This is a genomic window from Streptomyces sp. NEAU-174, assembly GCF_052665095.1.
Genome location: NZ_JBQTCE010000009.1, coordinates 300270 through 415612, shown reverse-complemented (window position 1 = coordinate 415612; position 115343 = coordinate 300270). Strand labels below are relative to the sequence as shown.

The window sequence follows — 115343 nt, the reverse complement described above, 5'->3', positions numbered from 1 at the left end:
CTCCCAGGAGCCCGGCACCGGCACCGAACTGCCCGAGTTCGCCCGGATCGTGGCGGCCAAGACGACCGGTGCGGTCCACCTCGACGCGCTCTTCGGCGGCGACACCGAGTTGGACGCCTTCGTGCTCTTCTCCTCGATCGCCGGGGTGTGGGGCAGCGGCGGCCAGGGCGCGTACGCGGCCGGAAACGCGTTCCTCGACGCGCTGGCCGAACAGCGCCGGGCCCGTGGCCTGCCCGCCACCTCGGTGGCCTGGGGCCCGTGGGCGGAGGGCGGCATGGCCGCCGAGGGCGACGCCGAGGAGCAGCTGCGCCGCCGTGGGCTGCCGCCGATGGCACCGGAGGTGAACATGGTCGCCTTCCAGCGGGTGCTCTCCCGCGGGGAGACCGCCGTGACGGTGGCCGATGTCGACTGGGAGCGGTTCGCCCCGGCCTTCACCGCCGCCCGCCCCCGCCCGCTGATCGACGATCTGCCGCAGGTGGCCAAGGCCCTGCGCGGCGGCGGCGACGGCGACGGCGAGCTAGCGGACAAGGCGGCGGCCGACGGCGCGTCGGGTCTGCGCGAGCGGCTCGCCGGGCTGTCCGCGGCCGAGCGCGAGGACGCGGTGCTGGACCTGGTCCGCACCCATGTGGCCAGTGCCCTCGGCCACGCCTCCGCCGACGAGGTCGAGGCCGGGCGCGCCTTCAACGAGCTGGGCTTCGACTCGCTCACCGCGGTCGAACTGCGCACCCGGCTCGGCGCGGCCACCGGCCTCAAGCTGCCCGCCAGCCTGGTATACGACTACCCGACCCCGGCCGCGCTCGCCGAGCATCTGCTGACCGAGCTGGTCCCGGACGGACCGGGCCACGGCACCGGCCACGGCCTCGGCCACGCCCTGCCCGATGTGGACCTCGATCCGCAGGACGCCGAGCTGCGCCGCACCCTGGCCGCCATCCCGATGAGCCGGATCCGGGAGGCCGGGCTGCTGGACACGCTGCTCCGGCTGGCCGATCCACAAGCCGCCACTTCCGACCCCAGCGGCGCCGAGGACGAGGCGGAGTCCATCGACGAGATGGACGTCCAGCACCTCATCGACATGGCGCTCGACCTCGACAGCCTCGACGGCAACGATTCCTGACGCGGGCCCAAGCACGGAGTACACGATGACAACCCCCAACGAAAAGCTCGTTGACGCGCTGCGGGCCTCGCTGAAGGAAACCGAGCGGCTGCGGAAACAGAACCAGCAGCTCACCGACGCCTCCCGGGAACCGATCGCGATCGTCGGCATGAGCTGCCGGTTCCCCGGCGGCGTCGGCAGCCCCGAGGAGCTGTGGCGGCTCGTGGCGGACGGCCAGGACGCCATCTCCGGCTTCCCCGACGACCGCGGCTGGGACATCGAGTCGCTGTACGACCCGGACCCGGAGCGCGAGGGCACGTTCTACGCCCGCGGGGGCGGGTTCCTGTACGACGCCAGCCGGTTCGACCCGGGCTTCTTCGGCATCTCGCCGCGTGAGGCGCTGGCGATGGACCCGCAGCAGCGGCTGCTGCTGGAGACGTCGTGGGAGGCGTTCGAGCGCGCGGGCATCGACCCGGCGACGGTGCGGGGTTCGCGCACCGGTGTGTTCGTCGGCGCGTCCACGCAGGCGTACGGGGCGGGGGAGTACGACCTGCCGGAGGGTGTCGAGGGCCATCTGCTCACCGGCACCGCCTCCAGCGTCGCGTCCGGGCGGCTCTCCTACGCCTTCGGTCTCGAGGGCCCGGCCGCCACCATCGACACCGCCTGCTCCTCGTCCTCGGTCGCGCTGCACCTGGCGGTCCAGGCGCTGCGGCAGAGCGAGTGTTCGCTCGCGGTGGCGGCGGGCGCGACCGTGCTGTCCTCCCCGGATGTGTTCGTGGAGTTCAGCCGCCAGCGCGGACTCTCCGCCGACGGCCGCTGCAAGCCCTTCGCGGCCTCGGCGGATGGCACCGGCTGGTCCGAGGGCGTCGCCGTGCTGCTGGTCGAGCGGCTGTCGGACGCGCGGCGCAATGGCCACCCGGTGCTCGCGGTGGTGCGTGGCAGCGCCGTGAACCAGGACGGTGCGTCCAACGGTCTGACGGCGCCGAACGGCCCGTCCCAGCGGCGTGTCATCCGGCAGGCCCTGGAGAACGCCCGGCTCGCCCCCGCCGACGTGGACGCGGTGGAGGCGCACGGCACGGGTACGACGCTCGGCGACCCGATCGAGGCCCAGGCGCTGCTGGCCACGTACGGCCAGGAGCGGCCGGAGGGACGGCCGCTGTGGCTCGGCTCGCTGAAGTCGAACATCGGCCACACCCAGAACGTCGCCGGTATCGGTGGCGTCATCAAGATGGTCATGGCGATGCGGCACGGTGTGCTGCCGCGGACGCTGCACGTGGACGAGCCCACCCCGCACGTCGACTGGTCGGCGGGCGAGGTGTCCCTGCTGACCGAGGCGCGGCCGTGGCCCGAGACCGGCCGGCCGCGCCGGGCGGGTGTGTCGTCGTTCGGTGTGAGCGGCACGAATGTGCACACGATCATCGAGCAGGCGCCGGAGGCCGCGGAGGTCGCTGAGGCTCCTGCGAGTGCTGTGGCTCCGGGTGTGTTGCCGTGGGTGCTCTCGGGGCGGGGTGCGGGTGCGCTGCGCGCTCAGGCGGAGCGGCTGGTGGCGCATGTGGAGGCGCGGGGCGAGCTGCGTCCGGTGGATGTGGGGTTCTCGCTGGCGACCGGGCGGTCGGCCTTTGAGCGCCGTGCGGTGGTCGTTGCCGAGGACCGGGACGGGCTGCTGGCTGGGCTGGGTGCGCTGGTGCGGGAGGAATCCGCGCCCGGGCTGGTCGAGGGCTCGGTGGCCGGTGGCAAGGTGGCGTTCCTGTTCACCGGGCAGGGGAGTCAGCGGCTGGGGATGGGGCGTGAGCTCTACCAGGCGTTTCCCGTCTTCGCGGAGGCGCTGGACGCGGTGTGTGCGGAGCTGGATCCGCATCTTGAGCGGCCGCTGAAGGATGTTCTGTTCGGGGATGACGCGGAGGTGTTGGATCGGACGGGGTTCACTCAGCCTGCGTTGTTCGCGGTTGAGGTGGCGTTGTTCCGGTTGGTGTCGGAGGCGTGGGGGCTGCGGGCGGACTTCCTGTCGGGTCATTCGATTGGTGAGTTGGCTGCCGCGCATGTGGCGGGTGTGTTGTCGCTGGCGGATGCGGCGAAGTTGGTGGCGGCGCGTGGGCGGTTGATGCAGGAGCTGCCCGCCGGCGGCGCGATGATCGCCGTCCAGGCGTCCGAGGACGAGGTGGCGCCGCTGCTGACTGAGCGCGTGTCGATTGCCGCGCTCAACGGCCCGTCGTCGGTGGTCATCGCGGGTGATGAGGACGCGGCTGTCGCGATCGCTTCTGGTTTTGAGGCGCAGGGTCGTAAGACCAAGCGGCTCACCGTCAGCCATGCGTTCCACTCGCCGCGTATGGACGGGATGCTGGAGGCGTTCCGCGAGGTGGCGCAGGGGCTTACGTACGAGGCCCCGCGCATCCCGGTCGTCTCCAACCTCACCGGTGGCGTGGTGTCCGCCGAGGAGATCACCAGCCCGGACTTCTGGGTGCGCCACGTCCGCGAGGCCGTCCGCTTCCTCGACGGGGTGCGGACCCTGGAGGCGCAGAACGTCTCCACGTTCATCGAACTGGGCCCGGACGGCGTCCTGACCGCCATGGCCCAGGACTGCGTGACCGACTCCGCGTCCGACACCGCGTTCATCTCGGCGCTGCGCAAGGACCGTCCCGAGGCCGAGGCGTTGACCACGGCCGTCGCCGGGGCCCATGTCCGTGGTGTGGCGCTGGACTGGGCCGCGTACTTCGCCGGTACCGGCGCCCAGCGTGTTGACCTGCCGACGTACGCATTCCAGCGCGAGCGGTTCTGGCTGGAGCCGGGCGCCGCCTCGGTGGGCGATGTGGCCTCCGTGGGGCTGGAGTTGGCGGGGCACCCGTTGCTGGGCGCGGCGGTGCCGCTGGCGGAGTCCGATGGGCTGGTGTTCACGGGACGGCTGGGCCTCGACACCCATCCGTGGCTGGCCGAGCACACGGTCCGGGACGCGGTGGTGGTGCCGGGCCCGGCGTTTGTGGAACTTGCCATCCGGGCCGGTGACCAGCTCGGCTGTGACCTCCTCGACGAGCTGACCCCGCATACCCCGCTGGTGCTGCCCGCACGCGGTGGCGTCCGGCTCCAGGTCACGGTCGGCGCGCCGGACGACGCCGGGCACCGCTCGTTCACCGTCTCCTCCCGCGCGGAGGACGCCGCCGCCGACACGGCGTGGGTGCGCAACGCGAGCGGTGTGCTCGCCTCCGGCGCCCCCAGCCCGTCGTTCGACCTGGCCGAGTGGCCGCCGAGCGCCGCCGAGGCCATCGAGCCCGAGGCGCTCTACGCCCGGCTGGCCGAGGGCGGGCTGCGGTACGGCCCGGCGTTCCAGGGGCTCACGGCCGCCTGGCGGCGCGGGGACGAACTCTTCGCCGAGGTCCGGCTGGACGATGACACCAAGCCCGGCGCCGAGGAGTTCGCCGTCCACCCGGCGCTGCTGGACGCCGCCCTGCACGTCCTGCACGGCCGCGAAGGTGCCCAGCTGACGGATGGCTGGCAGGGCGTCTCCTTGTACGCGGAGGGCGCGTCCGCATTGCGCGTACGGATCGCACCCGCCGGAGCCGACACGGTGTCCCTGGCGCTGGCCGATGCCACGGGCGAGCCGGTGGCCGCCGTGGACGGCCTGCGCTGCCGTCCGTTGCCCGACGACCTCACCGGTGACGCGGACGTGGCGCGGCAGAGCCTGTTCCAGCTGGACTGGGTGGCCCCGCAGCCCGCCTCCGCCGGTCCGGACGCCGCCACCCGCCGTATTGTCCTGGGCGAGGACCCGTTCGGGCTGGTCGCGGCCGGAGTGGCCGCCGACTCCGCCCCCGATCTGGCCGCGCTGGGCGCGTCCGTCGAGGCGGGCGCCACCGCCGCCCCGGAGCTGGTCCTCGCGTCCTTCGCGCCCATATCCGGCGACGACGGCGACGCGAACGAGAACGTGGCCGAGGCCGCGCACCGGGAGGCGCGGCGTGCGCTGGCCCTGGTGCAGGGCTGGCTGGCCGATGAGCGGTTCGCCGACGCGCGCCTGGCGCTCATCACTCGGGGCGCGATGGCCACCGACGCCGAGGAGGGCGTCACCGACCTGGCACACGCGCCCCTGTGGGGTCTGGTGCGCTCGGCCGAGACGGAGAACCCCGGCCGTTTCGTCCTCGTGGACGTAGACGAGACCTCCACCGACGCGCTCTCCGACGCCCTGGCCACCGGCGAGCCCGAGGTCGCCCTGCGCGCGGGCCGCGCCTTGGCCCCCCGCCTGGCCCGCGCCACGGCCCCGGCTCCGGCCTCGGAGTGGAGCTCGGCCCCGGCCCCGGGCTCGGGCTCGGGCTCGGCCCCGGCCCTGGGCTCGACCTCGACCTCAACCCCGTCCCCGGGCTCGACCCCGACGCCGGACTCGGGCTCCGCCTCGGGCTCGGACAACAACTCCCCGGCCGCCGCCCCGGCATTCGACGCCGATGGCACCGTGCTCATCACCGGTGGCACCGGCGCCCTCGGCCGGTTGCTCGCCCGGCACCTCGTGGCCGAGTACGGCGTGCGCCATCTGCTGCTGACCAGCCGTCGTGGCGCGGATGCCGAGGGCGCCGCTGAGCTGGTCGCCGAACTCCGTGCGCGGGGCGCCGAGGTCACCCTCGCCGCCTGTGACGCCGCGGACCGTGACGCGCTCGCCGCGACCCTGGCCGCCGTCCCGGCCGAGCATCCGCTGACGGCCGTCGTGCACACCGCCGGTGTGCTGGACGACGGCACGGCCGCCGCCCTGACTCCCGAGCAACTGGAGCGGGTGCTGCGTCCGAAGGTGGACGCGGCGTGGAATTTGCACGAGCTGACCCGCGGCCTCGACCTGTCCGCGTTCGTGCTGTTCTCCGCCATCGCGGGCACGCTGGGCGGCGCGGGCCAGGCCAACTACGCCGCGGCCAACGTCTTCCTGGACGCCCTCGCCGCACACCGCCACGCGGCGGGCCTGCCCGCCACCTCGCTGGTGTGGGGCCTGTGGGCCCAGTCCGGCGGGATCACCGGCGGGCTGACCGAGACCGATCTGCTGCGGCTGGCCCGCAGCGGCATGGGCGCCCTCAGCGACGACGAGGGCATGGCGCTCTTCGACGCCGCCCACCGCACCGGCCGCACCCTGCTGATCCCGGCCCGCCTCGACCTCGCCGCGCTGCGCTCCGCCGCCGGCTCCGGCCCGGTCCCGGCGCTGCTGCGCGGGCTGATCCGGAGCACCGGCCGGCGCACCGCCGCGGGCGCGCTCGCCGCCGGTTCGTCCCTCGCGGACCGGCTGCGCGCGCTCTCCCCGAACGAGCGCCGCCGGACGCTGCTCGACCTCGTACGCGGCCATGTGGCCACGGCCCTCGGCCACGCCTCCGCCGACGCCATCGAGGCGCGCCGGGCCTTCAAGGAGCTGGGCTTCGACTCGCTCACCGCCGTCGAACTGCGCAACCGGCTCTCCGCCGCCACCGGGCTCAAGCTGCCCACCACGATCGTCTTCGACCACCCCAACCCCACCGTCCTCGCCGACCATCTGCGCGCCGAACTCCTCGGCCCGGACGAGAGCGAGAACGAGAGCGGGGCCGACGCCGAACTGGCGGATCCGGCACTCGCCGCCACCGCCGCCTCCCTCGCCGACGACCCGATCGCCATCGTGGCGATGGGCTGCCGCTACCCCGGCGACGTCCGCTCGCCCGAGGACCTGTGGCAGCTCGTGGCCACGGGCTCGGACGCCATCACCGGATTCCCCGTGAACCGCAACTGGGAGAGCCAGTGGGCGGCGGACGGGGACGGGGACGAGGCCGACGCGGGCCCGTCCGACTACGCCCGCGCCGGTGGCTTCCTGCACGACGCGGACCTCTTCGACGCCGCGTTCTTCGGCATCTCGCCGCGCGAGGCGCTGGCCATGGACCCGCAGCAGCGGCTGCTGCTGGAGACGTCCTGGGAGGTCTTCGAGCGCGCCAATATCGACCCGGACTCGCTGCGCGGCCGCTCGGTCGGCGTGTTCGTGGGCGCGGCCTACAGCGGCTACGACGCGGGCCTGGAGCAGGCCGGTTCGGAGGTCGCGGGCCATGTGATGACGGGCAACGCGGGCAGCGTCATGTCCGGCCGTATCGCCTACGCCCTCGGTCTGGAGGGCCCGGCGGTCACGGTCGACACGGCCTGTTCGTCGTCGCTCGTGGCGCTGCACTGGGCCATCCAGGCGCTGCGCCAGGGCGAGTGCACGATGGCGCTCGCGGGCGGTGTCACGGTGATGACGACGCCCGGCCACTTCACCGAGTTCAGCCGCCAGGGCGGCCTCGCCGCCGACGGCCGCTGCAAGGCGTTCGCGTCGGGTGCGGACGGCACCGGCTGGGGCGAGGGCGTCGGCATGCTGCTCGTGGAGCGGCTGTCGGACGCGCGGCGCAACGGCCACCAGGTGCTGGCCGTGGTGCGCGGCTCGGCCGTCAACCAGGACGGTGCGAGCAATGGCCTCACCGCGCCGAACGGCCCGTCCCAGCAGCGCGTCATCCGCAAGGCGCTGACCAGCGCCGGGCTGACCAGCGGCGATGTGGACGTGGTCGAGGCGCATGGCACGGGTACGACGCTGGGCGACCCGATCGAGGCGCAGGCGCTGCTGGCCACGTACGGCCAGGAGAGGGCTGAGGGGCAGCCGCTGTGGCTGGGCTCCATCAAGTCCAACATCGGCCACGCCCAGGCGGCGGCCGGTGTCGCGGGCATCATCAAGATGGTGATGGCGATGCGGCACGGTGTGCTGCCGCAGACGCTGCACGTGGACGAGCCGTCGCCGCATGTCGACTGGACGGCCGGTGACATCGCGCTGCTGACGGAGCGGATGGAGTGGCCGGAGACCGGCCGCGCGCGCCGGGCCGCGGTGTCGTCGTTCGGCATCAGCGGCACCAACGCGCACACCATCATCGAGCAGGCCCCGGCCATCGCCGCCGAGCCGGTGGCGGACGACGCCGAGCAAGACGGCTCCGGTGTGGTGCTGCCGTACCCGCTCTCCGCCAAGGGCACCGACGCCCTGCGCGCCCAGGCCGAGCGGCTCTACGCCCATCTGACCGCCCAGCCCGACCTCGAACCGGCCGATGTGGCCCACACCCTGGCCACCGGCCGTGCCGCGCTCGACGCACGCGCGGTGCTGGTCGCGGACGGCAGGGACGACCTGCTGGCCGGGCTTGACGCGCTGGCGCGGGGGGAGACGGCGCCGGGGCTGGTCGAGGGCACGGCCGTCGAGGGCGAGACGGCGTTCCTGTTCACGGGGCAGGGCAGCCAGCGACTCGGGATGGGCCGCGAGCTGTACGACGCCTATCCGCGGTTCGCGGAGGCGCTGGACGCGGTGTGTGCGGAGCTGGATCCGCATCTCGCGCGGCCTTTGAAGGACGTTCTGTTCGGGGATGATGCCGAGGCGCTCGACCAGACCGGGTTCACTCAGCCCGCGCTGTTCGCGGTCGAGGTGGCGCTGTTCCGTCTCGTCGAGGCGTGGGGTCTGACGCCGGACTATCTGTCGGGTCACTCGATCGGTGAGCTGGCCGCCGCGCATGTGGCGGGTGTGCTCTCGCTGGCGGACGCGGCGAAGCTCGTGGCCGCTCGTGGGCGACTGATGCAGGAGCTTCCCGCCGGTGGCGCGATGATCGCCGTCCAGGCGTCGGAGGACGAGGTGCTGCCGCTGCTGACCGAGCGGGTCAGCATTGCCGCGCTCAACGGGCCGACGTCGGTGGTCATCGCGGGCGATGAGGACGCGGCTGTCGCGATCGCTTCTGGTTTCGAGGCGCAGGGCCGTAAGACCAAGCGGCTCACCGTGAGCCACGCGTTCCACTCGCCGCGTATGGACGGCATGTTGGACGCGTTCCGCGAGGTCGCCGAGGGGCTGACCTACGAGGCCCCCCGCATCCCGATCGTCTCCAACCTCACCGGGAACGTCGTCTCCGCCGAGGAGATCGCGACCCCCGACTTCTGGGTGCGCCACGTCCGCGAGGCCGTCCGCTTCCTCGACGGGATTCGCACCCTTGAGGCCCAGGGCGTCACCACCTACCTCGAACTCGGCCCGGACGGTGTCCTCACCGCCATGGCCCAGGAGTGCGTGACTGACGCCGACGCCGCCGGATTCGTCTCCGCGCTGCGCAAGGACCGCCCCGAGGCCGAGGCGCTGACCACGGCCGTCGCCCGCGCGTATGTGCGCGGCGTGGCGCCGGACTGGGCGGCGTACTTCGCCGGGACCGGCGCGCACCGCGTGGACCTGCCGACGTACGCCTTCCAGCACCGCCGCTACTGGCCCGAGGAGCCGGTGGCGAGCCTGGCCGCTGCGGGTGTCGACGGCTGGCGGTACCAGGTGGCGTGGAAGCCGCTGTCGCTGGGCTCCGCGGCCCGGCTGTCCGGGCTGTGGCTCGTCGTCGCCCCCGCCGAGGACGCCACCGCCGACGCGTGGGCGGACGGTGTGGTCCGTACGCTGACCGAGCGGGGCGCCGAAGTACGGCGGCTCGACCTGGCCGAGGAAGACCGCGCGGGGATCGCCGAGCGGCTGAGCACGGCGGGCGACGGCGGCGCCGTCGCCGGTGTGCTCTCGCTGCTGGCCACCGGGGACGCCGACGCCCTGCTGCCCACGGCCGCCCTCGTGCAGGCCATGGGCGACGCCGCGATCGACGCGCCGCTGTGGTGCGCCACCCGGGGCGCGGTCTCGACCGGGCGTCAGGGCGAGCCGGTGGACCCGGCCCGCGCCCAGGTCTGGGGCCTGGGCCGGGTGGCGGCACTGGAGTTGCCCGACCGCTGGGGCGGTCTGATCGACCTGCCCGGGACGATGACCGACCGGGTGCTGTCGCGGCTCGCGGTGGTGCTTGCCGGGGCCGGGGACGAGGACCAGATCGCCGTCCGCGCCTCCGGGGTGTTCGGCCGCCGGCTGGCGCGGGCGACCGCGCGGCAGGTGGCGGAGGCCGAGGGCTGGAGCGCCCACGGCACGGTGCTGGTGACGGGCGGTACGGGCGCGCTGGGCGGCCAGGTGGCCCGGTGGCTGATCGACAAGGGCGCCGAGCACGTGGTGCTCACCAGCCGCCGTGGCCTCGACGCCCCGGGCGCGGCCGAGCTGCGCGATGAACTCGCCGCGTCCGGCGCCCGGATCACCGTCGCCGCGTGCGATGTGGCCGACCGGGAGGCCCTGGCCGGACTGCTGGCCGACCTCCCCGCCGAGCTCCCGCTGACGGCCGTGGTGCACGCGGCCGGGGTGCTGGACGACGGCGTTCTGGAGTCGCTGACCCCCGAGCGCTTCGCCACCGTCCTGCGCGCGAAGGCCGATGCCGCGCTCGCGCTGGACGAGCTGACGCGCGATCTCGACCTCTCCGCCTTCGTGCTGTTCTCCTCGACCAGTGGCACCGTGGGCGCCGCGGGCCAGGCCAACTACGCCGCCGCGAACGCCTTCCTGGACGCGCTCGCCGAGCGGCGGCGCGCCGAGGGCCTGCCCGCCACCTCGATCGCCTGGGGCCCGTGGGCCGCGGGCGGCATGGCCGCCGACGAGGCACTGGAGCAGCGCATGCGCCGCGCCGGGATGCCGCCGATGGACGCCGATCTCGCGCTCGATGCCCTCCAGCGCGCCCTCGACCTCGGCGACGCGGCCGTGACGGTGGCGGACGTCGACTGGGACCGGTTCGCGCCGGGCTTCACCGCGGGCCGCCCGAGCCCCCTGCTGGCCGACCTGCCCGAGGTGCGCCAGGCCGCCGCCGCGACCGCCGCCGCCACCGCGACCGGCGACGCCGCGCCCGCCGAGACGGCCTCCGCGCTCGCGCGGCGACTCCTCGGCCTGCCCGAGGCGGAGCGCCACCGGGCGCTGCTGGATCTCGTACGGGCCCATGTCGCGGAGGTCCTCGGCCACGCCGATGTGTCCGACATCAGCGCCGAACGGGCCTTCCGCGAGATCGGTTTCGACTCCCTCACCGCCGTCGAACTGCGCAACGGCCTCAATGCCGCCACCGACCTGCGGCTCCCCGCCACCCTCATCTACGACTACCCGACGCCGCTCGCCCTCGCCGACCACCTCTTCGCCGAACTGCTCGGCGGGCAGGTGGCGGCCACGGGCGGCGCGTCGCCGGTGGCGGGCGTGGTGGCCGACGACGATCCGATCGCGATCGTCGCGATGAGCTGCCGCTTCCCGGGTGGTGTGCGCACCCCCGAGGAGCTGTGGCGGCTGCTGGTGTCCGGTACGGACGTCATCTCGGACATGCCCGCCGACCGCGGCTGGGACCTCCACACGCTCTACAACCCGGACCCGGACGTCGAGGGCACCTCGTACGTCCGCGAGGGCGGCTTCCTGCGGGACGCGGCCGACTTCGACCCGGCGTTCTTCGGCATCTCGCCGCGCGAGGCCCTCGCCATGGATCCGCAGCAGCGGCTGCTGCTGGAGACCTCGTGGGAGGCGTTCGAGCGGGCCGGGATCGACCCGGCGACGCTGCGCGGCTCCACCGCCGGTGTCTTCGTCGGCACCAACGGCCAGGACTACCTGTCCCTGCTGCTCGGCGACTCGCAGGGCCTCGAAGGCCACATGGGCACGGGCAACGCGGCCAGCGTGATCTCGGGCCGGCTCGCCTACACCTTCGGTCTCGAAGGTCCCGCGGTCACCATCGACACCGCCTGCTCCTCCTCGCTGGTCGCCCTGCACTCGGCGATCCAGGCGCTGCGCGGCGGCGAGTGCTCGCTCGCGCTCGCGGGCGGTGTGACCGTGATGTCCACGCCCGGTGTGTTCGTGGACTTCAGCCGTCAGCGCGGACTCGCGGAGGACGGCCGGATCAAGGCGTTCGCGGCCGACGCGGACGGCACCGGCTGGGGCGAGGGCGTCGGCATGCTGCTCGTGGAGCGGCTGTCGGACGCGCGGCGCAACGGCCACCCGGTGCTCGCGCTCGTACGCGGCACGGCGGTCAACCAGGATGGTGCGTCGAATGGTCTGACGGCGCCGAATGGTCCGTCGCAGCAGCGGGTGATCCGTCAGGCGCTGGCCGGTGCGGGGTTGTCGGCGTCCGAGGTGGACGCGGTCGAGGCCCATGGCACGGGTACCAAGCTGGGCGACCCGATCGAGGCGCAGGCGCTGCTCGCCACGTACGGCCAGGACCGGGCGGAGGGGCAGCCGCTGCTGCTCGGCTCCATCAAGTCCAACATCGGGCATACGCAGGCCGCGGCCGGTGTCGCCGGTGTGATGAAGATGGTCCTCGCCATGCGGCACGGGGTGCTGCCACGCACCCTGCACGTGGACGAGCCCACCCCGCATGTGGACTGGTCGGCGGGCGACATCAGCCTGCTGACGGAGGCCCGGGAGTGGCCGGAGACGGGCCATCCGCGTCGTGCGGGCGTCTCGTCGTTCGGCTTCAGCGGCACCAACGCCCACGCCGTGCTGGAAGAGGCCCCGGCGGCCGATGTTGTTGAGGCTGTCGCGGACGCTGAGGACGGCCAGGACGGCCAGGCGGCCCTGCCGGTGCTGCTCTCGGCCCGTACGGAAGACGGACTGCGCGCCCAGGCCGAGCAACTGCACGGCCACCTGACCGCGCGGACCGACCTCCGCACGGCCGACCTGGGCTACACGCTCGCCGTGGGCCGCTCGGCCTTCGAGGAGCGCGCGGCGCTGGTCGCCGAGGACCGGGACGGGCTGCTGTCCGCTCTGGCGGCGCTCGCCGAGGGCCGTACGGCGGCCGGGCTCGTGCGGGGCTCGGTGGCTGGTGGCCGGGTGGCGTTCCTGTTCACGGGACAGGGCAGCCAGCGGCTCGGCATGGGGCGTGAGCTGTACTACGCGTACCCGGCCTTCGCGGAGGCGCTGGACGCGGTCTGCGACGAGCTGGACCAGCATCTCGAACGGCCGTTGAAGACGGTTCTGTTCGGGGATGACGCGGAGGCGCTGGATCGGACGGGGTTCACTCAGCCCGCGTTGTTCGCGGTTGAGGTGGCGTTGTTCCGGTTGGTTTCGGAGGCGTGGGGGCTGCGGGCGGACTTCCTGTCGGGTCATTCGATTGGTGAGTTGGCTGCCGCGCATGTGGCGGGTGTGTTGTCGCTTGCGGATGCGGCGAGGTTGGTTGCGGCGCGTGGTCGGTTGATGCAGGAGCTTCCGGCGGGTGGCGCGATGATCGCGGTGCAGGCGTCGGAGGACGAGGTGGCGCCGCTGCTGACCGAGGGCGTGTCCATCGCCGCCCTGAACGGCCCGTCGTCGGTGGTCATCGCGGGTGATGAGGACGCGACTGTCGCGATCGCCGCGTCGTTCGAGGCGCAGGGCCGTAAGACCAAGCGCCTCACTGTGAGCCACGCGTTCCACTCGCCCCGCATGGACGGGATGCTGGACGCCTTCCGCGAGATCGCGGAGGGCCTGTCGTACGAGGCCCCACGGATCCCGATCGTCTCCAACCTCACCGGGGACGTGGTTTCCGCTGAGGAGATCACGACGGCCGACTTCTGGGTGCGCCACGTCCGCGAGGCCGTCCGCTTCCTGGATGGCATCCGTACCCTCGAAGCGCGCAACGTCACCACGTTCATCGAGCTGGGCCCGGACGGGGTCCTGACCGCGATGGCGCAGGAGTGCGTGACCGACGCCGAGGCCGCTGGATTCACCGCCACGCTGCGCAAGGACCGTCCCGAGGCCGAGGCGTTGACCACGGCCGTGGCACAGGCGCACGTCCGTGGCGTGGCGGTGGACTGGGCGGCCCTCTACGCCGGGACCGGCGCCACGCGGCTGGCGCCGGACGAGCTGGCCGAGCTGCCCACGTACGCCTTCCAGCGGCAGCGCTACTGGCCGAAGGTCTCGTCGCTGCTCCTCGGCGACGTGGCCGCGGTCGGACTCGGCCGGGCCGAGCACCCGCTGCTCGGTGCCAGCGCCGAACTGCCCGGCGCGGACGGGATGTTGTTCACCGGGCGGCTGGCGCTGTCCACCCATCCGTGGCTGGCCGATCACACGATCATGGACACCGTGCTGCTGCCCGGCACCGCGTTCGTGGAGCTCGCGGTCCGGGCCGGTGACCAGGTCGGCTGCGAGGTGCTGGAGGAGCTGACCCTCGAGGCGCCGCTGGTCCTGCCCGAGGAGGGCGGGGTTCAGCTGCGGCTGTGGGTCGGCGCGGCCGATGACACCGGCCGCCGCCCGCTGGAGCTGCACTCCCGGGCCGAGCACCTGTCCGCCGAGGAGCCGTGGACCCGGCACGCGTCCGGTGTGCTGGCGTCCGGCGGTGCGCCGGAGGCGTCGTTCGAGCTGAGCCTGTGGCCTCCGGCGGACGCCGCCGAGGTCGAGGTCGGCGACCGCTACGCCGAGCTGCGGGACGTCGGTTTCGCGTACGGGCCCGCGTTCCAGGGGCTTCGTAAGGCGTGGCGGCGCGATGGCGAGGTGTTCGCCGAGGTGGCGCTGGACGAGAGCACGGCCGAGGAGGCCGCCGCGTTCGGGCTGCACCCGGCGCTGCTGGACGCCGCGCTGCACGTGCTCGGCCTGGCCGGACTCGGCGGCACCGAGACCGAGGGCCGGCTGCCGTTCGCCTGGACCGGCGTGTCGCTGTACGCGAGCGGCGCGGCCACGCTGCGAGTCCGGATGGCCGCCGTGGGCGCCGACGGCGTCCGACTGGAGATCGCGGACGCCACCGGCGCGCCGGTCGCGGCCGTGGACTCCCTGGCGCTGCGTCCGGTCTCGGCCGAGCAGCTGGAGAGCGCGCGCACGGCCTACCACGAGTCGCTGTACCGCGTGGAATGGCCGACGACACCCGCACCTGCGGACTCGACCGACGTCCGCTGGGCGGTGCTGGGCACGGACACGTTCGGTCTGGGCGCCACGGCGTACCCGGACTTGGCGGCGCTGGCTGAGGCCGTGGATTCCGGAACGGCCCTGCCGGCCCAGATCGTGGTGAACCTGACGCACCAAGCCCGCCCGGGCGCACACTCGGACGGCGCGGCATCTGAAAGCCCGGGCGCGGCATCTGAAAGCGCGGGCGCGGTATCTGAAGGCCCGGGTGCGGCAATTCAAGCCCGTCCGGCGTTTGAGGACCGGGGCCTTGGGGCGGAGCCCCAAGTTTCGGGAAGGGGCGGGATAGGGGAAGACCCCACCCGAGCCGCACACGACGCCACCACCCAAGCCCTCCACCTCCTCCAGTCCTGGCTGGCAGACGACCGCTTCACCGACTCCCGCCTGGTCCTGCTGACCTCCGGCGCCGTAGCCACCGAGCCCACCGAGCCGGTGACAGACCTCGCAAGGGCAGCCATACGCGGTCTGGTGCGCTCCGCGCAGTCCGAGAACCCGGACAGGCTCGTCCTCATCGACATCGACGGCCACGACAACTCACGTGCCGCACTGCCCACCGCGCTCGCGACCAGCGAGGCCGAGGTCGCGGTGCGGGAGGGCGCCCTCAAGACACCACGCCTGGCCCGCACCGCGACCACCGCCGACAACGCGGCCCCGGAGTGGAACCCGGACGGCACGGTGCTGGTGACCGGCGCGTCCGGCTCCCTGGGCGCCCTGTTCGCCCGCCACCTGGCAGCCGAGCACGGCGTACGACACCTGCTGCTGATCAGCCGCCGCGGCGACCAAGCCCCCGGGGCAGCCGAACTCACCACCGAGCTAGCCGAGTTGGGCGCCGAGGCGCGCTGGTCGGCCTGTGACGTGGCGGACCGCGACGCCCTCGCCGCGACCCTCGCCACCATCCCCGCCGAGCACCCGCTGACAGCGGTCGTGCACACCGCAGGCGTACTGGACGACGGCGTCATCGCCTCGCTCACCCCCGAGCGCATAGCGCACGTCATGCGCCCAAAGGTGGACGCGGCCTGGAACCTCCACGAGCTCACCCGCGACCTCGACCTGACCGCCTTCGTCCTGTTCTCCTCCGCCGCAGGCGTCTTCGGCGGCCCGGGCCAGGCCAACTACGCCGCCGCCAACGCCTACCTGGACGCCCTGGCCCAGCACCGCCGGGCCCAGAACCTGCCGGCCACCTCCCTGGCCTGGGGCCTGTGGTCCGGTGGCGGCATGGGCGACACCCTGGACGAGGCCGACATCACCCGGATGCGGCGGGCCGGAGTGCCCCCGCTGCCGGTGGCCGAGGGGCTGCGGCTCTTCGATGCCGCGCTGACCGTCGACGAGGCGTCCCTGGTGCCGATGCGCCTGGACCTCGCGGCGCTGCGCAACCAGCCCGCCATCTCGCCGCTGCTGCGCGGCCTGGTGCGGGGCCCGGCGCGGCGCGCGGTGGACGCGGTCGCGACGGGCGGCGAGACCGGCCTCGCCGGGCGGCTCGCCGGGCTGTCCGAGCCCGAGCAGGAGCGGCTGCTGCTGGACCTGGTCCGGGCCCAGGTGGCCACCGTGCTCGGCTACGCGGGCGCGGAGACCATCGGCTCCGGGCGAGCGTTCAAGGACCTGGGCTTCGACTCCCTGACCGCCGTCGAGCTGCGCAACCAGCTCAACTCGGTCACCGGGCTGCGGCTGCCCGCGACGCTCATCTTCGACTACCCGGACCCGCAGGTCCTGGCCCGCCATCTGCGGACCGAGCTGGTGGGCGAAGAATCGGCAGAGGTGCAAACCCCGGTCCCAGTGGCGGCCGCCACCGACGACGATCCGATCGCCATCGTCGGTATGAGCTGCCGCTACCCGGGCGGGGTCACGAGCCCCGAGGAGCTGTGGCAGCTCGTCATCGGCGCCACCGACGCCATCTCCGACTTCCCCGCCGACCGTGGCTGGGACCTCGACGCGCTCTACAGCGACGACCCCGACCAGGTGGGCACCAGCTACACCCGCGAGGGCGGCTTCCTGCACGACGCCGCCGAGTTCGACCCGGACTTCTTCGGGATCAACCCGCGCGAGGCGCTGGCGATGGACCCGCAGCAGCGGCTGCTGCTGGAGACCTCGTGGGAGGCGTTCGAGCGGGCCGGGATCGACCCGGCGGCCGTACGCGGCAGCAAGACCGGCGTCTTCGCGGGCGTCATGTACCACGACTATCTGACCCGGCTCACCGCCGTCCCCGAGGGGCTCGAGGGCTACCTCGGCACCGGCGGCGCGGGCAGCATCGCCTCGGGCCGGGTGGCGTACACCTTCGGTCTGGAGGGCCCGGCGGTCACCATCGACACGGCGTGTTCGTCGTCGCTGGTGGCGCTGCACCTGGCCGCGCAGGCGCTGCGCAACGGCGAGTGCTCGCTGGCGCTGGCCGGTGGTGTGACCGTCATGGCCACCCCGGACACGTTCATCGACTTCAGCCGCCAGCAGGGGCTGTCCACCGACGGCCGCTGCAAGTCCTTCGCCGCCTCGGCGGACGGCACCGGCTGGGCCGAGGGCGCGGGCATGCTGCTCGTGGAGCGGCTGTCGGACGCGCGGCGCAACGGCCACCGCGTGCTGGCGCTCGTACGAGGCTCCGCCATCAACCAGGACGGCGCCTCCAACGGTCTGACGGCGCCCAACGGCCCGTCCCAGCAGCGCGTCATCCGTGACGCGCTCACCAGCGCCCGGCTCACCACCGCCGATGTCGATGTGGTGGAGGCGCACGGCACGGGTACGACGCTGGGCGACCCGATCGAGGCCCAGGCCCTGCTCGCCACCTACGGCCGCAACCGGCCGGAGGGGCAGCCCCTGTGGCTGGGCTCGCTGAAGTCCAACATCGGCCACACGCAGGCCGCCGCGGGTGTCGCGGGCATCATCAAGATGATCATGGCGATGCGCCACGGGGTGCTTCCGCAGACCCTGCACGTGGACGAGCCCACCCCGCATGTGGACTGGTCGGCGGGCGACCTCGAGCTGCTGACCGAGGCCCGGCCGTGGCCGGAGCTCGAACGGCCGCGCCGGGCGGCCATCTCGTCGTTCGGTGTGAGCGGTACGAACGCCCACACGATCATCGAGCAGCTCCCGGCCGTCGAGGAGACCCCCGCGACCGGTCGTCCGGTGGCGGAGCTGCCGACGGTGCCGTGGGCGCTCTCGGGCAAGTCCGAGGCCGCCCTGCGCGGCCAGGCCGAACGGCTCCTCGCCCACCTCGCCACCCACCCCGAGCTGGACACCACGGACGTCGGCCACTCGCTGGCGACGGGCCGGGCGGCGCTGGAGCGGCGCGCGGTGGTCATCGGCGAGGACCGCGCCGGGCTGCTGTCCGGCCTGGAGGCGCTCGCGCGTGGCGAGTCGGCGGCCGGACTGATCCAGGGAACGGTGGCCGAGGGCGGCAAGGTGGCCTTCCTGTTCACCGGGCAGGGCAGCCAGCGGCTGGGGATGGGGCGTGAGCTGTACGACGCCTATCCGGTGTTCGCGGAGGCGCTGGACGCGGTCTGCGATGAGCTGAACGCGCATCTCGAACGGCCGCTTCGTGAGGTGTTGTTCGGGGATGACGCGGAGGCGCTCGACCAGACGGGGTTCACTCAGCCCGCGTTGTTCGCGGTTGAGGTGGCGCTGTTCCGGCTGGTCTCGGAGGCGTGGGGGCTGCGGCCCGACTTCCTCTCCGGTCACTCGATCGGTGAGCTGGCCGCCGCGCATGTGGCGGGTGTGCTCTCGCTCGCCGATGCCGCCAAGCTGGTGGCGGCGCGTGGTCGGTTGATGCAGGAGCTTCCGGCGGGTGGCGCGATGATTGCCGTCCAGGCGTCCGAGGACGAGGTCACGCCGCTGCTCACCGAGCGTGTCTCGATCGCCGCCCTCAACGGCCCGACCTCCGTGGTCATCGCGGGTGATGAGGACGCGGCGCTGGAGATCGCTAACGGTTTCGAGGCGCAGGGTCGTAAGACCAAGCGGCTCGCGGTCAGCCACGCGTTCCACTCCCCGCGCATGGACGGCATGTTGGACGCGTTCCGCGAGGTCGCGGAGGGGCTTACGTACGAGGCCCCGCGCATCCCGATCGTCTCCAACCTCACCGGGGACGTCGTCTCCGCCGAGGAGATCACGACGCCCGACTTCTGGGTGCGCCACGTCCGCGAGGCCGTCCGCTTCCTCGACGGCGTCCGGACGATGGAGGCCCAGGGCGTCACCACGTACGTCGAGTTGGGCCCCGACGGTGTGCTCACCGCCATGGCCCAGGAGTGCGTCTCCGGCGATGCCGCCGCCTTCGTCTCGGCGCTCCGCAAGGGGCGTACCGAGCCGGTGGCGCTGACGGCGGCGCTCGCCGCGCTGCACACGCGGGGGCTGACCCTGGACTGGGCGGCGTTCTTCGCCGGTACGGGAGCCCGTACGGTCGAACTGCCGACCTACGCCTTCCAGCGGCAGCGCTTCTGGGTCGAGAACCCGGAGGAGGTCCGCGAGACCGTCGCGGCCATGGATTCCGTGGACGCGCGGTTCTGGGAGGCCGTCGAGCGCGAGGACTTGGAGGCCCTGGCCGGGACGCTCCAGTCCGAGGACGCGGATGCCGACGCCGACGCGCTCTCCTCGCTGGGCGCCGTCCTGCCGATGCTGTCCTCGTGGCGGCGCCGCCAGGGCGAGCGGTCCACCGTGGACGCCTGGCGCTACCAGGTGACCTGGAAGCCGGTGGCCGCCCGCGCCGAGGGAACGCTGACCGGCCGCTGGCTGGTCGTCGCCCCGGCCGACGCCGCAGCGGAGGCGTCCGACGGCGCTCTGGCCGAGGGTGTCGTACGGACGCTGTCCGCACGCGGCGCCGAGGTGCGGACGGTCGAGCTGACCGCCGAGGACCGTACGGGCATGGCCGCGCTGCTGCGTGCGGCGATCGCCGACGCGCCGGTGGCCGGTGTGTTCGCGCTGCCGTCCCACGCGGACGGCGCCGACGGGCTGCTCCGCACCGCCGCCCTGGCCCAGGCGCTGGGCGATCTGGCCGTGGACGCGCCGCTGTGGGTCGCCACGCGCGGCGCGGTCTCGACCGGCCGGGCGGACGGTCCGGTGGACCCGTGGCAGGCGCGGGTCTGGGGCCTGGGCCGGGTCGCGGCCCTGGAACTGGCCGAGCGGTGGGGCGGTCTGGTCGATCTGCCGGAGACGGTGGACGACCGTGCGCTGTCGCGGCTCGCGGGCGTGCTGGCCGGTGGCGAGGGCGAGGACCAGGTGGCCGTGCGCGCCTCGGGTGTCTTCGGCCGCCGGCTGACCCGGGCCGCCGAGACCGCGGCCAGGACCGCCAATGCCGCCAGTGCCGCCAATACCGGCAGGACCGGCAAGACCGGCACGACCGAGCGTGGCCACGGGACCTGGCGGCCGGGCGCGGGCTCGGTCCTGGTGACCGGCGGTACGGGCGCGCTGGGCGCGCATGTGGCCCGCTGGCTGATCGCCAAGGGCGCCGAACACGTGGTGCTCACCAGCCGCCGTGGCCTCGACGCCCCCGGCGCCGCCGAGCTGCGGGACGAACTCGCCGCCTCGGGCGCCCGGGTCACCGTCGCGGCCTGCGACGCCGCCGACCGCGAGGCGCTGGCCGCGCTGGTGGCCGGGCTCCCGGCCGAACTGCCGCTGACGGCCGTGGTGCACGCGGCCGGGGTGCTGGACGACGGCGTTCTGGAGTCGCTGACCCCCGAGCGCTTCGCCACCGTCCTGCGGGCCAAGGCCGACGCCGCGGCCAACCTCCACGAGCTGACGCGCGACCTGGACCTGACGGCCTTCGTCCTGTTCTCCTCGTTCGCGGGCTCGATCGGCGCCGCCGGTCAGGCCAACTACGCCGCCGCCAACGCCTTCCTGGACGCGCTCGCCGAGCGCCGCCGGGCCGAGGGCCTGCCCGCCACCTCGGTGGCCTGGGGCCCGTGGGCCGAGGGCGGCATGGCCGCGGACGACGCGCTGGAGCAGCGCATGCGCCGCGCCGGTGTGCCGCCGATGGCGGCGGACCTGGCCATCGCCGCGCTACAGCGGGCCCTGGACCTGGACGAGACCGCGGTGACGGTCGCGGACATCGACTGGGAGCGGCTGGCCCCCGGCTTCACCGCCTCCCGGCCGAGCCCGCTGCTGCGGGAACTGCCCGAGGTACGTACGGCGCTGGAGGCCGAGGGCGCGCGTACGGCCCGTACGGCCGGTGTCGGCGCGGACGAGTCCTCGCCGGCCGCGCGGCTCGCGGGGGTCCCGGCGGCGGAGCGCGAGCGGATGCTGCTGGACCTGGTGCGCTCGGCCGTGGCCGATGTGCTGGGCCACTCCGACGCGGAGGCCGTCGAGGCGGACCGGGCCTTCCGGGACCTGGGCTTCGACTCGCTGACGGCGGTGGAGCTGCGCAACCGGCTGAACACCGTCACCGGGCTGCGGCTGCCGCCCACCCTGGTGTACGACTACCCGTCGTCCTCGGCGCTCGCCGCCCACCTCCGTACGGAGATCCTGGGCGACGAGAGCGCGGCCGACACGGTGGCCGGTGTGCCGTCCACGGCGGTGGCCGTCGCCGACGATCCGATCGCGATCGTCGGCATGAGCTGCCGCTTCCCGGGCGGTGTGCGGTCGCCGGAGGAGCTGTGGCGGCTCCTGGTCTCCGGGCAGGACGCGGTGACGGGCTTCCCGGCCGACCGCGGCTGGGATCTGGAGGCGCTGTACGACCCGGACTCGGCCACCGAGCACACCAGCTATGTCCGCGAGGGCGGATTCCTGGCGGACGCCGGGGACTTCGACGCGGCGTTCTTCGGGATCTCCCCGCGTGAGGCCCTTGCCATGGATCCGCAGCAGCGGCTGCTGCTGGAGACGTCGTGGGAGGCGTTCGAGCGGGCCGGGATCGATCCGACCACGCTGCGCGGCCAGCAGGTCGGCGTCTTCGCGGGCACCAACGGCCAGGACTACATGTCGCTCGTCCTCCACTCGCCGGACGGCGGCGATGGCTTCATGGGGACGGGCAACGCGGCGAGTGTGCTGTCGGGTCGGGTGTCGTATGCGTTGGGTCTTGAGGGTCCGGCGGTGACGGTGGATACGGCGTGTTCGTCGTCGTTGGTGGCGTTGCACTGGGCGATTCAGGCGTTGCGTGCGGGTGAGTGTTCGTTGGCGTTGGCCGGTGGTGTGACGGTGATGTCGACGCCGGGTTCGTTTGTGGACTTCAGTCGTCAGCGTGGGCTGGCCGCTGATGGTCGTATCAAGGCGTTCGCGGCGGGTGCGGATGGCACGGGTTGGGGTGAGGGTGTGGGCATGCTGCTCGTGGAGCGGCTGTCGGATGCCCGGCGCAACGGCCATGAGGTGCTGGCGGTCGTACGTGGCTCCGCCATCAACCAGGACGGGGCCAGCAATGGCCTCACCGCGCCGAACGGTCCGTCGCAGCAGCGGGTGATCCGTCAGGCGCTGGCGGGTGCGGGGTTGTCGGCGTCCGAGGTGGACGCGGTCGAGGCCCACGGCACCGGTACGACGCTGGGTGACCCGATCGAGGCCCAGGCGCTGCTGGCCACCTACGGTCAGGATCGCGAGGAGGGCCGGCCGCTGTGGCTCGGCTCCATCAAGTCCAACATCGGCCATACGCAGGCCGCGGCCGGTGTCGCCGGTGTGATGAAGATGGTGCTGGCGCTGCGCCACGGTGTGCTGCCGCCGACGCTGCACGTGGACGAGCCGACCCCGCATGTCGACTGGTCCGCCGGTGAGCTGGAGCTGCTGACCGAGGCGCGGGAGTGGCCGGAGACCGGCCGTCCGCGCCGGGCGGCGGTGTCGGCGTTCGGCATCAGCGGCACCAACGCCCACACCCTGCTGGAGCAGGCCCCGGAGCCGGAGGAGCGCCCCGCCGTCACCCCGGCCGTGGAGCTGCCGACGGTGCCGTGGGTGCTGTCGGGCAAGTCCCCGGCCGCCGTACGCGGTCAGGCCGAACGGCTCCTGGCCCACCTCGGCGGCGAGACCGCAACGGCCGCACCGGTCGCCACCGATGTGGCCTACTCGCTGGCCACGACCCGCGCCGCCCTGGACCACCGGGCCGTCCTCACCGCGGACAGCGGGGACGGGCTGCTGACGGGTCTCGCGGCGCTGGCGCGCGGCGAGTCCGAGGTGCCGGGCCTGGTCGAGGGCTCGGTGGCCGGTGGCAAGGTGGCGTTCCTGTTCACGGGGCAGGGGAGCCAGCGGCTCGGTATGGGCCGCGAGCTGTACGACGCCTTCCCGGTGTTCGCGGACGCGCTGGACGAGGTGTGCGCCCACCTGGACGCGCATCTCGAACGGCCGCTGCGGGATGTGCTGTTCGGGGAGGACGCCGCCGCGCTGGATCAGACGGGGTTCACCCAGCCCGCGCTGTTCGCGATCGAGGTGGCGCTGTTCCGGCTGGTCTCGGAGGCGTGGGGCCTGAAGGCGGACTTCCTGTCGGGCCACTCCATCGGCGAGCTGGCGGCGGCCCATGTGGCGGGTGTGCTCTCGCTCGCGGACGCGGCGAAGCTGGTGGCCGCGCGTGGCCGACTGATGCAGGAGCTCCCGGCCGGTGGCGCGATGATCGCGGTGCAGGCGTCGGAGGATGAGGTCGCACCGCTGCTGACCGAGCGGGTGTCGATCGCCGCGCTCAACGGTCCGACGTCCGTCGTCATCGCGGGTGATGAGGACGCGGCCAAGGAGATCGCAGCCGCGTTCGAGGCGCAGGGTCGTAAGACGAAGCGGCTCACCGTGAGCCATGCGTTCCACTCGCCGCGCATGGACGGAATGTTGGACGCGTTCCGCGAGGTGGCGGAGGGGCTTACGTACGAGGCCCCGCGCATCCCCATCGTCTCCAACCTCACCGGGGACGTGGTGTCCGCCGAGGAGATCGTGACGGCCGACTTCTGGGTGCGCCACGTCCGCGAGGCGGTCCGCTTCCTCGACGGTGTCCGCACCCTCGAAGCCCGAGGCGTCACCACGTACGTCGAGCTCGGCCCCGACGGTGTCCTCGCCGCGATGGCGCAGGACTGCCTGGCCGAGTCCGACGCGGCCGAGCTGCTGCCCGCGCTGCGCAAGGGCAGGCCGGAGGCCGAGGCGGTGACGGGCGCGCTGGCCCGGCTGTACGTCCGTGGCCTGGCCCCGGACTGGGAGGCGTTCTTCGCCGGTACGGGTGCGCGAAAGGTCGCCCTGCCCACGTACGCCTTCCAGCGCGGCCGGTACTGGGTCGACGCCCAGCTGAGCCTGGACGAGGTGGCCTCGGCGGGGCTCGGCTCGGCCGATCACCCGCTGCTGGGCGCGGCGGTGGAACTGCCCGACGCGGACGCGTATGTGTTCTCCGGTCGGCTGTCGCTCGCCTCGCACGCGTGGCTGGCGGACCACACGGTCGCGGACACGGCCGTGCTGCCGGGCTCCGCGTTCGTGGAGCTCGCGGTGCGTGCCGGGGACCATGTGGGCTGTGCGCTGCTGGAGGAGCTGACCCTGGACGAGCCGCTGGTCCTGCCGGAGCGCGGCGGGGTGCGGCTGCGGGTGTCGGTCGGCGAGCCGGACGACGCCGGTCGCCGTCCGCTGGCCGTGTACGGGCGTGACGAGCGCTCGGACCGGGACCGGCCGTGGACCCGGCACGCCGCCGGTTTCCTCGCGTCCGAGGCCGCGGTGGACGGCGGTGCCGAACCGCTGTCCGTCTGGCCGCCCGCCGACGCGGAGCCGGTCGACACCGATGAGCTGTACGCGAGCATGGCGCGCGCCGGGCTGCTGCACGGCCCCGCGTTCCAGAGCCTGCGGCGCGTCTGGCGGCGTGGCGAGGAGGTGTTCGCGGAGGTGCGTATCGCGGAGGAGCGGCAGCCCGAGGCGGCCCGGTTCGCCCTGCACCCGGCCCTGCTGGACGGCGCGTTGCAGCCGCTGGCGCTGGGCGCGGGCGGTGCCGCGGTGGCGCGCTCCTGGCGCGGGGTGAGCCTGTACGCGGTGGGCGCCGAGGCGTTGCGCGTACGGCTCGCGCTGACCGAGGACGGCACCGTGTCGATGGTGGCGGCCGATGAGTCGGGTGCGCCGGTGGCGTCGGTGGACGCGCTGGTGACCGGCGCGCTGGAGGTGGACCGGATCGCCGGTGCCGCCGCCTCCGACCGCCATGAGTCGCTGTTCCGTATCGACTGGGCTCCGGTGGCGGCGCCCACCGAGGCCGCGTCGGCGGGGATCGCCGTCATCGGCGGCGATGAGCTCAAGCTGAGCGTGGCCCTGGAGACGGCCGGGTTCCGTGCCACGGTCCACGACGACCTCGTCTCGCTGAACGCGGCGGTCGAGGCGGGCGAACCCGCGCCGGACACCGTGCTGGTGCCGTTCCCGCCCGAGCCGGGCGCCGCGCGGGGCGGCCTCGCCGCCGGTGCGCACACGGCCACCCACCGCGTCCTGGGCCTGGTCCAGGAGTGGCTGAACGGCGGCCGGCCCGGTGCGGCCCGGCTGGTGGTGGTCACCCGTGGCGCGGTCGCGGCGGCCGGTGACCCGGCGGTGGCGGACCTGGCGCACGCCCCGGTGTGGGGTCTGCTGCGGTCCGCGCAGACGGAGAACCCGGGCCAGTTCGTCCTGCTGGACGTGGACGGCGAGGTGTCGTACCCGGCGATCGCGGCGGCCCTGGACTCGGACGAGCCCGAACTGGCGCTGCGCGCGGGGACGGCGTACGCGCCCCGCCTGGCCAGGATCGAGACGACCCCGACCCCCGGGACCGCGAAGGCCGCCGGAACGGCCAAGGCCACGGACGCCCCCGGGGCCGCGATGGTCACCGAGGGCGCCGGGGCCGCGAAGTTCACCGGGGCCGCCGGGGCCGCCGGAACCGCCAAGGCCACGGACGCCGCCGGGCCCGTCCAGGCCACCGATGCCGCTGGGACGGCCGAGGCCACCGAGGGCGCCGGGGCCGCGATGGCCACGGACGCCGCCGGAACTGTCCAGGCCACCGATGCCCCTGCGGTCATCGGCGCCACCGGGCCCGTCCAGGCCACCGGGGCCGCCGGAACCGCCAAGGCCATCGACGCGACCGGGACCGCCAAGGCCACCGATGCCCCCGCGGCCATCGGCACCCCGGGAACCCCCAAGCCCATCGACCCCGACGGCACCGTGCTGATCACCGGTGCCACCGGCGGGCTGGGCAGGCTCTTCGCCCGCCATCTGGCCTCCGCGCACGGCGCCCGCCATCTGCTGTTGACCAGCCGCAGCGGTCCCGCCGCCGACGGCATGGCCGAACTGGTGGCGGAGCTCGCCGAGTTGGGCGCGCGGGCCACCGTGGTCGCGTGTGACGCGGCCGACCGGGAGGCGCTGGCCGGGCTGCTGGCCACGATTCCGGCCGACCGTCCGCTGACGGCCGTTGTGCACACCGCGGGCGTTCTCGACGACGGCGTCATCGACATGCTGACGCCCGAGCGGGTGGACACCGTGCTGCGGCCCAAGGTCGACGCGGCCGTCAACCTCCATGAGCTGACCCGCGATCTGGACCTGTCCGCCTTCGTGCTCTTCTCGGCCGCGGCCGGCACGATGGGCGGCGCGGGCCAGGGCGGCTACGCGGCGGCGAACGTCTTCCTCGACGCCCTCGCCGGCCACCGCCGCGCCACCGGCCGTACCGCGCTGTCCCTGGTGTGGGGCATGTGGGCCGAGGAGCGGGGCATGGGCGGCAGGCTCGGCGAGGCCGACCAGAAGCGCGCGGCGCGCGGCGGGGTGCTGCCGCTGTCCGCGGCGGAGGGGCTCGCCCTGTTCGACGCGGCCCACGCCGTGCCCGACGAGGCGGTTCTGGTGCCCGTACGGCTGGAGATGGCGACGCTGCGCGCCGCCGCCACCACCGGGGAGCTGCCGCCGCTCTACCGCGGCCTGGTGCGCACGCCGGTGCGCCGCGCCGCGGCCGGTGGCCCCGCCGCCCCGGAGGCCGTGGCGGACACCGGCGAGGGCACCCTGGCCCAGCGGCTGGCCGGGCAGTCGGAGCCCCAGCGGCAGCGGACCGTGCTGGACCTGGTCCGCCGTCAGGTGGCCGCCGTGCTGGGCTACGCCTCGAAGGAGCAGGTGGGCGCCGAGCAGGCGTTCAAGGAGCTGGGCTTCGACTCGCTGACCGCCGTGGAGCTGCGCAACCGGCTCAACGCGGCCACCGGGCTGAAGCTCACGGCCACGCTGGTCTACGACTACCCGACGCCGGTGGCGCTCGCGCGCCATCTGCGCCAGGAAGTGGCGCCGGAGGCGGAGGGCCCCGGAGTGCCCGTACTGGAGGAGCTGGAGCGGCTGGAGAACAGCCTGTCCTCGCTGACGCCGGAGGAGCTGTCCTCGGTGACGGAGGACGAGGCCGCGCATGCGAACATCGCGGTGCGCCTCCAGACGCTGCTGGCGAAGTGGAACGACGTGCGTCGCACCGCGGACGACGCCGGGGCGGACGCCGAGGCGGAAGCGTTCGAAGAGGTCAGTGACGACGAGCTCTTCGACTTCATCGACAAGAGGTTCGGTAACGGCTGAAGCGCGGCAGCACCCTCATCCGGACCCCCCGACGATCAAGAGCATTGCGAATAGGTGAACGTCCATGGCGACTGCGAACGAAGCCAAGCTCCGCGAATATCTGAAGAAGGTCACCACCGACCTCACCGCCGCCCACCGGCGGCTCCAGGAGGCCGACGACCAGGCCCATGAGCCGATCGCCATCGTGGGCATGAGCTGCCGCTTCCCCGGGGGTGTCAGCACCCCCGAGGAGCTGTGGCGGCTCATGGCCTCCGGCGGCGAGGCGCAGACGGAGTTCCCGGCCGACCGCGGCTGGGACCTGGCGAACCTGTTCGACTCCGACCCGGACACCCCGGACACCACCTACACCCGCGAGGGCGGGTTCCTGGGCGACGCCACCCGGTTCGACGCGGCGTTCTTCGGGATCTCGCCGCGCGAGGCCATGGCGATGGATCCGCAGCAGCGGCTGCTGCTGGAGACCTCGTGGGAGGCGTTCGAGCGGGCCGGGATCGACCCCGCGTCCCTGCGCGGCAGCCGGACCGGTGTCTTCGCGGGCATGAACGCCTCCGACTATCTGACGGTGGCGCTCGACGCCGAGGACGACTTCGGCGGCCACCTCGGCACCGGCAACGCCAGCAGCGTCGTCTCCGGCCGGCTCTCCTACGTGTTCGGCCTGGAGGGCCCGGCCGTCACGGTGGACACGGCCTGCTCGGCGTCGCTGGTGGCGCTGCACCTGGCCGTCCAGTCGCTGCGGCTCGGCGAGTGCTCGCTCGCGCTCGCGGGCGGCGTCCATGTGATGTCCACGCCGGGGCTGTTCATCGAGTTCAGCCGTCAGCGCGGGCTGTCCGAGGACGGCCGCTGCAAGGCGTTCTCGGCGGACGCCGACGGCTTCGGCCCGGCCGAGGGCGTGGGCGTCCTGCTGCTGGAGCGGCTCTCGGACGCCCGCCGCCTGGGCCACAAGGTGCTGGCCGTGGTGCGCGGGTCGGCCGTCAACCAGGACGGCGCCAGCAATGGCCTGACGGCGCCCAACGGCCCGTCCCAGCAGCGCGTCATCCAGCAGGCGCTGGCCAACGCGCGGCTGTCCGCGGGCGATGTGGACGTCGTGGAGGCCCATGGCACGGGCACCTCGCTCGGCGACCCGATCGAGGCGCAGGCGCTGCTGGCCACCTACGGCCAGGACCGGCCCGAGGAACTGCCCCTGCTGCTCGGCTCGGTGAAGTCCAACATCGGCCACACCCAGGGCGCCGCGGGCATCGCCGGGGTGATGAAGATGGTGCTGGCGATGCAGCACGGGGTGGTCCCCGAGTCGCTGCACATCGCCGAGCCGTCCCCGCACATCGACTGGTCGTCGGGGAAGATCGCGCTGGTCAGGTCGGCCACGCCCTGGCCCGAGACCGGCCGTCCGCGCCGTGCGGGCATCTCCTCCTTCGGCTTCAGCGGCACCAACGCGCACACCATCGTCGAGCAGGCCCCCGCCGAGGAGCCGGGCCCGGTCGAGCTGGTGTCCAAGCAGCCGGGTGTGCTGCCGTGGGTGCTCTCCGGCAAGAGCGAGGCGGCGCTGCGCGCCCAGGCGTGGCGGCTGCTGGACCGGCTGCACGACGAACCGGCGCTGCGCACGGTGGACATCGGCCTGTCGCTGGCCACCACCCGCGCCGCGCTGGACCACCGCGGTGTGGTCCAGGGCCGGGACCGCGAGGAGCTGATGGCCGGGCTGACCGCGCTCGCCGAGGGCGGCATGGCGGCCGGTGTGGAGCGGGGCGCCGTGGTCGCCGGGCAGACGGCGTTCGTCTTCCCCGGGCAGGGGTCGCAGTGGGTGCGGATGGGCGTGGGGCTGATGGACGCCTCGCCCGTCTTCGGCGCGCGGATCGAGGAGTGCGCGGCGGCGCTCGCGGAGTTCACCGACTGGTCGTTGGTGGATGTGTTGCGGGGTGCCGAGGGTGCGCCGTCGCTGGACCGGGTGGATGTGGTCCAGCCGGTGCTGTTCGCGGTGATGGTGTCGCTCGCGGAGCTGTGGCGTTCGCTGGGTGTCGTCCCGGGCGCGGTGATCGGCCATTCGCAGGGCGAGATCGCCGCCGCGTGCGTGGCGGGAGCCCTGTCGCTGAAGGACGCGGCGCGTGTGGTGGCGTTGCGCAGCCAGGCGATCGGCCGGGTGCTGGCGGGCAAGGGCGGCATGGTGTCGGTGGCGCTGCCGGTGGCGGATGTGCGCGAGCGGATCGCGCCGTGGGGCGAACGGATCTCCGTCGCGGCCGTCAACGGGCCCTCGTCGGTGGTGGTCTCCGGCGAGCCCGAGGCGCTGGAGGAGCTGCTGGCGTCCTGCGAGGCCGATGAGGTGCGGGCGCGCCGGGTGCCGGTGGACTACGCCTCGCACTCCGCGCAGGTCGAGCTGCTCCGCGAGGAACTGCTGGAGCTGCTGGCCCCCGTACAGCCGAAGAACGCCCAGGTGCCGTTCCTGTCGACGGTGACGGGGGAGTGGGTCGAGGGTCCGGAGCTGGATGCGGAGTACTGGGTCACCAACCTGCGGCGCACGGTTGAGCTGGAAGGCGCGGTCCGGCGGCTGCTGGACGAGGGCTTCGGCGTGTTCATCGAGTCCAGCGCCCATCCGGTGCTGACGATGGGTGTGCAGGAGACCGCCGAGGACGCCGGAGTGGACGCGGCCGCGATCGGGTCGCTGCGCCGTGACGAGGGCGGCCTGGACCGCTTCTGGGCCTCCGTCGGCGAGGCGTGGTCGCGCGGTGTGGCCGTGGACTGGGAGGCGTTCTTCGACGGCACCGGCGCGCGCCGGATCGAGCTGCCCACGTACGCCTTCCAGCGGCAGCGCTACTGGCCGGAGGCCGCGCAGGTACGGGGCGCGGGGGAGAGCAGGCACGACGCCGTGGAGGCGAAGTTCTGGGCCGCCGTGGAGGCCGAGGACTGGCAGAGCCTGGCCGCCGAGCTGACGGTCGAGGGCGACCAGCCCATGAGCGCCGTGCTGCCCGCCCTGGCGTCGTGGCGCAAGCAGGCCCGTGAGCAGTCCACGGTGGACGGCTGGCGCTACCGCGTGACGTGGAAGCCGCTCGCCGAGGAGCGGTCCGCGCGGCTGACCGGCAGGTGGCTCGTCGTCACCCCGGCCACCGAGGACACCTGGACCGACGCCGTGGCCGGTGTGCTCGCCGAACGCGGCGCCGACGTGACGCGGATCGCCGTGGACACCGCAGTCGACGGCCGGGAGGAGCTGGCCGCGCGGCTGCGCACCGCGCTGGCCGAAGCCGCAGCCGAGGCCGGGACCGAAGCCGAAGCCGGAGCCGGAACCGAAACCGGAGTCGGAAGCGGCACCGAAGCCGGAACCGACGCCGATGGCGCCGCGTTCGCCGGAGTGGTCTCGCTGCTGGCCCCGGCCGAGGGCACACACCCCGAGCACGCCTCCCTGCCCGCCGGAACGGCCGCCCAGCTCGCGCTGGTCCAGGCCCTCGGCGACGCGGGCATCGGCGCGCCGCTGTGGTGCCTGACGCAGGGCGCCGTCTCGGTCGGCGGCACGGACCGCCCGGCCGCGCCCGAGCAGGCCCTCGTCTGGGGCCTGGGCCGGGTGGCCGCGCTGGAGCACCTGGAGCGCTGGGGCGGTCTGATCGACCTGCCCGACACGCCCGACGAGCCCGCCCTGACCCGGCTGGTGGGTCTCCTCGCCTCCGAAGGCGACGACGACCAGGCCGCGATCCGCGCCACCGGCGTCTTCGGGCCCCGCCTGGTGCGCGCCCCGCTGGCCGACACCTCCGCCGTACGGGCCTGGAGGCCGACCGGCACCACACTGGTCACCGGCGGTACGGGACGGCTCGGCGCACAGGTCGCGCGGTGGCTGGCCCGCAACGGCGCCGACCATCTCGTCCTGGCGAGCCGCAGGGGCCCGGACGCCCCCGGGGCGGTCGAGCTGGAGGCCGAGCTGACCGGGCTCGGCGCCAAGGTCACCCTCGCCGCGTGCGATGTGACCGACCGCGCCGCGCTCGCCCAGACCCTCGCGGCCATCCCGGCCGACCAGCCGCTGACGGCCGTCGTGCACACCGCCGCCGTCATCGACGACGGGGTGATCGAGGGGCTGACCCCCGATCAGGTCGAGCGAGTGCTGCGGCTGAAGGTGGACGCCACGCGCCATCTGCACGAGCTCACCCGCGAGCTCGACCTGACCGCGTTCGTGCTGTGCTCGCACTTCTCCGCCACCTTCGGCGCGCCCGGCCAGGGCAACCAGGCGCCCGGCAACGCCTTCCTGCACGCCTTCGCCGAGCAGCGCCGCGCGGACGGGCTGCCCGCCACCACGCTGACCTTCGGCCCGTGGGGCGACGGCTCAAGCGTGGACGGCGCCGTGGGCGACCGGATGCGCCGCCACGGCATCAACGAGATGGCGCCGGAGCCCGCCACCGCCACGCTCCAGCACGCGCTGGACCGGGACGAGACCGCGCTGACCGTCATCGACATGGACTGGCGGCGGTTCACCCTCGCCTTCACCGCCGACCGGCCGCGGCCGCTGCTGCACGACCTGCCCGAGGCCCGCGAGGTCGTCGAGGAGATGGCCGCCGCCGAGACCGACGACGCGGGCGCCGCCGGGACGGCCCTGGCCGGGCAGCTCGCGGGCCTGCCGGAGACCGAGCGGGAGCGGGTGCTGCTGGATCTGGTGCGCAGCGCGGTGGCCGCCGTGCTGGGCCACTCCGGCGCTCAGGCCATCGAGGCCGGGCGGGCCTTCAAGGAGCTGGGCTTCGACTCGCTGACCGCGGTCGAGCTCCGCAACCGGCTGGGCGCCGCGAGCGGGCTGAAGCTGCCCCCGAGCCTGATCTTCGACCACCCGACCCCGGCCGCCGTGGCCGCCTATCTGCGGGCCGGGATCGCGCCCGACGAGGCGGCCGACGGCACGGCGGTGCTCGATGAGCTCGACAAGCTGGAGTCCGCGCTCACCGGCACCGCGCCCGACAACATCACCCGGGCCCGGATCACCATGCGGCTCCAGTCGCTGCTGGCGAAGTGGAACGAGTCGGACGGCACGGCGGTCACCGCCGAGCCCGCCGCCGCGGCGGCGCCGGAGCGCCCGGCGAAGGACACGGTGGACGCCGAACAGCTCCAGTCGGCCAGCGACGAAGAGCTCTTCGCATTCATCAACAAGGGGCTCGGAAGGGCTTGACGGGAATTCCGCTATTGACGTCGTATCCGATGTCGGCCAGGATTTTCTCTACCCTTCAATAGAGTTTCGAAATACCGGGCTGCCCCCTATCGCACCTTGGGTCTCCAGGGGGTCATAGGGGGCAGCTAGGGGTTGTTATGAGGGTTAGTTCGCACATAGCCTCTCAGCGAGAAGTCGACTGATTTGGTTGTTGGTTACCGGCTCCCGTTGAGGATCTGTGGAGCATTTCCGATGCCGTCTGCCGTAATTGGATTGCGTAAATGGCGAATGAAGAGACGCTGCGGGACTACCTCAAGCTGGTAACGGCGGATCTGCACCAGACTCGCCTCCGCCTGCAAGAGGCCGAGGCGAAGAACCACGACCCCATCGCCATCGTGGGGATCGGCTGCCGTTATCCCGGGGGCGTGCAATCGCCCGAGGACCTGTGGCGCATCGTCAGCGAGGGCGTCGACGCGGTCAGCGAGTTCCCGCTGGACCGCGGGTGGAATGTCGACACGATGTACCACCCGGATCCGGACCACCCCGGCACCAGCTATGTGCACGAGGGCGGATTCGTCGACGGCATTGCCGATTTCGACCCTTCGCTGTTCGGCATCAGCCCCCGGGAAGCGCTCGGCATGGATCCGCAGCAGCGGATGCTGCTGGAGACCTCCTGGGAGGCGTTCGAGCGCGCCGGAATCGACCCGGTCGCGGTGCGCGGCCGGCAGATCGGCGTCTTCGTCGGAACCAGCAATCACGATTACCTGGGTGCGATCCTCAGTTCCAACGAGAACTTCGAGGGCTACTTCGGCACCGGTAACGCCGCGAGCGTCGCCTCCGGCCGCCTCTCCTACACCTTCGGTTTCGAGGGCCCGGCCGTCACCGTCGACACCGCGTGCTCCTCCTCGCTGGTGGCGCTCCACCTCGCCGTCCAGGCGCTGCGCAACGGCGAATGCTCGCTCGCGCTCGCCGGTGGCGCCACCCTGATGTGCGCGCCCGGCGTCTTCGTCGACTACAGCAAGATGCGCGGACTGGCCCTCGACGGCCGCTCCAAGCCCTTCGCCCCGGAGGCCGACGGCTTCTGCCTGGGCGAGGGCGTCGGCATGCTGCTGGTCGAGCGGCTGTCGGACGCCCAGCGCAAGGGCCACCCGGTGCTCGCCGTGGTCCGCGGCTCCGCCGTCAACCAGGACGGCGCCAGCAACGGCCTCACCTCGCCCAACGGCCCCTCCCAGCAGCGCGTCATCCTCCAGGCGCTGGCCAACGCCCGGCTCAGCCCCGACCAGGTGGACGCCGTCGAGGCGCATGGCACCGGCACCGCACTCGGCGACCCGATCGAGGCGCAGGCCCTGCTCGCCACGTACGGCCAGGACCGCCCCGAGGGCAAACCGCTGCTCATCGGCTCCATCAAGTCCAACATCGGCCACGCCCAGGCGGGCGCCGGTGTCGGCGGCGTCATCAAGATGGTCATGGCGATGCGGCACGGTGTGCTGCCCCAGACCCTCCATCTCACCGAGCCCACCCCGCACGTCGACTGGACGGCCGGGGACGTCGAACTGCTCACCGCACCCCGCGAGTGGGCCAAGGACCCCGAGGGCGCCACCCCGCGCCGCGCGGGCGTCTCGTCGTTCGGCATGAGCGGCACCAATGTGCACACCATCCTCGAGGAGGCCCCGGCCGCCGCGGCGCCCGCCGAGACCGCCGAGGGCGACGAGCCGGAGCGGGCCGAGCCGCCCCTCGTCCCGGTCGTGCTGTCCGGCAAGAACGAGCAGGCGCTGCGCGCCCAGGCCCTGCGGCTGCGGACCCATCTGGCCGCCCACCCCGGCCACCGCCTCGTCGACATCGGCTACTCCCAGGCCGCCACCCGGGCCGCCCTCGACCGCCGCGCCGCGGTCGTCGCCGCCGACCACGACGAGCTCCTCGCGGGCCTCGACGCGCTCGCCGAGGGCCGCCACCACCCCGAGGTGACCGAGGGCCTCGCCGCCGAGGGCAAGGTCGCGTTCCTCTTCACCGGGCAGGGCAGCCAGCGGCTCGGCATGGGCCGTGAGCTGTACGCGGCGTACCCGGTGTTCGCCGAGGCGCTGGACGCGGTCTGCGCCCAGCTCGACCGCTTCCTCGACCGGCCCCTGAAGGACGTGCTGTTCGGCGACGACGCCGCCACGCTCGACCGGACCGGCTACACCCAGCCCGCCCTGTTCGCCGTCGAGGTCGCCCTCTTCCGCCTCGTCGAGTCCTGGGGGCTGCGGCCCGACTTCCTCTCCGGCCACTCCATCGGCGAGCTCACCGCCGCCCATGTCGCCGGGGTGCTCTCGCTCACCCACGCCTCCGCCCTGGTCGCCGCGCGCAGCCAGCTGATGCAGCAACTCCCCACCGGCGGCGCGATGATCGCGGTGCAGGCGGCGGAGGACGAGGTGACACCGCTGCTCACCGAGCGGGTGTCCATCGCCGCCGTCAACGGCCCGACGTCGGTCGTCATCGCCGGTGACGAGGATGCGGCCGTGGAGATCGCGGCGGGCTTCGAGGCGCGGGGCCGCAAGACCAAGCGGCTCACCGTCAGCCACGCCTTCCACTCCCCGCACATGGACGGGATGCTGGAGAACTTCCGTCAGGTGGCCGAGCGGCTGACCTACGAGGCCCCGAAGATCCCGATCGTCTCCAACCTCACCGGCACCCTGGTGAGCGCCGACGAGATCACCACGCCCGAGTTCTGGGTCAGCCACGTCCGCGAGGCCGTCCGCTTCCTCGACGGCGTCCGCCGCCTCGAGGACCACGGCGTCACTACCTTCGTGGAACTGGGCCCCGACGGCGTGCTCTCCGCCATGGCCCAGGAGTGCGTGAGCGGCGGCAAGAACCGCGCGTACGCCTTCCTGCCCGCCCTGCGCTCCGGCCGCCCCGAGCCCCGCACCCTGAGCCACGCGCTCGCCCAGGCCCACGTCCGCGGTCTGCCCGTGGACTGGGCCACGTACTACGCGGGCACCGGCGCCCGCCGCGTCGAGCTGCCCACCTACGCCTTCCAGCGGCAGCGCTACTGGCCCGCCAACCCCTTCTCGTACGGCGCCGACCCCGCCGCCGTCGAGGCCGCCGCACCGGCCGTGGCCGACGCCCGGTTCTGGGAGGTCGTGCACAGCGAGGACCTGGCCGCCCTGGTCGACACCCTCGGCCTCGACGGCGACCAGCCCCTCAGCGAGGTGCTGCCGGTCCTGTCCGCGTGGCGCCGGCGGAGCCACGTGGACACCACCGTGGACGGCTGGCGCTACCGCGTCACCTGGACCCCGCTGCCACAGGCCCCGGCCAAGCCGCTCACCGGCACCTGGCTCGTGGTCACCCCCGAGGGACGCACCGACGACCCCTGGGTGGTGGAGTCGCTGCGGCTGCTGGCCGAACGCGGCGTCACCGTCCACCGGATCGACGTCGACGGCACCACCGCCGACCGCGCCGCCCTCGCCGAGCGGATCCGCACCGCCCTGAGCCCGGACCCGGCGGCCGAGGCCCCGTCCTTCGACGGTGTGCTCTCCCTGCTCGGCCTGGACGAGCGCCCGTACGACGGGCACCCCTCCCTCAGCGCCGGACTCGCGGGCACCCTCGCCCTCGTCCAGGCCCTCGGCGACGCCGGCCTCGACGCCCCGCTGTGGGCCGCCACCCGCGGCGCGGTCTCCGTCGGCCGCTCCGACCGGCTCACCAGCCCCGAACAGGCTCAGATCTGGGGCCTGGGCCGGACCGCCGCGCTTGAACACCCCGAGCGCTGGGGCGGTCTGATCGACCTGCCCGAGACCGCCGACGACCGCGCCCTCGGGCGGCTCGCCGACATCCTCGCCGGGCCCGAGGGCATCAGCGGCGAGGACCACCTCGCCATCCGCCCGCAAGGCATCCACGTGCGACGGCTGGCCCGCGCCCCGCGCCACGAGACCACCGAGGACGGCTGGACCACCCACGGCACCGCGCTGATCACCGGCGGCACCGGCGCCCTCGGCGGCCATGTGGCCCGCTGGCTGGTGGCCCACGGCGCCCAGCACATCCTGCTCGCGGGCCGCCGTGGCCCCGACGCGCCCGGCGCCGCCGAGCTGCGGGACGAACTCACCGCCCTCGGCGCCCAGGTGACCGTCGCAGCCTGCGACGTGGCCGACCGCGACGCCCTCGCCGCGCTGCTGGCGACCGTCCCCGCGGACCTCCCGCTGACCACGGTCGTCCACGCCGCCGGAGTGCTGGACGACGGGGTGCTCGACGCCCAGACCCCGCGGCGGATGGCCGATGTGCTGCGCGCCAAGGCCGACTCCGCCCGCCATCTGCACGAGCTCACCCGCGGCCTCGACCTGTCCGCGTTCGTGCTCTTCTCCTCCATGGCCGCCACCTTCGGCGCCGCCGGACAGGCCAACTACGTGGCCGCCAACGCCTACCTCGACGCGCTCGCCGAACAGCGCCGCGCCGAGGGCCTGCCCGCCACCTCGATGGCCTGGGGCGCCTGGGCCGACAGTGGCATGGCCACCGACGAGCTGGTGGCCGAGCGGCTCCGGCAGTCCGGGCTGCCCGCCCTCGCCCCCGAACCGGCCACCGCCGCCCTGGGCGCCGCGCTCGACCTCGACGAGACCTTCTCCCTCGTCGTGGACATCGAGTGGAACCGCTTCGCGCCCGGCCTCGCCGGCCACCGCCCGACCCCGCTGCTCGCCGACCTCTCCGAGGCCAAGCGCGCGATCGAGGTGGCGCGCACCGCCACCGGTGGCCCCGCCATCCCCGGCCGGTCCACATCGCTGGCCCAGCGGCTGACCGACGCCGGGACCGACGAGGAACGCGACCAGATCGCCCTGGACTTCGTCCGCACCCAGGTGGCCGTCGTCCTCGGCCACCCCGGGCCGGACTCGGTGGAGCCCAGCCGCGCCTTCCGCGACCTCGGCTTCGACTCGCTGACCGCGGTCGAGATCCGCAACCTGCTGTCCACGCTCACCGGGCTGAAGCTGCCCGCGACCATCATCTTCGACTACCCCACCCCGATCGCCCTCGCCGACCACCTCCAGGCCGAACTCATCGGCACGCGCCCGGCGGTGACCGGTGCGTCGTCGGTGGGCGTGGCCCTGGACGACGACCCCATCGCGATCGTCGGCATGAGCTGCCGCTTCCCGGGCGGTGTGCGGTCGCCGGAGGAGCTGTGGCGGCTGCTGGCGTCCGGGCAGGACGCGGTGGTCGACTTCCCCGCCGACCGCGGCTGGGACCTGGAGACGCTGTACGACCCGGAGGGCACGGGCGAGCACACCAGCTACGTCCGCGAGGGCGGATTCCTCGCCGACGCCGCCGAGTTCGACCCCGTCTTCTTCGGTATCTCGCCGCGTGAGGCCCTTGCCATGGATCCGCAGCAGCGGCTGCTGCTGGAGACGTCGTGGGAGGCGTTCGAGCGGGCCGGGATCGACCCGACCACGCTGCGCGGCCAGCAGGTCGGCGTGTTCGCCGGTACCAACGGCCAGGACTACCTGCCCGTGATCCTCTCCGCCCCCGATGGCTCGGAAGGCTTCATGGGGACGGGTAACGCGGCAAGTGTGCTGTCGGGTCGGGTGTCGTACGCGTTGGGCCTGGAAGGTCCGGCGGTGACGGTGGATACGGCGTGTTCGTCGTCGTTGGTGGCGTTGCACTGGGCGATTCAGGCGTTGCGTGCGGGTGAGTGTTCGTTGGCGTTGGCCGGTGGTGTGACGGTGATGTCGACGCCGGGTTCGTTCGTGGACTTCAGTCGTCAGCGTGGGTTGGCCGCTGATGGTCGTATCAAGGCGTTCGCGGCGGGTGCGGATGGCACTGGTTGGGGCGAGGGTGTGGGCATGCTGCTCGTGGAGCGGCTGTCGGATGCCCGGCGCAACGGCCATGAGGTGCTGGCGGTCGTGCGTGGCTCGGCGATCAACCAGGATGGTGCGTCGAATGGTCTGACGGCGCCGAATGGTCCGTCGCAGCAGCGGGTGATCCGTCAGGCGTTGGCGGGTGCGGGGTTGTCGGCGTCCGAGGTGGACGCGGTCGAGGCCCACGGCACGGGCACCAAGCTGGGTGACCCGATCGAGGCGCAGGCGCTGCTGGCCACCTACGGCCAGGAGCGGGAGCCGGAGCAACCCCTGTGGCTCGGCTCCATCAAGTCCAACTTCGGCCATACGCAGGCCGCGGCCGGTGTCGCCGGTGTGATGAAGATGGTGCTGGCCATCCAGCACGGACTGCTGCCGCAGACCCTCAACGTCGATGAGCCCACCCCGCATGTGGACTGGTCGGCGGGCGCGGTCGCCCTGCTGACCGAGGCGCGGGAGTGGCCGGAGACCGGCCGTCCGCGCCGGGCCGCGGTGTCGTCCTTCGGCATCAGCGGCACCAACGCGCACACCATCATCGAGCAGGCCCCGGTGTACGCGGACGAGACCGAGGACGCGACGCCCGCCGCCGCGCCCCGGTCCGGTTCCCCCGCCACCTGGGTGCTCTCCGCCAAGTCCCCCGAGGGCCTGCGCGACCAGGCCGTACGGCTGCGCACCCACCTCGACGAGCGGCCCGAGCTGGACCTCACCGACGTGGCGTTCACGCTCGCCACGCGCCGTACCGCCTTCGAGGAGCGCGCGGCGCTCGTCGCCGGGGACCGGGACGGGCTGCTGTCCGGTCTGGAGGCGCTCGCCGAGGGGCGCCGCACGCCCAAGCTGGTCACGGGCTCGGTGACCGGTGGCAAGGTGGCGTTCCTGTTCACCGGCCAGGGCAGCCAGCGGCTGGGCATGGGCCGTGAGCTCTACGACGCCTACCCGGTATTCGCGGACGCGCTGGACGAGGTGTGCGCCCACCTGGACGCGCATCTCGAACGGCCGCTGCGGGAAGTGCTGTTCGGGGACGACGCCGAGGCGCTGGACCAGACGGGGTTCACTCAGCCCGCGCTGTTCGCGATCGAGGTGGCGCTGTTCCGGCTGGTCTCGGAGGCGTGGGGGCTGCGGCCCGACTTCCTCTCCGGTCACTCGATCGGTGAGCTGGCCGCCGCGCATGTGGCCGGTGTGCTGTCGCTCGCCGACGCCGCGAAGCTGGTCGCGGCCCGTGGCCGACTGATGCAGGCGCTTCCCGCCGGTGGCGCGATGATCGCCGTCCAGGCGTCCGAGGACGAGGTCGCGCCGCTGCTCACCGAGCGCGTGTCGATTGCCGCGCTCAACGGGCCGTCGTCGGTCGTCATCGCGGGTGATGAGGACGCGGCCGGGGAGATCGCTTCCGGTTTTGAGGCGCAGGGTCGTAAGACCAAGCGGCTCACGGTCAGCCACGCGTTCCATTCCCCGCGCATGGACGGCATGTTGGACGCGTTCCGTGAGGTCGCGGAGGGGCTGTCGTACGAGGCTCCGCGCATCCCGATCGTCTCCAACCTCACCGGTGGCGTGGTGTCCGCCGAGGAGATCACGACCCCCGACTTCTGGGTGCGCCATGTCCGCGAGGCCGTCCGCTTCCTCGACGGCGTCCGGACGATGGAGGCGCAGAACGTCACCACGTTCATCGAGCTGGGCCCCGACGGTGTCCTCACCGCGATGGCCCAGGAGTGTGTGAGCGACTCCGCGCCCGACACGGCGTTCGTCTCCGCGCTGCGCAAGGGCCGCCCCGAGGCCGAGGTGCTCACGAAGGCCGTCGCACGGGCGCACGTCCGTGGCATCGCGGTGGACTGGGCGGCGTACTACGCCCGTACCGGCGCCGCGCAGGTCACGCTGCCCACGTATGCCTTCCAGCGGCAGCGCTACTGGCCGAAGGTCTCGTCGCTGTTCCTCGGCGACGTGGCCGCGGTCGGGCTGGGCGAGGCCGAGCATCCGCTGCTCGGCGCCAGCGCCGAACTTCCGGACGCGGACGGGATGTTGTTCACCGGACGGCTGGCGCTGTCCACCCACCCGTGGCTCGCGGGCCACACCATCCTGGACACGGTGCTGCTGCCCGGCACCGCGTTCGTGGAGCTGGCGATCCGCGCCGGTGACCAGCTCGGCTGCGACTATCTGGAGGAGCTGACCCTCGAGGCGCCGCTGGTGCTGCCCGCGCGAGGCGGTGTCCAGCTGCGGCTCTCGGTCGGCGCGGCCGACGAGACGGGCCGCCGTCCGCTGTTGCTGCACTCCCGGTCGGAGAGCCTGCCCGCCGAGGAGCCGTGGACCCGGCACGCCGCCGGTGTGCTGGCGTCCGGCGGCCGTCCGGAGGCGGCGTTCGAGCTGAGCGCGTGGCCCCCGGCGGACGCGACCGAGGTGGAGCTGGACGGCCGCTACGAGGGCCTGCTGGACATCGGTTTCGCCTACGGCCCCGCGTTCCAGGGGCTGCGCAGGGCGTGGCAGCGCGGCGGCGAGGTGTTCGCCGAGGTGGCGCTGGACGAGGAGACGGCCGAGGAGGCCGCCGCGTTCGGGCTGCACCCGGCGCTGCTGGACTCCGCCCTGCACGCCATCGGCATGGGCGGCCTGGGCAACACGGGTGGCGAAGGGCGGCTGCCGTTCGCCTGGACCGGCGTGTCGCTGTACGCGAGCGGCGCCTCGGCGCTGCGGGTACACCTGACCCCGGCCGGCACCGACGGTGTCCGGCTGGAGATCGCCGACACCACCGGCGCGCCGGTCGCGGCCGTCGAGACGCTGGGGCTGCGCCCGGTCTCGGCCGAGCAGATCCAGAGCGCGCGCACGGCCTACCACGAGTCGCTGTTCCGCCTGGAGTGGGCGACCACGGCCGGGCTCGCCGACGCGGCCGGGGCGGACGTTCCCGCCGACGGCCGGTGGGCGGTGCTGGGCGCGGATCCGCTCGGGCTCGGGACCTCGGCGTACGGGGACCTGGAGACGCTGGCCGCGGCGGTCGCCGCGGGCACCGCGCCCGCGCCCGAGTACGTCGTCGTATCGCCGTCCGCCGAGGTCGGTGAGCAGGTGGCCCGCGGGGCGCACCGTGCCGCCGCCGCGGCGCTCTCCGTCGTCCAGCGGTGGCTGGAGGAGGAGCGGTTCGGGGACGCCCCGCTGGTCGTGGTGACCCGTGGCGCGGTGGCCGTCGAGGCCGACGAACCGGTGGCGGATCTGGCCGGTGCGGCCGTCTGGGGTCTGCTGCGCTCGGCACAGTCCGAGAACCCGGACCGCTTCGTGCTGGTGGACACCGACGGTGCTGACGAGTCGCTGCGGGCGCTGCCCGCCGCCCTGGCCTCCGGCGAGCCGCAGCTGGCGATCCGCGCGGGCGCGGTGTCCGTGCCGCGGCTGGCGCGGGTGGCCGTGGAGCCGGAGGGCGACGACGCCCGGGGTCTCGACCCCGAGGGCACGGTGCTGGTGACCGGCGCGTCCGGTTCGCTGGGCGGGCTGGTGGCCCGGCATCTGGTGGCCGAGCGTGGCGTACGGCAGCTGCTGCTGGTGAGCCGCCGTGGCGACCAGGCCCCTGGCGCTGATGAACTCACCACCGAATTGGCCGAGTTGGGCGCGAGCGTGAGCTGGGCGGCGTGTGATGTGGCCGACCGGGACGCGCTCGCCGCGGCCCTCGCCACCGTCCCCGCCGAGCATCCGCTGACCGCCGTCGTACACACCGCGGGCGTGCTGGACGACGGTGTGATCGGCTCGCTCACCTCCGAGCGCGTCGACCACGTCATGCGCCCGAAGGTGGACGCGGCCTGGAATCTGCATGAGCTCACCCGCGAGCTGGACCTGACCGCCTTCGTGCTGTTCTCGTCCTCCTCCGGTGTGTTCGGCGGCCCGGGGCAGGGCAACTACGCCGCGTCCAACGCCTTCCTGGACGCCCTCGCCCGCCACCGCGCCGCCCAGGGACTGCCCGCCACCGCGCTCGCGTGGGGCCTGTGGGCCGGGGCCGGTATGGGCAGCACCCTGGACGAGGCCGACATCGCCCGGATGCGGCGCGCCGGACTGCCGCCGCTGCCGGTGGCCGAGGGCCTCGCCCTGCTCGACACCGCGCTGACCGTCTCCGAGGCGTCGCTCGTGCCCATGCGGGTGGACCTCGCGGCGCTGCGCAACCAGCCCGCCGTCTCGCCCCTGTTCCGCGGCCTGGTGCGGATCCCGGCGCGGCGCGCGGTGGACGCGGTCGCGGCGGGCGGCGAGTCCGGCCTGGCCGGGCGGCTCGCCGGGCTGTCCGAGGCCGAGCAGGAGCGGCTGCTGCTGGACCTGGTGCGCGGTCAGGTGGCCACCGTGCTCGGCTACGCCGGTGCGGAGACCATCGGTTCGGGCCGGGCGTTCAAGGAGCTGGGCTTCGACTCGTTGACCGCCGTCGAGCTGCGCAACCAGCTCAACTCGGTCACCGGGCTGCGGCTGCCCGCCACGCTCATCTTCGACTACCCGGACCCGCAGGTCCTGGCCCGCCATCTGCGCACCGAGCTCGTCGGCGCCGAGTCCCCGGTGGTGCACACGTCGGTGCCGGTCGTGGCCGCCACCGACGACGAGCCGATCGCCATCGTGGCGATGAGCTGCCGCTACCCGGGCGGGGTCACCACCCCCGAGGAGCTGTGGCAGCTGCTCGCGGCGGGCGAGGACGGCATCTCGCGCTTCCCGGACAACCGTGGCTGGGACCTCGAGGCGCTCTACGACCCGGACCCGGAGACCCAGGGCACCTCCTACGCCCGCGAGGGCGGCTTCCTGCACGACGCCGCCGAGTTCGACCCGGCGTTCTTCGGGATCTCGCCCCGCGAGGCGCTGGCGATGGACCCGCAGCAGCGGCTGCTGCTGGAGACCTCGTGGGAGGCGTTCGAGCGCGCCGGGATCGACCCGCTGTCCGTGCGCGGCAGCAGGACCGGTGTGTTCGCGGGCGTCATGTACCACGACTACGGGTCCCGGCTGCACGCCGTCCCCAGCGAGGTCGAGGGCTACCTCGGCACCGGCAGCTCCAGCAGCGTGGTGTCCGGCCGCGTGGCGTACACCTTCGGCCTCGAGGGCCCGGCCGTCACGGTCGACACGGCCTGCTCGTCGTCGCTGGTGGCACTGCACCTGGCCGCGCAGGCGCTGCGCCAGGGCGAGTGCTCGCTGGCGCTGGCCGGCGGGGTCACGGTGATGTTCACCCCGGGTACGTTCATCGACTTCAGCCGCCAGCGCGGACTGGCCAGGGACGGCCGCTGCAAGTCCTTCGCGGCCGCCGCCGACGGCACCGGCTGGGGCGAGGGCGCGGGCATGCTGCTCCTGGAGCGGCTGTCGGACGCCCGTCGACACGGCCATGAGGTGCTGGCGATCGTGCGCGGCTCGGCCGTCAACCAGGACGGCGCGTCCAACGGTCTGACGGCGCCCAACGGCCCGTCCCAGCAGCGCGTCATCCGCCAGGCCCTCGCCAACGCCCGCCTGACCACCGGTGAAGTGGACGTCGTCGAGGCGCACGGCACGGGTACGACGCTGGGTGACCCGATCGAGGCGCAGGCGCTGCTGGCCACGTACGGTCGGGAGCGGGACGCGGAGCGGCCGCTGTGGCTGGGCTCGGTGAAGTCCAACCTGGGCCACACCCAGGCCGCCTCCGGTGTGGCCGGTGTCATCAAGATGGTGCTGTCGATGCGCCACGGTCTGCTGCCGCGGACGCTGCACGTGGACGAGCCGTCGCCGCATGTGGACTGGTCGGCGGGCGCGGTGTCGCTGCTGACCGAGGCGCGGGAGTGGCCGGAGAGCGGCCGTCCGCGCCGGGCCGCGGTGTCCTCGTTCGGCATCAGCGGCACCAACGCCCACGCCATCATCGAGCAGCCGCCCGCCACCGAGCCGGCCGAGCCCGCGGCGGAGCCCGAGGCCCTGCCGTATGTGCCGGTGCTGCTGTCGGCCCGTACCGAGGACGGGGTGCGGGCCCAGGCGCGGCGGCTGCGGTCGCGGATCGCGGCCGAGCCCGGGGTCTCCCTCACCGACCTGGGCTTCTCGCTCGCCACGACCCGCGCCGCGCTGGAACACCGCGTCGCGCTGGTGGCCGAGAGCCAGGACGAGGCGCTGGGCGCGCTGGACGCGCTGGCGCGCGGTGAGCACCCGGCGCAGGCGCTGCGCGGGGTCGCCACCGAGGGCAAGGTGGCGTTCCTGTTCACCGGGCAGGGCAGCCAGCGGCTCGGCATGGGCCGTGAGCTGTACCGGACGTTCCCGCGCTTCGCCGAGGCGCTGGACGAGGTGTGCGACGCGCTGGACCCGCATCTCGAACGGCCGCTGAAGACCGTGCTGTTCGGCGAGGACGCGCAGGCCCTGGACCGCACCGCGGTCACCCAGCCCGCGCTGTTCGCCGTCGAGGTGGCGCTGTTCCGGCTGGTCGAGGCGTGGGGGCTGACGGCGGACTACCTGTCCGGCCACTCCATCGGGGAGCTGGCCGCCGCGCATGTGGCGGGCGTGTTCTCGCTCGCCGACGCGTGCACACTGGTGGCGGCCCGTGGCCGCCTGATGCAGGAGCTGCCCGGCGGTGGCGCGATGATCGCCATCCAGGCGTCCGAGGACGAGGTGGCGCCGCTGCTGACTGAGCGTGTGTCGATTGCCGCGCTCAATGGGCCGTCGTCGGTGGTGATCGCGGGTGATGAGGACGCGGCTGTCGCGATCGCTTCTGGTTTCGAGGCGCGGGGCCGTAAGACCAAGCGGCTCACCGTCAGCCACGCCTTCCACTCGCCGCATATGGACCCGATGCTCGCGGACTTCCGCAAGCTGGCCGAGGGGCTGACCTTCAACGCTCCGAGGATCCCGCTGGTGTCCTGCCTCACCGGCACGGTGGTCTCCGCCGACGAGGTCCGCCTGCCGGAGTTCTGGGTGCGCCACGTCCGCGAGTCCGTCCGCTTCGCCGACGGTGTCCGCACCCTGCGCGAGCAGGGCGTGACCACGTATCTGGAGCTCGGCCCGGACGGGGTGCTCTCCGCGATGGGCGAGGACTGCCTCGCCGACACGGAGACCGGGACCGGGACCGACGGCGGTGTGGACACCGACGCGGTGTTCGTTCCCGCCCTGCGCGCCGGCCGCCCCGAGGCCCAGGCGCTCGCCACAGCCCTCGCCCACGTCCATGTCCGCGGCGCGGCCCCGGACTGGGCCGCGGTCTACGCCGGGCGCGGCGCCCGCCGCGTGGAGCTGCCCACCTACGCCTTCCAGCGCCAGCGCTACTGGCTCGACGTGGGCATCTCCGTCGAGGACGTCATCTCCGCGGGCCTCGACACGGCCGACCACCCGCTGCTGGGCGCGGCGGTGGAACTCCCCGACACCGGTGGCTTCGTGTTCACCGGGCGGCTGTCGCTGCTGACCCACCCCTGGCTGGCCGACCACGCCGTCATGGACACCGTGCTGCTGCCCGGCACCGCATTCGTGGAACTCGCGCTGCGCGCGGGCCACGAGGCGGGCTGTGACACGGTCGAGGAGCTGACCCTCCAGGCCCCCCTGGTCCTGCCCGAACAGGGCGCCGTCCAGCTGCGGCTGGAGCTCGCGGCGGCCGACGAGACAGGCCGGCGCCCGCTGACCCTCCACTCCCGCCGGGAGGACGCGCCCGCCGACGAGCCGTGGATCCGCCACGCCACCGGCTTCCTCGCCCCGGGCGCCGCGGTCGAGCACACCGCCGAGCCGGTGGACCTGAGCGCCTGGCCCCCGGCCGACGCGACGGCCCTGGCGACCGAGGAGTTCTACGAGGGCGCGGCCGCCGCCGGACTCGGCTACGGCCCGGTCTTCCAGGGGCTGCACACCGCCTGGCGGCGCGGCGAGGAGCTGTTCGCCGAGATCCGGCTGCCCCAGGGCTACGAGCCGCAGGCCGCCGCGTACGGGATGCATCCGGCGCTGCTGGACGCCGCCCTGCACACCCTCGGCCTCGACCCGGACGGCGAGGGGAGCGAGGGCGCGCGGCTGCCGTTCGCCTGGACCGGCGTACGGCTGCACGCCGGGGGCGCCGCGTCGCTGCGCGTACGGCTGCGGCCCGGCGCCGACGGGGTGTCGTTGCACCTCGCCGACGGCACCGGCGCCGCCGTGGCCACCATCGACGGACTGGTGCTCCGCCCGCTGGCGGCCGAGCAGCTGGACGCCTCGCGCGCCGCGCACCACGAGTCGCTGTTCCGCCCCGAGTGGGCGGCCCTGTCCGCGTCCGCCACCGACATCCCGCTCGGCGAGCGCTGGGTGACCCTCGGCGCCGCCACCGGCTTCACCGTCGGCGGCGAGCGGCTGGACGACCACGCGGACCTCGCGGCGCTCACCGCCGCCCTCGACGGTGGCGCGCCCGCCCCCGATGTGGTCGTGGCGCCGCTCACGGGCGCGGCGTCCCTCACGGGCGTGGCGTCTCTCACCGGGACCGGCGGCGTGGCGCCTCTGGGCGCGACCGGCGGCGCGGCGGCGTCCCTGCCCGCCACGGACGGCGCGGCGCTCCCGCCCGCCACTGACGGTACGGCGCCCCTCACCGCCACCGGCGGCATCGCGTCCGTGCCCGACACCGCGCGGGCCGCCGCCCGGGACGCCCTGGACCTGGTCCAGAGCTGGCTGAACGACCAGCGGCTCGCCGACACCCGGCTCGTCCTCGTCACCCGTGGCGCGGTCGCGGCGGCACCCGGCGAGGACGTCGCCGACCTGGCCCACACCACCGCGTGGGGTCTGGTGAAGTCCGCGCAGTCGGAGAACCCCGGCCGTTTCGTCCTGGTGGACACCGACGGCACCGACGCCTCCCAGCGGGCCCTGCCGTCGGTGCTCGCCACCGACGAACCGCAGCTCGCCCTGCGCTCCGGCACCGGCCACGCCTACCGCCTCGCCCGGGTCCCGGCCCTGGCGGACACCCCCGAGCCGGGCGGACTCGGCGACCCGGAGGGCACCGTGCTGCTGAGCGGCGCCACCGGAGCCCTGGGCGGGCTCTTCGCCCGCCATCTGGTGGCGGAGCGCGGAGTGCGGCATCTGCTGCTGGTGAGCCGACGCGGTGGCCAGGCCCCCGGCGCTGCCGAACTCGCCGCCGAACTCGGGGGGTTGGGCGCGGAGGTCACCTGGGCGGCCTGTGACACCGCCGACCGGGAGGCCCTCGCCGCCACTCTCGCGGCCATCCCGGCGGAGCACCCGCTGACCGCCGTGGTGCACACCGCGGGCGTCCTGGACGACGGGGTGATCAGCTCGCTGACCGGTGAGCGGATCGACGCCGTACTGCGCCCCAAGGTGGACGCGGCGTGGAACCTCCACGAGCTCACCCGCGACCTCGACCTGGCCGCGTTCGTGCTCTTCTCCTCGGCCGCCGGTGCCTTCGGCAGCTCGGGACAGGGCAACTACGCCGCGGCCAACACCTTCCTGGACGCGCTCGCCCAGCACCGCCACGCCCAGGGCCTGCCCGCGAGCTCGCTCGCCTGGGGCCTGTGGGCGGCGGCCGACGGCATGGCCGGAAGCCTCGACACCTCCGACGTCAGCCGCATCTCGCGCGGTGGCTTCGCGGCGCTCGGACAGGACGAGGGCCTGGCGCTGTTCGACGTGGCGGGCACCCTGTCCGAGGCCGCGCTGGTGCCGATCCGCATCGACACGGGCGCGCTGCGCGGCCAGGCCGCCGCCGGGCTGCTGCCGCCGCTGCTGCGCGGGCTGGTCCGCACCCCCGTACGGCGCTCCGCCGACACCGGGGCCACCTCCGGTGTCGTGGCCGACTCGGGCGCGGGCTCGCTCGCGACCCGGCTCTCCGGGCTCTCGGAGGCCGAACGCGACCGCGAGCTGCTGGAGGTCGTCCGCGCCCATGTGGCGGCCGTCCTCGGCCACGCCAACCCGGACGACGTGGACGCCGGGCGCGGCTTCCTCGACCTCGGCTTCGACTCGCTCACCGCCGTGGATCTGCGCAACCGACTGGGCGCCGCCGCCGGGCTGCGCCTGCCGGTCACGCTGATCTTCGACTACCCGACGCCCACCGCGCTCGCCGGGTATCTGCGCGAGGAGCTGGCCCTGGACGGCGCGGACGGCGCGGCCGGACACCAGCCCGTACACGCGGAGCTCGACAAGCTCGAGGCGATCCTCGCCACGATCGCCCCGGACGACCTCGAGCGCCCCGGCATCACCACCCGCCTGCGCGACCTCTTGTCGAAGTGGAATGAAACGCAAAGTGCTACGGACAGCACCGCAGATGACCGTGAAATCCAGTCCGCGACGGCAGACGAGATCTTCGATCTCCTCGACGACGAGCTCGGGCTCTCCTGACCAGCTCCACAAGAGCTCATCGACTCACCTCAGCACCGCGGGGACGGCGTAATGGCGACGGCGAACGAAGAGAAGTACCTCGACTACCTCAAGCGGGCCACCACCGACCTGCGCGAGGCGCGGCGGCGGCTGCGCGAGGTCGAGGAGCGCGAGCAGGAGCCCATCGCCATCGTGGCGATGAGCTGCCGCTACCCCGGCGGGGTCAGCACCCCCGAGGAGCTGTGGCAGCTCGTCGCCCGCGGCGGTGACGCGGCCACGCCGTACCCCACCAACCGCGGCTGGGCCACCGACGTCCTCTTCGAGCCGGACCCGGACAGCGGCCAGGAGCCGTACGTCCACGAGGGTGGCTTCCTGCACGACGCGGCCGACTTCGACCCCGCGTTCTTCGGCATCTCGCCGCGCGAGGCGCTGGCGATGGACCCGCAGCAGCGGCTGCTGCTGGAGACGTCCTGGGAGGCGTTCGAGCGCGCGGGCATCGACCCGACCACCCTCCAGGGCAGCCAGACCGGCGTGTTCGCGGGCGTGATGTACCACGACTACGCCTCCCGGCTGTTCTCCGCGCCCGAGGACGTCGAGGGCTTCCTCGGCAACGGGAGCTCCGGCTCCATCGCCTCCGGCCGCGTCGCCTACACCTTCGGCCTGGAGGGCCCGGCCGTCACCATCGACACGGCCTGCTCCTCCTCCCTGGTCGCCCTGCACTTCGCCGCGCAGGCGCTGCGCCGCCGGGAGTGCTCGCTGGCCCTGGCCGGCGGTGTCACCGTCATGTCCACCCCCGGCACCTTCACCGAGTTCAGCCGCCAGCGCGGACTCGCCGCGGACGGCCGCTGCAAGTCGTTCGCGGCCGCCGCCGACGGCACCGGCTGGGGCGAGGGCGCGGGCATGCTGCTGCTGGAGCGGCTCTCCGACGCCCGCGCCAACGGCCACCAGGTGCTGGCCGTCGTCCGTGGCAGCGCCATCAACCAGGACGGCGCCAGCAGCGGGCTGACCGCGCCCAACGGCCCCTCGCAGCAGCGCGTCATCCGCCAGGCCCTGGCCGCCGCACGGCTGGCCCCCGGGCAGATCGACGTGGTCGAGGCGCACGGCACGGGTACGACGCTGGGTGACCCCATCGAGGCCCAGGCCCTGCTCGCCACGTACGGGCGCCACCACAGCGAGGATCAGCCGCTGTGGCTGGGCTCCATCAAGTCCAACATCGGGCACACGCAGGCCGCCGCGGGTGTCGCGGGCATCATCAAGATGGTCATGGCGATGCGCCACGGGGTGCTTCCGCGCACCCTGCACGTCGACCAGCCCACCCCCAACGTCGACTGGTCGGCGGGCGCCGTCTCGCTGCTGACCGAGGGGCGTGCCTGGCCGGACACGGGGCAGCCGCGCCGGGCCGCGGTGTCCTCGTTCGGCATCAGCGGCACCAACGCGCACACCATCCTGGAGCAGGCGCCGGAGCCGGAGGAGGCGGAAGCCGCGAAGGCGGCTGACGGTGACGCGCCCGCCGAGACCCGCACCGCCACCGCGCTGCCGCTGTGGACCGTGGCCGCCAAGAGCCGCCCCGCGCTGCGCGCCCAGGCCGCCAACCTGCGGGCCCACCTCGAGGCCAACCCCGAACTGCGCCTCACCGACGTCGGCTTCTCGCTGGCCACCGGCCGGGCCGCCTTCGAACACCGGGCGGTGGTCGTCGCCGACGACCGCGAGGGCCTGATACGGGCCCTCGACGCGCTGTCCCGCGAGGAGCCCGCGACCGGGCTGGTCGAGGGCAAGGTCGCGAGCGGCAAGGTGGCGTTCCTGTTCACGGGGCAGGGGAGTCAGCGGCTGGGGATGGGGCGTGAGCTGTACGACGCGTATCCGGTGTTCGCGGAGGCGCTGGATGAGGTGTGTGCGGAGCTGGACCCGCATCTTGAGCGACCGCTGCGGGATGTGTTGTTCGGGGATGACGCGGCGGTACTGGATCAGACGGGGTTCACTCAGCCCGCGCTGTTCGCGGTCGAGGTGGCGCTGTTCCGGCTGATCTCGGAGTCGTGGGGGCTGCGGCCCGACTATCTGTCGGGTCATTCGATTGGTGAGCTGGCGGCCGCGCATGTGGCGGGTGTGCTCTCCCTCGCTGATGCCGCCAAGCTGGTGGCGGCGCGTGGTCGGTTGATGCAGGAGCTGCCCGGCGGTGGCGCGATGATCGCGGTGCAGGCGTCGGAGGACGAGGTGGCGCCGCTGCTGACCGAGCGCGTGTCGATTGCCGCGCTCAACGGCCCGTCGTCGGTGGTCATCGCGGGTGATGAGGACGCGGCGCTGGAGATCGCGGCGGGCTTCGAGGCGCAGGGCCGCAAGACCAAGCGCCTCACCGTGAGCCACGCGTTCCACTCCCCGCGCATGGACGGGATGCTGGAGGCGTTCCGTCGGGTGGCGCAGGGGTTGTCGTACGAGGCCCCCAAGATTCCGATCGTGTCGAATCTGACCGGTGGCGTGGTGTCCGCCGAGGAGATCACGACCCCCGACTTCTGGGTGCGCCACGTCCGCGAGGCCGTCCGCTTCCTCGACGGTGTACGGACGCTGGAGGAGCGCAACGTCACGACGTTCGTGGAGCTGGGCCCGGACGGTGTGCTCACCGCCATGGCCCAGGACTGCCTGACCCGCGACGACGCCACCCTTGTGTCCGCGCTGCGCTCCGGCCGCCCGGAGCTCCAGAGCCTGGCCACCGCCGTGGCCGGGGCGCATGTGCACGGTGTCTCCCCGGACTGGGCGGCGGTGTTCGCCGGGACGGACACGGCTCGTACCGACCTTCCGCTCTACCCCTTCCAGCGCGACACCTACTGGCTCGACACCGGCTACTGGGCGGGCGACATGGCGTCCGCCGGGCTCGGCGTGGCCGACCATCCGCTGCTGGGCGCCGCGGTGGCGCTCGCCGACTCCGACGGTTTCCTCTACACCGGCCGGCTCGCCCTGGACACCCATCCGTGGCTGGCCGACCACGCGGTGGCGGGCTCGGTGCTGCTGCCCGGTACGGCCTTCGTAGAACTGGCGATACGCGCCGGTGACCAGGTTGGCTGCGATCTGCTGGAGGAGCTGACGCTGGAGGCGCCGCTGGTGCTCCCCGAGGCGGGCGGTGTCCAGCTCCAGCTCTCGGTGGGCGCGCCCGACGGTTCGGGACGGCGCGCGCTGACGGTGTACTCGCGGTCCGAGGACGCGGCGGCCGACGAGCCGTGGCTGCGGCATGCGTCGGGTGTGCTCGGCTCGGGCGCGCCCACGGCGTCCTTCGACCTGGCGGCGTGGCCCCCGGCGGGGGCGTCGCCGCTGCCGGTCGAGGGCCTGTACGAGGGCCTGGCCGAGGCCGGGCTGACGTACGGCCCGGTGTTCCGGGGCCTGAGGTCCGCGTGGCGGCTGGGTGATGAGGTTTACGCGGAGTTGGAGCTGCCGGAGGGTGCGCGGTCTGAGGCGGGTGCGTTTGGTCTGCATCCGGCGCTGTTGGATTCCGCGTTGCATGCGGTGGGGTTGGGTGGTCTGGTCGAGGGTGAGGGCCGGGCGCGGCTGCCGTTCTCGTGGTCTGGTGTGTCGTTGCATGCGGTGGGTGCTTCGGTGTTGCGGGTGCGGTTGTCGGCGGTGGGTGTGGATGCGGTGTCGTTGGCGGTGGCGGATGGTGCCGGGCGTGCGGTGCTGTCGGTGGATTCACTGGTGTTGCGGCCGGTGTCGGTCGAGCAGATCCAGGGTGCGCGGGGTGGCCGTCAGGAGTCGCTGTACCGGCTGGACTGGGTCGAGGTCTCCGCCCAGGGCAGGTCCGGGCGCTGCGCGCTGCTGGGGTCCGACGGCCTGGGCCTGGCGTCGGCGGGTCAGCGATTCGACACGTACGCTGACCTGGACGCACTGGCCACGGCGGTGGAGTCCGGTGCTACGGCGTTGCCGGATGATGTGGTGGTCGCCCTGCCCGGGAACCTTGCGGCGCTGCCGCACGCTGCTGCGGCTTCTCAGGGTCCGGCGGATGCGGCAATTCAAGCCGCCGGTCCGGCGGATGCGGCAACTCAAGCCCGTCCGGCGATTGAGGACACGCCCGGAGGGCGTCCGCACCCGCACGCAGACGGTGCGGCACTTGAAGGCTCGGACGCGGCAATTCAAGCCCGTCCGGGCGTGCACGCGGACGGCGCGGCATTTGAAGGCCCGGGTGCGGTATCTCCAGCCCGTCCGGCGTTTGAGGACCGGGGTCTTGGGGCGGAGCCTCAAGTTTCGGGAAGGGGCGGGATTGGGGAGAGCACCTCACCCGCCGACACGGTGCACCGCGCCACTACCCAAACGCTGAGCCTGCTCCAGCAGTGGCTGGCTGACGATCGTTTCGCCAACTCGCGCCTGGTCGTGTTGACCTCTGGTGCCGTGGCCGCCGGTCCGGATGAGCCGGTGGCGGATCTGGCCCATGCGGCCGTCTGGGGCTTGGTGCGCTCGGCCGAGTCGGAGAACCCCGGCCGGTTCGTCTTGGTTGACGTCGATGGTGCGGCGGAGTCGCTGGCGGCGGTGCCGGAGGCGCTGGCGTCGGGCGAACCGCAGGTGGCCGTACGGGATGGGGTGCTGCGGGCGCCGCGTCTGGCGCGTGCCGCCGCTACGGGCTCCGGGGACGACGCGCCGGAGTTCGCAGCCGACGGCACAGTACTGATCACGGGCGCGAGTGGCACGCTGGGCGCCCTGTTCGCCCGCCATCTGGTGGCGGAGCGTGGCGTACGCCAGCTGCTGCTGGTGAGCCGCCGTGGTAACGAGGCACCGGGCGCAGCCGAACTCACCACCGAACTAGCCGAGTTGGGCGCCGAGACGCACTGGGCGGCATGTGATGTGGCGGACCGTGACGCACTGGCCGAAGCACTGGCGGCGATTCCGGCCGAGCACCCGCTGACGGCGGTCGTGCACACCGCAGGCGTGCTGGACGACGGTGTGATCGGTTCGCTGACCCCGGAGCGCATGGCCGGGGTGCTACGTCCGAAGGTGGACGCGGCCTGGAACCTCCACGAGCTCACCCGCGACCTCGACCTGACCGCCTTCGTCCTCTTCTCCTCCGCCGCCGGCGTCTTCGGTGCCGCAGGGCAGGCCAACTACGCCGCCGCCAACGCCTACCTGGACGCCCTAGCCCAGCACCGCCGGGCCCAGGGCCTGCCGGCCACCTCGCTGGCCTGGGGCCTGTGGGCCGACTCCAGCGCGATGACCGGTGAGCTGGACCGGGCCGATATATCCCGGATGACCCGGGGCGGTGTCGCCGCGCTCGCCACCGACGAGGGCAAGGAGCTGTTCGACGCGGCCGGACGGGCGGGCGAGGCGCTGCTCGTCCCGGTGCGTCTCGACCTGGCGGCGGCACGGGCCGAGGCGGCGTCCACCGGTGTGGTGGCCCCGCTGATGTCCGGGCTGGTGCGGGTCCCGGCACGGCGTGCGGCCGAGGGCTCCGCCGGAACGGGCGCCCTGGCGCAGCGGCTGGCCCGTCTGAACGCGGCCGAGCAGCTGGAGACGCTGCTGGAGCTGGTCCGTACCCAGGTCGCGGCCGTCCTGGGCTATGCCACCGCCGACTCCGTGGACCCCGACCGCGCCTTCCGCGACCTGGGCTTCGACTCGCTGACCGCCGTCGAACTGCGCAACCGCATGAACGCGGTGACCGGGATGCGGCTCCCCGCCACCCTGGTCTTCGACTACCCGACCTCCCTCGTCCTGGCCGAACACCTCCGGGACGAACTGGCGGGCACCCACGCCCAGTCCGGCCTGCCGGTGTCGACCGTGGGCGCGCTCGACGACGAGCCGATCGCCATCGTGGGCATGAGCTGCCGCTTCCCGGGCGGGGTGCGCACCCCCGAGGATCTGTGGCGGCTGCTGTCCTCCGGCCAGGACGCCATCTCCGGCTTCCCCACCGACCGTGGCTGGGACCTGGACGCGCTCTACCACCCGGACCCGGAGCACCCCGGCACCTCGTACACCCGCGAGGGCGGTTTCCTCCACGACGCCGCAGACTTCGACCCCACCTTCTTCGGGATCTCGCCGCGAGAGGCCCTCGCCACCGATCCGCAGCAGCGACTTCTGCTGGAGACGTCGTGGGAGGCGTTCGAGCGCGCGGGCATCGACCCGGCCACGCTGCGCGGCAGCCGTACCGGTGTGTTCGCGGGTGTGATGTACCACGACTACGCCACGCTCGTGGAGCAGGCCCCGGACGGTGGCGGCGAGGGCGCGATCGGCTCCGGCAGCACGGGCTCCATCGCCTCCGGCCGCGTCGCCTACGCCCTCGGCCTGGAGGGCCCGGCGGTCACCGTCGACACGGCGTGTTCGTCGTCGCTGGTGGCGCTGCACTGGGCGATGCAGGCGCTGCGCTCGGGCGAGTGCACGATGGCGCTGGCCGGTGGTGTCACGGTGATGGCGACCCCCGGTACGTTCGTCGGCTTCAGCCGTCAGGGCGGTCTGTCCGCCGACGGCCGCTGCAAGGCGTTCTCGGCGGACGCGGACGGCACGGGCTGGGCCGAGGGCGCGGGCATGCTGCTCGTGGAGCGGCTGTCGGACGCGCGGCGCAATGGCCACCCGGTGCTCGCGGTGGTACGCGGCAGCGCCGTGAACCAGGACGGTGCGTCCAATGGCCTGACGGCGCCGAACGGCCCGTCCCAGCAGCGCGTCATCCGGCAGGCGCTGGCCGCCGCCGGGCTGTCGGTCGGCGATGTGGACGCGGTCGAGGCGCACGGCACGGGCACGACGCTGGGCGACCCGATCGAGGCGCAGGCGCTGCTGGCCACGTACGGCCAGGAGCGGGACGCGTCGCGGCCGTTGCTGCTCGGCTCCATCAAGTCGAACATGGGCCACACCCAGGCCGCCGCCGGTGTCGCGGGCATCATGAAGATGGTCCTCGCCATGCGGCACGGGGTGCTGCCGCGGACCCTGCACGCGGACGAGCCGTCGCCGCATGTGGACTGGTCGGCGGGGGCCGTCTCGCTCCTCACCGAGCAGGCGGAGTGGCCGGAGACCGGCCGCCCGCGCCGCGCGGGTGTGTCGTCGTTCGGCATCAGCGGCACGAATGTGCACACGATCATCGAGCAGGCGCCGGTGGTGGAGACGGCGGAGGCGGCGGAGGCTCCCGCTGTCGCACCCGCCGTGGTGCCGTGGGTGCTGTCCGGCCGCAGCGCGGCCGCCCTGCGGGCCCAGGCCGAGCGGCTGGTCGCCCATGTGGCGGACCGGCCCGAGCTGGGCGCGGTCGACCTGGGCTACTCGCTGGCGACCGGCCGATCGGCGTTCGACCACCGCGCGGTGGTGGTGGCCGAGGACCGGGACGGGCTGCTGAAGGCCCTGGGGGCGCTGGCCGAGGGGCGTCGCGCCGCGACGCTCGTTCAGGGCTCGGTGGCCGGTGGCAAGGTGGCGTTCCTGTTCACGGGGCAGGGGAGCCAGCGGCTGGGGATGGGGCGTGAGCTGTATGACGCGTTCCCGGTGTTCGCGGATGCGCTGGATGAGGTGTGTGCGGAGCTGGACGCGCATCTTGAGCGGCCGCTGCGGGATGTGTTGTTCGGGGAGGACGCGGAGGCGCTGGACCAGACCGGGTTCACTCAGCCCGCGCTGTTCGCGGTTGAGGTGGCGCTGTATCGGCTGGTCGAGGCGTGGGGTCTGAAGGCGGACTTCCTGTCGGGCCACTCGATTGGTGAGTTGGCCGCCGCGCATGTGGCGGGTGTGCTGTCGCTGGCGGACGCGGCGAAGTTGGTGGCGGCGCGTGGTCGGTTGATGCAGGGGCTTCCGGCGGGTGGCGCGATGATCGCGGTGCAGGCGTCGGAGGACGAGGTGGCGCCGCTGCTGACCGAGCGGGTGTCGATTGCCGCGCTTAACGGCCCGTCGTCGGTGGTCATCGCGGGTGATGAGGATGCGGCGGCCGAGATCGCGGCTGGTTTCGAGGCGCAGGGCCGTAAGACCAAGCGGCTCACCGTGAGCCACGCGTTCCACTCGCCGCGCATGGACGGCATGTTGGAGGCGTTCGGCGAGGTCGCGGAGGGACTTACGTACGAGGCTCCGCGCATCCCGATCGTGTCCAACCTGACGGGCGAGCTGGTCGCCACCGAGGAGATCACCAGCCCCGACTTCTGGGTGCGCCATGTCCGCGAGACTGTCCGCTTCCTGGACGGGGTGCGGACCCTGGAGGCCCAGGGCGTCACCACGTTCGTAGAGCTGGGCCCGGACGGTGTGCTCACCGCGATGGCGCAGCAGTGTGTCACCGGTGAGGACGCCGCGTTCGTCTCGGCCCTGCGCAAGGGCAGGGCCGAGGCCGAGACGCTGACGAAGGCCCTCGCGCGCGCCCATGTGCGCGGTGTGGCGGTGGACTGGGCGGCGGTCTTCGCCGGTACGGGCGCGGCCCGGGTGGAGCTGCCGACGTACGCCTTCCAGTACGCGCGCTACTGGCCCGAGCTCCCGGCCGTCGTGGGCGGTACGGCCGGGCTGGGCCTGGCAACCGTCGACCATCCGCTGGTCGGGGCCGCCGTGCCACTGGCCGGTGGCGAGGGGCTGCTGCTCACGGGCCGCCTGGGACTCGACACTCACCCGTGGCTTGCGGATCACGCCGTGATGGGTTCGGTGCTGCTGCCGGGTACGGCCTTCGTTGAGCTGGCGGTTCGCGCTGGTGATCAGGTGGGCTGTGACCAGGTTGAGGAGTTGACGCTGGAGGCGCCGCTGGTGCTTCCGGAGGTGGGTGGTGTTCAGCTTCAGCTGTCGGTGGGTGAGCCGGATGGGTCCGGTCGCCGTGGGTTCGAGGTGTATTCGCGGTTTGAGGATGCGGCTGCCGATGAGCCGTGGCTGCGGCACGCGTCGGGTGCGCTTGTGGAGGGTGCGCCGGCGGCGTCGTTCGACTTGGCGGCGTGGCCCCCGGCGGGTGCGACGCCGGTCGAACTGGACGGTCTCTACGAGGGCATGGCGGGCCTGGGGCTGGCCTACGGCCCGGTGTTCCAGGGTCTGACGTCCGCGTGGCGGCTCGATGGTGAGATCTACGCGGAGTTGGAGCTGCCGGAGGGTGCGCGGTCTGAGGCGGGTGCGTTTGGTCTGCATCCGGCACTGCTGGATTCCGCGTTGCACGCGGTGGGGTTGGGTGGTCTGGTCGAGGGTGAGGGCCGGGCGCGGCTGCCGTTCTCGTGGTCTGGTGTGTCGTTGCATGCGGTGGGTGCTTCGGTGTTGCGGGTGCGGTTGTCGGCGGTGGGTTCGGATGCGGTGTCGTTGGCGGTGGCGGATGGTGCCGGTCGTGCGGTGCTGTCGGTGGATTCGTTGGTGTTGCGGCCGGTGTCGGTCGAGCAGATTCAGGGTGCGCGGGGTGGTCGTCAGGAGTCGCTGTACCGGCTGGACTGGGTCGAGGTCTCCGCCCAGGGCGGGTCCGGGCGCTGCGCGCTGCTGGGGTCCGACGGCCTCGGTCTGAGGTCGGCCGGGCAGGGATTCGACACCTATGCCGACTTGGACGCACTGGCCACGGCGGTGGAGTCCGGCGCCACGGCGTTGCCGGATGATGTGGTGGTTGCCTTGCCCGGGAACCTTGCGGCAACTCAAGCCCGTCCGGCGATTGAGGACACGCCCGGAGGGCGTCCGCACCCGCACGCAGACGGTGCGGCACTTGAAGGCTCGGACGCGGCAATTCAAGCCCGTCCGGGCGTGCACGCGGACGGCGCGGCATCCGAAGGCCCGGGTGCGGCATCTCCAGCCCGTCCGGCGTTTGAGGACCGGGGCCTTGGGGCGGAGCCTCAAGTTTCGGGAAGGGGCGGGATTGGGGAAAGCACCTCACCCGCCAACACGGTGCACCGCGCCACCACCCAAACGCTGAGCCTGCTCCAGCAGTGGCTGGCGGACGACCGTTTCGCCAACTCGCGTCTGGTCGTGTTGACCTCTGGTGCCGTGGCCGCCGGTCCGGATGAGCCGGTGGCGGATCTGACCCATGCCGCCGTGTGGGGCTTGGTGCGCTCGGCCGAGTCGGAGAACCCCGGCCGGTTCGTCCTGGTGGACGTCGATGGTGCGGCGGAGTCGCTGGCGGCGGTGCCGGAGGCGCTGGCGTCGGGCGAACCGCAGGTGGCCGTACGGGATGGGGTGCTGCGGGCGCCGCGTCTGGCGCGTGCCGCCGCTACGGGCTCCGGGGACGACGCGCCGGAGTTCGCAGCCGAGGGCACAGTACTGATCACGGGCGCGAGTGGCACGCTGGGCGCCCTGTTCGCCCGCCACCTGGTGGCAGAGCGTGGCGTACGGCACCTGCTGCTGGTGAGCCGCCGCGGCGACCAGGCCCCGGGTGCATCCGAACTCACGGCTGAGCTTACCGAGTTGGGCGCCGAGGCGCACTGGGCGGCATGCGACGTGGCGGACCGCGACGCCCTCGCCGCGACCCTAGCCACCATCCCCCCCGAGCACCCGCTGACAGCGGTCGTGCACACGGCCGGTGTGCTGGATGACGGCGTAATCGCCTCGCTCACCCCCGAGCGCATGGCGCACGTCATGCGCCCGAAGGTGGACGCGGCCTGGAACCTCCACGAGCTCACCCGCGACCTCGACCTGACCGCCTTCGTCCTGTTCTCCTCGGCCGCCGGTGTGTTCGGCAATGCGGGTCAGGGCAACTACGCCGCCGCCAACGCCTACCTGGACGCCCTGGCCCAGCACCGCCGGGCGCATGGCCTGCCCGGCACCTCGCTGGCCTGGGGTCTGTGGGCCGACTCCAGCGGGATGACCGGTGAGCTGGACGAGGCCGATGTGTCCCGGATGAGCCGGGGTGGCGTCGTGGCGCTCTCGGCGTCCGAGGGTCTGGAGCTGTTCGACGCCGCGGGCCGCCTCGGCGAGGCGGTGCTGGTGCCGATGTCGCTGGACATGGCCGCGCTCCGGGCGCAGGCGGGCAGCGGTGCGCTGGCACCGCTGTTCCGTGGCCTGGTGCGGGTTCCGGCGCGGCGTGCGGCGGAGGGCGCGGCGGCGTCGGGCGCGCTGGCGCGGCGGCTCGCCGGGCTGGGCGAGGCCGAGCAGCTCGACGCCCTGCTGGACCTGGTCCGTACGAACGTCGCGGCGGTGCTTGGATACGCCGGTCCGGAGACGGTCGAGCCCGACCGTTCCTTCCGTGAGTTGGGCTTTGACTCGCTGACGGCGGTGGAGTTGCGGAACGCGCTGGGTGCGGTGAGTGAGCTGCGGCTGCCCGCGACGCTGGTCTTCGACTATCCGACGCCTGCGGTGCTCGCCGAGTTTCTGCGTACTGAGGTGGTCGGCGCGGCGGCTGCGGTGGCGGGTCCGGTGGTGGTGTCGGCCGTCGATGATGAGCCGATCGCGATCGTGGGGTTGGGCTGTCGTTATCCGGGTGGGGTGGAGACTCCGGAGGATCTGTGGCGGTTGGTCATGGAGGGCCGGGACGCGATCTCCGAGTTCCCCACCGACCGTGGCTGGGACCTCTCGGCGCTCTACCACGAGGACCCGGACCACAGCGGAACGAGCTACGCCCGCGAGGGCGGCTTCGTGGAGGACGCCGGCCACTTCGACCCGGGCTTCTTCGGGATCTCGCCGCGTGAGGCGTTGGCCATGGATCCGCAGCAGCGGTTGCTGCTGGAGACGTCGTGGGAGGCGTTCGAGCGGGCGGGCATCGACCCGGCCACGCTGCGCGGCAGCCGTACCGGTGTCTTCGCGGGCGTCATGTACCACGACTATGCCTCGCTGCTGGAGCGGGTGCCCGAGGGCGTCGAAGGTTTCCTCGGTACGGGTAATGCGGCGAGTGTGATTTCGGGGCGGTTGGCGTACACGTTTGGCCTTGAGGGGCCGACGATCACGGTGGATACGGCCTGCTCCTCGTCGTTGGTGGCGTTGCATCTGGCGGTGCAGGCGTTGCGGAACGGTGAGTGTTCGCTGGCGCTCGCGGGTGGTGTGACGGTGATGGCGACTCCGGCGCCGTTTGTGGAGTTCAGTCGTCAGCGTGGGTTGGCCGCTGATGGGCGGTGCAAGGCGTTCTCGGCGGATGCGGATGGTACGGGGTGGTCCGAGGGTGCGGGCATGCTGCTGGTGGAGCGGCTGTCGGACGCGCGGAAGAACGGGCATCCGGTGCTGGCCGTGGTGCGGGGCAGCGCGATCAACCAGGACGGTGCGTCCAATGGTCTGACGGCGCCGAATGGTCCCTCGCAGCAGCGGGTCATCCGTCAGGCGTTGGCGAATGCGGGTCTGTCGGCGTCCGAGGTGGACGCGGTGGAGGCGCACGGCACCGGTACCAGCCTCGGCGACCCGATCGAGGCGCAGGCGCTTATGGCCACCTACGGTCAGGAGCGGGATGGGGAGCGGCCGTTGCTGCTGGGCTCCATCAAGTCGAACATGGGGCACACGCAGGCCGCCGCCGGTGTGGCGGGCATCATCAAGATGGTGCAGGCGATGCGGCATGGTGTGTTGCCGCGTACGTTGCATGCTGAGCAGCCGTCGCCGCATATTGACTGGTCTGCGGGTGCGGTGTCGTTGTTGCAGGAGTCGGTGGAGTGGCCGGAGTCGGGGCGTCCCCGGCGGGCGGCGATCTCGTCGTTCGGCTTCAGTGGCACCAACGCGCACACAATCATCGAGCAGGCCCCGGTCAGCGAGGACGAGACCCCGCCTGCGGTGGCGGCGGCGCCTGGTGTGACGTCGTGGCCGCTGTCGGCGAAGACCGCCGACGCGCTGCGTGCGCAGGCCGGGCGGCTCCGTTCCTACCTGGACGAGCGGCCGGAGCTCGCACCGGCCGACCTCGGCTACTCCCTTGCGACCACGCGCGCCGCGCTGGACCACCGCGCGGTGCTGGTGGCCGACGACCGCGAGGGCTTCCTGCGCGGCCTGGACACGCTGGCACGCGGCGAGTCCGGCGCGGAGGTGATCCAGGGGTCGGCCGCTGGCGGCAAGGTGGCGTTCCTGTTCACGGGGCAGGGGAGCCAGCGGCTGGGCATGGGCCGTGAGCTGTACGACGCCTATCCGGTGTTCGCGGAGGCGCTGGATGCGGTCTGCGATGAGCTGGACGTACACCTTGAGCGGCCGTTGAAGACGGTGCTGTTCGGGGAGGACGCCGAGGCGCTGGATCAGACGGGATTCACTCAGCCCGCGTTGTTCGCGGTCGAGGTGGCGCTGTTCCGGCTGGTCGAGGCGTGGGGTCTGAAGGCGGACTTCCTGTCCGGGCACTCGATTGGTGAGCTGGCTGCCGCGCATGTGGCGGGTGTGCTGTCGCTGGCGGACGCGGCGAAGCTGGTCGCGGCGCGTGGCCGTCTGATGCAGGCGCTGCCTGCCGGTGGCGCCATGATCGCCATCCAGGCGTCCGAGGACGAGGTGCTGCCGCTGCTGAGCGAGGACGTCTCGATCGCCGCCCTGAACGGCCCGTCGTCGGTGGTCATCGCGGGTGATGAGGACGCGGCGCTGGAGATCGCTAACGGTTTCGAGGCGCAGGGTCGTAAGACCAAGCGGCTCGCGGTCAGCCACGCGTTCCACTCGCCGCGCATGGACGGCATGTTGGACGCGTTCCGCGAGGTAGCCGAGGGGCTGTCCTATGAGGCTCCGCGCATCCCGATCGTCTCCAACCTCACCGGGAACGTCGTCTCCGCCGAGGAGATCGCGACGGCCGACTTCTGGGTGCGCCACGTCCGGGAAGCCGTGCGCTTCCTCGACGGCGTCCGGACGATGGAGGCCCAGGGCGTCACCACGTACGTCGAGCTTGGCCCCGATGGTGTCCTCACCGCCATGGCCCAGGAGTGCGTGACCGACGCCGAGGCGGCCGGATTCGCCGCCGTGTTGCGGGCCGGTCGGCCCGAGGCACGGGCGGTCCACGCCGCCGTGGCGCGGGCGTACGTCCGTGGTGTGGCCGTGGACTGGTCGGCCGTCTTCGCCGGTACGGGGGCGGCTCGCGTCGAGCTGACCGACCTGCCGACGTACGCCTTCCAGCGCCGCAGGTACTGGCCGCAGGCGTCGGCCTACGGCGTCGGTGGCACGGCGGGGCTCGGGCTGGCCGCCGTGGACCATCCGCTCGTGGGAGCCGCCGTACCGCTCGCGGGCGGTGACGGTGTGCTGCTGACCGGGCGGATCTCGGCGCAGACACATCCGTGGCTGCTGGATCACGCCGTGATGGGTTCGGTGCTGCTGCCGGGTACGGCCTTTGTGGAGCTGGCGGTTCGCGCGGGTGACCAGGTCGGTTGTGACCAGGTTGAGGAGTTGACGCTGGAGGCGCCGCTGGTGCTTCCGGAGGTGGGTGGTGTTCAGCTTCAGCTGTCGGTGGGTGAGCCGGATGGGTCTGGTCGCCGTGGGTTCGAGGTGTATTCGCGGTTTGAGGATGCGGCCGCTGATGAGCCGTGGCTGCGGCACGCTTCGGGTGTGCTTGTGGAGGGTGCGTCGGCGGCGTCGTTCGATCTGGGCGCCTGGCCCCCGGCGGGTGCGACGCCGGTCGAGCTGGGCGGTCTCTACGAGGGCATGGCGGGCCTGGGGCTGGCCTATGGCCCGGTGTTCCAGGGTCTGACGTCCGCGTGGCGGCTCGATGGTGAGATCTACGCGGAGCTGGAGCTGCCGGAGGACGGACAGGCCGACGCGGGGCTGTTCGGTCTGCATCCGGCACTGCTGGACTCGGCGCTGCACGCGGTCGCGCTCGGTGGCCTGATCGAGGGCGAGGCGGGGGCCCGGCTGCCGTTCTCGTGGTCCGGGGTTTCGCTGCATGCGGTGGGTGCTTCGGTGCTACGGGTGCGCCTGTCGGCGGCGGGTGCGGATGCGGTGTCGTTGGCGGTGGCGGATGGTGCCGGTCGTGCGGTGCTGTCGGTGGATTCGCTGGTGCTGCGTCCGGTGTCGGCCGAGCAGTTGGAGAGCGCGCGTACGGCTTACGGCGAGTCGCTGTACCGCGTGGAGTGGCCGACGACACCCGCCCCCGCGGACTCGGCGGACGGCCGGTGGGCGGTGCTGGGCACGGATACGTTCGGGTTGGGCGGCACGGTGTACCCGGACTTGGCGGCGCTGGCTGAGGCCGTGGATTCCGGAATGGCCCTGCCGGCCCAGATCGTGGTGGACCTGACGCATCAAGCCCGTCCGGGCGTGCACGCGGACGGCGCGGCATTTGAAGGCCCGGGCGCGGTATCTGAAGGCCCGGGTGCGGCAATTGAAGCCCGTCCGGCGATTGAGGACACGCCCGGAGGGCGTCGGCACCCGTACGCAGACGGCGCGGCATCCGAAGGCCCGGGTGCGGCATCTCCAGCCCGTCCGGCGTTTGAGGACCGGGGCCTTGGGGCGGAGCCCCAAGTTTCGGGAAGGGGCGGGATAGGGGAGAACCCCACCCGGGCCGCACACGACGCCACCGCCCAAGCCCTCCACCTCCTCCAGTCCTGGCTGGCAGACGACCGCTTCACCGACTCCCGCCTGGTCCTGCTGACCTCCGGCGCCGTAGCCACCGAGCCCACCGAGCCGGTGACAGACCTCGCAAGGGCAGCCATACGCGGTCTGGTGCGCTCCGCGCAGTCCGAGAACCCGGACCGCCTCGTCCTCATCGACATCGACGACCACGACAACTCACGTGCCGCACTGCCCACCGCGCTCGCGACCAGCGAGGCCGAGGTCGCAGTGCGGGAAGGAGCCCTGAAGACGCCACGCCTGGCCCGCGCCGCGACCACCGCCGACAACGCGGCCCCGGAGTGGAACCCGGACGGCACAGTGCTGGTCACCGGCGCGAGTGGCACGCTGGGCGCCCTGTTCGCCCGCCACCTGGCAGCCGAGCGCGGCGTACGACATCTGCTGCTGGTGAGCCGTCGTGGTGCCGAGGCCCCGGGCGCGGCCGAACTCACCACCGAACTGGTCGAGTTGGGCGCCGAGGCGCGCTGGGCGGCGTGTGATGTGGCGGACCGTGACGCGCTGGCCGAGGTGCTGGCGGGGATCCCGGCCGAGCATCCGCTGACGGGCGTGGTGCACACGGCCGGTGTGCTGGACGACGGCGTCATCGCCTCGCTCACCCCCGAGCGCATGGCGCACGTCATGCGCCCGAAGGTGGACGCGGCCTGGAACCTCCACGAACTCACCCGCGACCTCGACCTGACCGCCTTCGTCCTGTTCTCCTCCGCCGCCGGTGTCTTCGGCAATGCGGGTCAGGGCAACTACGCCGCCGCCAACGCCTACCTGGACGCCCTGGCCCAGCACCGCCGGGCCCAGGGTCTGCCGGCCACCTCCCTGGCCTGGGGTCTGTGGGCCGACTCCAGCGGGATGACCGGCGAGTTGGACGAGGCCGATGTGTCCCGGATGAGCCGGGGCGGCGTCGTGGCGCTCTCGGCCACCGAGGGTCTGGAGCTGTTCGACGCCGCGTACAGCACGGACGAGGCGCTGCTCGTACCCGTACGGCTCGACCTGGCCGCGATGCGCGCCGAGGCCGCGTCGACCGGTGTGGTGGCGCCACTGCTGCGGGGCCTGGTGCGGGTTCCGGCGCGGCGTGCGGCGGAGGGCGCGGCGGCGTCGGGTGCGCTGGCGCGGCGGCTCGCCGGGCTGGACGAGGCCGAGCAGCTCGACGCCGTGCTGGAGCTGGTCCGTACGCAGGTCGCGGCCGTACTCGGCCATGACTCGCTGGACACCGTCGAACCGCATCGCTCCTTCCGTGAGCTGGGCTTTGACTCGCTGACGGCGGTGGAGTTGCGGAACGCGCTGGGTGCGGTGAGTGAGCTGCGGCTGCCCGCGACGCTGGTCTTCGACTATCCGACGCCTGCGGTGCTCGCCGAGTTCCTGCGTACCGAGGTGGTCGGCGCGGCGGCTGCGGTGGCGGGTCCGGTGGTGGTGTCGGCCGCCGATGATGAGCCGATTGCCATCGTGGGTCTCGGCTGCCGTTATCCCGGTGGGGTGGAAACTCCGGAGGATCTGTGGCGGTTGGTCATGGAGGGCCGGGACGCGATCTCCGAGTTCCCCACCGACCGTGGCTGGGATCTGGAAGGGCTCTACCACCCGGACCCCGACCACCCGGGCACCTCGTACTCCCGAGAGGGCGGCTTCGTCGACCGGGCGGGCCATTTCGACCCGGCGTTCTTCGGGATCTCGCCGCGTGAGGCCCTCGCCATGGATCCGCAGCAGCGGTTGCTGCTGGAGACGTCGTGGGAGGCGTTCGAGCGGGCGGGCATCGACCCGGGCGTGCTGCGCGGCAGCCGTACCGGTGTGTTCGCCGGTGTGATGTACCACGACTACGCGTCCTCGCTGCCGGCACTTCCGGAAGGCGTGGAGGGCTTCGTCGGTACGGGTAATGCGGCGAGTGTGATTTCGGGGCGGTTGGCGTACACGTTTGGCCTTGAGGGGCCGACGATCACGGTGGACACGGCCTGCTCCTCGTCGTTGGTGGCGTTGCATCTGGCGGTGCAGGCGTTGCGGAATGGTGAGTGTTCGCTGGCGTTGGCCGGTGGTGTGACGGTGATGGCGACTCCGGCGCCGTTTGTGGAGTTCAGTCGTCAGCGTGGGTTGGCTGCTGATGGGCGGTGCAAGGCGTTCTCGGCGGATGCGGATGGTACGGGTTGGTCCGAGGGTGCGGGCATGCTGTTGGTGGAGCGGCTGTCGGACGCGCGGAAGAACGGGCATCCGGTGCTGGCGGTGGTGCGGGGCAGCGCGATCAACCAGGATGGTGCGTCCAATGGTCTGACGGCGCCGAATGGTCCGTCGCAGCAGCGGGTGATTCGTCAGGCGTTGGCGAATGCGGGTCTGTCGGCGTCCGAGGTGGACGCGGTGGAGGCGCACGGCACGGGGACCAGTCTCGGCGACCCCATCGAGGCACAGGCGCTTATGGCCACCTACGGTCAGGAGCGTGAGGCGGAGCGGCCGTTGCTGCTGGGCTCCATCAAGTCGAACATGGGCCACACCCAGGCCGCCGCCGGTGTCGCGGGGATCATCAAGATCGTCATGTCGATGCGGCATGGTGTGTTGCCGCGAACGCTGCATGCGGAGCAGCCGTCGCCGCATATTGACTGGTCTGCGGGTGCGGTGTCGCTGTTGCAGGAGTCGGTGGAGTGGCCGGAGTCCGGTCGTCCCCGACGGGCGGCGATCTCGTCGTTCGGCTTCAGTGGCACCAACGCGCACACGATCATCGAGCAGGCTCCCGAGGCCGAACCGGCGGAGGCACCCCCGGCCCCGGCCTCGGCCCCGGTCGCCCAGCCGTCCGCTCTGCCGTGGCTGCTCTCCGGCAAGAGCGCCGACGCGCTGCGCGCCCAGGCCGGGCGGCTGCTCGCCGACCTGGAGCAGCGGCCCGACGTCTCGCTCACCGACCTCGGCTACTCGCTCGCCACCACGCGCGCCGCGCTGGATCACCGTGCGGTCGTGGTCGGCGCGGACCGTGCCGGGCTGGTCGCGGGTCTGGAGGCGCTGGCGGGCGGCGAGTCGGTGGCCGGGCTGACGCAGGGGTCGGTGGCCGATGGCAAGGTGGCGTTCCTGTTCACCGGCCAGGGCAGCCAGCGGCTCGGCATGGGCCGTGAGCTCTACGATGCCTACCCGGTGTTCGCGGAGGCGTTCGACGCGGTCTGCGACGCGCTGGACGCGCATCTCGAACGGCCGCTGAAAACCGTGGTGTTTGGGGAGGACGCCTCCGCGCTGGATCAGACAGGCTTCACCCAGCCCGCGCTGTTCGCCATCGAGGTGGCCCTGTTCCGGCTGGTGCAGGCATGGGGTCTCAAGGCGGACTTCCTCTCGGGGCACTCCATCGGTGAGCTGGCCGCCGCGCATGTGGCGGGTGTGCTGTCGCTCGCCGACGCCGCCAAGCTGGTGGCCGCCCGTGGGCGGTTGATGCAGGCGTTGCCTGCCGGTGGCGCGATGATCGCCATCCAGGCGTCCGAGGACGAGGTGTTGCCGCTGCTCACCGAGCGCGTCAGCGTCGCCGCCCTCAATGGCCCGACCTCCGTGGTCATCGCGGGCGACGAGGACACGGCGCTGGAGATCGCTTCCGGTTTCGAGGCGCAGGGCCGTAAGACCAAGCGGCTCACGGTCAGCCACGCGTTCCACTCGCCGCGCATGGACGGCATGTTGGACGCCTTCCGCGAGGTGGCCGAGGGGCTGACCTACGAGGCCCCGCGCATCCCGATCGTCTCCAACCTCACCGGCAACGTCGTCTCCGCCGAGGAGATCACGACGCCCGACTTCTGGGTGCGCCACGTCCGCGAGGCCGTCCGCTTCCTCGATGGCGTACAGAGGTTGGAAGCCCAGGGCGTCACCACCTACCTCGAACTCGGCCCCGACGGTGTCCTCACCGCCATGGCCCAGGAGTGCGTCACCGACACCGACACGCCCGCCTTCGCCGCCGCGCTGCGCAAGGACCGCCCCGAGGCCGAGGCGCTGACTGCCGCCGTCGCTCGGGCCCACGTCCGTGGCGTGGCGGTGGACTGGAGGGCGTTCTTCGCGGGGACCGGTGCCCAGCGCACCGAGCTGCCCACCTACCCCTTCCAGCGCGAGCGCTACTGGCTGGAGGCCCCCGCCGGGACCATCGGCGACGTGGCCTCGGCCGGTCTGGGCGCGGCCGATCACCCGCTGCTCGGCGCGGCGGTGGATCTGCCCGACTCCGAGGGCGTCCTCTTCACGGGCCGCCTCTCGCTCCGCACCCACCCCTGGCTGGCCGACCACGCCGTCATGGACACCGTGCTGCTGCCCGGTACGGCCCTGGTCGAGCTGGCGGTTCGGGCCGGTGACCAGGTCGGCTGCGATCTGCTGGACGAGCTGACCCTCGAAGCGCCGCTGATCCTGCCGGAGCGCGGCGGGGTGCAGCTGCGGGTCGCCGTGGACGAGCCCGAAGGGCCCGACGGGCGGCGTGCGCTGACCGTCTACTCGCGGCTGGAGCACGCCACCGACGAGCCGTGGGTCCGGCACGCCTCCGGTGTGCTCACGGTCTCCGGCTCCGCCACCACCGCCACCACCGGCCCGGCGGAGTGGCCCCCGGCCGCTGACACGGCCGCCACCGCGACCGCCGGCCTCGAACCGCTCGACGTGGAACCGCTCGACGTGGAACCGCTCGACGTGGACGGGCTGTACGACGGCTTCGCCGCGCTCGGCCTCGCCTACGGCCCGGTGTTCCAGGGCTTGCGCAGGGCATGGCGGCGTGGCGACGAGGTGTTCGCCGAGGTGGCGCTTGACGAGGACCGGCAGGGCGAGGCCCGTGCGTACGGGCTGCACCCGGCGCTGCTGGACGCCGCGCTTCACACGGTGGCGCTCGGCGGGTTCTTCCCGGCCGAGGAGGCGGGCCAGGCGCGGCTGCCGTTCTCGTGGGACGCCGTACGGCTGCACGCGGTCGGCGCGACCGCGCTGCGGGTGCGGGTCTCCCCGGCCGGGCACGGCGCGGTGGCGCTGGAGATCAGCGACGAGGCCGGTGCCCCGGTGGCGTCGGTCGGCTCGCTGGCGCTGCGGCCGCTGGACGCCGAGCAGTTCGCGGGCGCCCGTACCGCACACCACGAGGCGCTGTTCCGCGTCGACTGGGCCGCGCTGCCTACGCCGCATGCGGCGCAGCAGCGGCCGGAGGACACCGCCCTGTGGGCCGTCCTGGACGGCTTCGGCGGCGGCGATCTGAAGCTCACGGCCGCGCTGACGGACGCGGATACCGGTATCGAGGCCGAGACCTACGCGGGGCTTCCCGCGCTCGCCGAGGCGGTGGAGGCCGAGGGCATCGCGCCCGATGTGGTCCTGGTGCCGTGCCTGCCCGACCTGGGCACACCCGGGGACACCGCGGGCGCCGCGCACACCGTCGTCCGGCGGACGCTGGCGCTGCTCCAGGAGTGGCTCGCGGATGAGCGGTTCGCCGACTCCCGGCTGGTCCTGCTCACCCGTGGCGCCGTGGCAGTGACCACGGGCGACGACACCCAAGGGGAGGTCGAAGGCGCCGAGGGTGTGGACGACCTGACGCACGCCGCCGCCTGGGGCCTGGTGCGCTCGGCGCAGGCCGAGCACCCGGGCCGGTTCGTCCTGGTCGACGTCCAGGGAGACATCGACATCGACATCCACGGCGCCCTGGCCCGTGGCGTCCCCACACACGGCGACCCGGCCACCGGTGCCCCCACGCACGGCGACTCGGCCACTGGCACCGCCCACGGCGCCCCGGCCACCGGCACCCCGGCCCCCACCACCCCCCACGGCTGGCTCCCCGCCCTCGTGGCGGCCCTGCGGACCGACGAGCCGCAGTTGGCCGTGCGCGGCGGGGTCGTCCACGCGCCGCGGCTCGCGCGGGTGGGGGCCCTGGACGAGGCGGCCGTGCCCGGTCTTGACCCGGCGGGCACCGTGCTGGTCACCGGCGCGTCCGGCACCCTGGGCGGGGTGCTGGCCCGCCATCTGGTGACCGAGCGCGGCGCCCGGAGGCTGCTGCTGATCAGCCGCCGGGGCGCGGAGGCGGCGGGCGCCGCCGAACTCGCCGCCGAACTCGCCGAGCTGGGCGCCGAAGTCCACTGGGCGGCGTGCGACGCGGCCGACCGCACCGCCCTGGCCGAGGTCATCGCGTCCGTCCCCGCCGACCACCCGCTCACCGCCGTGATCCACGTGGCGGGTGTGCTCGACGACGGGATCGTCGAGTCGCTCACCCCCGAGCGCGTCGCACACGTCCTGCGCCCGAAGGTGGACGCGGCGTGGAACCTGCACGAGCTCACCCGGGACCTCGACCTGACCGCGTTCGTGCTGTTCTCCTCCGCCGCCGGTGTCTTCGGCAACCCGGGGCAGGGCAACTACGCGGCGGCCAACACCTTCCTGGACGCCCTCGCCCAGCACCGCCGCGCCCAGGGCCTGCCCGCCGTCTCCCTGGCCTGGGGCCTGTGGGAGGACGAGGGCGGCATGGCCGCGACCCTCGCGACCGCCGACCGGCAGCGGATGAGCCGCGGCAGCATGGGCGCGCTGAGCAACGCCGAGGGCCTGGCCCTGTTCGATGTGTCGGGCTTGGCCGGACACGCGGTGCTGATCCCCGCCGCCCTGGACATCGCCGCCCTGCGCGCCCAGTCCACGGCCGGGGTCGCCCCGCTGCTGCGCGGGCTGATCCGTACCCCCGTACGGCGCGCCGCGGCCGGTGGCGGTGGCGGGGCGGACGAGGCCGCGGGCCTCGCCGAGCGGCTCGCGGGCATGTCCGCGGCCGAACGGGACCGCTTCCTGCTCAACCTGGTCTGCGGCCAGGTGGCCACCGTGCTCGGCTACGGCGGCGCGGCGGCGATCGAACCCGGCGCGGCCTTCAAGGAGCTGGGCTTCGACTCGCTCACCGCCGTCGAACTCCGCAACCGGCTCGGCGCGGCCACCGGCCTCCGGCTGCCCGCCACGCTGATCTTCGACTACCCGACCCCCGACGCCCTCGCCGATCATCTGCGCGCGGAACTCCCGCACGGGGACGGCGGCGGCCCGTCGGTGTTCGGCGAACTCGACCGACTGGAAGCCGCCCTGGCGGTGGCCGCGGACGACAGCGTGACCCGCTCCAGGATCACCATGCGCCTCCAGGCGCTCCTGGCGAAGTGGAACGACGCCCAGGACGCGACCGGCGACGGCGACACCGACGACCACGACCTCGAATCCGCGACCGACGATGAGCTCTTCGACCTGCTCGACGACGAACTCGGCTCCTCCTGAACGGGAGCGTTCTGAACCCATGGAACTCATGAGCACCACCTCCCTCTTCGCAAGGAGCCGACGCAATGGTGAATAACGAGGACAAGCTCCGGGACTACCTCAAGCGGGCCACCGCTGACCTGCGTCAGGCCCGCCGACAGCTCCGCGAGGTCGAGGAGCGGCACCAGGAGCCCATCGCCATCGTCGCGATGAGCTGCCGCTACCCGGGCGGTGTGCGCACCCCCGAGGAGCTGTGGCGGCTCGTCCTGGACGGCGAGGACGCGATCTCCGGCTTCCCCACCGACCGCGGCTGGGACGTCGAGTCGCTCTATGACGCCGACCCCGACCAGGCGGGCGCCAGCTATGTGAACGAGGGCGGGTTCCTCTACGACGCGGGCGGCTTCGACCCCGCGGTCTTCGGGATCTCGCCGCGCGAGGCCATGGCGATGGACCCGCAGCAGCGGCTGCTGCTGGAGACGTCCTGGGAGGCGTTCGAGCGGGCCGGGATCGACCCGACCGGGCTGCGCGGCCACCGGACCGGTGTGTTCGCGGGCGTGATGTACCACGACTACACCTCGCGGCTGGACTCCGTGCCCGAGGGCGTCGAGGGCTTCCTGGGCACCGGCAGCTCCGGCTCCATCGCATCCGGCCGGGTGTCGTACACCTTCGGTCTGGAGGGCCCGGCGGTCACCGTCGACACGGCGTGCTCGTCGTCGCTGGTCACCCTGCACATGGCGGTGCAGGCGCTGCGCAACGGCGAGTGCTCGCTGGCGCTCGCGGGCGGTGTCACCGTGATGGCCACGCCCTCCACGTTCACCGAGTTCAGCCGGCAGCGCGGGCTCGCCGCCGACGGCCGCTGCAAGCCCTTCGCCGCCGCGGCGGACGGCACCGGCTGGGGCGAGGGCGTCGGCATGCTGCTGGTCGAGCGGCTGTCGGACGCCCGTCGACACGGCCACCCGGTGCTCGCGATCGTCCGGGGCTCGGCGATCAACCAGGACGGCGCGTCCAACGGTCTGACCGCGCCCAACGGCCCGTCCCAGCAGCGCGTCATCCACCAGGCGCTCACCAACGGCCGCCTCTCCGCCGCCGATGTGGACGCCGTCGAAGCACACGGCACCGGCACCACGCTGGGCGACCCGATCGAGGCGCAGGCGCTGCTCGCCACGTACGGCCAGGAGCACACCGAGGACCAGCCGCTGCTGCTCGGCTCCATCAAGTCCAACATCGGGCACACCCAGGCCGCCGCCGGTGTCGCCGGAATCATCAAGATGGTCATGGCCATCCGCCATGGCGTGCTGCCCAAGACGCTGCACATCGACGAGCCGACTCCGCATGTGGACTGGTCGGCGGGCGCGGTGTCGCTGCTCGCCGACACCACCCCCTGGCCGGAGACCGGCCATCCGCGCCGCGCCGCCGTGTCCTCCTTCGGCTTCAGCGGCACCAACGCCCACACCATCCTGGAGCAGGCCCCCGCCGAGGAGGCCGAGGAAGCCACCGAGGAACCGGCGGCCCCGACGAAGCGGCTGGACGTGCTGCCGTGGGCGGTGTCCGGCAAGAGCGCGGCGGGGCTGCGCGCCCAGGCCGAGCGGCTGCTGGCCCACCTCGAGGCCGACCCGTCCCTGAACCCGGTGGACGTGGCCCTCTCGCTGACCACCACCCGGGCCCAGCTCGACCACCGCGCCGTGGTGCGCGGCCACGACCGCGACGAACTGCTGGCCGGGCTCACCGCCCTGGCCGAGGGCGGCATGGCGGCGGGCGTCGCACAGGGCTCCGTCGTCGGCGGCCGTACGGCGTTCGTCTTCCCCGGGCAGGGGTCGCAGTGGGCCGGGATGGCGGTGGGGCTGATGGAGGCCTCGCCCGTCTTCGGCGCGCGGATCGAGGAGTGTGCGGCGGCGCTTGCGGAGTTCACCGACTGGTCGTTGGTGGATGTGCTGCGGGGTGCCGAGGGTGCGCCGTCGCTTGACCGGGTGGATGTGGTCCAGCCGGTGCTGTTCGCGGTGATGGTGTCGCTGGCCGAGCTGTGGCGTTCGCTGGGCGTCGTCCCGGCGGCCGTGGTCGGCCACTCCCAGGGCGAGATCGCGGCCGCGTGTGTGGCGGGGATTCTGTCGCTGAAGGATGCCGCTCGCGTGGTGGCGCTGCGCAGCCAGGCGATCGGCCGGGTGCTGGCGGGCCAGGGCGGCATGGTGTCGGTGGCGCTCCCGGTGGCGGATGTACGGGAGCGGATCGCGCCGTGGGGCGAACGGATCTCCATCGCGGCCGTCAACGGGCCCTCGTCGGTGGTCGTCTCCGGTGAGCCGACCGCGCTGGATGAGCTGCTGGCGTCCTGTGAGGCGGACGAGGTGCGGGCCCGCCGGGTGCCGGTGGACTACGCCTCGCACTCGGCCCAGGTCGAGCTGCTCCGCGAGGAACTCCTGGAGCTGCTCGCGTCGGTGGAGCCCAGGGCCGCCGAGGTGCCGTTCCTCTCCACCGTGACGGGGGAGTGGATCGAGGGCCCGGAGCTGGACGCCGAGTACTGGTTCACCAACCTCCGTCGCACCGTTGAGCTTGAGGGTGCCGTTCGCCGGCTGCTCGAAGAGGGCTTCGGTACGTTCATCGAGTCCAGCGCCCACCCCGTCCTGACGATGGGTGTGCAGGAGACCGCCGAGGACGCGGGCCGCGAGGCCGCCGCGATCGGCTCGCTGCGCCGTGACGAGGGCGGCCTGGACCGCTTCTGGGCCTCGGTCGGCGAGGCGTGGACGCGGGGCGTCACCGTGGACTGGGCCGGGGTGTTCGACGGTACGGGCGCGGCCCGCGTCGAGCTGCCCACGTACGCCTTCCAGCACCAGCACTACTGGCTGGAGTCGGGCACCCCCACCACCGAAGCCACCCCCGCCGCCGACCCCGTCGAGGCGCGCTTCTGGGAGGCCGTCGAGCGCGAGGACTGGCAGACGCTCGCGGCCGAGCTCGACGTGGACGGCGACGAGCGGGTCAGCGCGCTGCTGCCCGCCCTGGCGTCGTGGCGCAAGCAGGCCCGTGAGCAGTCCACGGTGGACGGCTGGCGCTACCGCGTCACCTGGAAGCCGCTCGCCGACAGTCAGTCCGCGCGGCTGACCGGCGGGTGGCTCGTCATCGCGCCGGATACCGAGACCACCTGGACCGACGCCGTGGCCGGTGTGCTCGCCGAACGCGGCGCCGATGTACGGCGGATCGCCGTGGACACCGGCGCCGACGGCCGCGACGAGCTGACCGAGCGGCTGCGCGCCGCGCTCGCGGAGACCGACGGCATCCCGTTCACCGGCGTGCTGTCGCTGCTGGCCCTCGACGGCCGCCCGCACCCCCGGCACGCCTCCGTCCCGGCCGGAGTGGCGGCCCAGCTCGCGCTGGTGCAGGCCCTCGGCGACGCGGAGATCGGCGCGCCGCTGTGGTCCGCCACCCAAGGCGCGGTCTCGGTCGGCCGCACGGACCCGCTGGACTCCCCCGAGCAGGCGCTGGTCTGGGGCCTGGGCCGGGTGGCCGCGCTGGAGCACGGCGAGCGCTGGGGCGGCCTGGTGGACCTGCCCGGGGCGCCCGACGAGCGGGCGCTGGCCCGGCTGGTGACCGTGCTCGCCGGGGCCGAGGAGGAGGACCAGGTCGCGATCCGCGCCACCGGGCCGCTCGTACGCCGTCTGGTGCGCGCCCCGCTGGCCGCCACGCCCGCCGTACGGTCCTGGAAGCCGTCCGGCACCACTCTGGTCACCGGCGGTACGGGCGCGCTGGGCGCCCATGTGGCGCGCTGGCTGGCGGGCAACGGGGCCGAGCACCTGGTGCTCACCAGCCGCCGTGGCCTGGACGCCCCGGGCGCGGCTGACCTGCGGTCCGAACTGACCGAGCTCGGCGCCAAGGTCACCATCGCCGCGTGCGACGTGGCCGACCGCGGCCAGGTCGAGGCGCTGCTCGCGGACATCCCCGCCGAGCACCCGCTGACCGCCGTCGTCCACACCGCCGCCGTGCTGGACGACGGGGTGATCGAGGGCCTGACCCCGGACCAGGTGGACCGGGTGCTGAAGGTCAAGGTGGACGCCACCCGCCATCTGCACGAGCTCACCCGCGATCTGGACCTGAGCGCGTTCGTGCTGTTCTCCTCCTTCGCGGCCACCTTCGGCGCGCCCGGCCAGGGCAACTACGCGCCGGGCAACGCCTTCCTCGATGCCTTCGCCGAGCACCGGCGCGCCCAGGGCCTGCCCGCCACCTCGCTGGCCTGGGGCCCGTGGGGCGAGGGCGGAATGGCCGAGGGCGGCGTCGGCGACCGGATGCGCCGCCACGGCGTCATCGAGATGGCGCCGCGGTCGGCCGTCACCGCGCTCCAGCACGCGCTGGACCGCGACGAGTCGGTGCTCACCGTCGTCGACATGGAGTGGAAGCGCTTCGTCCTCGCCTTCACCTCCGGCCGCTCCCGTCCGCTGCTGCACGACCTGCCCGAGGCGCGGGACGTCATCCAGGACATGGCCGGGGACGCCGACGCGGACGGCGCGGGCGCGGTCGCTCTCGCGCAGCAGCTCGCCGGGGTGCCGGAGGCCGAGCAGGAGCGGCTGGTGCTGGAGCTGGTGCGCACCGCCGTCGCGGCGGTCCTGGGCTACGCGGGCGCCGACGACGTCGAGGCGGGCCGGGCCTTCAAGGAGCTGGGCTTCGACTCGCTGACCGCCGTCGAGCTGCGCAACCGGCTCAGCGCCGCCAGCGGGCTGAAGCTGCCGCCGACGCTGATCTTCGATTACCCCACCCCGACCGTGCTCGCGCGCCAGCTGCGCACCGAGATCGCGGGCGGGCAGCGGGCCGCCGTGGCCGCGCCGCCGACCGCGGCGGCGCTCTCCGACGACGAGCCGATCGCCATCGTCTCCATGAGCTGCCGCTTCCCGGGCGGGGTGCGCACCCCCGAGGAGCTGTGGCAGCTGCTCGTCTCCGGTGGCGACGCGCTGTCGGAGTTCCCGGCCGACCGCGGCTGGGACATCGAGTCGCTGTACAACCCGGACCCGGACGCGCAGGGCACCAGCTACACCCGCGAGGGCGGATTCCTCACCGGGGCCGCCGACTTCGACCCCACCTTCTTCGGGATCTCGCCGCGTGAGGCCATGGCGATGGACCCGCAGCAGCGGCTGCTGCTGGAGACGTCCTGGGAGGCGTTCGAGCGCGCGGGCATCGACCCGGCCACGCTGCACGGCAGCCCGTCCGGTGTCTTCGTCGGCACCAACGGCTCCGACTACTCCATCGTCATGCGCAACAACACCGAGGGCTACGAGGGCCACCTCGCCACCGGCAGCGCCGCGAGCGTCGTCTCCGGCCGCCTCTCGTACACCTTCGGCCTGGAGGGCCCGGCGGTCACCGTGGACACCGCGTGCTCGGCGTCGCTGGTGGCGCTGCACCTGGCCGTCCAGTCGCTGCGCCAGGGCGAGTGCTCGATCGCCCTCGCGGGCGGGGTGACCGTGATGGCCACCCCGGGCACCTTCATCGAGTTCAGCCGCCAGCGCGGACTGTCCTCCGACGGCCGCAGCAAGGCGTTCTCCTCGGACGCGGACGGCTTCAGCCCGGCCGAGGGCGTGGGCATGCTGCTGGTCGAGCGGCTGTCGGACGCGCGTCGACACGGCCATCCGGTGCTGGCCGTCGTCCGTGGCTCGGCGATCAACCAGGACGGCGCGTCCAACGGTCTGACGGCGCCCAACGGCCCGTCCCAGCAGCGCGTCATCCGGCAGGCCCTCGCCAACGCCCGGCTGTCTCCTGCCGAAGTGGACGTCGTGGAAGCGCACGGCACGGGTACCACGCTGGGCGACCCGATCGAGGCCCAGGCGCTGCTCGCCACCTACGGTCAGGAGCGGCCCGAGGGGCAGCCCCTGCTGCTCGGCTCCATCAAGTCCAACATCGGCCACGCCCAGGCGGCCGCCGGTGTCGCGGGTGTGATGAAGCTCGTGCTCGCGCTGCGCCACGGCGTGCTGCCGGAGTCGCTGCACATCGTCGAGCCCACCCCGCATGTGGACTGGTCGGCGGGCGACATCGAGCTGCTGACCGGGGCGCGGGAGTGGCCGGAGACCGGCCGTCCGCGCCGGGCCGCCGTCTCCTCGTTCGGCTTCAGCGGCACCAACGCGCACGCCATCATCGAGCAGGCACCCGCCGAGGAGCCCAACGAGGCCGATCCGGTGACCCGTCCGCTCGGCGCGCTGCCGTGGACGGTGTCCGGCAAGAGCGAGGCGGCCCTGCGCGACCAGGCCGCCAAGCTGCTGGCCCACCTCGACGCCGACCCCGCCCAGCGCCCGCTGGACATCGGCCACTCGCTGGCCACCACCCGCGCCGCCTTCGACCGGCGCGCGGTGCTGGTGGGCACCGACCGGGACGATTTCGTCCGGGGTCTGGACGCCCTCGCTAGGGGGCAGGTCCTGCCGAACCTGGTGCAGGGGGCCTCAATCGGGGGCAAGGCCGCATTCGTGTTCCCAGGACAGGGGTCACAATGGGTAGGCATGGCCGTGGAGCTGTTGGATGCTTCACCGGTGTTCGCTGCCCGTATTGATGAGTGTGCCGCCGCGCTCGCAGAGTTCACCGACTGGTCGTTGGTGGATGTGCTGCGCGAGGCGGAGGGCGCACCGTCACTGGAGCGGGTGGACGTTGTTCAGCCGGTGTTGTTCTCCGTGATGGTTTCGCTCGCGGAGCTGTGGCGTTCGCTCGGTGTGCGGCCGTCGGCCGTGGTCGGCCATTCGCAGGGTGAGATCGCGGCGGCGTGTGTGGCGGGGATTCTGTCGCTGAAGGACGCGGCGCGTGTGGTGGCGTTGCGCAGCCAGGCGATCGGCCGGGTGCTGGCGGGCCAGGGCGGCATGGTGTCGGTGGCGCTTCCGGTGGCGGATGTACGGGAGCGGATCGCGCCGTGGGGCGAGGAGCGGATCTCCGTCGCGGCCGTCAACGGGCCGTCGTCGGTGGTTGTCTCCGGTGAGCCCGAAGCCCTCGATGAGCTGGTCGCCGCGTGTGAGGCCGATGAGGTGCGGGCCCGCCGGGTGCCGGTGGACTACGCCTCGCATTCGGCCCAGGTCGAGCTGCTCCGCGAGGAACTCCTGGAGCTGTTGGCTCCCGTGGAGCCCCAGGCCGCCGAGGTGCCGTTCCTCTCCACCGTGACGGGGGAGTGGGTCGACGGTTCCGAGCTGGACGCCGAGTACTGGTTCACCAACCTGCGTCGCACCGTTGAGCTGGAGGGCGCGATCCGGCGGCTCCTGGACGAGGGCTTCGGGGTCTTCATCGAGTCCAGCGCGCACCCCGTCCTGACGATGGGTGTGCAGGAGACCGCCGAGGACGCGGGCCGCGAGGCCGCCGCGATCGGCTCGCTGCGCCGCGACGAGGGCGGTCTTGAACGCTTCTACATCTCGCTGGGCGAGGCGTGGACGCGCGGCGTGGCCGTGGACTGGGCAGCGGTGTTCGACGGTACGGGCGCGACCCGCGTCGAGCTGCCCACGTACGCCTTCCAGCATCAGAGCTACTGGCCGCGGCCGGCCGACACCCCGGCCGATGAGTCGGGCGCCCAGTCGGATGCCGTGGACGCCCGCTTCTGGGAGGCCGTCGAGCGCGAGGACCTGGAGTCGCTGGCCGACACCCTCGCGTTCGCGGACGACGGCGAGCGGTCCTCGCTCGGCGCCGTCCTGCCCGCCCTGGCGTCCTGGCGCAAGCAGGCCCGTGAGCAGTCCACGGTGGACGGCTGGCGCTACCGCGTCACCTGGACCTCGCTGACCGAGGCACAGGCCCCGCGGCTGTCCGGGACCTGGCTGCTGGCCGTGCCCGAGTCCGCCGCCATCGACGACTGGACGCTCGGCGCGGTCCGGATGCTCACCGAACGCGGCGCCGAGGTGCGGCAGATCACCCCGACCGCCGTGGAGTCGGACCGCGCGTCGCTGACCCGCCTGGTGCGCGAGGAGCTGGCCGACGCCGGAGCCGTCTCCGGTGTGCTGTCGCTGCTCGCCTTCGACGCGGGCACCGCGCCCGGCACCGACGGGGTCAGCGCCGGGCTGGTCGGCACCGCCATGCTGATCCAGGCCCTCGGCGACGCCGGGGTGGACGCGCCCCTGTGGTGCGCCACCCGGGGCGCGGTCGCCGTCGGTCAGACGGACACCGTGGAATCCCCCGAGCAGGCGCTCGTCTGGGGGCTCGGCCGGACCGCCGCACTGGAGTACCCGGAGCGCTGGGGCGGTCTGGTGGACCTGCCCGGGACGCCCGACGAGCGGGCGCTGGCCCGGCTCGCCGGGGTGCTCGCCGGGACCGACGGCGAGGACCAGCTCGCGGTGCGCGCGGCCGGGGTGTTCGCCCGCAGGCTCGCCCACGCCCCGCTGGCCGGCGCGCCCGCCGTACGGGCCTGGAAGCCGTCCGGTACGACGCTGGTCACCGGCGGTACGGGCGCGCTGGGCGCCCATGTGGCGCGCTGGCTGGCGGGCAACGGGGCCGAGCACCTGGTGCTCACCAGCCGCCGTGGCCCGGACGCCCCGGGCGCCGCCGAACTGCGGGACGAGCTGACCGAGCTCGGCGCCGAGGTCACGATCGCCGCGTGCGACGTGGCCGACCGCAAGGCCGTCGAGACGCTGCTCGCCGCCATCCCGGCCGACCGGCCGCTCACGGCGGTCATGCACGCCGCGGGCGTTCTGGACGACGGCGTCCTGGACGCGCTCACCCCGGAGCGGTTCGCCACCGTCCTCGGCCCCAAGGCCGACGCGGCGCGCCATCTGGACGAGCTGACCCGTGATCTGGACCTCTCCGCGTTCGTGCTGTTCTCCGGTATCGCGGGCACCCTCGGCGACGCCGGACAGGGCAACTACGCGGCGGCCAACGCCTATCTCGACGCGCTGGCCGAGCGGCGCCGCGCGGCGGGCCTGCCCGCCACCTCGGTGGCCTGGGGCCGCTGGGGCGAGACGGGCCTGGCCGCCGACGGCGCCATCGGCGAGCGGCTGGACCGGGGCGGCGTCCCGGCGATGGCCCCGCACGCCGCGATCACGGCGCTCCAGCGGGCCCTGGACCACGCGGACACGGTCGTGGCCGTCGCCGACATCCAGTGGGACCGCTTCGCCTACGGCTACACGGCGGTGCGCCCCAGCCCGCTCATCGGCGAGCTGCCCGAGGTCAAGCGGTTGCGGGCGACCGGCGGCCCGGCCGGTGAGGCAGGCGCGGCGTCCGACGGGTCCCCGGCGGACGCGCTGCGCAAGCGGCTGGCCGGGATCTCCCGGGCCGAGCAGTCCGTGGTCGTCCTGGAGGTCGTGCGTACCAACGCGGCCGCCGCGCTCGGCCACCCCTCGACCGACGAGGTCGGCGCCGGGCGGGCGTTCAAGGAGCTGGGCTTCGACTCGCTCATCGCGCTGGAGCTGCGCAACCGGCTGACCGCCGCCACCGGGCAGAAGCTGCCCGCCACGCTGGTCTTCGACTACCCGACCCCGGCGGCGCTCGCCGAGTTCCTGTGCGGCCGGATCGTGGGCGACGGCGGTACGGCCGCCGCGCCCGGTCTCGCGGAGCTCGACGCGCTGGAGTCCGCGCTGTCCGTCCTGGACCCCGACAGCGAGGCACGGGACGACATCGCGGCCCGGCTGCGGGACCTCGCGGCGAAGTGGGCGGAGCCCCGTACGGCCGATGCCGAGGCGGCCGACGGCGACGGCACCGTGACGGAGAAGTTGCAGGAGGCGACGCCCGACGAGGTCTTCGCCTTCATCGACAAGGAACTCGGAATCTGAGGATCGACGGGTCCGAGGGCGCAAGGTTTGTGACGAGAAGCATGGGTGAGACTCCAATGGCGGATCAGGACAAGATCCTCGACTACCTCAAGCGGGTAACTGCCGATCTGCACCAGACGCGGCAGCGTCTTCGCGAGGTCGAGTCGCAGGAGCCTGAGCCGATCGCGATCGTCGGCATGAGCTGCCGGTTCCCCGGAGGCGTCACGTCTCCTGAGGAGCTGTGGGAGCTCGTGGCCGCGGGCGGCGACGCCATCGCGGACTTCCCCACGGACCGTGGCTGGGACGTCGACGCACTCTTCGCCGACGACCCCGACGAGCAGGGCACCAGCTACACCGACAAGGGCGGGTTCCTCGACGGCGCGGGCGAGTTCGACGCCGGGTTCTTCGGCATCAGCCCGCGCGAGACCCTCGGCATGGACCCGCAGCAGCGGCTGCTGCTGGAGACGTCCTGGGAGGCGTTCGAGCGGGCCGGGATCGACCCGGCCACGCTCCGCGGCAGCAAGGCCGGTGTCTTCGTCGGCACCAACGGCCAGGACTACCCGGAGCTGATGCACACGCTGCCGCAGGGCGTGGAGCAGTATCTGCTCACCGGCAACGCCGCCAGTGTCATCTCCGGCCGGATCTCCTACACCTTCGGCCTGGAGGGCCCGGCGCTCACCGTCGACACCGCGTGCTCGGCGTCGCTGGTGGCGCTGCACCTGGCCATCCAGGCGCTGCGCAACGGCGAGTGCTCGCTGGCGCTCACCGGCGGTGTCACGGTGATGAACAGCCCGCGTGCGTTCATCAACTTCAGCCGCCAGCGCGGCCTCGCGCCCGACGGCCGCTGCAAGGCGTTCGCGGACGGCGCGGACGGCACCGGCTGGGGCGAGGGCGTCGGCATGCTGCTCGTCGAGCGGCTGTCGGACGCGCGCCGACACGGCCACAAGGTGCTGGCCGTCGTCCGTGGCTCGGCCATCAACCAGGATGGCGCGTCCAACGGTCTGACGGCGCCCAACGGCCCGTCCCAGCAGCGCGTCATCCGCCAGGCGCTCACCGACGCCCGGCTCACCCCGGCCCAGGTGGACGCCGTCGAGGCACACGGCACGGGCACCAGCCTCGGCGACCCCATCGAGGCGCAGGCCCTGCTCGCCACGTACGGGCAGAACCGGGCCGAGGGCCGCCCGCTGTGGCTCGGCTCGATCAAGTCCAACTTCGGCCACACCCAGGCCGCCGCCGGTGTCGCCGGGATCATCAAGATGGTCAAGGCCATCGAGCACGGGGTGCTGCCCAAGACCCTGCACGTCGACGCGCCCTCCCGGGACGTGGACTGGGACGCGGGCGCCGTCTCCCTGCTCACCGAGAACACCCCGTGGCCGGAGACCGGCCAGCCGCGCCGCGCGGGCATCTCCTCCTTCGGTGTGAGCGGTACGAACGCGCACACCGTCATCGAGCAGGCCCCGGCGGAGGACCGCGAGGCCCCCAGCGGTGATGCGACGCCTTCGGAGTGGACCGGCATCGGTGGGCAGGTGCCGCTGCTGGTGTCCGCGCAGAGCGCACCGGCGCTGCGCGCCCAGGCCGAGCGGCTCACGGCCCGGATCCAGGACGACCCGGGCCTCGGCCTGGTCGACCTCGCCCACTCGCTGGCCACCACCCGCGCCGCGCTTGACCACCGGGCCGTGGTCCTCACGGGCGCGGGCGGCCGCGAGGAACTGCTGCGCGGACTGGCCGAGCTCGCCGAGGACGCCCCCGCGGGCGGCGTCGTCCGGGGCGAGGTCACCGAGGGCAAGGTCGCGTTCCTCTTCACCGGCCAGGGCAGCCAGCGTGCCGGAATGGGCCGTGAGCTGTACGCGGCCGTCCCCGGCTTCGCCCGCGCCCTGGACGAGGTGTGCGCCGAGCTCGACCAGCACCTCCAGCGGCCGCTGCGCGAGGTGATGTTCGGCGGCGACACCGGGTCGGACGACAGTGGGTCGGACGACAGCGGACCGCTGGACCGCACCGGCTACACCCAGCCCGCGCTGTTCGCCCTCGAAGTGGCGCTGTTCCGGCTGCTGGAGACGTGGGGCGTCAAGCCCGACTTCCTCGTCGGCCACTCCATCGGCGAACTGGCCGCCGCGCATGTGGCCGGTGTGCTGTCGCTGGCGGATGCCGCGAAGTTGGTGGCGGCGCGTGGGCGGCTGATGGAGGAACTGCCCGCCGGTGGCGCGATGATCGCGATCCAGGCGTCCGAGGACGAGGTGGCGCCGCTGCTCACCGAGCGGGTCTCGATCGCCGCGCTCAACGGGCCCACCTCCGTCGTCATCGCGGGTGACGAGGACGCGGCTGTCGCGATCGCGTCCGGTTTCGAGGCGCGGGGCCGTAAGACCAAGCGGCTCGCCGTGAGCCACGCGTTCCACTCGCCGCGCATGGACGGCATGCTGGACGCCTTCCGCGAGGTCGCCCGGCAGATGACCTACGCCCCGCCGGTCATCCCCATCATCTCCAACCTCACCGGCGGTTCGGTCTCCGCCGACGAGATCTGCTCGCCCGACTACTGGGTCCGGCACGTCCGCGAGGCGGTCCGCTTCACCGACGGCATCCGCCGGCTCGAGGAGTACGACGTCGCCACCTATGTGGAGCTGGGCCCCGACGGGGTGCTCTCCGCCATGGCGCAGGACTGCGTCACCGGCGACGGCGCCGTCTTCGTGCCCGTGCTGCGCGGCGACCGTCCCGAGGCCACCGCCCTGGCCGGCGCGCTCGCCCGCGCCCATGTCCACGGCGTGGCCGTCGACTGGGCCGCGGTCTTCGAGGGCTCCGGCGCCCGCCGCGTCGAACTGCCCACCTACGCCTTCCAGCGCGAGCTGTACTGGCCCGAGCCGCCCGGCCCGTGGACCGGTGACGTCACCGCCGCCGGGCTCGGCTCCGCCGACCATCCGCTGCTCGGCGCCGCCGTGTCGCTCGCCGACGGCGCCGGATTCCTCTTCACCGGACGGCTGTCCCTCCAGACCCACCCCTGGCTGGCCGACCACGCCGTCATGGACACCGTGCTGCTGCCCGGCACCGCCTTCGTGGAGCTGGCCATCCGAGCCGGTGACCACGTGGGCGCGGATGTGCTGGAGGAGCTCACCCTCGAGGCGCCGCTGGTCCTGCCCCCGCAGGGCGGCGTCCAGCTCCAGGTGTCCGTGGGCGCCCCGGACGAGACCGGCCGCCGCTCGCTGACCCTGCACTCGCGGCTGGAGGAGGCCCCCGACGGCACCTGGGGCGAGGGCGAGTGGACCCGCCACGCCACCGGTGTGCTCGGCACCGGCGCCACCACCCCCGACGACAACCTCACCACCTGGCCCCCGGCCGGTGCCACCGAAGTGCCCGTGGACGGCCTCTACGAGTGGCTCGCCGGGACCGGATTCGCCTACGGCCCGGTCTTCCAGGGGCTCCAGGGCGCCTGGCAACACGGTGAGCACGTATACGCCGAGGTGCGGCTGCCCGAGAGCGCCCGCGCCGAGGCCGAGCTGTTCGGGCTGCACCCGGCGCTGCTGGACGCGGCCCTGCACGCCGTGGGCATCGGCTCCCTCCTGGAGGACACCGAACACGGCCGCCTCCCCTTCTCCTGGAGCGGTGTCCGGCTGCACGCCGTGGGCGCCGCCACGCTGCGCGTCCGGCTCTCGCCCGCCGGTCAGGACGCGGTGGCCGTGCTGGTGACGGACGAGAGCGGCGCGCCCGTCGCCTCCGTCGACTCGCTGCTGCTGCGCCCCGTCTCGCCCGACCAGGTGCACGCCGCGCGCGGCGCCTTCCACGAGGCGCTGTTCCGCGTCGAGTGGACCCCCGCGCCGCTGCCCGCCAACACCACCGTGGTGGCCGGGCAGTGGGCGGTGCTGGGGGACGAACACCCCGAGCTCGCCATCGCCCTGCCCACCGCCGCCGGGTACGCCGACCTGGCCGCGCTCGGCGCGGCCGTGGACGCCGGGGCCCCGGTGCCACAGGCCGTCGTCGCGCCGTTCTTCGCGGACGACACCGGGCTTCCCGTCCAAACCGCCGTGCGCGAGGCCCTGCACCGTGCGCTGGAGCTGGTCCAGAACTGGCTCGCCGACGCCCGCTTCGAGGGCTCCCGGCTGGTGATCGCCACCCGTGGCGCCGTCGCCACCTCGGCCGACGCCGACACCGAGGACCTGGCCCACGCCCCGCTGTGGGGTCTGCTGCGCTCCGCGCAGTCCGAGAACCCGGACCGCTTCGTCCTGGCGGACCTGGACGGCACCGACGAGTCCCACCGGGTGCTGTCCGCCGCCCTGGCCACCGGCGAATCGCAGCTCGCCGTCCGCGCCGGGACCGTGGTCGTACCGCGGCTGGCCAAGGTCGCCTCCGACCCCGAGCGGACCGCCCCCGCCCTCGACCCCGAGGGCACCGCCCTGGTCACCGGCGCCACCGGCACCCTCGGCGGGCTGGTCGCCCGCCATCTGGTGGCCGAGCACGGCATACGCCACCTGCTGCTGCTCAGCAGGCGCGGGGGAGACGCCCACGGCGCCGCCGAACTCGTCGCCGAGCTGCGCGCGTCGGGCGCCGAGGTCACCCTCGCCGCCTGCGACGTGGCCGACCGCGACGCGCTCGCCGAGGCGCTCGCCGCCGTCCCGGCCGCACACCCGCTGACCGCCGTGGTGCACACCGCCGGTGTGCTCGACGACGGTGTCATCGGCTCGCTGACCCCCGAGCGCGTCGACCGCGTCCTGCCGCCCAAGGTGGACGCCGCGTGGAACCTCCACGAGCTCACCCGCGACCTCGACCTGTCCGCGTTCGTGCTGTTCTCCGCCGCCGCCGGCACCCTCGGCGGCCCCGGCCAGGCCAACTACGCGGCCGCCAACGCCTTCCTGGACGCCCTCGCCCACCGGCGCCGCGCCCAGGGGCTGCCCGCCACCGCCCTCGCCTGGGGCCTGTGGGCCGAGCGCAGCGGGATGACCGGCGACCTGGACGACACCGACATCCAGCGCATCACCCGCGCCGGAGTGGCCGCCCTCTCCTCCGAGGAGGGCCTGGCCCTCCTGGACACTGCCCTCGCCGTGGGCGACCCCACGCTCGTCCCCATGCACCTGGACCTGGCGCCGCTGCGGCACGCCGACGCCACCATGGTCCCCGCGCTGCTGCGCGGCCTGGTGCGGGCCCCCGGCCGCCGGGTGGTCGAGGCGGGCGGCGGCGCGGCCCCCGGCGGGCTCGCCGACCGGCTCCTCGGACTGTCCGTCCCCGAGCGCGACCGGCTGCTGCTGGAGATCGTCTGCGGCCAGGTGGCCGCCGTGCTCGGCTACGCGGGCCCGGAGGCCGTCGGCTCGGCACGCGCCTTCAAGGAGCTGGGCTTCGACTCGCTCACCGCCGTCGAGCTGCGCAACCGCCTCGGCGCCGTCACGGGCGTACGGCTCCCGGCCACCCTCGTCTTCGACTACCCCACCCCGACCGCGCTCGCCGGTTTCCTGCGCACCGAGATCCTCGGCGACCAGGCCGACGAGGCCGCAGCGGCCCCGGCCGCCACCGTGGCCGTCGCCGACGACGAGCCCATCGCCATCGTCGGCATGAGCTGCCGCTACCCCGGCGGAGTCACCAGCCCCGAGGAGCTGTGGCAGCTGGTCACCGGCTCGGTGGACGCCATCTCCGGCTTCCCGACCGACCGCGGCTGGCAGCTCGAGGGACTGCTGGGCGACGACCCCGAGCAGACCGGCACCAGCGCCACCATCGAGGGCGGATTCCTCTACGACGCGGGCGAGTTCGACCCCGACTTCTTCGGCATCAACCCGCGCGAAGCCCTCGCCATGGACCCGCACCAGCGGCTGCTGCTGGAGAGCTCCTGGGAGGCGTTCGAGCGGGCCGGGATCGACCCGGCGACCGTACGCGGCAGCAAGACCGGCGTCTTCGCGGGCGTCATGTACCACGACTACCTCTCCCGGCTGACCGCCCTGCCGGAGGGCCTGGAGGGCTACCTCGGCACCGGTACGGCGGGCAGTGTCGCCTCCGGCCGGGTGGCGTACACCTTCGGTCTCGAAGGCCCCGCGGTCACCATCGACACGGCGTGCTCGTCGTCGCTGGTGGCGCTGCACCTGGCGGCGCAGGCGCTGCGCAACGGCGAGTGCACCATGGCCCTCGCGGGCGGTGTCACCGTCATGTCCACCCCGGACACCTTTATCGACTTCAGCCGCCAGGGCGGGCTTTCGGCCAGCGGTCGCTGCAAGTCCTTCTCGGCCGACGCGGACGGCACCGGCTGGGCCGAGGGCGTGGGCATGCTGCTCGTGGAGCGGCTGTCGGACGCGAAGAAGAACGGCCACAAGGTGCTGGCGGTCGTGCGGGGCACGGCGGTCAACCAGGACGGCGCGTCGAATGGTCTGACGGCACCGAATGGTCCGTCGCAGCAGCGGGTGATCCGCCAGGCGCTGGCGAACGCGGGTCTGTCGGCGTCCGAGGTGGACGCGGTGGAGGCGCACGGTACGGGCACCACGCTGGGTGACCCGATCGAGGCGCAGGCGCTGCTCGCCACGTATGGCAAGGAGAAGACCGAGGACCAGCCGCTGTGGCTGGGCTCCATCAAGTCCAACTTCGGCCACACACAGGCCGCGGCCGGTGTCGCGGGCATCATCAAGATGGTGCAGGCCATGCACCACGGCGTACTGCCCCGGTCGCTGCACCTCGACGAGCCCTCGCCGCATGTGGACTGGGCGGCGGGCGCGGTGTCGCTGCTGAGCGAGGCGCGGGAGTGGCCGGAGACCGGGCGCCCGCGCCGGGCCGGTGTCTCCTCCTTCGGCGTCAGCGGCACCAACGCGCACGCCATCATCGAGCAGGCGCCGGAGCCCGAACCGGCCGAGGTCTCCGCGCTTCCGGCGGTTCAGCCGTCCGTGCTGCCGTGGACCGTGTCCGGGAAGAACGCCGACGCGCTGCGGGCACAGGCCGAGCGGCTGCTCGCCGACCTGGAGCAGCGGCCGGACGTCTCCCCGACCGACCTGGCGTACTCGCTCGCGACCTCCCGTGCCGCGCTGGACCACCGCGCCGTCGTGGTCGGCGGGGACCGTGCGGCGCTGATCGCGGGCCTGGAGGCGCTGGCGCGCGGCGCGTCGGCCGCGGGGCTGGTCCAGGGGTCGGTGGCCGATGGCAAGGTGGCCTTCCTGTTCACGGGGCAGGGGAGTCAGCGGCTCGGCATGGGCCGTGAGCTCTACGATGCCTACCCGGTGTTCGCGGAGGCGTTCGACGCGGTCTGCGACGCGCTGGACGCGCATCTCGAACGGCCGCTGAAGACCGTGGTGTTCGGGGAGGACGCCGAGGAGCTGGACCGGACCGGCTTCACCCAGCCCGCGCTGTTCGCCATCGAGGTGGCGTTGTTCCGGTTGGTGTCGGAGGCGTGGGGGCTGCGGCCCGACTTCCTCTCCGGGCATTCGATCGGTGAGCTGGCCGCTGCGCATGTGGCGGGTGTGCTCTCGCTGGCGGATGCGGCGAAGTTGGTGGCGGCCCGTGGCCGTCTGATGCAGGAGCTTCCCGCCGGTGGCGCGATGATCGCGGTACAGGCGTCCGAGGACGAGGTCCTGCCACTGCTCACCGAGCGCGTCTCGATCGCCGCCCTGAACGGCCCGACCTCCGTGGTCGTCGCGGGTGATGAGGACGCGGCTGTCGCGATCGCTTCCGGTTTCGAGGCCCAGGGCCGTAAGACCAAGCGGCTCACGGTCAGCCATGCGTTCCACTCTCCGCGCATGGACGGGATGCTGGAGGCGTTCCGCGAGGTGGCGCAGGGGCTCACGTACGAGGCCCCGCGCATCCCGATCGTCTCCAACCTCACCGGCACCGTGGTCTCCGCCGAGGAGATCACGACCCCCGACTTCTGGGTGCGCCACGTCCGCGAGGCCGTCCGCTTCCTCAACGGCGTACAGACCTTGGAAGCCCAGGGCGTCACCACCTACCTCGAACTCGGCCCCGACGGTGTCCTCACCGCCATGGCCCAGGAGTGCGTGTCCGACGCCGACACGGCCGGTTTCGCCGCCGCGCTGCGCAAGGGCCGCGCCGAGGCCGAGACCGTGGCCACCGCCCTCGCCGCTCTGCACGTCCGTGGTGTGACACCGGACTGGTCCGCGTACTTCGCCGGGACCGGTGCCCACCGCGTCGACCTGCCGACCTACGCCTTCCAGCACCGCCGCTTCTGGCTGACGTCCCCCGCGGGCTTCGTGGGCGACGTCGAGTCGGCGGGTCTGGACCGGGCCGACCATCCGCTGCTGGGCGCGGCCGTGCCGCTGGCGGACTCCGACGGCTTCCTGTTCACGGGCAGGCTCTCCCTCGAAAGCCACCCGTGGCTCGCCGACCACGCCGTCATGGGCACCGTGCTGCTGCCCGGCACCGCCTTCGTCGAACTGGCCATCCGCGCCGGTGACCAGGTGGGCTGCGACCGGCTGGACGAGCTGACGATCGAGGCGCCGCTGGTGCTGCCCGAGCGCGGCGCGGTCCAGCTCCAGATCGTCGTCGGCGCCCCGCAGCAGGCCGGGCACCGCACGCTTGAGCTGTACTCGCGGGCGCAGGACGCGCCCGCCGAGCTGCCGTGGACCCGGCATGCGAGCGGTGTGCTGGTGGCCGGTGGCCCGCGGCCCTCGTTCGACCTGACGGCGTGGCCGCCGCAGGGCGCCGAGCCCGCCGAGGTCGAGGGGCTCTACGAGCACCTGGCGCAGGGCGGCTTCGCGTACGGGCCGGTGTTCCAGGGGCTGACGGCGGCCTGGCTGCGCGGCGACGAGGTGTTCGCCGAGGTGCGGCTGCCGGAGGACCGCAAGGCCGACGCGGGCGCGTTCGGGCTGCACCCGGCGCTGCTGGACGCCGCGCTGCACGGCACGTTCGCCCGCGCGGGCGGCGATGAGCAGGGGCGGCTGCCGTTCTCCTGGAGCGGGGTGTCGCTGCACGCGGTGGGCGCCGACGCGCTCCGGGTCCGGCTGACCCCGGTCGGTGCCGACGGCGTGTCGCTGGAGCTGGCCGACGGCACCGGTGCCCCGGTGGCCTCGGTCGAGCAGCTCGCGCTGCGCCCGGTCTCGGCCGGGCAGCTCGCCGAGGGCCGCTCCGCCGCGTACCACGAGTCGCTGTACCGGCTGGACTGGGCCACCGTGCCGATGTCCACCGAGAGCCCGGCCGCGTCCTGGACGGTGCTCGGCGAGGGCGCGCCCGCGCCGCTGACCTCCGGCGCCGCGGTCCACGCCGACCTGGACGCGCTGGCCGCGGCCGGGGACGCCCCCGCGTATGTCCTGGCGTACCTCGACCCGCGCGGCGCCACCGGTGATGACCCGCGCGGTGCCACCGGCGACGAGGTGACCGCCGCCGTCCACACCGCCACCCAGCGCACGCTGGCGCTGGTCCGGGCGTGGCTGGCCGACGACCGGTTCGCCGCGTCCCAGCTGGTGCTGGTCACCCGGGGCGCGGTGGCCACCGCGGGCGACGCCGGGACCCACGACCTGGCGCACGCCCCGGTGTGGGGCCTGGTGCGCTCGGCGCAGTCGGAGAACCCGGACCGGCTGGTGCTGGCCGACCTCGACGGCACCGACGCCTCCTACGAGGCGCTGGGCGCCGCGCTCGCCTCCGGCGAGCCGCAGTTCGTACTGCGCCGGGGCGCCGTACACGCCCCCCGGCTGGCGCGCACCGCCGCCACCGGACCCATGGTGCCGCCGCCCGGCGAGCCGGCCTGGCGGCTGGACATCCAGGACAAGGGCACCCTGGAGAACCTCACCCTGCTGCCCAGCCCGGAGGCCGCCGCGCCGCTGGAGGCCGGGCAGGTGCGGGTCGCGGTCCGGGCCGCCGGTGTGAACTTCCGCGATGTGCTCAACGCGCTCGGCATGTACCCCGGTGACGCGGGCCTGATGGGCAGCGAGGGCGCGGGAGTCGTCCTCGAGACCGGCCCCGGAGTCACCGATCTGGCGCCCGGCGACCGGGTGATGGGCATGCTGCCCGGCGGCTTCGGCCCGCTGGTGGTCGTGGACCGGCGCATGGTCGTGCCGATGCCCGAGGGCTGGTCGTACGCCCAGGCCGCGTCCGTGCCGATCGTCTTCATGACGGCCTACTACGCGCTGCGCGACCTCGCCGACCTCCAGGGCGGGGAGTCGCTGCTGGTGCACGCCGCCGCCGGTGGTGTCGGCATGGCCGCCGTGCAGCTGGCCCGCCACTGGGGCGTGGACGTCTACGCCACCGCAAGCCAGGGCAAGTGGGACACGCTGCGCTCGCTTGGGCTGGCCGACGACCGGATCGCCTCCTCCCGCGACCTGGCCTTCGAGGACAAATTCCGCGAGGTCAGCGGCGGTCGCGGCGTCGATGTCGTACTGGACTCGCTGGCCCGGGAGTTCGTGGACGCGTCGCTGCGGCTGCTGCCGCGCGGCGGCCGGTTCGTCGAGATGGGCAAGACCGACGTCCGGGCGCCCGAGGAGGTCGCGGCCACCTACCCCGGCGTCTCCTACCAGGCGTTCGACCTCACCGAGGCGGGCCTGGACCGCATCCAGGAGATGCTGAGCGAGCTGCTGGAGCTGTTCCGGCAGGGCGCGCTGCGGGCGCTGCCGATCACCGCGTGGGACCTGCGGCAGGCCCCGGACGCGTTCCGCTACCTCAGCCAGGCCCGCCACATCGGCAAGGTCGTGCTCACCGTGCCCGCCCCGTGGAACCCGGACGGCACGGTGCTGATCACCGGCGGCACCGGCATCCTGGGCGGCCTGGTCGCCCGGCACGCGGTCACCGAGCGCGGCGTACGCCGCCTGGTGCTCACCAGCCGCCGCGGTGAGCAGGCCGCGGGCGCGGCCGAACTCGCCGCCGAGCTGCGCGAGCTGGGCGCCGAGGTCACCATCGCCGCCTGCGACGCGGCCGACCGGGACGCGCTCGCCGCCGTCCTGGCCGACATCCCCGCCGGGCGTCCGCTGACCGCCGTCGTGCACACCGCCGGTGTGCTGGACGACGGGGTGATCGACGCGCTGACGCCGGAGCGGCTGGAGAAGGTGTTGCGCCCCAAGGTGGACGCGGCCGTCAACCTGCACGAGCTGACCCGCGACCAGGACCTGGCGGCGTTCGTGCTGTTCTCCTCGGCGGCCGGGACGTTCGGCGGCCCCGGCCAGGCCAACTACGCGGCGGCCAACTCCTTCCTGGACGCCCTGGCCCGCCACCGCCAGTCCCAGGGCCTCGCCGCCACCTCGCTGGCCTGGGGCCTGTGGGCCGAGGCCAGCGGGATGACCGGTGAACTGGAGGCCACCGACAAGTCCCGGATGAGCCGCTCCGGAGTGCTGGGGCTCTCCTCCGAGGAGGGCCTGGCGCTGTTCGACGCCGCCCAGGAGGTGGGCGACGCCTTCCTGGTGCCCATGCAGCTCGACCTGGCGCCGCTCACCGGCGCGCCCATCGAGATGGTGCCGCCGCTGCTGCGCGGTCTGGTGCGCGGCGGTACGACCCGCCGCACCGCCGAGTCGGGCGCGGCCGGGGACGGCTCCTCGCTGGTGGAGCGGCTGGTCCGGCTGGACGCGGCCGAGCGCGAGCAGACCCTGCTGGACCTGGTGCGCGCCCAGGTGGCCGTGGTGCTCGGCCATGACTCGCCCGACGCGGTGGAGGCGAGCCGGGCCTTCAAGGACCTCGGCTTCGACTCGCTGACCGCGGTGGAGTTCCGCAACCGCCTCGGCGGCGCCGCCGGGCTGCGGCTGCCCGCCACGCTGGTCTTCGACTACCCGACGCCGACCGCGCTCGCCGGATATCTGCTGGAGGAGCTGCTCGGCTCCGAGGCGGCGGCGGCCGTCCCCGCGCGGGCCGAGGGCCCGGCGGGCGCCGGGACGGACGAGGACGACCCGATCGCCATCATCGCGATGAGCTGCCGCTTCCCCGGGGATGTGCGCACCCCCGAGGAGCTGTGGGAGCTGCTGGCCGAGGGGCGGGACGGCATCGCCCGGCTGCCGGAGGACCGGGGCTGGGACCTCGAGGCGTTCTACGACCCGGACCCGGACCGGCCCGGCACCTCGTACGCCCGCGAGGGCGGCTTCTACTACGACGCCCACCACTTCGACCCGGCCTTCTTCGGCATCAACCCGCGCGAGGCCCTGGCGATGGACCCCCAGCAGCGGCTGCTGCTGGAGACCTCATGGGAGTCCTTCGAGCGGGCGGGCCTCGACCCGGGGGCGCTGCGCGGCAAGCAGGTCGGCGTCTTCGTCGGCCAGATGCACAACGACTACGTGTCCCGGCTGCACACCGTCCCCGAGGGCGTCGAGGGCTACCTCGGCACCGGCGGCTCCAGCAGCATCGCCTCCGGCCGGGTGGCGTACACCTTCGGCTTCGAGGGCCCGGCCGTCACGGTCGACACGGCGTGTTCGTCGTCGCTGGTGGCGCTGCATCTGGCGGCGCAGGCGCTGCGCAACGGCGAGTGCACGATGGCCCTCGCGGGCGGCGTCACCATCATCACCACCCCCGATGTGTTCACCGAGTTCAGCCGCCAGCGCGGCCTGGCCAGGAACGGCCGCTGCAAGCCGTTCGCGGCGGCCGCCGACGGCACGGCCTGGGGCGAGGGCGTGGGCATGCTGCTCGTCGAGCGGCTGTCGGACGCGCGGAAGAACGGCCATAGGGTGCTGGCGGTCGTGCGGGGCACGGCGGTCAACCAGGACGGCGCCTCGAATGGTCTGACGGCGCCGAATGGTCCGTCGCAGCAGCGGGTGATCCGTCAGGCGTTGGCGAACGCCGGTCTGTCGGCTGGTGATGTGGACGCGGTGGAGGCGCACGGTACGGGTACGACGCTGGGTGACCCGATCGAGGCGCAGGCGCTGCTGGCCACCTACGGCAAGGAGAAGTCTTCGGAGCAGCCCTTGTGGCTGGGGTCGATCAAGTCCAACTTCGGCCATACGCAGGCCGCGGCCGGTGTCGCGGGCATCATCAAGATGGTGCAGGCGATGCGGCACGGTGTGCTGCCGAAGTCGCTGCACATCGATGAGCCGTCGCCGCATGTGGACTGGGCGGCGGGCGCGGTGTCGCTGCTGAGCGAGGCACGGGAGTGGCCGGAGACCGGGCGTCCGCGCCGGGCCGGTATCTCGTCGTTCGGCATGAGCGGCACCAACGCGCACGTCATCATCGAGCAGGTGCCGGAGCCCGAACCGGCCGAGGCTTCCGAGCTCCCGTCGGGTGAGCCGTCCGTGCCGCCGTCCGTGCTGCCGTCGGCGCTGCCATGGGTGCTGTCCGCCAAGACCCCCGAGGCGCTGCGCGCCCAGGGGGCCCGGCTCCGCGCCCATGTGGCCGACCACCCCGAGCTGTCCCTGGCCGACCTCGGCCACTCCCTGGCCACCTCCCGGGTGCCCTTCGAGCACCGGGCGACCCTCGTCGCCCGGGACCGGGACGCCTTCCTGGCCGGTCTCGACGCCCTCGCCGAGGGCCGCGCCACGACCGGTCTGGTCGAGGGCGCGGTGGCCGAGGGCGGCAAGCTGGCCGTCCTGTTCACCGGCCAGGGCAGCCAGAGGCTCGGCATGGGCCGTGAGCTCTACGACGCCTACCCGGCGTTCGCCGAGGCGCTGGACGAGGTCTGCGACGCGCTGGACCCGCACCTGGAACGTCCCCTGAAGACGGTGATGTTCGGGGACGACCCGGAGGAGCTGGACCGGACCGGCTTCACCCAGCCCGCGCTGTTCGCGGTCGAGGTGGCGCTGTTCCGCCTGGTCGAGGCGTGGGGCGTGAAGCCGGACCTCCTCTCCGGCCACTCCATCGGCGAACTCGCTGCCGCCCATGTGGCCGGTGTGCTGAACCTCGCCGACGCCGCCAAGCTGGTGGCCGCCCGTGGACGGTTGATGCAGCGGCTGCCGGCCGGTGGCGCGATGATCGCCGTCCAGGCGTCCGAGGGCGAGGTGACCCCGCGGCTGGGCAAGCGCGTGAGCATCGCGGCCGTCAACGGCCCGGCCTCGGCCGTGGTCGCGGGCGACGAGGACGCGGCGCTGGAGATCGCGGCGGCCTTCGAGGCGGAGGGCCGCAAGACCAAGCGGCTCACCGTGAGCCACGCGTTCCACTCGCCCCACATGGACGGCATGCTGGACGCCTTCCGCGAGGTGGCGCACGAGGTGACGTACCAGGCCCCGCGCATCCCGATCGTGTCCAACCTGACCGGTTCCGTGGTCTCCGCCGAGGAGATCATGACGGCTGACTTCTGGGTGCGCCACGTCCGCGAGGCCGTCCGCTTCCTCGACGGTGTCCGGACGATGGAGGCCCAGGGCATCACCACCTACCTCGAGCTGGGCCCCGACGGTGTCCTGACCGCCATGGCCCAGGACTGCGTCACCGACGCCGACGCGGCCTCCTTCGCCCCCGCGCTGCGCAAGGGCCGCCCCGAGGCCGAGACGCTGCTGACGGCTGTCGGCACCGCCCATGTCCGGGGCGCGGCGGTGGACTTCGGTCCGCTGTACGCCCCGTACGGCCCGCGGCTGGTCGATCTGCCGACGTACGCCTTCCAGCGCCGCTCGTTCTGGCTGGACGCAGGACCGGCCGGCGGCGACGCCACCGCGATCGGCCTCCACGCGGCGGGCCACCCGCTGCTGGGCGCCGCCGTGGAGTTGCCCGACTCGGACGGCATCGCCTTCACCGGACGGCTCTCCCTCCAGACCCAGCCCTGGCTCGCCGACCACGCCGTCATGGGCACGGTGCTGCTGCCCGGCACGGCCTTCGTGGAACTGGCCCTGCGCGCCGGGGACCACGCGGGCTGCGACCGCCTGGACGAACTCACCCTGGAAGCCCCCCTGATCGTCCCCGACCAGGGCGCCGTTCAGCTCCGGCTCTCCCTCACCGCCCCCGACGACACCGGCCGCCGCGCGCTGACCCTGCATTCGCGTGCGGAGGGCGCCCCGACGGAAGAACCGTGGCTGCGCCACGCCACGGGCGCACTGGCGGCGTCGGACCCCACGCCCCCGTCGTTCAACCTGACGGCCTGGCCCCCGGCGGAGGCCGAGAAGATCGAGGTGGAGGGCCTCTACGAGGGCCTGGCCGATTCGGGCTTCGCCTATGGCCCGGTCTTCCAGGGCCTGACGGCCGCCTGGCGACGCGGCGACGAGGTGTTCGCCGAGGTCAGCCTGCCGGAGGACCGCAGGTCCGACGCGGGCGCGTTCGGGCTGCACCCGGCACTGCTGGACGCCGCACTGCACGCACTGGGCCTGAGCGCGCCCGAAGAGGGCAACGGCCAGGGCCGCCTGCCCTTCTCCTGGACCGGAGTCTCCCTGCACGCGGTGGGCGCCTCGGCCCTACGGGTGCGGCTGGACGGCACGGCCACGGGCACGGTGACCCTGGAGCTGGCCGACACAACGGGCGCCCCGGTGGCATCGGTCGAGGGCCTGGCCCTCCGCACGATCTCCCCCGACCAGCTCGGCGCGGCCCGCCCCGGCAGCCCCTCCGACTCCCTCTTCCGCCTGGACTGGCTCCCGGTCCCGGCCCAGTCCACCGAGGTGACCCCCAACGGCTGGGCAGCAGTAGGCCCCGACACCCTGGGCCTCCAGACGTACGCGGATCTGGACGCACTGGCGGAAGCAATCACCTCCGGCGCGCCGCTCCCGAAGTACGTACTGGCCGACCTGGCCCGTCCGGCGCTTGAGGACACATATCCAGCCCGTCCGGCGCTTGAGGACACGCCCGAAGGGCGCCCGGGTCCGCACTCGCACGGTGCGGCAACTCAAGCCCGTCCGGCGCTTGAGGACCGGGGCCTTGGGGCGGAGCCCCAAGTTTCGGGAAGGGGCGGGATTGGGGAAAGCCCCTCACCGGCCGACGCGGCGCACCACGCCACCACCCACACCCTCACCCTCCTCCAGAAGTGGCTGGCCGAAGACCGCTTCGCGGACTCCCGCCTCGTCATCCTCACCTCAGGAGCCGTAAGCACCGGCACGGACGACCCCGCCACCGACCCGGCCCAAGCCGCCGTCTGGGGCCTGGTCCGCTCCGCCCAGGCGGAGAACCCGGACCGAATCGTCCTGGTAGACACCGACGGCAAGGGCAAGCCCCAAGACACCCTGGCCACCGCCCTGGCAACGGGCGAACCCCAAATCGCCCTCCGCGACGGCGCCCCCCGGGCGCCAAGGCTGGCACGGGTCACCGGCACGGCGGACCAGCAGACCCCGGCGTTCGACCCCGAGGGCACCGTCCTGGTCACCGGTGCCAGCGGCACACTGGGCGCGCTCTTCGCCCGCCACCTGGTGGCCGAACACGGCGTACGCCACCTCCTCCTGGTGAGCCGTCGTGGCGCCCAGGCCCCCGGCGCGGCCGAACTCACCGCCGAACTCACCCAGCTGGGCGCAGAAGCCCACTGGGCCGCCTGTGACGTGGCGGACCGTACCGCCTTGGCCGAAACCCTCGCCGCCATCCCGGCAGAACACCCCCTCACCGCCGTCGTGCACACGGCAGGCGTCCTGGACGACGGCGTGATCGCGTCCCTCACCCCGGACCGGCTGACCACCGTCCTCCGCCCCAAGGCGGACGCGGCGTGGAACCTCCACGAGCTGACCCAGGACGCGGACCTGTCCGCATTCATCCTGTTCAGCTCGGCCGCCGGAGTCTTCGGCGGCGCAGGCCAAGGCAACTACGCAGCGGCCAACGCCTTCCTCGACGCCCTCGCCGAGCACCGCCGCGCCAACGGCCTGCCCGCCACCTCCCTCGCCTGGGGCCTGTGGTCGGTGGCCGGAGGCATGGGCGGTGAGCTGGACGAGGCCGAGATCGCCCGCATCCGCCGCGGCGGTATCGGCGTGCTCACGGCCGACAGCGGCCTGGAGCTGTTCGACGCCGCCCAGGGCTCGGACGAGGCCCTGCTCGTACCGCTGCCCCTGGACATGGCCGCCCTGAGGGCACAGGCAAGCAGCGGCATGCTGCCCGCACTCTTCCGCGGCCTCGTCCGCGCCCCCGCCCGCCGCGCCGCCGAGTCCGCCGCGGCCGCCGCGGCCGGTGCCGAGGCGCTGCGCGAGCGGCTCGCCGGGCTCTCCGAGCCCGAGCGCGAGGAGGTGCTGCTGGAGCTGGTCTGCGCCCAGGTGGCGGCCGTCCTCGGCTACCCCGGCCCGGAGACGGTCGACCCGGCCCGCTCGTTCAGCGAGGTCGGCTTCGACTCGCTCACCGCGGTCGAGCTCCGCAACCGTCTCAACGCGACGACCGGAGTCCGCCTCCCGGCGACGCTGGTCTTCGACTACCCGACCCCGAACGCACTGGTCGAGTACCTCAGGGGCGAGATCCTCCCGGACGACGCGTCGGCGGTCACCTCGCTGCTCGCGGAGCTCGACGGCCTGGAGAAGTCCCTGGCCCTGGCCCTGGCCGGGTCCGGGTCCGGGTCCGGGTCCGGGGCCGGGGCCGGGGCCGCCCCGGACGACGAGGACCGGAGCAGGGTCACCGCGCGACTCCAGGCCCTGCTCGCGCAATGGAATGACAACCGAGGACCGGAAGACGGCGCCGGAGTCGCCGAGGAGCTGGAGTCCGCCACGGACGACGACCTCTTCGACTTCATCGGCAAGGAATTCGGGATCTCCTGAAATGACCGCAGCCGACGTCAAGTGACAAGGTCTTCCGGATTCCTCGAGAGGGAAACGCACGCATGAATGAGGAAAAGCTCCGCTACTTTCTCAAGCGGGTGACCGCCGACCTGCATGAGACCCGGCGCCGCCTGCAAGAGGTGGAGTCGGAGGACCAGGAGCCCATCGCGATCGTCGGCATGAGCTGCCGCTACCCGGGCGGGGTCGGCTCGCCCGAGGACCTGTGGCGGCTGGTGTCCGAGGGCGGGGACGGCATTTCCGAATTCCCCACCGACCGCGGCTGGGACATCGGGCGGCTCTTCGACGACAATCCGGACGGCGCGGGCACGAGCTATGTCCGGGAGGGCGGTTTCCTCCACGACGCCAACTACTTCGACCCGGCGTTCTTCGGCATCAATCCGCGCGAGGCCCTGGCGATGGACCCCCAGCAGCGGCTGCTGCTGGAGACCACCTGGGAGGTGTTCGAGCGGGCGGGCATCGACGCCACCTCCGTGCGCGGCACCCGTACCGGTGTCTTCGCGGGCGTCATGTACCACGACTACGCCTCGCGGCTGCGCGCCGTGCCGCCCGGTGTCGAGGGCTACCTCGGTACCGGCGGCTCGAGCAGCATCGCCTCCGGCCGGGTGGCGTACACCTTCGGCCTGGAGGGCCCCGCGCTCACCGTCGACACGGCGTGCTCATCCTCCCTGGTCACCCTCCATCTGGCCATGCAGGCGCTGCGCAACGGCGAATGCTCACTCGCCCTGGCCGGCGGCGTCACCGTGATGTCGACGCCCGGCACCTTCACCGAGTTCAGCCGCCAGCGGGGGCTGTCCTTCGACGGTCGCTGCAAGTCCTTTGCGGCGTCCGCCGACGGCACCGGCTGGTCCGAGGGCGCGGGCATGCTGCTGGTCGAGCGGCTGTCGGACGCGCGCCGACACGGCCACAAGGTGCTGGCCGTCGTCCGTGGCTCGGCGATCAACCAGGATGGCGCGTCCAACGGTCTGACCGCGCCGAACGGCCCGTCCCAGCAGCGCGTCATCCGTCAGGCGCTCGCCAGCGCCCGGCTGACGGCCGACCAGATCGACGTGGTCGAGGCCCACGGCACGGGCACCACGCTCGGCGACCCGATCGAGGCACAGGCGCTGCTCGCCACGTACGGCAAGGAGAAGCCCGCCGAACGGCCGCTGCTGCTGGGCTCCATCAAGTCCAACGTCGGCCACACCCAGGCCGCCGCCGGTGTCGCCGGGATCATCAAGATGGTCAAGGCGATCGAGCACGGCTATGTGCCCAAGTCCCTGCACATCGACGAGCCGTCGCCGCATATCGACTGGTCGGCCGGGGCCGTCTCGCTGCTGACCGAGGGTCGGCCGTGGCCGGAGACCGGCCGCCCGCGCCGCGCCGCCGTGTCGTCGTTCGGCATCAGCGGCACCAACGCCCACCTGATCATCGAGCAGCCACCGGCGGAGGACCCCGACGCCGAGGAGGGGACCGCGGAGGCCCCCGCCGAAGGGACGGCGGCGCACGCCGAAGGTTCGGCGGCGCCCTCGGAAGAGACGGCGGCACCCCGCTCCCTCCCCCTCCTGCCGTGGCTGGTCTCCGGCAAGGGCGAGGACGCGCTGCGCGCCCAGGCCGCCCGGCTCCACGCCCACGTGGCCGAACGCCCCGATCTTGACCCGTTGTCCGTCGGCCACTCGCTGGCCACCACCCGCGCCGCCCTGGAGAACCGCGCCGCCGTCATCGCCGGTGACCGCGCCACCTTCCTCGACCGCCTCGCCGCGCTCGCCTCCGGTGAGCCCGCCGCCGGGGTGGTCCAGGGCGTGGAGACCCGGGGCAAGCTGGCGTTCCTCTTCACCGGCCAGGGCAGCCAGCGCCTCGGCATGGGCCGCGAGCTCTACGAGACCTACCCGGCGTTCGCCGAGGCGCTGGACGCCGTGTGCGCCGCGCTCGACCCGCGCCTCGAACGCCCCCTGAAGGACGTGCTGTTCGGGGACGACGCCGCCGCGCTCGACCGGACCGGCTTCACCCAGCCCGCGCTGTTCGCCATCGAGGTGGCCCTCTTCCGCCTCGTCGAGTCCTGGGGACTGAAGCCGGACGTGGTCTCCGGCCACTCCATCGGCGAGATCGCCGCCGCGCATGTCGCGGGGGTGCTCTCGCTCGACGCCGCCGCCCTGCTGGTGGCGGCCCGGGGCCGCCTCATGCAGCGGCTGCCGGGCGGTGGCGCGATGATCGCCGTCCAGGCGTCCGAGGACGAGGTGGCGCCGCTGCTCACCGACCGGGTGTCCATCGCCGCGCTCAACGGCCCGACGTCGGTGGTCATCGCGGGCGACGAGGACGCGGCTGTCGCGATCGCTTCCGGTTTCGAAGCCCAGGGCCGTAAGACCAAGCGCCTCACCGTCAGCCACGCGTTCCACTCGCCGCTGATGGACCCGATGCTGGAGCCGTTCCGCAAGGTCGCGGAGAGCCTGACGTACGAGGCCCCGAAGATCCCGGTGGTCTCCAACCTCACCGGCGCCATCGCGCCCGCCGCGGAAATCGCCACCGCCGACTTCTGGGTCCGCCACGTCCGCGAGGCCGTGCGCTTCCTCGACGGCATGCGCGCGATGGAGGCGCAGGGCGTCACCACGTACCTCGAACTCGGCCCGGACGGTGTGCTGTCCGCGCTCGGCCAGGAGTGCCTGGCGGGCGAGTCCGAGCACGTGGCGTTCGCCCCCGCCCTGCGGTCCGGCCGCCCCGAGGCCGAGACCCTGACCATCGCCCTGGCCACCCTGCACACCCGGGGCACGGCCCCCGACTGGGCGGCGTACTACGCGGGCACCGGCGCCGAGCGCGTCGAACTGCCCACGTACGCCTTCCAGCGCGAGCACTACTGGCTGGACGCGGGCACCGCCTACGGCGACGTCTCCTCGTTCGGCCTCGGCACCGCCGACCATCCGCTGCTCGGCACGGCCGTCTCCCTGGCCGACGCGGAGGGCTTCCTGTTCACCGGGCGGCTCGCGCTGGACACCCACCCGTGGCTGGCCGACCACGCCGTCATGGGCGCGGTGCTGCTGCCCGGCACCGCGTTCGTGGAACTGGCGGTGCGCGCCGGAGAGCGGGCCGGATGCGATCTGGTGGAGGAGCTCACCCTGGAGGCCCCGCTGATCCTGCCCGAACGGGGCGGGGTCCAGCTCCAGATCGCCGTGGGCGCCCAGGACGACACCGGCCGCCGCACCCTCGCCCTCCACTCCCGCCCCGACGAGGCCGGAGACGACGAGCCATGGCTGCGCCATGCCACGGGCGTCCTCGCGGAGAGCGCCCCCACGGCCCCGTCGTTCGACCTGAGCGCCTGGCCGCCCGCCGGGGCGGAGCGCATCGAGACCGACGGCCTGTACGAGGGCCTGGCCGAGGCGGGCTTCGGCTACGGCCCGGTCTTCCAGGGCCTGCGCGCCGCCTGGCGCGCCGACGGCGAGGTCTACGCCGAGGTCGCCCTCCCCGAGGACACCGAACCGGGCGCCGCCCTCTTCGGCCTCCACCCGGCCCTGCTGGACGCCGTCCTGCACACCATCGGCCTCAGCGACCTCACCGAGAACCCGGGCCAGGGCGGACTCCCCTTCTCCTGGACCGGCGTCCGCATCCACTCGGTGGGCGCCGACACGGTACGCGTCCGCCTGTCGCCCGCCGGAAACGGCACGGTCTCCCTCCAACTGGCGGACATAACGGGCACCCCCGTGGCCACGGTCGACCGCCTGGCCCTCCGCACGGTCTCCCAGGCCCAGCTGACGTCCCCGAGCGGCGCGTCGGACGCCCTGTTCACGGTTGACTGGACCCCCGTCCCGGCAACGTCCGAGCCGGTGTCCCAGGCCGACTGGACGACGATAGGCCCCAACACCCCGTACCCGGACCTGTCAGCCCTGGCCAGGGCCATCGATTCCGGCACCCCGCCGCCGGAGTACGTAGTGGTGCCACTGAACCAAGCCGGTCCGGCAAATCAAGCCGGTCCGGCAAATCAAGCCCGTCCGGCGCTTGAGGACCGGGGGCCAGGGGCGGAGCCCATGGTTACGGGGAGGGGCGGGGTGGGGAACAACCCCTCGCCCGCCGAAGCCGCACACGAGGCCACCACCCAAGCCCTCCACCTCCTCCAAACCTGGCTCACGGACGACCGCTTCGCGGACTCCCACCTGGTCGTCCTCATCTCCGGCGCCGACCTGGCCCACGCCGCGGCCCGCGGCCTCATCCGCTCCGCCCAGTCGGAGAACCCGGGCCGCATCATCCTGGTGGACACCGACACCCACCCGGACTCCCTAGAAGCCCTGCCCACCGCCCTCGCCTCCGGCGAACAGGAACTCGCGGTACGCGAAGGCAAGGTCAAGGCCCCCCGCCTGACCCGCGCCACCACGCAGCCGGAGACCGAAACCCCCGAGTGGAACCCGGACGGCACGGTCCTGCTCACGGGCGCATCCGGCACCCTGGGCACCCTCTTCGCCCGCCACCTCGTAACCGACCACGGCGTACGCCACCTCCTCCTGGTCAGCCGCCGCGGCGAATCCGCCCCCGGCGCAGCCGAACTCACCGCCGAGCTCGCCGAGCTGGGCGCAGAAGCCCGCTGGTCGGCCTGCGACGTGGCGGACCGTACCGCCCTGGCCGAAACCCTCGCCGCCATCCCGGCAGAACACCCCCTCACCGCCGTAGTCCACACCGCAGGCATCCTGGACGACGCCGTCATCGCGTCCCTCACCCCCGACCGCCTCACCACCGTCCTCCGCCCCAAGGCAGACGCGGCGTGGAACCTCCACGAGCTGACCCAGGACGCGGACCTGTCCGCGTTCATCCTGTTCAGCTCGGCCGCAGGCGTCTTCGGCGGCGCAGGCCAGGGCAACTACGCCGCGGCCAACGCCTTCCTGGACGCCCTCGCCCAGCACCGCCACACCGCCGGCCTGCCCGCCACCTCCCTCGCCTGGGGCCTCTGGGCCGAGCCCGGCGGCATGGCCGGAGACCTGGACGAGGCGGAACTCGCCCGCCTCCAGCGCGGTGGCATCGCCGCCATCACCGCCGACCAGGGCCGAGAGCTGTTCGACCTGGCGAACGCCACGGACGACGCGCTGCTGGTCCCCATGCCCCTCGACCTGGCCGCCCTCCGGGCACAGGCAAGCGCCGGAATGCTGCCGCCGCTCTTCCGCGGCCTCGTCCGCGTCCCGCCCCGCCGCGCGGCCCAGGCGGCCCAGGCCGCCGCCGCGGCGCGGTCCGGCGCGCTCGCCCAGCAGCTGGCCGAGGCGGCGTCCGACGCCGAAGCCGAGGCCATCGTCCTCGGCCTGGTCCGTACGCAGGTGGCGGCCGTGCTCGGCTACGCCGGACCCGAAGCGGTCGAGCCCCAGCGCGCGTTCAGCGAGGTCGGCTTCGACTCGCTCACCGCCGTGGAGCTGCGCAACCGCCTGACCGCCGTCAGCGGCGTCCGGCTCCCCGCCACGCTGATCTTCGACTACCCGACCCCCGCCGCCCTCGCCGCGTATCTGCGGGCCGAGGCCCAGGGCAGCCAGGAGGACGCGGCCGCGCCCGTGGCCGCCGCCACCGCGCACGACGACGACCCGATCGCCATCGTGGCGATGAGCTGCCGTTTCCCCGGCGGGGTGGCCTCACCCGAGGACCTGTGGAAGCTGGTCACCGACGGCGCGGACGCCATCACCGACATGCCCACGGACCGCGGCTGGGACATCGAGTCGCTCTACGACGACGACCCCGACCAGCAGGGCACCAGCTACGCCCGCAACGGCGGATTCCTCCACGACGCCCACCACTTCGACCCCGTCTTCTTCGGGATCTCGCCGCGTGAGGCGCTCGCGATGGACCCGCAGCAGCGGCTGCTGCTGGAGACCACCTGGGAGGCGTTCGAACGGGCCGGGATCGACCCGGCGACGGTGCGCGGCAGCCGGACCGGTGTCTACACCGGCGTCATGTACAACGACTACGGCACCCTGCTGCACCGCGCCCCCGACGGCCTCGAGGGCTACATGGGCACCGCCAGCTCCGGCAGCGTCGCCTCGGGCCGGGTCTCGTACACGTTCGGCCTCGAAGGCCCGGCCGTGACCGTCGACACGGCCTGCTCGTCCTCCCTCGTCACCCTGCACATGGCGGTACAGGCGCTGCGCAACGGCGAATGCTCGCTCGCCCTCGCGGGCGGTGTCACCGTCATGGCCACCCCCGGCACCTTCGTGGCCTTCAGCAAGCAGCGCGGCCTCGCGACCGACGGCCGCTGCAAGCCCTTCGCCGCCGCGGCCGACGGTACGGCCTGGGGCGAGGGTGTGGGCATGCTGCTGGTCGAGCGGCTGTCGGACGCCCGCCGCAACGGCCACCCGGTCCTTGCGATCGTCCGGGGCTCGGCCATCAACCAGGACGGCGCCTCCAACGGCCTCACCGCCCCCAACGGCCCGTCCCAGCAGCGCGTCATCCGCCAGGCCCTCGCCAACGCCAGGCTGTCCGCCGCCGAGGTGGACGTGGTCGAAGCACACGGCACCGGTACGACGCTGGGCGACCCGATCGAGGCGCAGGCGCTGCTCGCCACCTACGGCCAGGAGCACACCGAGGACGAACCGCTCTGGCTGGGCTCGGTGAAGTCCAACTTCGGGCACACCCAGGCCGCGGCCGGTGTCGCCGGGATCATCAAGATGGTCAAGGCCATCGAGCACGGTGTGCTGCCCAGGACCCTGCACGTGGACGAGCCGTCCCCGCACGTGGACTGGACGGCGGGCGCGGTGTCGCTGCTCACCGACCAGACGGAGTGGCCGGAGACCGGCCGTCCGCGCCGCGCCGCGGTGTCCTCGTTCGGGATCAGCGGCACCAACGCGCACACCATCATCGAGCAGGCACCGGCCGAGCGGCCCACGGCCACCGAAGCGGCCGCACCCGAGCCGGGGCCGCTGCCGTGGATCCTGTCCGGCAGGAGCGAGACGGCGCTGAGCGCCCAGGCCGAGCGTCTGCTGGCCCACCTCGACGCGCACCTCGACGCGCACCCGGACGCCCACCGCGACGCCCACCCGGGCCCGCGCCCGGCCGACGTCGGCTACTCCCTGGCCACCACCCGCGCCGTCCACGACCAGCGCGCGGTGCTGGTCGGCACGGACCGCGAGGACTTCATCCGCGCCCTGACGGCACTCGCCCGGGGCGAGGCGGCGGCCCAGCTGGTGCAGGGCACCGGGACGGCCGGCAAGACGGCGTTCGTGTTCCCGGGGCAGGGGTCGCAGTGGGCCGGGATGGCAGTGGGGCTGATGGACGCCTCGCCCGTCTTCGCCGCCCGTATCCACGAATGCGCCGCGGCACTCGCGGAGTTCACCGACTGGTCGCTGGTCGATGTGTTGCGCGGCGCCGAGGGCGCGCCGTCGCTGGAGCGCGTGGATGTGGTCCAGCCGGTGCTGTTCGCGGTGATGGTGTCGCTCGCCGAGCTGTGGCGTTCGCTGGGCGTCCGGCCGTCCGCCGTCGTCGGCCACTCCCAGGGCGAGATCGCCGCCGCCTGCGTGGCCGGAATCCTGTCGCTCCAGGACGCGGCGCGTGTGGTGGCGTTGCGCAGCCAGGCGATCGGCCGGGTGCTGGCGGGCCAGGGCGGCATGGTCTCGGTGGCGCTTCCGGTGGCCGACGTACGGGAACGCATCGCCCCCTGGGGCGAGGAACGGATCTCCGTCGCCGCCGTCAACGGCCCGTCGTCCGCGGTGGTTTCGGGCGAGCCCGAGGCGCTGGACGAGTTCCTGGCGTCCTGCGAGGCCGATGAGGTGCGGGCCCGCCGGGTGCCGGTGGACTACGCCTCGCACTCCGCGCAGGTCGAACTCCTCCGCGAGGAGCTGCTGGAGCTGCTGGCGCCCGTACGGCCGAAGAACGCCCAGGTGCCGTTCCTCTCCACCGTCACGGGGGAGTGGGTCGACGGCTCCGAGCTGGACGCCGAGTACTGGTTCACGAACCTCCGCCGCACCGTCGAGCTGGAGAGCGCCGTCCGCCGCCTCCTGGACGAGGGCTTCGGAGCCTTCATCGAGTCCAGTGCCCACCCCGTCCTCACCATGGGTGTGCAGGAGACCGCCGAGGACGCGGGCCGCGAGGCCGCCGCGATCGGGTCCCTGCGCCGCGACGAGGGCGGTCTGGACCGCTTCCACCTCTCGTTGGGCGAGGCGTGGACGCGCGGCGTGGCCGTGGACTGGGAGGCGGTGTACGAGGGGACGGGCGCGGTCCGCGTCGAGCTCCCCACGTACGCCTTCCAGCACGAGCGCTACTGGATCGAGGTGCCGCTCTCGGTGGGCGATGTCGCCTCCGCCGGTCTCGGCGCCGCCGGGCATCCGCTGCTGGGCGCCGCCGTCGAACTGCCCGACTCCGACGGCTTCCTGCTCACCGGGCGGCTCTCCCTCCAGACCCATCCCTGGCTCGCCGACCACGCCGTGTCCGGCACCGTGCTGCTGCCGGGTACGGCCTTCGTGGAGCTGGCGATCCGCGCCGGTGACCAGGTCGGCTGCGAGCTGCTGGACGAGCTGACCCTGGAGGCGCCGCTGATCCTGCCCGCCCGGGGCGGGATCCAGCTGCGGCTGACCGTGGGCGCGCCCGACGCGAACGGCCGCCGGGCGCTGGAGGTCTACTCCCGCCCGGAGCCGGACGCGGACCGGGGCGACGCCTCGGACGGGCCCTGGATCCGCCACGCCGGCGGTGTGCTGGCCTCCGGCGGCGCCGCCGACAGCGGGGCGGACCTGTCCGTATGGCCGCCCGCTGAGGCCGTCGCCCTCGATGTGGACGACCTCTACGAGCGGTTCGCGGCGGGCGGCTTCGGCTACGGCCCGGCGTTCCAGGGCCTGAGGGCCGCCTGGCGGCGCGGCGCGGAGGTCTTCGCCGAACTGCGCCTTGACCAGCGGCAACACCGCGACGCGGTGCTGTTCGGGCTGCATCCGGCGCTGCTGGACGCGGCGCTGCACGGGGTCGCGCTCGGTGACTTCCTGGGCGCCGGGGCCGACGGCATCCGGCTGCCGTTCTCCTGGAGCGGGGTCACCCTCCACGCGGCGGGCGCCACGGCGCTGCGCGTACGGATCGCCCCGGCCGGTCCTGAGGCGGTGGCGCTGACCGTCGCGGACGAGAACGGCGGCGCGGTCGCGTCGGTGGACTCCCTGGTGCTGCGGCGCATCGCCCCGGAGCAGCTGCGCGCGGCCCAGGTGACCTACCACGACTCGCTGTTCCGGCTGGAGTGGGCGCCGGTACCGGCACCCTCGGCGGCCCCCGCGGCCGTCCGCTGGGCCCTGGTCGGCGATCAGGCCGCCGCGACCGGCAGGGACGCCTTCGGGCTGGTCGACGCGCTGGAGTCCATCGGCGCCGAGTGCGCCGTCTTCCCCGATCTGACCGAGCTCGCGGCCGTGGTGGCCTCGGGCAGCCCCCGGCCGGATGTCGTCCTGCTCCCGCTCACCGGCCCCGCGGGTGGCGGTGGCGGCCATCTGGCGGAGGGCGCGCGGCTGGCCACCCACACGGCGCTGGACACCGCGCAGTCGTGGCTCGCCGAGGAGGGTCTCGCCGGGGCGCGGCTGGCGTTCGTGACCCGCGGAGCGGTCGCCACCTCCCCGGACGCCGAGGTGTACGACCTGCCGCACGCGCCCGTATGGGGGCTGATCCGCACCGCCCAGACCGAGAACCCGGACCGGTTCCTGCTGCTCGACCTGGACAACGGGGAGACCTCGGCCGACGCGCTCATGGCGGCCGCGGCCGGTGGCGAACCGCAGCTCGCGGTCCGCGCGGGCACCCTCCACGCGCCCCGGCTGGCCCGGGTCGCGGCTCAGGAGGCTGCCGCTCAGGAGGTCGCCGCTCCGGAGGAGGACCGGGCGCAGGAGGGGCTGCCGGAGTTCGACCCGGACGGCACGGTACTGATCACCGGCGCCACCGGTGTCCTCGGCGGACAGCTCGCCCGCCATCTGGTGGCCGAGCGCGGTGTGCGGCATCTGCTGCTCAACAGCCGCCGCGGCCAGCGTGCCCAGGGGATCCCCGAGCTGGTCGACGAACTGACCGCGCTGGGCGCCGAGGTGAGCGTCGCGGCCTGCGATGTGGCCGACCGCGAGGCGCTCTCGCTGCTGCTGGCCGAGGTGGACCCGGCGCATCCGCTCGCCGCCGTCGTACACACCGCCGGGGTCCTGGACGACGGGCTGCTGCCCGCGCTCACCCCGGAGCGGATCGACACGGTCTTCCGGCCGAAGGTGGACGCGGCGCTCAATCTGCACGAGCTGACCCGCGATCTGGACCTTTCCGCCTTCGTGGTGTTCTCGTCCGCCGCCGGTACCTTCGGCGCGCCGGGCCAGGCCAACTACGCGGCGGCCAACACCTTCCTGGACGCCTTCGCCGCGCACCGCCGCTCCGCCGGGCTGCCCGCCCTCTCGCTGGCCTGGGGCCTGTGGGAGCAGCGCAGCGCGATGACCGGTGGCATGGCGGACGCGGATGTGGCCCGTATGGAGCGTTCCGGGATGGCGCCGCTGACCTCGCGGGACGGTCTGGAGCTGTTCGACACGGCGTGCTCGGTGGCCGGTGAGGCGGTGCTCGTACCGCTGCACCTGGACATCGCGCCGCTGCGCGAGCAGGCCGCCGAGGGCGCGCTGCCCACCGTCTTCCGCGGGCTGGTCCGGGCCCCGGCCCGGCGCCGTACGGTCTCCGCCGGGGCGGCCGACACCGGTGGCCCCTCGCTGGCGCGGCGGCTGGCCGGGCTGGCCGAGGCGGAGCGCGAGCAGGCCGTGCTGGACCTGGTCCGCGGCCAGGCCGCCGCGGTCCTCGGCTTCGCGGACGCGGAGGCGGTGGGGGCCGCACGGGGCTTCCTGGAGCAGGGCTTCGACTCGCTGACCGCCGTGGAGCTGCGCAACCGGCTGGGCGCCGCGAGCGGGCTGCGGCTGCCCCCGACGCTGCTGTTCGACCACCCGACGCCGGAGCTGGTCGCCCGGCAGCTGCTCGAGCGGCTGGCCGGAGCGGTGGCCGCCGAGGGCGGCACGGTGTCGGACGCGGCGCGGGACGAGGCGGCGGGCGCGGAGCCGTCGGCCGTCTTCGGCGCGATGATGCGCGAGGCCGGACAGCGCGGTGAGCAGGAGGAGTTCACCCGCCTGCTGATGGACGTGTCGCGGTTCCGGCCCTCCTTCGGATCCGCCGCCGAGCTGGACAAGGCGCCCCCGATGGTGCGGCTCTCGCGCGGTGAGACCGGGCCCGCGCTGGTGTGTTTCTCCTCGATCCTGTCGATCGGCGGCCCGCACCAGTACGCCAGGTTCGCCGCCGGATTCCGCGGCCACCGGGACGTCTGGGCGCTGGGCAACCCCGGCTTCGTCGCCGGGGAGCGGCTCCCGGCCAACCCGGAGGCGGTGGTCGAGGCGCAGGCCGAGGCGGTGCTGCGGGAGACCGACGGCGCGCCGTTCGTACTGCTGGGCCACTCCTCGGGCGGGCTGCTCGCCCATGAGGTGGCCGCGCGGCTGGAGAGCACCGGGGTCTTCCCGGACGCGGTCGTCCTGCTCGACATCTACTCCCACGACCGGGACGCGGCCGTCGCCCTCCAGCCCGGGCTGAGCGCCGGAATGGACGAGCGGAGCGCGGGCCAGGTGCCGGTGGACGACACCCGACTGCTGGCCATGGGCGCGTACTTCCGGCTGTTCGGGGAGTGGCGGCCCAAGGAGGTCAAGACGCCCACGCTGCTGGTCCGAGCCGGCGACCGGCTCTTCGACTGGTCCCGCGACGGCGACTGGCGGTCGTACTGGCAGCTCCCGCACACCGCGCTCGATGTGCCGGGCAACCACTTCACGATGATGGAGGAACACGCCGCGACGACGGCCCGGGCCGTGGCGGACTGGCTGTCCTGACGGACGGACGGCCTGTTGGCACCCCACAGGGGTGCCAACAGGCCGTCGTCGTGTTCAGAGGAGCCTGAATCGGCCGGGGTTGTTGTGGTCGCGATGGCGGGGACACTGGCACGGTGGCCACGCTTGCCCCAGAGAGTAGGCGTCGCCCTTCTGCCCGTCGAGGACGGGCACCCTGTGACGACCGAGTCCCCCCGTTGGTTCAAGTCCTCCTACAGCGACAACGGCGGCCAGTGCATAGAGGTCGCCGCCAACCTCGTTGCCTCGCGCGGCGTGGTCCCCGTCCGTGACAGCAAGGACCCGCACGGCCCGGCGCTCATGTTCGAGCCGACCGCCTGGTCGTCGTTCGTCTCCGCCGTCAGGCGCGGGGAGCTCCCCGCCACCTGACTCACTCAGCAACCAGCCACCGAAGCGATCGGCCCCCGGACCGGGGGCCGTCGTCGTGTCGGCACCCTGCCGGGCGCGGATCCTGGGTTCGTTGCGCGCGCCCGTCAGTCGTGCTTGGCTCGCCCGATGAACTTTCTGCTGACGGCGAGTGGCCTGCGCAACGAGACACTGCGGGACGCGCTGCGGGACATGCTGGGAAAGCCGTTCGGATCGGCGAACGTCGTGTACGTTCCCACGGCATCGGTCGCCGAGCCCGGGGACCACGGGTGGTTCGTCGAGGACATGAACCGGCTGTACGGCCTCGGCTGGCGGGAGTTCGACGTCCTGGAACTGAACGGCCTGCCCCGGCAGATGGTGCTCGACCGGCTGCTCCACGCCGACGTCATCTATGTCGAGGGCGGCAGCCACTACCACCTCGCGCGCAGCATCACCGGCAACGGCCTGGCCGACGGTTTCCTGGAGGCGCTGGAGAACCGGGTCTATGTGGGGGTCAGCGCCGGATCAATGATCTTCAGCCGTAATCTCACCGCACACTCCGCCGACGTCATCGGGGATACCACGGACCTCCACGTGCTCGGCGCGACGACCGTGGAGCCGCCGTTCGGCCTCTTCGACTGGTATCTCAAGCCTCACCTGTACTCGCCGGATTTCCCCGAGCGGGACGACGCCTGGGCTGATCGCATCGCTGCGCGGGCGGACTTCCCGATCTACTTCATCGATGATGAGACGGCCGTTCGCGTCAGGGACAGCAAGGTGGATGTCATTTCTGAAGGCCGGTGGCGGTTCCATCCGTGACTCAACACGTGGTGGAGCGGTGATCCACCCCCGGCCGCCCAGACCGCCCTGCGCGACGCGCCGACGGTTACTCCGTTATGGACAGGGCCCGGCTCGGGCAGATCTCGACGGCGACCCGGGTCCGCTTCAGCGCCTCGTCGTCCGCCGGGGTGTCCTGGAGGACGACGACCGTGCCGTCCTCCCCGCTCTGATCGAACGCGTCGGGGTCGGTCAGGACGCACTGGCCCGCTCCGACGCACCGGTCGAGATCCGCCACGATTTTGGTCATGCCGACTCCTCCCACGTCACGGGTACCGCGTGGATGCCGTAGACGAGGGCGTCGTCCTTGTAGGGCAGCTTGTCGGCGGGCGTGGCCAGTCGCAGCGTCGGAATCCGGCGGAAGAGCGTATCGAAGACGATCTGGAGCTCCATCCGGGCCAGGTTCTGGCCGAGGCACTGGTGGATGCCGAAGCCGAAGGCGACGTGGTTGCGGGCGCCCCGGTCGAGCTTGATCTCGTCCGCCTCGTCGAAGGCCGAGGGGTCGTGGTTCGCCGCGTTGCTCAGCGTCAGGACGGGGTCGCCGGCCCGGATGGTCACGCCGCCGATCTCCACGTCCTCGACGGCGACGCGGGCGTTGGCGAACTCGGCGATGGTGTAGACCCGCAGCAACTCCTCGATCGCGGGCAGGGTACGCGCCGGGTCCTCGCGCAGCGCCGCCAGTTCCTCCGGGCGCTCCAGCAGTGTCACCACGCCGAGCGAGATCATGTTGGCGGTGGTCTCGTGCCCGGCGAGCAGCAGCGTGAAGGCCAGCGGCAGGACGTCCTCGGGGTCGCGGCCCTGGGCGAGCTGACGGCCCAGCAGGTCGTCGGTTGGCTCGGTGACCTTCTTGTCGATCAGGTCCCTGAGGTAGTCGCGCAGCTCCGTGAGCGACTGCTTCCTGCCCTCGGCGGTGAGGGCGCGGCTCAGCAGGGCCGAACTGCGGGTCTGGAAGAATTCGTGGTCGTGGTACGGCACGCCGAGCTGCTCGCAGATGACCAGGGACGGCACCGGCAGGGAGAGGGCCTGTACGAGGTCGGCGGGGCGCGGCCCGGCCAGCATCGCGTCGATGTGCTCGTCGACGATCTCCTGGATGCGCGGGCGCAGGTCGGCCATGCGGCGCACCGTGAACTCGCCGACCACGGCCTTGCGAGCGGGACCGTGCTCGGGCGGGTCCAACCGGATGAGCGATCGGCGCATGAGGTCGACGCGCCGCTCGCGGGTGAACCGGGGGAAGTTCGGATCCTGGCGGTCGGAGCTGAACCGCGGGTCCGTGAGCACGGCTCGGACGTGCTCGAGCCGGCTCAGGGCCCAGGCGACCTGGCCGCTGGGCAGGGTGACCTGGGAGATCCCGGAATCGGTATCCCGGATGCGGGTGTGCTGCTCCGGGGGCGCGTACGGGCAGTGGCGGGTGGTCTGGAGGGCGGGGGCGGTCATCGAGGAGCCTCCATCGTTCAAGATCGAAACCCAATATGAACAAAGGGGAATAGAGGGGTTATTGGTCGTGAGTGGCGCCGGGCTACTCTTTCCTCGCTTCGCTGGGGTCCGCGGAACGGCTGGGCAGCGGGTGGCCCTGAGATTCGGGGATCGGTGCGGTGGCGAGGCGCTGGCCGTTGCGAACGGCGGCGGCCTTGGCCCAGCTGCTGGTGGAGACGACGCCGAGCGCGAGCGCGACGAGTCCGCAGCCTCCGACGACGGCCCAGGCGGCGTGGCTTGAGTCGATGAAGCCGGCGCCGGTGCCGGCCACGATCGAGCCGGTGACGGCGACGCCGATGGAGGCGCCGAACTGGCGGGCACTGGCGGCGAGCGCGCCGGCGACACCGACCTGGTCGGGCGGCAGTCCGGTGACGGCGGTGTGGCTGACCGGCGGGCTGACCATGCCCGCGCCGAGGCCGAAGACGGCGTAGGCGGCCAGCAGGTGGACGCTCTCGGTGTGCGCGGTCAGGGGGACGAGAAGGAAGCTGCCGATGGCGAGCAGCGCGCCGCCCAGCGTGAGGGGGAGGCGGGCGCCCTGGGAAGCGAGAAGCCGCCCGGAGAGATTGGCGGCGACGGCTTGGCCCACGGCCAGCGGGATGACCATCAGTCCGGCGTGCAGGGGGCTGAAGTGGCGGATGTCCTGGAGGTAGAGGGTGCTGAGGAACAGGAACCCGCCGAGACCTGCCGACATCACCATGGAGATCACGTTCGCGCCGGAGAACGGAGGGCTGCGGAAGAACCGCAGGTCGATCAGCGGCTCGGAGCGCCGGGGTTCGACGATGAGTATCCCGATGAGGGCCAGGACGGCGAGTACGATCAGCCCGACGATCCAGGGGTCTGCCCATCCGTGGCGGGGGCCCTCGATCGTCGCGGCGATGATCGACGCGCACAGGACGATGATCAGCGCCTGGCCGGGCGGGTCGAACGCGCGGGCCCGGACGGCCTTGGACTCGGGGACGAATCTCCGGGTGAGCAGGATGGCGGCGATCCCGATCGGGACATTGACCCAGAACACCGATCGCCAGCCGATACCGCTGACCAGCAGGCCGCCGAGCACGGGCCCGGCCGCGATGGTGATCCCGATCACCGAGCCCCACACGCCGATCGCTCTTGCCCGTTCCCGGCGGTCGGTGAACACGCTGACGATGATCGCCATCGCCACCGGGTTGAGCATCGAGCCGCCCACCGCTTGCAGGCCGCGGAAGGCGGTCAGCCACCCGACGCCGGGCGCCAGGGCGCACAGGAGGGAACTGAGGGAGAACAGCGACAGCCCGAGCTGGAAGATCCGCTTGCGGCCGAAGCGGTCGGCCATGGAGCCGGACAGCAGGAGCAGGCAGGCCATGACCAGGGAGTAGGCGTCGACCATCCACTGAAGGCTGCTGACCGAGGCGTTCAGATCCCTGCTCACCGACGGGAGCGCCACGTTGACGATGGAGAGGTCGATGCCGGTCACGCCCACGCTGAGACAGCAGATCGCCAGCACCAGCCGGCGGTGAACGGGGCGTAAGGGGCCGGTCATTGCCGACAGCCCGGGGGTGTTCGCTGCGCTCATGGCGGATCCTTGAACAGGTTCGATAGACTCTCCGGTGAAACCGGAGAGGGTGTCCACATGACTATACGGAGACCCTGTCCATTTATGCAAGGACACGTGAATGACTGACCATCCGCCCTCCAAAAGGGCCGACGCGGCCCGCAACCGCCAGCGGATCCTCGAAGCGGCACGCACCGCTTTCGCCGCCACCGGAGCCCAGACGTCAATGGCCGAGATCGCCCGGAGATCCGGGGTCGGCCAGGCAACCCTGTACCGCAACTTCGCGACCCGCCACGCACTCCTGGAGGCGCTGCTCGCCGATGAGGTCGACGAGGTCTGCGCCGCCGCCGCGACAGTCGAGGGCGACAGCCCGGGGGACCGGCTCACGACCTGGCTGCGCCGGTTCTTTCAGTACGTCACCACCAAGCGGCCGGTCGTCCTCGGGCTGCTCGAGCACACCGACACAACCGATCCCGTCTTCGACAGCCGGGGCCGGATGCTCGCGGCCGGCCAGCCACTGCTCTCCGCCGCCCAGGACGCACACCAGATCGCCGACGATCTTGACCTCGACCAGATCCTCGACCTCGTGGTAGCCATCGCGAAAATCCCCGGGAAAACCCCGGAATACCGACAGCCGATCCTGGACGCGGCACTCGCCGGACTACACAGGCGCGGCACCTGATGTCGGCGCCGTGCGGCGCACGGCGCCGAATTCGCTCCTTGCGCTCATGGTCATGGGGTCCGCCGCGCTGTGTGTTACGCCCTCATCAGCGCCTGCGGGCGGGTCGCGAGCGCTTGCCCGGGCCCACCGTCACCACCTCGAAGTTGGACTTGGTGCGGTCCAGCCGGTGGAAGAGGTTGTCCGGCCCGGTGATGTACATCTTCGACACCCCGGCGCCCTTCAGCGTGTCCACCACCTTGGGCCAGTGGATCGGCAGATCGAAGGTGTCCAGCAGCATCGTGCGCAGCTCGTCGGCCGTGGTCACGATGGTGCCGTCCTGGTCGGTGACCACGGGCAGCTTGGGGTCGAGGATGTCGTACCTGGGCAGGATCTCCTCGGCGGCCCGGCGGCGCAGCTCCGCGAACGCGGGCGCGTGCACCGCCGGGACCATGCTGTACATGGAGTAGCCGCCGGCCTGGCTGATCGCCTTCTTGAACCACTCCAGCTCCGGTTCGCGCAGCGACACCATGAAGAAGCCGTCGTCGAGATAGCCGGAGTAGTCGTACCACGCGTCGCGCTCGCCGAGCTCGGTGAGGATCTCCGTCAGCTTCTCCTGCGGAGTGCGGACGAAGGTGTGGGTGACCGCGTCCTGGTACTCCTCGGTGAAGTACGCGTGCTCACAGCGGGCCAGCTCCGCGGTGAGCCGCACCACCTCGGGGAACGGCAGCGAACTGACGTAGGCCGCGGCCGCCTTCTGCCCGAAGCTGGGGCCCACGCACAGGTCGGGGACGAGTCCGTGCTCCTGCTCCGCCCGGTCCGCCGAGGCCATCGAGTTCACCAGGAAGGCGATCTGGGT

15 protein-coding genes (2 of these 15 cut by a window edge) are annotated in these 115343 nt (G+C 73.4%); 11 read left to right on the top strand and 4 right to left on the bottom strand.

The genetic code is table 11. The features are described 5' to 3' along the window. The 10 genes from ACT2CW_RS27175 to ACT2CW_RS27130 all read left to right on the top strand — a co-directional run. Positions 1-1114 carry the 3' portion of a type I polyketide synthase gene (locus ACT2CW_RS27175; protein WP_445518568.1) on the top strand. 9410 nt of this gene lie to the left of the window's left edge, so 1114 of the gene's 10524 nt are visible here — the last part of the coding sequence; its start codon lies beyond the left edge, outside the window; its stop codon occupies positions 1112-1114. Positions 1115-1139: 25 nt separating this feature from the next. Then, positions 1140-27176 carry a type I polyketide synthase gene (locus ACT2CW_RS27170; protein ID WP_445518567.1) on the top strand — a complete coding sequence of 8679 codons (26037 nt, stop codon included), beginning with the start codon at positions 1140-1142 and terminating at the stop codon, positions 27174-27176. 64 nt (positions 27177-27240) lie between these two features. Continuing rightward, positions 27241-32295 (top strand): type I polyketide synthase, encoded by a 5055-nt coding sequence (locus ACT2CW_RS27165; RefSeq protein WP_445518566.1) that lies wholly within the window; start codon positions 27241-27243, stop codon positions 32293-32295. 260 nt (positions 32296-32555) lie between these two features. After that, positions 32556-48293, top strand: a complete 15738-nt coding sequence (locus ACT2CW_RS27160; RefSeq protein WP_445518565.1) for a type I polyketide synthase — start codon at positions 32556-32558, stop codon at positions 48291-48293. A 51-nt stretch (positions 48294-48344) separates the two neighbouring features. Next, entirely contained in the window at positions 48345-70748 is a 22404-nt protein-coding gene (locus ACT2CW_RS27155) for a type I polyketide synthase (protein ID WP_445518564.1), read from the top strand. A 65-nt stretch (positions 70749-70813) separates the two neighbouring features. Then, positions 70814-80419, top strand: a complete 9606-nt coding sequence (locus ACT2CW_RS27150; RefSeq protein ID WP_445518563.1) for a type I polyketide synthase — start codon at positions 70814-70816, stop codon at positions 80417-80419. Between the two features lie 56 nt (positions 80420-80475). Next, entirely contained in the window at positions 80476-97836 is a 17361-nt protein-coding gene (locus ACT2CW_RS27145; RefSeq protein ID WP_445518562.1) for an SDR family NAD(P)-dependent oxidoreductase, read from the top strand. A 62-nt stretch (positions 97837-97898) separates the two neighbouring features. Further along, entirely contained in the window at positions 97899-109625 is an 11727-nt protein-coding gene (locus ACT2CW_RS27140) for a type I polyketide synthase (protein ID WP_445518561.1), read from the top strand. A 174-nt stretch (positions 109626-109799) separates the two neighbouring features. Beyond that, entirely contained in the window at positions 109800-110009 is a 210-nt protein-coding gene (locus tag ACT2CW_RS27135) for a DUF397 domain-containing protein (protein ID WP_445518560.1), read from the top strand. Between the two features lie 126 nt (positions 110010-110135). After that, positions 110136-110804, top strand: coding sequence for a peptidase E (locus tag ACT2CW_RS27130; protein ID WP_414080992.1), 669 nt, complete (start codon positions 110136-110138; stop codon positions 110802-110804). Positions 110805-110871: 67 nt separating this feature from the next. Here ACT2CW_RS27130 and ACT2CW_RS27125 read toward each other — a convergent pair whose 3' ends face one another. The 3 genes from ACT2CW_RS27125 to ACT2CW_RS27115 form a co-directional block, all read right to left on the bottom strand. Continuing rightward, the gene (locus ACT2CW_RS27125; protein WP_182470304.1) at positions 110872-111072 is read right to left on the bottom strand and encodes a ferredoxin; all 201 of its coding nucleotides are present in this window, start codon (positions 111070-111072) and stop codon (positions 110872-110874) included. After that, positions 111069-112256 carry a cytochrome P450 gene (locus ACT2CW_RS27120; RefSeq protein ID WP_445518559.1) on the bottom strand — a complete coding sequence of 396 codons (1188 nt, stop codon included), beginning with the start codon at positions 112254-112256 and terminating at the stop codon, positions 111069-111071. Before ACT2CW_RS27120 ends, ACT2CW_RS27125 begins: the two co-directional genes overlap by 4 nt. Before the next feature lie 82 nt (positions 112257-112338). Further along, complete coding sequence (locus ACT2CW_RS27115) at positions 112339-113847, bottom strand: MFS transporter (protein WP_445518558.1); 1509 nt, start codon at positions 113845-113847, stop codon at positions 112339-112341. 100 nt (positions 113848-113947) lie between these two features. Between ACT2CW_RS27115 and ACT2CW_RS27110 the strand changes: the two genes are divergently transcribed. After that, positions 113948-114508 (top strand): TetR/AcrR family transcriptional regulator, encoded by a 561-nt coding sequence (locus tag ACT2CW_RS27110; RefSeq protein WP_432047774.1) that lies wholly within the window; start codon positions 113948-113950, stop codon positions 114506-114508. 85 nt (positions 114509-114593) lie between these two features. On the opposite strand, the gene ACT2CW_RS27105 is transcribed toward ACT2CW_RS27110, so the two are convergent. Continuing rightward, a protein-coding gene (locus ACT2CW_RS27105) for an ACP S-malonyltransferase (protein ID WP_164433276.1) crosses the window boundary here: on the bottom strand, positions 114594-115343 show its 3' portion. 189 nt of this gene lie beyond the right edge of the window; the window shows 750 of its 939 coding nt (coding positions 190-939); its start codon lies beyond the right edge, outside the window; the stop codon is at positions 114594-114596.

Excerpts from the sequence above, each read along its gene's own strand:
- ACT2CW_RS27170 (WP_445518567.1), top strand. The coding sequence starts at position 1,140 with ATGACAACCCCCAACGAAAAGCTCGTTGACGCGCTGCGGGCCTCGCTG.
- ACT2CW_RS27165 (WP_445518566.1), top strand. The coding sequence starts at position 27,241 with ATGGCGACTGCGAACGAAGCCAAGCTCCGCGAATATCTGAAGAAGGTC.
- ACT2CW_RS27160 (WP_445518565.1), top strand. The coding sequence starts at position 32,556 with ATGGCGAATGAAGAGACGCTGCGGGACTACCTCAAGCTGGTAACGGCG.
- ACT2CW_RS27155 (WP_445518564.1), top strand. The coding sequence starts at position 48,345 with ATGGCGACGGCGAACGAAGAGAAGTACCTCGACTACCTCAAGCGGGCC.
- ACT2CW_RS27150 (WP_445518563.1), top strand. The coding sequence starts at position 70,814 with ATGGTGAATAACGAGGACAAGCTCCGGGACTACCTCAAGCGGGCCACC.
- ACT2CW_RS27145 (WP_445518562.1), top strand. The coding sequence starts at position 80,476 with ATGGCGGATCAGGACAAGATCCTCGACTACCTCAAGCGGGTAACTGCC.
- ACT2CW_RS27140 (WP_445518561.1), top strand. The coding sequence starts at position 97,899 with ATGAATGAGGAAAAGCTCCGCTACTTTCTCAAGCGGGTGACCGCCGAC.
- ACT2CW_RS27130 (WP_414080992.1), top strand. The coding sequence starts at position 110,136 with ATGAACTTTCTGCTGACGGCGAGTGGCCTGCGCAACGAGACACTGCGG.
- ACT2CW_RS27125 (WP_182470304.1), bottom strand. The coding sequence starts at position 111,072 with ATGACCAAAATCGTGGCGGATCTCGACCGGTGCGTCGGAGCGGGCCAG.
- ACT2CW_RS27120 (WP_445518559.1), bottom strand. The coding sequence starts at position 112,256 with ATGACCGCCCCCGCCCTCCAGACCACCCGCCACTGCCCGTACGCGCCC.
- ACT2CW_RS27115 (WP_445518558.1), bottom strand. The coding sequence starts at position 113,847 with ATGAGCGCAGCGAACACCCCCGGGCTGTCGGCAATGACCGGCCCCTTA.
- ACT2CW_RS27110 (WP_432047774.1), top strand. The coding sequence starts at position 113,948 with ATGACTGACCATCCGCCCTCCAAAAGGGCCGACGCGGCCCGCAACCGC.